This is a genomic window from Ignavibacteriales bacterium (assembly GCA_026390815.1).
In the GTDB taxonomy this organism is placed as follows: Bacteria; Bacteroidota; Ignavibacteria; order Ignavibacteriales; family SURF-24; genus JAPLFH01.
In genome coordinates, this window is record JAPLFH010000033.1 from 57,672 (window position 1) to 173,014 (window position 115,343).

The following is a 115,343-nucleotide window of genomic DNA, read 5'->3' on the forward strand; positions in this document are numbered from 1 at the left end:
CGCCGGTCATCCTTACAATTGGGCTACTATCGGATCGATGGCAGACTTGAGTGCAGCAAGCTTTGAAGATGTTGTTGAATTTTTTAAAACATATTATGTTCCCAACAATGCAAGCCTTTCCATTGCGGGAGATATAAAACCCCAAGAAACAATTAAGCTGGTTGAAAAATGGTTTGGAGAAATTCCCAAAGGAAAACCAGCACCGCTAATAAATCCACCCGCCGCCAAATTAGCAGAAGAAAAATTTTTAGTATTGGAAGATAAAGTTCAGCTTCCACGCCTTTATATGGTTTGGATTACTCCACAACAGTTTTATCCTGGCGATGCAGAGCTGGATATGCTTGCCAACATTCTAAGCGGAGGCAAAAATTCAAGATTATATCAACGGTTAGTTTACGAATTGCAAATTGCGCAGGATGTAAATGCTTCCCAGGGTTCGGGAAAACTCTCTTCTCAATTTATGATAATTGCCACTGCCCGTGCTGGTCATACGCTGGAAGAACTAAAAAAAGTTATTCAGGAAGAAATAGATAAAATTAAAAAAGATCCTCCGGCAGAAAGAGAATTGCAGCGTGCAGTAAATCAATACGAGGCAAGATTTACTGATGGTTTAGAAAATGTTGGTGGATTTGGCGGTAAGGCAGATTTACTGAACAACTATTTTTACGCAACTGGAAATCCTGATTACTTTAATGAAGACTTAGCAAGATATAAAGCGTTGGGCGTTAATGATATTCAGGCAATTGCAAAAACTTTTTTGCCAGATGATGGCAGAGTTGTGTTAAGTATTGTTCCGCAGGGTAAACTTGATTTAGCCGTAAAAGCAAAAGAGGAGGGAAAGTAAAATGAAAAATGCAATTTTATATTTGGCGGTTTCGTTTATTGTTGTCATTCTGTTTAGTCAATCTTTAATTGCTCAACGGGTTGAAAGAAATGCCCCGCCTCAGTTACCACCACCATCCAAACTTGTGGTACCTCCAATAGAAAAATTTGAACTATCGAATGGAATAAAAGTAGTATTAATGGAAAAGCACAACGTTCCGTTAGTTCAGCTAAATGTAATTGTTAAATCCGGAAGCATATGTGATCCTGAAAATAAAACCGGGTTAGCTAATTTAACAATGGATATGCTTGATGAAGGTGCCGCTGGTAAAACTTCTCTTGAATTAGCAGATGCAATAGATTTTTTAGGAGCAAGAATATCTGCAAGCGCTGGTCAGCATTATTCCGGCATCTATTTGCACACACCGCTTTCAAAGTTTGATGATGCGCTTAAACTGCTTTCGGACATCGTATTAAACCCAGATTTTCCACTAAAAGAGTTGGAAAGAAAAACAAAAGATCGATTGACCACAATTATGCAATGGCACGATCAACCCACGGCTATCGCACCGTTTACTTTTAATCTAAAATTATTTGGCAAAGAGCATCCTTACGGAAGACCAACCATTGGTTACGAGAACACTATAAAAAGTTTTTCTGTTGGTGATTTAAAGAATTTCCACAAGGAATATTTTAAAGCAAACAACGCTTTTATTGTTGCTGTGGGCGATGTTAAGATTGATGAATTAAAAACTAAATTAGAATCTGCTTTTGGCAAATGGCAGAAAGGTGATGTTCCAACTGATAAAATTAAAGAAGCCCTTCAGGTAAATAAAAGAACGATATACATTGTTGATAAACCTGGTTCAGCACAATCTGTTATTTTTATTGGAAGAATTGGTGCACCCAGAATAACAACAGATTATAACGCTATTTCTGTGATGAATACAATTCTTGGCGGTTCATTTTCTTCGCGGTTAAACCAAAACTTAAGAGAAGTGCATGGATATACTTATGGTGCTGGTTCTTATTTTTCATTCCGACCTATACCCGGACCATTTATTGCGCAGTCTTCAGTTCAGACAGATGTAACCGACAAAGCATTAACTGAATTCTTTAATGAATTAAATGGAATTTTGAAGCCAGTTCCCGATGAAGAATTAGCACGTGCAAAAAATTATTTAGCACTTAGTTACCCATCTAATTTTCAGAATGTAGCAGAAATTGCCGGGCAGTTAGAAGAAATGGTAGAGTACAATTTGCCGGATAATTATTTCAGCGATTATATTCCTTCAGTTTTAAGTATTAGCGGTGATGATGTGAATAAAGCTGCTAAAAAATACATTGTTCCTGACCAGGTTTTAGTTGTTGTGGTTGGTGATAAGGCAAAAATTGAAGATGGAATAAAGAAATTGAATCTTGGTGAAATTATAAACCTTTCTATTGAAGATGTCTTAGGAAAGATCCCGAAGATAGAAAACTAGAATAGTAAGAAGTTGTTTTATTGTTTAATAGGGACGCAATACAATGCGTCTCTATTATAAATAATCAACTCTCAAATTAATCAATCACGGGCAGCTTCTCTTGTATTTAACTTTCCACAATATTATCTTTTCATAAGAAAATTAGAAATAATAAAGAAGGTTTTTATGAAAATATTAAAAGGGTTATTTGTTTTATTAATAGTCGCATTGCTTTCTATTCAATGCAGTACAGTACCAATAACCGGCAGGCAACAGCTCGATCTTATTCCTTCTTCTCAAATGCAATCTATGAGCTACCAGCAATATGGAGATTTTCTTAAAACTGCCAAGCTTAGTAATGATCAAAATGGCATTGCACTTGTCCGGAGAGTTGGAACAAAAGTGCAGGCAGCGGTTGAACAGTATTTTGCACAAAATAAAATGTCTAAAGAATTAAATGGTTATAGCTGGGAATTTAATCTTGTAGAAGACCCGCAGGTGAACGCCTGGTGTATGCCCGGTGGCAAAGTTGTTGTTTATACCGGTATTCTTCCTATTACAAAAGATGAAGCCGGGTTAGCAACTGTAATGGGACACGAAATTGCACATGCAATTGCAAAACATGGTGATGAAAGAATGAGTCAGGGATTGCTAACTCAGTTGGGTGGTATGGCATTAGAAAAAGCAATTGAAACAAAACCAGCTGCAACACAGCAACTGTTTATGACTGCATTTGGTCTTGGTGCACAGCTTGGGGTACTTCTTCCTTACAGCAGATTGCATGAGAGCGAAGCTGATCACTTAGGATTAATTTTTATGGCAATGGCAGGATACGATCCAAATCAAGCAGTTCCATTCTGGCAAAGGATGGCTCAGTTGGGTAAAGGACAAAAGCCGCCAGAATTTTTGAGCACTCATCCATCTGATGAAACAAGAATAAGCGATATTCAGAAAGCGCTTCCGGAAGCGATGAAATATTATAAGAAATAGTCTTTTCAGCCTCTCCCTTGGGGGAGGTTTTTAAATCATTTTCCTTTTAATATATTCTCGTTGTTCAGTATTCGGTATTTTGACTTTATAATATTGAATAATAAAATATCGAATACTGAAGTTCTATCGAAGCACTTCCTGTGGGGAAAGACGCGACAAGCTCATAATTTTCTTGCAACAACCACAACTGTTTTCATTGTTTCCAGCACACCAGAGTTTTCATTTAGCGCTTCAAGAAAGATAATATAAATTCCAATCCGTAATGGATTGCCGGAATCGTTCAAACCATCAAAGATTACAGAACCTTGCCACCCGCTTGCCTGGTTGTTCAACAATGTTCTTACAAGTCTTCCCTGGCTGCCTACTTCATTTGTAATCGCGATATTGGATCTTTGAGGAAAAAGATACAACAATTCACCATTACTAACTACTGGTTATTGTCACCTGATTCCGCTTGATATATAAACGACAATTTAAATATCAGCTATTTCTATTGCCACGATGTTTACATCGTGGACAATTTTTGTATAATAAATCCGGCTTTAGCCGCATTTAATTTTGAAGAACATTTACTCCGTACTTTTTCATCATTCCATTATATTCATCACCAAAAGATTTTTTAGAATGATGCAATTCCTGATCTCTTATATAATTTCTTACTTTATCTACCATCGATTCGCTTACTGATACGGCAATATATTCATCTTGCCATTGGAATCTTGAACAACTTTCATTTAAAACATTTTTATTTATCCAATGTGATGATTCTCCTTTGATTAGCATTACTTCTTTACTAATCGGCATTTCAGAATTAAGAGAAATCAATAAATGGATATGATCGCTGATGCAGTTAATTGAATCTATCCATAATCCTTTTTCCCTGGCGTTAATTTTTATATGTTCAATAAGTTTATGTTTTAATTCAGGTGAGATTATCTTTTCTCTATTCTTAGTCGACCAAATTAAGTGAATCCATACTCTAACAAATGGCATTTTTAATTTACTCCTTTCTGTGGCTAAAGCCGGATGTTTATTTTCCTAATCCACGTTCTAAAGAACGTGGCAATAAAAAATATTGCATTTCGTTTTTTTCAGAAAAACTGAACTCCTTAACTGAACTTTAAACTTTGCTACAACTTCCGCGCAACAACCACAACGGTTTTCATTGTTTCCAGCACACCGGAGTTTTCATTTAAAGCTTCAAGAAAGATAATATAAATTCCAATCCGTAATGGATTGCCGGAATCGTTCAAACCATCAAAGATTACAGAACCTTGCGAACCGCTTGCCTGGTTGTTTAATAGTGTTCTTACAAGTCTTCCCTGGCTATCAAAAATTTTTATTCTTACCTGCGCTGTAGTTTGTTTTAAGTTATAGTTGATGATTGTGAAATCTTCAAAACCATCATTATCCGGCGAAAAAGGATTTGGAGAAACAGAAATCTTTTCTTCCAGTTTTTGGTTTTGGGTAAAGATACTATTTTGTTTGCCAGGTGTGGCGCCATCAGTACAAACCGCAGTGCTCCAGTTATTCGCTTCGTTTCCATTTATCAATGGATTTATTCTTTCCAGCGATTTGTTTGTTGTAACCAAAATATTTTGGTTATTCCATTTGGCAAAATAGTAAACTGAATCAATTGTATTTCCATTTGCATCCTTTACTAATATAATATCTTCCGTGTTAGTCAAGCCCAGGCTGGATTGGTTGATAACTGAAAAATTAGTTTTAGTCAGCCAGTTGTAATTATTCAGAATGGATGAATCGGAAGCGAGAATAAAATACTCTCCGCTGGCAATGTTCCGGCTTACATCTGAAACAAGAAAATCATTTGCTTTCCAACCACCCACATTAATTGAATCATTGCTAACGTTTAGGAATTCGATAAACTCAGCATTGTTTGTTGATGGCTCGAACATAATTTCATTTATAACCACACTTTTGCTTTGATAACTCTTAAGATCAATAACGGAATTTGCTTTACCCGGTGTACTGCAATCTTTATTCAAAGAAATCATCCAGTTTGTGCTGTCGTTAGTTGCCTCATTTGTGGATATTCTTTCTAACGAAAATCCCTGTTTGTTTCCCCAACTTGATTTGTAATATAAACTATCTATTACCGCTCCACGAAAATCATAAACAATAATTCCATCATCCGTATTACCAAGCGAACCAAAATTTACTGCTGCAAATTTACCATTGAAACTTTTATGATAATTTTTGAAAGAAGTATCTTTAGCAACAACGAGTATTTCGTTTGGAATTAGTAATAAATCAGTAGAGCTAATTTTGGGTAGATTTAGAGAAAGACTCAAGTCGCCAACCGTCCAATTTTTCAGATTCAACGTTAAGGGTGAAACATTAATCATTTCAAACCATTCAGGCTCGCCAATGGCAGGATCATACATCACTTCGTTAATCAGTAGTAAATTTTTTGCGTAGCCGGTTTGTATTGCAACAATGCCGGTATTATTTAATGAATCTTCATCTGCAGGAAAAATTATAACTGCTTTAACAAAAAGCTTTGATTGAATATTTTTGATGGAAATATTTGATGCAAACCACGAAGTATCACCTGGGTTAAGAGATAGATTACTCAGTTCAGTCAAAAAGTTATAATTTGTTGAAGAATCCGAATTGAAGAAAAACTGTATATGGAAATTTTCTGCTTTGCCGCTTCCATTGTTTGCTGCTTTTACTTTTAGAAATATTTCATCGCCTGCTACAGGAAATACCGGTACCGAAGAAATGCCGGCAAATGATAGATCAAATTTCTTCTCAGCAATGCTGTTTATTCTTCCGGGAGTACTCAATTCCAAATCTTTCGAAGAGCCCCAATTTGAATGAGTATTGGAATTTAACGAACTTGATTTTCTCTCAAGCGAAAATCCATTTAATCCTCCCCAGGATTTGTTGTAAAGAACTGAATCTATCGCTGCATTTCTGCTGTCTCTCAGAACCACTCCATCTTCATCGTTATTTAGAACTGGTAAAGCCATAACTATTAATTTTGATGGTATATATCTGTGATAAAAATTGATTGACGAATCTTTACTAATGATAAGATATTTTTTTGGTGGCAGGTAGATATTCTGTGATGTTATTTTCGATTTTACCGGCGTTGTATAAATATCGGAAATGCTCCAGTCTTTCAGATTCACGGAGTCCTGTGAAGCATTATAAAGTTCTACCCATTCCGGTTCACCGCCTTGCGGTGTAAACATAATTTCGTTAACTATTAAAGAAGATGGTAAGTAACCCGGTGATATTCTTTTGAAACCGAAATTGTTTGAAGTATCCTGATCGGAATCGAATATTATTTTTACAGCAAATCCTTTTTCCATAATCAGGTTCTGTTCAATGAAATTAAATTGTATTGTGGATGAATCGTTACCAGATAAGTTAATTTGAGTAGTAGTTTCTAATAGTTTTCCTAGTGTCGAATCAAGCTTGGTATCTTCAAACAGCAGGAGATGAAACTGCGCCAACAGTTTTCCAATATTTTTCACTTTTGCAGAAATTTTAATTGAATCACCTTTAACCGGAAACGGTGGATCAAAGTAAATTTGGGTTAACTCAAGATCATAATCTTTTTTAGTAACTGAGTTGATCAGTCCGGGAGTAGCTTTCAACTTTGTTATTGAGGTTTTCCAGTTAGAGGAATCGATTGATGCAACCAGATAATTAATTCTTTCAAGCGAATGCCCGTTGCCGCCGCCCCACTTTGATGAATACTCAAGTGAATCGATTGTGCGATCCAACGAATCAAGAAGAATAATTTTATCGAAAGTGTTGTTTAATGTTGGGATGTCAGAAATCAATAATCGGAAATTGTTTTTATATATCTGTAAAATAGAACTGTCCTTCGCGATTACCATGAATTCATTTGGCGCTATTAAAAGGTTGTGCCTTGCAATTCTTGTTATATCAGTTGCGTCTGCCAATTGATAATTCTTAAGATCGACATTTTTGGGGCTTTGATTGTAAATCTCTACCCATTCCGGCTCGGGTGAATTTGGCGCATACATAATTTCATTGATAACAATATCATTCCTTACTTCATTAAGTTTTACTCCCTGAAAATCTATGACAGAGATATTGTTAGTAGTATCTTCATCACTTGCAGCATTTAACGCAGCGATGAAAAAGTTTTCCCCCTCCGAAAAATTTGTTAATTCAAAAGTAAAAGTTAAACTGTCACCGGAAAATATTTCTGCACCTTGAATTGAAGTAATCAATTCATTAGTCTGCATCAGCGAATCTAAATTTTCGTCCCGGTATATTTTTATTAGAAAAGAATTAAAACTGTTCAACCCAATATTTTTCACTTTAATGCTTAGCCGAACAGAATTGCCAAGGATTCCAAACTTTGCTGAAGGTTTAAATTCTGTTATTGCCAGATCAAAATTCTTTTTGGTGATTGAATTAGTTGTTCCCGGAGTAGCTTTTTCCGGATTCTTACTTGTTCCCCAATTCTCTGTAATTGTTGAAGACTGCTCAGTTGAAATTCTTTCTAATGATCTTCCCGCACTTCCACCCCAGGAAGAATGATATTCCAATGAATCGATTGTACGGTTAAGCGAATCGAGAAGAATGATTTTTTCAGAAGAATTGTTTAGCGAGGGAAAACTGCTGATTAAGAACTTCGAATTGATTTCATAATAGCCAACAAAAGAACTGTCTTTTGCGATTACAAAATATTCTTTTGGATTCAATGTGATTGAATTCTTAATTACACGCATTGTGTCGGAAGCATCTGCAATTTTGTAATTTTTCAACTGAATCGATTTTAAACTCCGATTGTAGATTTCTAACCATTCGGGTTCGGGAGAGTTTGGTGCGTACATTATTTCGTTAACCACAATATCATTTCGTTCCTCGTTTAACTTTACTCCCGGAAAATTTGTAAACGAAATATTATTTGTAGTATCGTCATCATTTGCAGCAGACAAATTTGAAATGAAGTAATTCTTTCCTTCAAGAAAGCTGTTCACATCAAAATAGAATGTAAGACTGTCGTTTGGAGAAAGTGGATTGTCTTGAATGATTTTTAATAATTCAGATGACTTAATCAGCGAATCGCCATTTTCATTCTTGTAAATTTTAAGCTGAAATGAATTAAAGCTGTTCATACCAATATTCTTAACAACGATTCTGAGCCGAACTGATTTGCCGAGAATGCCAAAAGATTCAAGCGACTTGAATTCATTAATCGCCAGGTCATAGTTCTTTATGGTAATTGAATTCATTTTTCCGGGTGTGGCTTTATCCGGGCTTTTGCTAGTTCCCCAATTCTCTTTAACAGTTGAACTTCTTTCTATGGAAATTCTTTCCAATGATCGCCCATATTGCCCGCCCCACGGTGAAGAATATTCAAGGGAATCGATAGTCCGGTTTAGTGAATCGAGTAAAATAATTTTGTCTGTTGAATTATTGAGCGATGGAAAGCTGTTAATAACATACTTGCCGGGGATATCAAAAAAAGCAAAGAGTGAACTATCTTTTGTAATAACAAAATATTTCCCCGGTTGAAGTGGCGTTGAGGTTTTAACAATTTTTATTGTATCGTTGTCATCCGCAAGCTGATAATTCTTTAATTCAATTGTTTTGTTACTTCGGTTATAAATTTCAATCCATTCTGGTTCTGGTGTTGTTGGCGCATACATAAACTCGTTTATAACCAAATCGTTTCTAACTTCGTTTAAAACAACACCCACAAAGCTGGTAAAAGAAATATTGTTTTCTCCTTCTTCATCATTTGTTGAAATCAATTCAACGATGAAATAATTTTTCCCAATTGAATAATTGGTAATTGTATAAGTTAGAATCAGACTATCACCAGCAGAAACGGTTCCGGCAAGTAATTCAGCAATAAACTCATTTGCTTGGATTGTTGAATCTGAGTTCAAATCATTATAAATCTTTATAGAAAAATTCTCTGATGAATTAAATCCATAGTTTTTAATTTTAATTTGTAAAGCAACCGGTTCATTAATTATCCCATAACCATTCTTTGTTTTGAATCCAGTTATACCCAAATCATAATTCTTTTTTGTAAGCGAATTAATTTTCCCCGGGGTTGCCTTAAATTTGCTATTGGACGTTCCCCAGTTTTCTTGTAATATACTTTCACCTTCGCTTGAAATCCTTTCTAAAGATTTGCCCCCTGCATTTCCACCCCATGTTGGTAAATATTCAAGGCTGTCTATGGTTATGCCAGCGGAATCGCGGATGCAAGTAATATCGCCTGTATTATTAAGAGATGGAAGTTTAGTCAGAATAATTTCCGCGGGAATATTAAAATGGTTTCTTAGCAATGAATCTTTACAAAGAACAGCATATCCGTTTGGTGGAATGAAATTATCCTGAAGTGTTACATTCGTGTGGGATGAATTATCATAAAACTTCCACTTCTTTAGATTTATTGATGAGGCTGTCCGGTTAAAAAGTTCAATCCATTCCGGCTGACCAGTAGATGGAGAGTACATAATTTCATTTATAATCAAATCGTTAAATTTATTTGGTGGTGAATGAAGCACAAATCTTCTAAATCTTATATTGTTTGATGTGTCTTCATCAAGTTGAAAAGATACTTTTGCAATTAGCAGATAATTATTTGCCGGTAAAGCTGGAAGAAGTGTATTGAAAGCAGCGGAATCATTTGCCTGTAGATTGCTATGGAATTCCGAATAAATTATATCATCCTCGGTTACAAGAGAATCGAGATTTTTATCGAGAAAGATTTCCATTGTAAAATTATTTGCAGATAAGATTCCAATATTTGTGACGGTAACATTAACTTTGATTTCATCTTGAAGGACAGGAGAAGGCGGGAAAATTGATAATGAGCTTACAGATAAATCATACGATTTTTGACTTATCGAGTTTTTAAATCCTGGAGTTCCATTTTGCGAAATAGAATTCTTCCAATTGTTTACTGAATTATCACTATTTAAAATAATCTTTTCATCAGAATAACCGGTGCCGTTATTTGCTGAGTAAGAATAAACATCAACAGTATCATTAAGTTTATTGAGAAGAAAAATAGTTCTATCTGTTGTATTTGCCATACCAGACGAACCGAAGGAGCCATTGTCTATTTTCAAAATTAAAACTGATAGAGGAATTAGGGAATTGTAAACTCCATTTGCAAAATCATAATCTCCCTCAAGTATAACCGCATAAGAATTTGGTGGTAAAATTAGATTGGTATCCAAACTAATTATACCATCGGATGAAGATGTGTAATACTTGATTTTATAACCAGTCAGGTCTACACTTTCACTTGAACTTAAATTATAGATTTCAATAAACTCGTTATTTCCGGTTGGTGCATTAAACATCACCTCGGTAAAAGTGAGCGTGGAATCATTCCCGCCAAAGCATATTGCGGGAATGAGAAAAAATACCAGGATAATTCTCTTCACTTATTTACCCCTCATTATTATTACTTAAAGCAGAAGGATGAATTATCAAAAATTCTATGGCTAATATAAAAAACTAAATTTAAAGAGAAAACAAAACTGTATAGTTATTATTTTTTTGTTTTGCTGGTTCCGAACAAAAATTTTCTTGGATGTCCGCTGGAATTTATATAGAAAAAGTAAAGTACGTTTTAGAGGATGATGAAATATCTGAGTAGGATACGAATGAATTTATAATTCCTGCTGTTGGAATTGGTGCAGCAATTACTTTTTATCTGATGAAAGAAAATGAGTTGTATTGAATGATAATCAAATTACAAGAATTGCAACCGGCTATTATTCAGCATCATTTTTCTTTTTGATGCGAAAGATTAAAAAAGACAGAAATATAAAACCAAAGAAAAATGAGCCAACTATCAAAAGACTGTTACAGATGATTCCACTTAACGCCAAATTTTTATCTCCTGCCGAAACACAGTATATTTATTTATACAATGCTGATAATATTCAAAAAAAATCTATTTGGTGGCTTTCCACCCGATTGTTAATTTATTGGGGATGAAATATGTTAAAAAAAATATTAAAAGAAAAATTTTATGAAACATTTTGTTGTAGAAATCATTTATAAAGTTTCAATAGATAAAATTGAAAGCACAACCATGGAACACCGAAGTTTTTTAAGAACTGGTTATGATATGAAAAAGATTTTGCTTTCTGGTCCCCAGGTACCACGCATTGGTGGAATGCTGATAGCCCGTGGTGAATCGATGGAAGAGATTGTGGAATTTTTCAAAGATGACCCTTACCAGAAAAAAGGTTTGGCGGATTATCACTTTATTGAATTTCACCCAGCTAATTATCAGGAATTTTTAAAAGATTGGATTGAAATCTGAAAATTTCAAATGGTTGTTTTTTAATATGAAAAATGGAAGCTGAGCTTTGGGATTCCCAATTTTTAATACTTCATCAACAAATTAACTAAAACGCTTGGCTAATACCGGCATTTTACTCTTCAACCTTATTTTCAGATTCTTTATATTACCATGCAAATTTAAATAAGTTATAAAACGGAATTATTTATGAACGAACCAACAATTAATGTAGGTGTTTTAACAAGAGAAAGAATTGACTTTGATCTATATGGTGATTTTATGCTTGAAGGATCAGAGAAAATATACAGCGGAAAATTTTCAGCTTATGTAGAAGGAAATTTTATCCGGGTTGAAGGCGAGGATGTTAAATTAAGTTTTAAAAAGGAACTTACTTTTCAACCTACAATTTTCAAATCGGAATCATTTCTTCTACGCGATGTTATTATCGGTGTGAAGTTTCATTGGGAGCAGAAAGAAAACCAGCGGTTCCTTGGAAATTTGAAATTACTTCGCGTGGGAAATAAAATAACTGTTATTAATATCATCCCCATTGAAGCTTATTTAACAAGTGTGGTTTCTTCTGAAATGAGTGCGCGAAGTTCGATCAATTTACTTAAGGCACATTCCATAATTTCCAGAAGCTGGCTGCTTGCCCAATTAGAAAGAAGCAAAGCAAAAGAAAAATATAAAACAGTATTTATGGATGAAAACGAACTTGTTAAATGGTATGACAGAGAAGATCATATTCATTTTGATGTTTGTGCAGATGATCATTGCCAGCGTTACCAGGGAATAACAAAAATTTATACTGATGTTGTTAAACAGGCAATTGAAGAAACGCGGGGAATAGTTTTATTTAGTAATGATAAAGTTTGCGATTCCCGTTATTATAAAAGCTGCGGCGGAATTACAGAAGCATTTGAAAACGTTTGGGAACCGGTTAAATATTCTTACCTTGCTTCAATTGTTGATTATAAGTTTGAAGTTGAAAATTATAATATCGATTTTTCTGACGAAACGAATGCACGTAAGTGGATAATTTCCAATCCATCTGCATTCTGCAACACGAAAGATGAGAAAATTCTTGCACAGGTATTGCCAAACTTCGACCAAAAAACCACTGACTTTTACCGCTGGAAAGTTGAATACACACAGCAAGAGTTATCAGATTTGATTAAAGAGAAAAGTGGAATTGATTTTGGTTTTATTGTCGATCTTATTCCTGTTGAAAGAGGTTATTCTGCCAGATTAATTAAATTGAAAATAGTTGGGACGAAAAAAACTTTAACTATTGGCAAGGAGTTGGAAATTAGAAGAACTTTATCAAAGTCGCATCTTTACAGCGCTGCCTTTGTAGTTGATAAAGAAAATCTTGTTGAAGATATTCCGCAGAAATTTATTCTGAATGGAGCTGGCTGGGGACACGGAGTTGGGCTATGCCAGATTGGTGCGGCGGTTATGGGACAAATGGGTTATAAGTTTGATGAAATTCTTTTACACTATTTTCCAGGTGCACATATAAAGAAGCTCTATAACTAATGAAGATTCTTTATTCGTGTTTATCTAAAAGCTGGGGCGGAATGGAAATGTTTACGCTCCAGGCTGTTGCCCAATTGCTTAAAAGAAATATTGAAACAGAACTGCTCTGCTTTCCCAATTCCAGAATACATTCCGAAGCCATTACGCTTGGAGTTATTGTTCATACTGTAAAAGCATCCGGGTATTTTCATCCCCTGGAAATAATTAAACTGAAAAAGATTTTGAAAAAGGGTGCATTTGATTTAATTCATACCCAAGCATCCAAGGATTTGTGGGTGCTTGTTCCAGCATTAAAACTTGCGGCAACTCAAATTCCCCTAGTAATGACAAAGCAGGTTGGATCGTTCATTGTTAAGAAAGATAAACTTCATCAATGGATTTATAACAGAGTAAATTTAGCGTTGGCTATCAGTCAGATCATCAAAAAAAATTTGCTTGATACTTGCCCGCTGTCTGACGAAAAAATCCAGCTTTTACATAACGGAGTTGATACAAAGCGATTTGATCCCGCAATGATTGATAAAGAAAAAGTTAGAAATGAAATCTCAATCGATAAAGAGGAATTGGTAATAGGAATGCTTGCCCGCTTTAGCTGGGGAAAGGGACACGAAGAATTTTTATTTGCCGCCAAAGAACTTATTCCAAAATACCCCAACTTAAAATTTATGATTGTTGGTGAACCAAGCCGTGGTGAAGTTGAATATGAACAAAAGATAAAAGCGCTTGCCAGAGAATTTGGAGTTGAAGACAAAGTTGTATTTACGGGGTTCAGAAAAGATACGCCAGAAATTTTAGCATCGATGGACATTTTTGCTTTTCCTTCACACTCAGAAGCTTTTGGTATTGCTTTGGCGGAAGCAATGGCTATGGGTAAATCCTCTGTCTGTTCAAATTCAGATGGAGTTTTAGATATTGCTGTTGATGGTGTTACTTCATATCTTTTTCAAAAACAAAACGGAAAAGATTTAGCAGACAAATTGGAATTGTTAATAAAATCACCCGGTACAAGAACTGAATTTGGTGAAGCGGCAAGAAGAAGAGCTGTTGAGATGTTTGATATAGAAGCGTTGACTGATAAAGCAGTTAATATTTATAAACGATTGCATAATTACAAAATTTCATGATTACAAAATTAATTTTACCGGATTTGAATCTTGCAATCTTGTTATTATAGAATTTTGTAATTAAAAAATTATTTTAAGATAAATATTAGACAATAAATGACTTTTTTAAATCCAGCAGTATTATTTGGTTTGATTGCGACGGCAATTCCGGTGCTTATTCACTTGTTGAATTTACGGAAGCTGAAGAGAATTGATTTTAGCACTCTTACTTTTCTTAAAGAACTTCAGAAAAATAAGATTAGGAAAATAAAACTGAAACAATGGCTTCTACTTCTTCTGCGGTTTCTGATAATTCTTTTTCTTGTTGGTGCATTTGCGCGTCCGGCAATAAAGGGTGTTGCAATTGGCGGAACAACTTCATCTGCAAAAACTACCGCAGTGTTTATTCTCGATAATACTTTCAGTATGTCTGTTGTGAATGAAAAAGGATCCTACTTTAACCGCGCAAAACAAGTTGTAAAAACGTTGCTCAACCAGCTTCAGGAAGGTGATGAAGTTGCATTGATTTCGGCTGCTGATATTTCAAAGGAAGAAATTCAACCAACAACCAACTTAAACGATTTCCGAAAACTGATCGATGAAACTGAAATATCTTCAGTAAGCGGAACGCTCCATAATTCAATTCTGAAAGCAGCAAAGCTTTTTGAGCAATCAAAAAATTTTAACAAAGAGATTTATATTTTATCAGATTATCAGAAAACAAGATTAACAAATTCCGGCGATGCAATTTCCAATTTGAGCCAGCTTCTTGATGATAAAGTTAAAATGTATCTGTTCGATTTTTCCGGAAAAGAAATATTTAATCTTGGTATAGATAACTTTGAAGCTAATAATCAAATCTTTGAAAAAGATAAACCGATTAGCTTTACGGCAACCGTGACTAATTATTCAAAGCAGCCAGCTAATAATGTTGTTGCTTCATTGTATGTGAACGGTGAAAGAAGTGCACAACAAAGCATTAATCTTGCAGAGGGTGAAAGCGAAAAAATTATATTCGAGACAGTACTTAAATCTACCGGTTATATTGATGTTATGACTGCGATTGAAGATGATGATGTTCTTCAGGACAATAAGCGATATTTGAACTTGTCTATTCCGGAAAAAATTTCAGTAATCATTTTTACAGAAACAGAAACAGATTCCAAATTTCTTGAATTGGCGTTAACTGCAGGTGAAGAAAATAAACATCTTATCCTTACACGAAAGAATTTTAATCAATTACCATCAGCTAATCTGAATAATTATGATGTGGTTTTGTTTGTCGGGACAAATTTTTTACAGAATTCAGACCGCGCAATTAAATATCTTTCAAACGGAGGGAGTGTTTTCTTAATGCCCGGCACCAAAACAAGCTTAAATGATTTTAAAGAAGCATGCTCTAAACTTCAATTACCAGTTCCAGTTTCCGAAGTTGGTAAAGAAGGATTGCTTCAGTCAGTTGCAGCATTTGATAAAGTTGAATTCGAACATCCGGTATTTGCAAACATCTTTGAAAAGAAAGCAAAGAAGCAGGTTGAATCGCCGGAGATTTATCATTACTTCAAAATATTTTCGCAGGGTAAAGGGAAAAGTATAATCCTGCTTTCTGATAACTCTTCATTTTTTAGTGAATATAAATATGGTAAAGGAAAAATTTTTGTAATGAGTTCTGCGCCAGCGTTAAGCTGGACAAACCTGCCGCTAAAAGGAATCTTTGTCCCAATGATTTATAAATCGGTTTTTTATCTTTCTTCCAAAGACAACCAAATTACAAGTTATCTTACCGGCGATAATGTAAACATCAGTTTGCAAAACAATACTTTCCCTCAGATAAAGATTGTAAAGCCGGATAAGAATGAAGAATTTGTAAATCTGAATAATCAATCGAACCAAAATTATTTATCCTATAACAAAACTGAAACGGCAGGAAATTACAAGATTTATTCCGGTGAAAAGCTGACAGATAAATTTGCAGTAAATATAAATCCGCTTGAATCTAATACAACAAAACTGACAAGTGGTGAGATTGACGATTACCTGAAGAAAATAAATTTCAATGGAAAAGTATTAAAATTGGACCCGGATGAAAATTATTCCGTCAGAATACAGCAAGCAAGATTCGGTTCGGAATTGTGGAGATTGTTTTTAATAGTAGCGTTTGTTTTAGCTTTGCTTGAAATGCTGATTGCCCGAAGTGCAAAGAAGGATTTAGTTTAATATTTTAAAATTATTGTATTAAAACAATTAATTAAAATGTGGGAAAATATTTAATATGAAATCTAAAATATTGTTAATATCTATCCATTTAGTATTTGTTATTTATTTGATTGGTTGTTACACCATTGTCGAGAAGAAATATACTGGACCGCCTGAATATAAATTCGACGGGAAAATTATTGGTGTTTGGCGACAAACAGTCCACGGATTTGAAAAGGAGACGGATAGTTTATTTAAAGAATGGTCGCAAAAAATTATGTTGCGTACTTACACTAATGGGACATATACAATTACCTCAGAAAACAATAGTTTTGCACAAATAGGAGGAAAATATAGAATATTAAAAGATACAATTTTTATCTGGAGTAATAAGTGCATTGAAAAGGTTGGGAAATATCTATATTCGGGTAGTAACTGCATTTTAAGTTTAAAAATTATTTGGGATGAATGTGATAGTGAAAGATTATTTAAAGGAATTCCATTATTTGAAGGCGAATGGCATAATGCAAGATGCGCTGAATTATAAAACTTTTTCAAAATGGAATAATTGAATGTTAGAAACACAACAAAATATAATTGAAAAAGCAATTCTGGTTTCGCTTAACACGCACACACATTCTCGCGAAGTTGTTGAGGAACATCTTGCTGAATTAGAACTGCTTTCGCACACTGCCGGTGCAGAAACTTTTATGAAGATCATTCAGGATAAAGACAGAATTGATTCTGCATATTACATTGGCAAAGGAAAGGCGGAGGAAATCGCTCAGCTTGTGGAGATGAATGATATTGCACTCGTAATTTTCGATGACGATTTAAGCCCTATCCAGGTTAGAAATCTTGAAAAACTTATAAACAAAAAAATTGTTGATAGAAGCGACCTCATTCTTGATATCTTTGCTTCACATGCAAAAACGAAAGAAGCTAAAACGCAGGTGGAGTTAGCGCAGCTTCAATATTTGTTAACGCGTTTAACACGTGCATGGACTCACCTTTCCAAACAGTATGGTGGAATAGGAACTAAAGGTCCTGGTGAAACGCAAATAGAAACCGACCGAAGGATGATCCGTGAAAGAATTAGTCATCTAAAACAAAAACTTGAAAAGATAGAAGCACAACGTGTTACAAAAGTAGCTCATCGTAAAGGATTTCTTAAAGCCTCGCTGGTTGGATATACCAATGCCGGCAAATCTACTTTGCTTAATCTTCTTACAGATTCCGATGTTCTTGTTGAAGATAAACTTTTTGCAACTCTGGATTCAACCACACGTGCGCTTCCGCTTGATAATAAGCAAACATTACTTCTTAGCGATACGGTTGGATTTATACGTAAACTACCGCATCATCTTGTAGCTTCATTCAAAAGTACACTTAACGAAGTTCGGGAAGCAGATATTATTCTTCATGTGATTGATGTCTCTCATCCGTTCTTCGAAGATCATATTGCGGTTGTTGATCAAACGCTGAAAGAACTTGGTTCCGATAAAAAAACTCAATTGAAAATATTCAATAAGGTTGATGCGCTTGAAGATAAAAGTAAAATGGATTACGTGCTTAAAAAATATTCCAATGGTATTTTCATTTCTGCAGCAAGAGGAATAAACATTGGTAAGTTGAAAGAGAAATTACAAAAGGTAACTGAAGAAACATTCAAAGAAGAAACGGTTGTACTGGGACTTGATGATTCAAAGATCGTTGCAAAGATTCATTCGATGGCTGATGTTATCTCCACTATTTATGATGAGGAAAAAGTTTTAGTTAAATTTCGGTCGAACACTACAATCTCTAACAAAATAAAAAGAATAATTGATGAAAAGGCAGACGCTCTCGATTGACGGCAATTCACTTACATTAGCAAAGATAGAATTCTTCCTAAATGAAAATCCAACGGTTATTATAACTACCGCCGCAAAGAAACGAATAAACAAATCCCGAGCATTGGTTGAAAAATGGATACAGGAAAATAAAGTTATATACGGAGTAACCACTGGCTTTGGCGAGTTTGCTAATGTTAATATCTCCCCAAAGGATTTAGAAAAACTTCAGGAAAATTTAATTTTAAGTCACGCAGTAGGAACAGGCGATTATCTTCCGGCAAAGATTGTTAAGGTAATGATGCTGCTCCGCGCAAATGCATTAGCAAAAGGTTATTCCGGCATTCGTCTTTCCACAGTTCAACTTTTAATTGATATGATGAATAGCAATATTATTCCGGTTATTCCATCGCAGGGTTCTGTTGGTTCAAGCGGAGATCTGGTTCAGCTTTCTCACCTGGTTTTATCAATGATTGGTAAAGGAAGATGCTGGATAGTTAAGAGTTTAGAACGTAGAGTGAAGAGTGAAGAAAAAATTTATAAGGCTAAAGTTGCTTTAAGAAAATTTGGTTTGGAGCCGGTAAAACTTGGTGCAAAAGAAGGATTAGCTTTAATCAATGGAACGCAGATGATGACAGCGTTTGCTTCTTACATTTGTATCCAGGCAAAAAAACTTAACAAACTGGCAGATGTCAGTTCGGCTTTATCCATCGAAGCGCTGAGAGGAACCGACAAAGCTTTCGATTTGAAATTGCACAAACTTCGTCCGTATAATGGACAAATTACCACAGCACAAAATATTTTAGCTTTGATTAAGAATTCCGAAATTAGAAAATCGCATGTAGAAAATGATCCGCGTGTTCAGGATGCATATTCGCTCCGTTGCATTCCGCAAATTCATGGTGCATCGCGGGATGCGATTGATTATGTTTGCTCGCGTGTTGAAATAGAAATTAATTCAGCTAATGATAATCCATTAATCTTTCCTGGGACAGAAGAACACATTGAAGGTGGAAATTTCCACGGGCAGCCGATGGCACTTGCAATGGATTTTATGTGCATCGCTCTTTCTGAATTAGCTAATGTTTCTGAACGACGGACGGAAAGACTAGTGAACGGTGCACTAAGCGGCTTACCCCGATTCCTTGCAAAGAAAGGAGGACTTAATTCCGGGTTGATGATTGCACAATACACAGCAGCAAGTCTGGTTTCTGAAAACAAAGTCCTTGCTCATCCTGCAAGTGTGGATTCAATTCCAACCTCAGCAAATCAGGAAGATCATAATTCAATGGGATCAATTGCGGCACAGAAATGCTATCGCATAATGAAAAATTTACAATCAGTGTTAGCGATAGAGTTACTAACTGCTGCGCAAGGTGTTGAGTTTCATAAACCATTGAAATGCGGAGAGGGAACAGAAGCGGCTTATAAAGAAATTAGAAAAGTAGTTGCACCGCTGGAAGAAGACAGAGTTTTATATGATGATGTGCAGAAAGTGCTGGAATTGGTTAAGAATGGTTCCTTACTGAAAGCAGTTGAAAAGAATGTTTTTGTAAAGTAAGCTTTATAATTACCAGCTTTTCATTTTTGGGATATTTGTTCCAGGAATTACTTCGGGTAATTGTGAATCTCTCAAAACCCCTTCTCTTACTCTTTTAACAAAAGCTACTTTTAAAAAGCAGAGACTACAGAAACTGTGGCCTTGCGTCCTTGGTCGAAACCAGAGGGGTGTCAAATACACATACAAAACTGCATTATAAGAAAATCAAAATCAATGGCATTCTTGGTTTTTTGTTGACAATAGTTTTTTGATGTTATAAGTTAACGATTGAAAATAATAGTTCAGAAAATAGTGCCGTTTTTAAGAAGCACAAATCTTTTATTATATAATTGTTAGTCTCTTTATATGAGAAATTTATTTTTAGAAACCACTTCAATATTATCCTTCCATCCAAATGCTGATTCATTGAACTATGATTTGAATGAGATTTCATTAAACCACAAAAACCGATTATTATCACTAATACAAGAGTTAGAAACCTCAAAAAAAGTATATCTTTGCACTCGAGGTGATTCTAAGAAAACATTAGAGAATCATAATAACTTTATCATTCATGATTTATCGAAAATATTTATCGTTGGGCAGAAATCGCGTTCTGCTATTGATAGGCCAGCAAACAATCACTCTCCCTATAAAAATGATTCGTCTGATATAATCCAAGAAATTATACAACTTGTTGAACAAGTAAATAAAATATTAAATCTTAAAACTAAAGATTATAATATCAAAGGTGTAATTCCCAATTCTTTTATAGAAGATCTTCCAAATTTGGGTAATGATCTTTTAGCAAAATGGAAAATATTTTTTATTTCGTTTCTACATAATTACGGTTCTTGCGAAACCTTTAAAAATTACTCACCATTCATTTCCTTAACATATGGCCGCAACAAATATAAAGTTGCAAGTAAATTTGCCTTAAGTAAATGTAGCTTTGATAGAGGAATTGTATTTGTATATTCATTGACAAAAAACTGTCACTACTATATAAAGGCAAAAACACTCACAAATAAATTAAAGAAATATGGAGTTCAATGGTACAAGGATTCCCATAGTGAGATAATGCTGCTAGGAGGAATGTATCCACATTTTTTAATCGGGATTTTTGAAGTATTCAAGGAAGGAAATGCTAAATTTATTATTAATCCTTGGTTATATCGCAAAATAATTAATGAGAGAGAGTTTGATTTTTCGAATGGATTAGAGATTAATCAACAAAATTTTCATTCATTTGCTGAAAAATTGGGCTACTCTAATTTCTTTTTTCATTTTGTAAATGATAATACAGAATATTTTTCTGAATTAAATCAGTATAACCAACGATCCCTATATCATTTTTAAAAAATTCTAAAGAGTATTATCAGTGGGTATAAGTAATTCAATCATAAAATAGGATCGGTTATTATGGATATAAGAAGACAATATAAACATCTTAACTATGGGATTAATTTATTACAGATATCAATTGATAAATACGCTAATTCCTTAAAAGAATTTTTAATTGAACAACTAAAAAAAAATGATTTGCCTATCATTCAAGGGACTGTAAAAGAGCTAAAATTGTTAAATGATTTTAAATCTAAGCTACAGCATCATTTAGAAATTATAAATAAGTTTTATTGTGAAAGATTATTATTAAAAGAAAAAGATAATGCAACGGGTAATAATTCTACCAAGAAAATCCAGAGTAATTTTGTAAATGAAATTCTGTCAAACTTAGAGGAATTTGATAATGTAACAACAGTAGAATTAAAGGATTTAGTTCTAAATGAGTCACGTGAAAGATTATCAATAGAAGATTTACAACCTAATTCAAAATTAACAAATTATTTAAATTGGGAAATTCACTTTTATAAATGTTTGTCAAAACTGGCTGATTTAAAATATGTTGATTATAATGCCCAAGGATTTTGTTGGAATATTACAGATACGGGAATTAAGTATGTTGGGAATGGTTATAATAATCTTTCTAATGAAGAAAATAATGTTATCACAGAAGAAGAGATTTTAAGGTTTAAACCTATCACATATTCAGATTCACTGATGTTTGATTTCTTATCTTCATATAGGGATTATATTGTAGAATTTATTGAGTCCTCGGATGAAAATTTTTGTGAGGAAATTAATCATTTTAATGTTTATTTGGCCAATAAGATATTCTCCATAAGTGATGAAAGAGAAATAGAAGATTTTGATGAAATAAAATTATTTCACTATTACAAAATTCAATCAGTTGCTCGAATTGAAGAATCGATAGTAATAGTAAATAAAAAATTTGATGTATATAGGTTTATTGAAACAGTAAATCAAGAAAACGAGTATGAATATTATATAATTGTTTGAATACTATTTTTTCGAAATGTAACTTCAATTTACTAGACAAATAATCTTTCTGGAGTCAAAACATGTCAATCATCCTCACTGGTTCAAATCTTACAGTTGAAAAGCTTGTTCAAATTGCACGCTACAATGAAAAAGTAGAACTGCATCCTGAAGCATTGGAGAGAATTAAAATTTGCCGTGCAATGCTGGAAGAAAAAATCCAGGCGCACGAAATAATGTATGGTACAAACACGGGCATCGGAGAATTTTCTGAAGTGGTTTTGAATGATGAACAGGTAAGCCAGTTTCAGAAATATTTAATTTACAATCACGCCGCAGGAATTGGTGATCCTGCACCAATCGAATATGTTCGTGGAGCAATGGCTGGAAGAATAAATGTTCATGCCCACGGGAATTCCGGATGTCGTCCTGAGATTACTTTAACTCTCATTGAAATGCTTAACAAAGGAGTAACACCTGTTGTTTGCCAGAAAGGTTCTGTAGGAGCATGCGGTGATCTTGCTCCAATGTCTCAAATCGCCTTGCTGTTGATGGGCGAGGGAGAAGCATATTATAATGGAGAAAGACTTCCCGGAAAAGTTGCTATGGAGCTTGCCGGAATTACAATCCCCGGTTTGCAGGCACGCGATGGATTAGCAACAATAAATGGTTCCAATCTTTTAACCGCAATGAGTGCAATACATGTTTATGATATCAATCGTTGGCTTAAGCAGGCGGAGATTGCATGTGCGATGACGCTGGAAGCGCTTCAGGCAAATATGAAACCTTATGATGTACGGCTCCATCAATTGCGAGGTTTTGCCGGTGCAATACGAAGTGCGAACGCAATTTTAAGCTGCGTTAAAGGAAGTGATTTGTTAACCGGAAAGTTGAAACAGAAAGTTCAGGATGCTTACTCAATGCGGTCGACTCCGCAGGTAATTGGTGCGGCACACGATACTTTAGCCTTTGCCAAAAAGCAAGTAGAAATTGAATTGAATGGTGTTGGAGATAATCCGATCTTCATTCCGGAAGATAGAGTAACTTTAACTGGAGCAAACTTTCAGGGTACACCAGTTTCTCTTCCGATGGATATGGTTGGCGCGGCTGTTACGATGGTTTCTGTTTTATCGGAACGAAGGCTGAACAGATTACTCAATCCTGCATTAAGTGTTGGCTTACCCGATTTTCTAACTAAAGGAGCGGGAATGTTTTCAGGATTGATGCTTAGCCAGTACACTGCCGATAGTTTGATAGTTGAACAGAGAATTCTATCAACTCCGGCATGCATTCAATCAATTTCTGCGGCAGCGGATCAGGAAGATTTTGTTTCTATGGGAATGAACACTGCGATTAAGAATGGACAAATTCTGGATAATGCATATGGAGTTTTAGGAATTGAATTCATCGCAGCGGCGCAGGCATTGGATTTCCGAAGCTTCAAAAATGGTGAAGGAGTTATCGCGGCAAAACAAGTTGTTAGAAAATATGTTGCTCATCTTGATGAAGACAGACCACTTTATCCAGACCATACAAGGATGAAAGAAGTGGTTAAATCCTGTGAAGTTTTGGAAGAAGTAGAAAAAGTTGTAGGGAGACTTGAGTAGGTAATAGATAATTATTTCTTGAATGGAAATTTGATCATATTAGTTATGTGAGAATCGGCAAATTCAACAAACTTGGTAGAAAGATTAATTGCACGATTATATTCCTCTTCTGATACAGATTCATATTCACCGGGATAACGAGTTTCAACAGAATATTCGGTCAATTCTTTTATTGCCAATAACTCTTCGGGAAATTTGAAATTTATGTTTTCAATAAGCTCTACTAAATGTTGAATGTTGTGGGTTCTTGGAAACTTTATATCAAACAAAATGCATAAAGCCTTTAATGCTTTTTCAACAGCCTGCTCAGCTTCGAAACATAAGTCTTCATAAAAGATCAAATCCTTATTCGAATTCAATCTTGCTATTGTAACATTACTTTTTGCTCGATTCAACCACTGTAATGCTCTTTCATACTTGTTCATATACAACAATGCCATTCATATTAGCTTCAAAATAAATTAAATAAGGATCATTTTTCAATTGTTCATATCTATCATAATCTACAACCAAAACATCAATTGAAGCGCCAACTTTTATAAAGCTGCTATATATTTTACGTGCGAGCTCGCGCTGTTTTAATACGCCTCTTTTTATTACCAGCAAATCATAATCACTTTCATCAGTAAACCTGCCAGTGGCTCTTGAACCAAATAAGATTATTTTATTTGGTTCGGCTACCTTTATAATAATGTTCAAAGCTTTCTTTAAAGATTCACTCATATCATTCTCATTTACAGATAGAAATTAACAAATTTTTGTATGAACTTCTATTAATAAAAATTGTTCGATATAGTTGAATTTGTAAATATAGAGACCATCATTTTTATTTTTTTGAACCATCAACATATTCCAAAATATCTCCCGGCTGACAATCCAGCACTTTACAAATTGATTCAAGTGTAGAAAAGCGGATTGCTTTTGCTTTACCGGTTTTTAGTATTGATAAATTTGCCATTGAGATTCCAACTTTTTCAGATAATTCTGTTAAAGAAATCTTTCTCTTTGCCATCATCACATCTAAATTAATTATAATTGCCATCCTTGCCTCTATACAGTTAAATCAATTTCTTCTTTTATGGATGAGCCAGACTGAAGAATTGCTGAGATCAACAAAAGTATAATCCCAATAAATATAAGTTCGTAATGAATATCCTTCCACGAGAGGAAAAAAGAGAAAGGAATATCAGGATATCTTGAGCCAGAGGAATAATTAATCCACCAGGAAGTAAAAAGTCGAACAAATTCCGCAAGCAATGTATATATAGCAATAAACTTAATTCTAACAGCATTTCCTTTTGTAAAAACAGAGTTTGTAAAAATTGTTAAAAATATTTTACGGGTGTTAAATATTATTATGAGCGAAAAAAGAACTATAAGAGTTATATAAGCTGATAGGCTAATATAAAAGAAAGGGAAATAACGTATCAAAGCATAATCAACACCTCTGCGTTCATACACTTTTTCTTGTGTATAATGTTCTTTTCTAAATTCCATTATCATCCATAGTGCTGTTGGGGGATTACCAATGATTGAATCCCAGTTTACTGATTTTGGTGCTGTTAGAGTAATATTATATAATGATTCCTTTGCTTTCCTGTAAAGAGGGGTAGAAGATTTTTTCAGGGTTTCTTTGAAAAATTCTTTTCCCATATAATAGCTTTCGATATTATATAACCTTCGTACTTCAACATATTTTGTATTGAACTGATAAGTATGGTCGTTCATCCAGATTGATATAGTCGGAAATTTAATATTCCAATTACTGATAACTGCAATATTAAAAACGAAAACAGTAATTACTAAAAATATTCCTACCGCCAGTCCCACATACCAAATTGTGTTGATTGTGTGTTTAAGAAAATTAGTTTGAAGATTCTTCTTGAAATTCATACATAGTCCTGTTTATTATTTAATGTTTTTCCATTTTACTGGAATGTCAACAGAAAGAATTTTTTAATCAGGATAATTTCTTGAACAAATAAACTGATTTGCTTTATTTGTACTATTGGGAAAATATATTATATTTTGCCGATTGTCAAGAAATATTTATCGATAAACAATAAATATTTATTTAAATTAGAATCACTTGGTCTTGAACACATTATCGAATGATAATTAGTAATTGATGATTCTTTGCTTTTAATAACTGAAGAAGTATTATATTTTTCGTCAGAGTTATTACCAATAGGTTTAGAAATGAAATTTGAAGAAGCAGTAAAATATTATTCTTTCATTCTTACAGAAGGATCTGTAGTTGAGCGAATCCGTAGAAGTTTAAACTTTAAACTGGATGAGCATATTGCTAATTCAGCATTGATCTATAATCCTGGCAGTAAAACTTATCTTGAAATTATTTACCGGCAATATTTAAACATTGGACAGAAACATAATCTTCCAATGATAATTCTTACTCCAACCTGGCGGGCTAATAAAGAAAGATTAATTAAAACGGGATTTGCAGGAAGAAATGTAAATCGCGATAATTTTCTTTTCCTTGATGAGATTAGAAAAAGTTATGGAGAATATGCAGAGAAGGTTTTTATCGGTGGATTGATTGGTTGTAAAGGAGATGCTTATAATCCTGACGAAGCTTTAAGTAGAGAAGATGCTGAAGAGTTTCATAGTTATCAATTAAGAACTCTGGCAAATGCAGGAGTAGATTTTCTAATTGCATCTACTTTACCAGCCGTTTCAGAAGCTGAAGGAATTGCTGAGGCGATGAGTAAGACGGGACTACCATACATTTTAAGTTTTATCATAAGAGTGAATAGTAATTTGCTGGATGGTACCCCATTGATTAAAGTAATAAATAAAATTGATTCCTCTTTCATTCCCGACCCAACTTGTTATATGGTAAATTGTATTCATCCAACAATATTTCAAACAGCAATAGAGAACAATCCGCAATTGATAAAAAGAGTTTGGGGCATACAAGCAAACACATCGTGTAAATCTCCGGAAGAACTTGATGGCGCTGGAGAGCTTGATGCTGAGGAGCCGGAAATCTTTGCAAACGAGTTGTACAATCTTCACAGTAAATTTGGAATTAAAATTCTGGGTGGCTGTTGTGGAACTGATGAAAGACACATCGAACAGCTTGCTATCAAGTCCTTGCAATTAAGTTTAGATGAAGAAAAATATTAATCTAATTCCTTATACCAAGAATTTTTTTAAAAGTTAATATTCAATAGTTTATGAATTTTACCCACAATAATATTAACTTTGTATAAAAAAATACAATCATACCGGAAAGGAAACTATAATGAAGGCATTTCTACTACTAATTTTTTTAATCCCTCTTTTTAATTTAAATGCACAATATCAATTAGATACTCTCTCAAGTTATTATGTTGGTCCGGGAGTAATTTATACTAAAATCCAGGAACCAACTAAACCTTGGTTAATTTATATAATGGAAGTTGATCTAAAGAATCCATATATAAAAATGGAAACTGCAAAAGCAAAGGATCTTAAATTAGGGGTAGAAATTCCGAGTTCAATGGCTAAACGTCAGGATTCCAGTGGACATCGCGTTGTGGGAATTGTAAACGCAGATTTTTTTCTTAGTAATGGTGAACCAGATAATATGCAGGTAGTTAGAGGTGAATTGATTAGAGACTGGCGCGGCGGGCAATACGGTGTTGTTGGATTTGATACTTCTAATAATTATATGTTAGCCCTGCCCTATTTTCATTCAAAAGTTATTAAAGATACAAGTGAAATAACTATAAACGATGTAAATGAAGTCAGGGGTTCAAACCAGCTCATAATGTATAATAGTTATTATGGTTCATCTACCGGTACACAATCATCAGGTACAGAAGCGGTTCTTTCCCCAATTGGTGAGTGGTATGTTAATGATACAATATATTGTATTGTAAAAAGCATTGCTCAAACATCTGGCAATACACCAATAAATAAAAAACAATTGGTACTTTCTGCAAACGGTACCAGTGCAGATCTTTTAAAAAACAGCGTAAAAGCCGGCGATACAATAGGTGTTTATATCGAAGTAAGTTCCGGACCAAAAAAAATAAGGGAATTGGTTGGTGGAAGACCAATATTTTTTAAAGACAGCGAACTAATTCAGAGCATTACAAACATAAGTGTAGTAATGAACAGGGAACCACGCACAATGATTGGTTTTTCTAAAGATAGCTCCAAGTGTTTTATTTTTGTTGTGGATGGAAGACAAACCACCAGTGTTGGTGTGGATATTTTTGAAATGGGAAACCTGATGGATCAATTGAATATTTACAATGCAATGAATTTTGATGGCGGCGGTTCTGCTGACATGGTTATCAGAGGAAATGTTGTAAATTCCCCTTCAGGCGGAGCTGAAAGGCCAGTTTCGAACGGACTTATGGTAATATCAACCGCACCAAATGATGCTTTAAACTCGCTTGTTATATTACCTAAAACGACTAAAATATTCCGTGGTAAAGGATACAAATTCTCTGTCATCGGAAATGATCAGTTTTATAATCAGGTTGCTTTAAATTCATCCAATATTCAATTTTCTTGTGATAGTAAAATTGGCTCAATTACGTCTGATGGTTTATTTACTTCTGCAAAACATGCTGATACAGGATACGTTTATGTTCGCTATAATAATCTTGTAGATTCAGCTTCTGTTATCATAAAAGAAATTGAACATTTCTCAATTAGTCCTAAAACAGCAACCGCAGATGCAACAACAAAACTTCCATTTAAAGTCAGTGCGTTCGATTCTGAAAATATTTTACAAACCGTTTCTCTTACGGAATTCAATTGGATTTCCAGAAATCCTTCTGTTGGAATAGTTGATAGTGCAGGAAATTTTTGGGGAAAATCTGAGGGTTCAACTTATGTAGTATCAACATATAACAATTACAGTGATTCAGCACTTATTAAAGTTGCCATTGGTACTGGAGCTTTTGTTCTTGATTCCATAGAATCGTTAGCAGGATGGAGTTACTTGCAAGAAAATCTTGATTCTCTATCTATAACATTAGCGACCGATGAAAAATCCTTAGGTAATGCATCATTTAAGATTGGTTACAAATTTACTTACAATGCTCAAAATCAAAATATGGTTTATCTTTATAAAAATATTCCGATTTATGGTGTGCCCGATTCGATCTTTCTTGATGTAAAATCCGATGGACAAAAACATAGGTTGTATTATCAGTTCTCAGATAATAATTCAGAACTTTACCAAGGTTCGGGGAAAAAATATCTTGATAACAGTCAGTTGTTCGATAAAATTCCAGCGCCGTTTACGGGGATGAAGGCATTACAAAGTGGTTCATCTTTTAACTTTCCGGTTATTCTAAAAAGAATTGAATTGCAATTATCCGGAAGCAAAGTCGCCGGTCAATCATCTTCAGGCACAATTTATATTGATAATCTCTGGATTAAATATCCCGATGCAATTAGTTCAATTGATGAAGAACTCGCTTTACCAAATGATTTTAGCCTGGATCAAAACTACCCAAATCCATTCAATCCAAATACTAAGATTGGATTTAGTCTTCCCAAAGATGGTATTGCCACATTAAAAATTTATGATATACTTGGAAGAGAGCTTGCAGAGCTTATAAATAAAGAACTTCCCGCAGGTCATCATATTTTTACATTTAACGCACATGGAGTACCAAGCGGCATATATTTTTATAAGTTACAATCATCTGGTTATGCGCAGGTTAAAAAAATGTTGCTTCTTAAATGATAACATTTGTTACAGACTGTATTTAATTTATTTAAAATATTATGCTCTCCTCATAGAATGCTGGATTTTAATTTCTGCAAGAATAAAGAATTGATGATACTAAATTAAAACCAGACTTATGTTTTAAAACTATGTGAATGGGATTCGGCTTTATGGTATGCCATCAGTTGAAGTAAAAAATATATTTTTCATCTACCACGCGCTCAATCCAATTTGTTATTTGACAAACTGCAAACATCTAAAAACCCGCATAAAAAGATGGCGCGTGATTAAAATCAGAGATTCAAGTTGACTTTGATGAAAATATTATGAATATTCACCGTGTAAAATATCTACCGAATTCTCTTCTCCGAAAATAGTAAAAATTATGAGGGTGTTATGAAAACAAGATTAATACTTTTTGCTGTCTTCTTAATGTTGATTTCAAATTCAAATTCTTTCTCGCAAAACTATGCAGTTGCATTAAAGGTGAGTAGTATAGGCGTTACCGCCGAAGGTATTAGATCCTTTGGTGAGAACATAAACGCCCGTGTGGGCGTTTCAATATTCCCATTAAAAATTAATGGCGGTGGTGGAACTACTGAAGATTATAAGTATACTGCCAATGTAAATCTTTTTGTTATTTCTGCATTAGCCGATTGGTTTCCATTCAATAATTTTCTAAGAGTAACTGGTGGAATAATGATTAATCTAAATAAGATTAAAGCAACAGCTACACCTACTAAAACATACGTGGTTGGTGCAGATTATTATACTCCGGAAAAACTAGGAAATTTGGAAGTGAATATTAAGATGAACAAGGTTGCCCCATATCTGGGAATAGGAATTGGAAATCCTACTGCCCTGGCTTCCGGCTTTGGATTTTCGTTTGAGATCGGGGCATTTTACCAGGGATCTCCAACTGTAGACCTTGCAGCCTCTGGTTTGCTGGAACCATCGGCGGCACCCGATCAAGAAAAATTAGTTGAGGATAACTTAAGCTGGTTTAAGTTATATCCCGTTGTTTCACTTGGTATCACTTATAAATTTTAGGGGGTTAAAATGAATACGAAGACAAAAATAATTTATTCGACATTTTTTTTATTTTCATTTTTATGTGCAATTATTTTATTTAGCTGCGATTTGAAAGATCCAACTGAAGGGTTGCAGGTAAGAGTGAAGAATATTGCACGAACTACAACTGTACGTGTTGAATTCATCGATTCTAAAACTGGAAAAGTTATTGGTTCTGATGTTCCTTATACCATCAACATTTTGTTTGAAGGTTCGAATAAGACTGATATAATAACCACTGTAAACGAACCAATAACAACTTTATCTACAAACGATGGTTTTGTTAATTTTGCAATTAGGGATAATATTTCTCCCAGCCAAAACAATCCCATCGAGGTTCTCTTAGTTTGTAAGAGTGATAAATACCTTTCAACCAGCCAACGGTTATTGATAGCGAGCCCCGGTACACACGGATTTACAATTACTATGGTCAACCTAACACAAAACCAACAGGCAGATGGAATAGACACCAAGGAAGAAAAAAAGGGTACTTCCAGCTCAACAACCGGGACAAATCAAGATATTGTTGTTACCTCCTCGGATGTTACTTCTGAATCAAAAGCAACCATTAAAATTCCCGCCGGCACTATATTAAAAGATTCTAAAGGAAATGATCTTAATGGTGATGTTACAACTCGCATAACGTATTTTAATCCTCAATCGGAACAAGCCTTAACATCCTTCCCTGGCGGGTTTGATGTTAATACTGACGGTCAGGGCAGAGGCAGCTTTTCCACCGCCGGATTTGTGGCTATAGACATTTCAGTAAATGGAAATTCGGTTGAATCATTTAGCGGACAGAATGTTAATATTCAAATTGATGTACCTGCCGGTACATATAATCCGACTACAAAAACATCAGTTAAACCAGGAGATGTAATTCCACTTTATAGTTATGACGAAAGTAATGGACAGTGGAAGTATGATGGAGATTATATTGTAAAAGCGCAACCGAACCGCAGCAGTAAGATTGGAATTACAATTGAAAATTTAAAACACCTTTCATATTGGAATTTAGACTGGTTTAGCCAGGGTTATTGCCCAACTGGAAAAACCATCCGAATAGATGGTTGTTTTACTTCTGTTTTTGCTGTCGTTTATTATGTAAGTGCGCAGGGAATGGAAAATTGGGCAAAAAGTGGTTGGATTACTGCAAGCGATCCATATATGACTTTTACATATTCTAATCCGACGATAAAAGGAAGAATTAAAATCTTTGAAACGAGTAATTATCAAAATGTTACTCCTTTAGGTGTTCTAAATTTGGATTCCTTCTGCGGATCAGAAACTGTTTCATTTCCAATAGTAACTTCTTCCGGGGATTCTCAAGTTGATGTTTATGTAAGAGGTATTTGCCCCAACGGTAATGTGTTGGATGAAGGTACACTGGATGTTGAAATATTTAAAAACGGAAGCTGGCAGCTTGCAGGTAGGGTTGTTGACGGTTATATCAAGCTATGCTTAGTAATTAATCAGGAATATACTTTCCGTGTCTACTATGATGGACAATATTATGAGCAGAAGCATACTGCTCACGGTTCAAGCGAACATGTTGATATAACTTTAGGGAATGATATAGATCTTTGTAGATAAAAACTCTTCTCATTATCCTGGCAGGCATTTATACCTGTCAGGATAATCCAAATTTATATTCTGCTTATTAATATCCAGCAGCCTGTTTGAATCCGCCCAAAGATTTGGTTATGTTAAATGAGAAATATCATTTAAGTAAATGCTGCAAATTTTTAAATTATTGACATTATAATTTTTCCAGGAGAAAAGTTTATGAAAAAATTCCGTGAAGGTGCAATTGGTGCTTTGATGGATGAGTATGAAAGAGCCGCAGTGGATTTGAAAGAACTCGTTGGAAAAAAGTCAGGAGAAGATTTTAAAAAAATTCTGGATCCAAATACAACCGATGAAGACTGCAGATCTATTCAAACAATAATTGCGCACGTAGTTCGTTCCGGTTATGGGTATGCTAACAGCATAAGAAAAAGCTTTGGATCAGAAATTATAAAACCCGATTATAAAATAGATTCAGCTGCAGATGCTATTGACGAATTAAATAAAATGCTTTTATTCAGCGCAGAAACGCTTGAGGGAAAATGGAAGATGGCTGATGATGAAATTATCGGTACAATTGTTACAACTAACTGGGGAAGCCGACTGGATATTGAAGCAATGCTGGAACACGCAATTGTTCACATTCTGCGGCATAGGCGGCAGATCGAAAAACTTACATAATAATCTGCGGAAAACAATTGCTTAAACTTCACTGCTTGCTCCACGTTCCTTTTGAAGGACCCGCATATATTAACGATTGGGTGAAAGAGAAGAATCATGGAATTTCTTTTACCAAATTTTATATGAATCAAAACCCGCCTAAAATTGATGACTTTGATTGGTTAATAATTATGGGCGGACCGATGAACATTTACGAGGAAGAAAAATATCCCTGGTTAATTAAAGAAAAAGAATTTATAAAGGAAGCGATTAAAAAAGGTAAGGTGGTAATTGGTATCTGTCTTGGTTCACAATTAATAGCTGATGCTTTAGGTTCCAGAGTTTACAAGAATGAAAATAAAGAAATTGGTTGGTTCCCCGTTCAGTTAACTAAATCAGCCAAACATCATCCTCTCTTCAAGTTCTTACCAAATGAAATTAATGTTTTTCATTGGCATGGCGAAACATTTAATCTACCCAAAGATGCAATCCATCTGGCTGAAAGCAAAGCGTGTAAAAACCAAATGTTCATTTATAAACAAAGAGTAATCGGAATTCAATTCCATCTTGAAATGACAAAAAAATCAATTGAAGAAATAATTGAAAACTGTCAGGATGAGCTTCAGCAAAACATTTACGTTCAAACCGCCGAAGAGATTAAAAATCAAATGGATTATTCCAATCAATGCAATAATTTAATGAAAGAGTTACTGGATAAACTGGAAAATAGTTTAAGCTTTGAAAGCTAATTTAATGTATCAATCAAGAAATTATATCGGTGGTTTATCGTTTTAAAATTGCTGCGACTCGAAATCTTCGTACGCTCATACCGGGACTCATTCATCTTTTCTTTCCACCAATACAAGAAATTCTTCCCGGGTTGCATCATCATTCCATCTTTGCAAGGGTGCGGGTTGAAGTATTCCTTTTAAGTCCGGTTGAAGATGTAGAAAAGTGAAAGTCTTGTCTTCTCGTAATTCCGCACTTGAGGTTTCAATAATTGGAATCCAAGTTCCTGTATTAATAAAACATTTGCCATTCTCCGTAAACTGATCAGGATTATGAGTGTGACCGAAAGTTATAATCCTGTAGTCTGGATTTTCCGAAAATTTTTTCTTTGCAAACTCAGATAACGAACTTGGTTCATCAAGTTGTAAATAAGCAACGATGCGGGCAAATGCGAACGATAACAATAATGGAATTGCACGGGTAAGTAAATTTATTCGCTGCCCGCTCAAATAGCTCCACAGATTTTTAGGTGCTTGGTTTGAAGATAGTAAACCGATAATAGCAGGCTCCAAAACATTCCAGAATCGTATAATTACAAAAATTACCGGAATCAAAACAGCAAGCGCCAGCCACAAAACTCTTCCAAACATATACCTGTAATATCTTTTAGGAATGATTAAAAACAAAAATGGAATATGCTGAAATAGAACACGCAAACCGAGAAAGAACCGCTCTCTGAACAGCAATGGAAGAATATTTACTGTTGGGCGGATGTTATCCAAAAAGGGAAAAGCAAGTTCAATTCTATTAAGCAAATACCGGCGGTTCTTTGTAATCGTATCCACGAAAATTGAAAAGAGGAATCATCAGAGCCCTCCACTAACTAGAGTTGATAAAAATTTCCCTAATCCATTTTCAAAATACGATTTGCCCTCAGATAGGTTGTTAAAACAGTTCTACCTTCTAAGAACATATAGAAATACAGCTAACTTTTCAAGAGGATTTTATATTGATTGAAGTTTATATTTTCTTGTGAATAATAAATGTTGTTTTTATTTTGTGTTCAACTTACGGAGAACTTAAAATGAAATATTCTAAATTGGTTTTAATTGCAATTATTCTTTTCTGTTCGGCTTCGTTTCCGCAAAGCAGTCCAAAAAAATTACTAATAAGATGTGATGACATTGGGATGTGTCATTCCGTTAACATGGCATTAGTTGAAATGATAAAAACAGAAACCCCGTTTTCTGCATCGGTTATGGTTTGTTGCCCATGGTACCAGGAAGCGGTTGAGATTTTAAAAAATCATCCTGAGGTTTCAGTTGGAATTCATCTAACCTTAAATGCTGAATGGAAAAACTATCGTTGGGGACCAGTTCTTGGTAAGGAGGCTGTTCCAAGTTTAGTTGATAGCTGCGGATATTTCTTTCCTTCCAGGGCAAAACTGTATGCTAATAATCCTAATGTTGAAGATGTAGAAAAAGAATTGCGGGCACAAGTTGAACGAGCAATGTACACTGGACTAAAGATAGATTATGTTGATTACCATATGGGAACAGCCGTTGATAAACCAGAATACAGAAAAATTGTGGAAAAGCTTGCGGCTGAATTTCATTTGGGAATATCCAGATATTTTGGTGAAATTGATACACACAATATGTATGATGCACCAATCGAATTTAAGGCAGATACTCTTAGTAAGATTTTAAGCAACTTAAAAGATAATCAAACAGGTCTGCTTGTTTGTCATATTGGAGTAGATACCCCAGAGCTACAAGCAATGATTGACTTGAACCAATTTGGCTTACCGGAAATGAGCAAGCACCGAAACGCAGAACTAAAATCGCTTACTTCAAAAGCAATTACGCAGCAATTAAAAAAAGATAAAATCAATTTGTTAACGTACCGGAGCCTCATTAACCAAATTGGATTTGAAAATATGAAGGCGCCAAAATTGGAAGACGATTAATTTCAATGTTAAGGAATAAATTCAAAAGTACTTTAACGAAAAAGTCTTGCTTTTTTATTTTAATTAATGTATAATTCAATCGGAATTGTTAACGTTAACATTTGGAAAATCAAATTAAAAAGTTCTGCTAATTTTGAGATCGTTTTTGTTCCTTGATTCTTTATACTTTTAAGAAAATTCATTAAGAAATCTAACTTGAAGGATAATTCATTTAACAAAACAAATTAGGAGGAGAATTAAGATGAGTTCAATTTACAAAAGGACCTTTCCGTTCCTGGTGTTTTTTCTATTACTTGGTTCGCAAAAAATTGTTTCGCAAGCCCTCGAAGAAGTTGGTGGACCTTACACCAAAGATGCAAATACACTTTTACTCTTGCACTTTGATGATAATTTGAATAATGAATCTGACTTTTCGGCGAATGGTGTTCTTCATAAAAAGGGAGCCGCCGGTACAAACCAAACTGGCTTTTTTGATAATTCGGACATGTCCTTTTTAGGAAAATGCTTATACCTGGATAATGATTCCAAATCTGATTCTTCTTATGTAACAGTTGCTGATTCTACTACACTTGCTCTTAAAGGCGATTGGACTATTGAAGGATGGATGAACGTCTTTACTTTTGGTGACGTTGCCGGGGATTATCGGTGGGTTCCAAGGTTATGTATTAAAACCGGCGACGTAGCTTTCTGGCAGCCGAACTGGTGGGTAGAATTGTGGGGTGATAACAGATGGTTCCAAACCGGTTTCCACACTGCAGATCAGGCAAATTGGCCTGCGGTTACTTCTGCTCCCAATGTAATGGAACCAGGTAAATGGGTTCATCTTACTTTCATTCGTGATAATACAAGAAAAATTCTTATTCAAATGATTCACAATACTAACAGAGAGTTAATTTGGTTTGGTTCTGCTTCATACTATCCAACTTTTAATGGAGCAACTATTCCTAATGATACTCCTATAACCACTCATCAGGCTGTGCATATTGGCTGGGCTGGTGCAGAAGGAATACCAAATTCCAGTGTGGATTCCTGGTTACATGGTTTTGTTGATGAGATAAGAATAAGTAATGTTATAAGAAATTTTCCCGTTCCACCAATAATGACTTATCTTTCTCCTTTACCAAATGTTGATGCTTCTGTAGTATCTTATTCTGTTAAAGCTACAATGTTCCCATTTATTCAAGCAGGATCTATTACTGAAGCCAAACTTAAATATTCTATTGATAAAGGTGTAACCTGGAACGAAGCTTTAATGACTAAAGCCGTTGGTGATACTTTTGTTGGTGCAATTCCCAAACAAGTTCCGGGTTCAATTATTCAATATTATTGTACTGCTAAAGATAATAATGGATTAGTAGCACAACTTCCATCATCAGGAAATGCTCCTTTTTCATTCGGTATTTATCAGCCCAACTCTAAAATGCTAGACCTGGAATTTGAACAGGGAATATTTCCAATTCTTGATGAAGGTGTTTATAATCAGCAGGTAGTTGTACATGGAAATGTTGGTTTTTCAACAGATGCTAAAGTTGGTACGTATTCGCTTGATTTCCCGCTAGGACAGGATACTTCATATCTTTCTGTGGATTCACCATTCCTATCTACTAAAGATTTTGCAATTGATTACTGGTTCAAAGCTGCGGGTGATACAATTCTGCCATATATCAGAATGATTATCAGATCTGCTTCCGGAAATCACGTTGACCAGAATTATTATATTAGAACAGAAGAACTTCATGGTATTTCCGCTAGATACATGGTTGATCCTACTGTAACTACAAGAACAAAAAACAACGTTGATTTAGTTATGCCAGGAGGTACTTTAACTCCAAATAAATGGTTCCATGTACTTTATGAAAGAGATGATACTGCTGCGGTATTTGAATTAAGAAATGAAAATGATCAAACAATTTCCCGTTTATCAGATCTCAAAACAGCAAAGAATCCACCAAGACCTGGATCTTCACCTTTAAGAATTGGTTGGGCAGGAAATTCCTGGGACACACCACCAACTAACAGAAACTTTATGGGTAAGATGGATGGTATTAAGTTGTATAATTATGCTGCATTAAATTTACCTCACAATCCGTATACTGCAGTTGAAAATGATAATCCTGAAAATTTACCGGTTAAATACCAGTTATTCCAAAACTATCCTAATCCATTTAATCCGGAAACTGTAATTAAATTTGCTATTCCAAAATCAGATTTAGTTAGCCTGGAAGTTTACGATATACTTGGAAAGAAAGTACGTACTTTGGTAAGTGAATTTAAGAGTGCAGGAAAATATGAAATTAGATGGAATGGAAAGAATACTAATGGTGCAAACGTAACCAGCGGTATTTATTTCTATCGGTTAAAAACAGCAGACTATTCTCAAATAATGAAAATGTTATTGCTAAGATAATTCCTCTATATGAAGAACCGGAAGTAATGCTTCCGGTCCTTCCTTTATATCTATATTTGCAGAATTTCATATATCTATAATTCCGATTTTTAAGGTAATGAAATGTATTCTAAGTATAAGCAAAAATTTTTAATCGTTATTTCCTTTCTTGTCGTACTTCAATTTTGTAGCTGTCAAACAGGAGTGGAAAATTCACCTTCACCTGGAATTGTGCGAGTTATGCTTCGGGCAAATCCTAACGATACTTATATCATTAATAGAAGCGATACTTTCCACATCTTTAATCCATATTATAAAGAGACTTACTTTAGACTTAATATTTTTCAGGGCGCAGTTTTTTCCGGGGATAAATTTGCCATTCTTTATAAAAACATAAAAAGTTATAGACAGGAAGATTCAGTATATAATTTTGCAGAAACAAATTATACAAAGGAGCAAATGGACACTTTAGTTCAGCATTTATTAACCGGCAAAAGTAGGTTGGCGGATCTGAGTGCTGATTATAAAGCACATACAATATTTGAATCTTATGTACCACCTGGGCATTATAACAGTCTACGGTTCGGTGTAAATGCATCCAAAGATGTTCGTGAAAGCAGGATGATTTGTTATAACATATATGGGGTTTCGATTCGTATTCCATTAGAAGTTGCCGATAGCGAGGAACTTTTAAAATATCTGGATGTTGATTTTGATGTTACTGCGGATAAGGTTACACAAATTAATGTTGAAATTGATTTATTTAAAACTGTTTACAGGTATCGGGATTCTTACAGGTTGGACAGAAAACTAAGAATACTTAATGTTGAATATTTTTAGAATCGTGTACTATTGATATTCAGGAACTGCTTATGAAAAAACTTTTTACCGCTTTTTCTTTTATAATATTTATTTTCATTATTGGCTTTGTATTGAATTCGTGTGAAAGACCGACTGAACCAGCAAGACCAAATCTTCCACCAAATACTACAATGGCAAATATACCTAAAGAAGGTGATACACTTTTTGCCCTGGTTGATTTATTCTGGGATGGTGAAGATTATGACGGTTTTGTCAATCAATATCAATACAGGTATCTTACAATTGGTGTTACAAGGAACGATACAACCGCCCCCGAATGGCAAACTACAAAAGAAACCAGCTTAACAGTTGCTTTTAAGTCTGATGATATTCTTAATTACCAAATTTTTCAAGTGCGCGCTGTAGATAATTGGGGAGCAGTTGATCCTACTCCAACCGAAAAAAGATTTTATACTGCCAGGGCTGTTCCGCCAACTACTTCAATTCTTTACCCGCGCAATAATCAAAATTATTTTGTAGTTACCCAACCAACTGATTGGTGGGAAGGTATTAGATTAGATTTTGTCGGGCACGATCAGGATGGTAAAATTGTAGAGTACGCCTGGAGTGTTGATGATGGCAGCTTAACCTGGACTCCGGATACAACAGTAATAATAACGCCGGATAAATTTAAAGTACCGTTATCTGGTGAACATACTATCAAAGTAATTACAAAGGATAATACAAATCTTGTTGATGAAGTTGGTGCCGTAGTTAAGATCAATCTTGTTAATCCAAGTTTTGATAAGAAAGTTCTGGTAATAGATGCAACTACAGAAAACAATTTTCCTGCAAGCATAAAAAAACCTACAGATGCACAGGTGGATGATTTTTACAGCCAGGTTTTTCCTGGAAGTGACCAATGGGATTTAATTGAAAAAAAGGAGATGCCTCCGCCGGAATTATTGGGGCAGTATAAAGTTGTGGTCTGGCACTCTGATGATATGCCGTTTACAAAACCGCACGTGATAAAAAATTATACTGAGGAGCTGGAAGATTATTTGAATGTTGGGGGCAAATTAATAATTGGCGGCTGGCGCATTCTTAAATCATTTGCATGGGATGCAAATTTCCCTGTTGTATTTGAGCAGGGTACATTTGTAAATGAATATCTACATATAGTTTCAGTTGATGAAACACCATTAATCCCCGGTGATATGAACAATTGCAAAGGTGTTGGAAATTTATATAGCACCATTAAAGTTGATTCAGTAAAATTAGCTGGCTTTCCTTACAATGGAAAACTTTCTAATGTAAACATTATTGAGCTGCCTGCCGGTTTTACTGATGGAATTTATACATACCAAAATGCAAACAATAGTACACTTTATCGGTACCGCGGTAAAATTGTTGGATTAAGATACTATGGAACTGTATTCGACGCTGTTATATTCGGCTTCCCGTTATATGTTATTCAATTGGAAGATGCAAAACAAATGGCTAAAGAAGTATTAACTCAAATGGGTGTTAACTGAGAGGCATTAGCTTATGTTGAATAAATCTTATTTAAAGTTTTTAATTATCCTGCTTACTGTTTTAAGTACAGCTTCATTGATTGGACAGGTAAGAGGAAAGCTAACTGGTAAAGTAACTGATAAAGATACAAATGAACCACTTGTTGGAGTAAATGTTGTAATAGAAGGAACGTCTTTAGGTGCTGCTACAGACATTAACGGAAATTATTTTATCATCGGCATAGCTCCAGGCGAGTATGATGTTAAAGCTTCCTTTATTGGTTACTATACAATTACAACTAAAGATGTTCTGATCCGACCAGAATTATCAAGCAAAGTAAATATTCAATTGCCGGCAACTTCTATTGAAGCACCAACAGTAGAAGTTAAAGCTCAAAGAACTCTAGTTCAAAAAGATATTACTTCAACCAGACGAACTGTAACAAGAGAAACAATTAAAGATGTCCCCGGTTTAGAAACAACCGCAGATGTTTTTAAACTTCAGGGTGGAACCGTATTGGGTCAAATTCCACAAACGCTTACTTTGGCAAATGGGCAGCAGCTTCAGGTAAGAGATGAAAGTGTAAAAGATGTTCACGTTCGTGGTGGACGCGGTGGTGAAATTTTATTTATGGTTGATGGTGTGCCTGTCAACCATCCGATTTATGGCGGAAGGGAAGTGCTGGATATGAATGTTGTTGCCGTTGAGCAGATTGAATTGTTAACCGGTGCATTCAGTGCAGAATACGGGCAGGCGCAATCAGGAGTAGTTAATATAACTACACGAAGCGGTGGCGATAAATTTAAAGGCGGACTTGAGTATAAGACCGATGAACTTAAAATTTTTGGGACAAATTATAATACACAATATGGAACAGTTTATTTAAGTGGTCCCGAACCATTCACACAGTTGTTACTGCCGCAGCTTGGTTTAAATATTCCAGGCAAATTGCACTTCTTCATTTCTGCCAATGCTAATTTAACTAATACGCCATATAACAATCACCGTACAAGAGGTGATATAAAAATCTTTGGTTTGAAAGTTAAAGAACGGCAGGATAATGCTTCAAACATGAATGCTAAATTAAGTTACGATGTAACAAGAGATTTTAGAATGGCATTCAGCTTTAATGGTTCCTGGAAAGATTGGAGTAATTTTGAATGGGATTGGAAAAATTATCCCGACCACATTACATACAATACAAGAGACAATGTAAACACGAATGTTTTAATCAATCATATTCTATCTCCAAAATCTTATTATACGATGAACTTTGGTTACCTTGGTGTCAAGTACAGAAATTCATTAAACGGAAAATCTCCGGATCAGTTCTGGATCAAAACTCCAGATTCAATTTATACCACAGCAAAACCAGCCTTAGCAGATCCATTAACATACTTTTATGATTCAACCGGTTATTCAACTATCTGGCGGGATGATGATACAAAAACATTTACATTCAAAGGTGATTTTACATCGCAGATTCATGCTGAACATTTAATCAAAGCTGGTTTGGAAGTTCAGTACAATGATATTAGCTATGTTGATATTCAGGATGGTGGTTTGAAATTATCCAACTATGGCGAATATGTTTATAATAATAGACCATATTCTCCACCACCACCAGGTCCATATAAAGAATTCGGTCAGTACCGCTGGGTGTTTAAAGTTTTCCCACTAATTGGCGGGGCATATATTCAGGAAAAATTTGAAAAGGAATTCCTCATCCTAAATTTAGGATTAAGAGCCGACTGGTTTTTGCTTGGGAATACTGTTAACCAACAGGATTGGAAAAAGCAATGGAAAGATGCTACTGGCTTTGAACCGGATTGGAAAAAATATAAGATCAAATTTAGTCCGCGTTTTGGAATTTCCTTTCCTATACTTGAGCAAACGGTAATCTTTTTTTCCTATGGTCACTTTTTTCAGCTTCCCGAATTACAATATTTTTACAGAGATCCATATTCAGGTGGTATTACCGGAAACCCCAAACTTGATTATGAGCAGACCATCTTATATGAGTTTGGTTTTACTCACCAACTTTTTGAAGACTGGGCGATTGACATAAAAAGTTATGCAAAGGATATTTCCAACCAGGTTGGAAGTACAGCATTAAAAGCTTATAAAGGTGTGCCGGTTTCTTTATTCGATAACGTGGGGTTTGCAAGGGCACGCGGATTAGAGTTTGAAATTACAAAAGGATTTTCTTACTTCACTGCCGGTAAATTAACTTATACTGTTCAATGGGCTGATGGTTATTCTTCGTCTGCATTTGATGACTATATCCGCTCGCTTAATGATTTTCCAAGTCCAATTAGAGAACGAAGATTAGGCTGGGATGTAAGACATCAGATCATTCTTCAGGCTTCATTATCATCGCCAGAAAATCAACCAATTAATATATTTGGATTTCAATTACCAGATGATTGGAATATAACAATCCTTGCAAGTTTTTCTTCAGGTCAACCGTACACACCAGGTACCAATGATCCGGTTGAAGCACAGAAAAAAGAAAACACTTCCACTGGACCAGTTACTGCAACAACGGATATTAAGTTTAACAAAGGATTCAATATATTCGGAACAAAATTATCTTTAGTCATGGATATTTTTAATGTATTCGATCAGAATAATACGGTGGTTGGAAGAGGCTTTAACACATGGTCCGGAACCCCATATAAATATGGTGATACAGATTCGCCTACAAGCCAATATTTTGATTGGTATAAGATGGTGTACTTAAGGGATCCGATGCAATTTACAACCGGCATTTATGTTAAGTTAGGATTTAGGTGGGACTTTTAGTTTGTCCAATATTCATTCAAATAAAATTTAGAAGGATAGAATTTTCTGGAAGGTTCAATGATCAAAAATAAAATTCTGATAATTTTTCTGTTAACAGTCGCCGGAAATTTATTTGCTCAAACCGCAAGTTTCGATTGGAAACTGCACGATGTTGGTAACGTAAGACAAGTTGTTACAAACCGCGGTGGATTCAATGCTAAAGGTGACAATACATTTAGCTTCAGGGGTTTAATAAATTGCGAGCATCCACCCAACAGTGGTGTTGAGCATATGACTAACTCCGGTATTACAATAGGTGGAATATATGGCGGTGTTAGATCAGTTTCTGTTTCCGATGGGGAATCCGGAAACACACACGAATTTTATCCTACCGATGAACCCTGGGATACTGTTTGGGTTGTTGGCAGAAGAGATACTGTTGATATTCCTTATTGGAAAAAATATGTCGGCATTTCAGATCAGGATTTTGTTTGCCGGTATAACGATTATGGACCTATCAGTCAGAAAATTACAGATCATAGACCATTGTATATAGATGTAATTCAAACTTCCCATGCTTGGGCAACTAAACCACTCGATGAATCGATAGTAGTTGATTGGTATATTATACCAACCCAGTACAATTTGGAAGATGTTTATGTCGGAGTCTATTTAAATGGTAATGTTGGTTACGTTTTTAATGGTACAGACTATGCCCTGGATGACCAATCATTCTGGAGTTCCAAAGACACAATACAATTTGCAGAAGATGTACCTGGAGGTGTTGATGGAAATAATAGCATGCTGGGAGAAAAATTTTTCTGTCCGCGGAATAAAAGTAATAGTTTAACGCTTACTTATATCTGGTGGAATGGAGGTAAAGCTTCCCCGCCTGCGTTGGATAATGATAAATATATTCAAATGGGTTCCGGCGAACAGATGGAAGACCAGGCAAGCACCGGAGATGGTACTAAATCCCAGCTTTCATTTGGACCATATGAAAGTGTAAAAGTTGGCGATACACTTCATGTAACTATGGCAATAATTTTAGGTTGGACAGAAAATGAGATTAGCGGTAAAGCACAATTCCTGGAAAAGATAAGACCACGGTACAGAGTTCCTTCGCCACCACCAAGTCCAAAAGTAAGAGTAGTGGCAAGCGATCAAAAAATAACTTTGAATTGGGAAGCGCAACCCGGGGATGTTAATCCTGAAGAGTTTCTTGATCCCGATAGATCTGACGGAATTAAGAAATCTTTTGAAGGGTATAAGGTTTACAAAAGTACTGAGAGTAAAAATGGTCCCTGGACTTTGCTTGGTCAGTACGATCTCACAAACAATTATGGACAGAATACTGGTTTGGTTAGAGAATTTACTGACGAAGGATTATTAAATAATATTGAATATTACTATGCTGTTACTGCATATACAATTCCTGATACTAAAAGTGGTTTTCCTGAACTTGAATCTGGCAAAACAGTAAGCAGTTTAACAGTTGTTCCCGGAACACCGCCGCCACCTACAGTTGGAAAAGTTGCAGTTGTTCCTAATCCTTATCGAGGTGATGTTGCATATAATACTTACAGTCCTCCGTGGGAAAAGCCAGGCGGTTCAAGAAAAGAATGGATGGAGCAGGATAGAAGAATTCAATTTATTAATCTCCCGGACAGATGCGAGATAAAAGTTTATACAATCGCCGGCGATCTTGTTACAACCATTCGGCATGAAAGCATAACAAGAGGTTATGAAGATTGGAATATAACTTCATCTGTTGGTCAGGCAATTTCAAGTGGAATTTATTTGTACACAGTTCAAGATTTAAATAACGGAAAAGTTCAGGTAGATAAATTTGTAATTCTTAAATAAAAAATTTTATTGAAAATCTCCAATCTTGTGATAAATATTTCAAGATGGAGATTGGATTTAATCCAAGAAAACCAGGATTGAATTTATGTTTAAAAAATTTCTTACAGTATTTATTCTTTTAACAGCAGTGGTTTTTGCACAGTATGAAAGGCCCGGTAGCACGGATGGACAGTTCCTGAAGATTGGAGTTAGTCCCCGTGGTACCGCTCTGGGCGATGCTTACATTGCTGTTGTTGATGGCGCCGAAGGTACGCATTATAATTCCGCTTCTTTAGCATGGCTGCAAGGAACAGACATCGTTTTTAATCATAATGTCTGGTTTGCAGGAATCAACCACGACTTTGCCGCTATTGCGCATAACTTTGGAGATTACGGTACTTTCGGACTTTCTGTAATTGGTTTATACACAGATGAAATGCTTGTTCGAACCCCACTTCAACCCAATGGAACCGGAGAAACTTTTTATGCCGGTAATTATAAGCTTGGATTAACATATTCGCGTTATTTTACTGATAGAGTAACTGTTGGTGCAACTTTTAATTATGTCAATCTTTCTTTGTACAAAGGATTTTCAGCAAGCGCCATCGCTATTGATATTGCAACGATGTATGTATCTGAGTGGCGCGGATTTAAATTTGCGATGCAGATTTCTAATTTTGGTTCGAATGTAAAATTTGTGAATGAATCTTATCCGCTTCCAACCAATTTTACATTTGGAGCTGCAATAAATGCAATAGAATTAGATCAGCAAACTTTTTTGGTTAGCTTTGCCGCCACAAAACCAAATGATGGTTCACCTCAGGCTCAGTTAGGTGGTGAGTGGAATTTTTTCAATACTTTTTTTGCACGCGGCGGTTTGCATTTGAATCATGAGATTGCAAAGTATTCCTTTGGTGCTGGTTTTAAAATTAACATTAGTGATATTGATGTAAAAGCAGATTATTCATACAGCGATTTTAGTCTTTTAGGAGTGGCGCATAGATTCGGAATTGGATTTTCAATTAAATAGTCAATCTGTTTTCTTTTTCAGATTCAATAAAAAATTTATCTTGCCCCACTCGTAAAAGTGGGGCTTGCTTTAAGAAGGGAAATATTTTTCAAACACTCTAAAGATTTTTAGTGTGAATAATAAAGGTTTAAAATGTGCGGCAAATACAAATCATTTTTTATTATTGCATTCTTCATGATTCTTTTTACAGTCACGCTTTCTGCTCAGGGAAGGGACTCGATATATCATCGAACTTTTATTTATCATTCGGATAAATCAATTTGCGATCATAAACTGCCGGATGTTTCTTTTACTTTATTTTTAGATCGTACAGAAAAAAACATTCTTATAGAAAGCTCTCCAAGGTGGGACCCGAATGGAAGTTCGAATATTCAGTCAGGTTCATTCGGGATTGAATTAGCGAATTTTCGTAACCCGAATATTTATGTTGGTGATAGTGTGTTTTTCCGGTTCAATTGTGCTTCTAAAAAAGAACAAGGTTTTCTCGCAACTAAGCTGCCATCAATTCCCTGGGTATTCTCTCAATCAATTACAATGAATAAAGTTACTCTTCCTCCAAAACCACAAAATATAATTTTGACTAAAGATTCTATTTCTGGATTCAGAACAATCACCTGGAGTGTCATTCAGCAATCAAACTATAAAATTTACAGAAGAGATCTTGATGATCTTTCGCCCTTTGGACAACAGCGTAAAATGTATTTCTTACTTTCCAATACAGCAGCCGGCTACTTCGTGGATTCAACTTCGGGATTGAATAAACGTTATGGATATATTCTATTTCCTGTTTCTGAACTGGGCATTGTTGGAATGCATTCCGATGAAGTAAATGAAGAACCTGTTATAGGTTTGGGTGATGATCTGACAATACGGTACATTCAGCGCCAATCTGTAATCAGTTGGATATGGAATGCCGAAGATCCAAAACGGCAGGGTTGGCCCTCCGCCGGACAAAAAATTTTCTGGCAGGCAAATGTAAAAAATTGGTTTAACAAATCGCTAACTAATATAAATTATAAATGGTTTTTAGATGACATTGTGGCTGACAGTGGAACTGTAAGTATAAATGCCGGCGATACTGCGAATGTTAGTCTTCCCTGGAATTGGACTTTTGAACGGCATGAATTAAAGTTTGTTATTGATACAGACAATAAATTTTTTGAAGAGGAAGAACAGAATAATGATTTAACAGTTTACACAGACGCAATTACTGTTGGTTTATATGTCGAACAAGGCGTTTATAATTACTTCAAACAGTACCAAAAAGAATTAGGTGTTCATTCAAACAGTTGGGAGGATTGGGCACAGCGGCATATTAAACGCTGGAATCAAATGCTGGCAAATGCTAAATATCCGGAAAGTCCGGACGGAGTATTAGATAGAATCCGTTTGGATAAAATTACTGTTGTTCCGGATGGTGCTTTACCTTTAGCCGGAGGATTACCAACAAACAATCCAAATTTAAATGACCGCACAGTGGATTTGCAATGGGGATTTCCAGCAACAGGTATTCCTCCGCAAAGTAATTTTTATTCTAATCATACTAACGCAGGCGATAATAATCCATTTTATTTTGAAGGTTCTCTTTTTCATGAACTTGGACACGCACGATATTTAATTGATCTCTATGGATTTAATGTTCACGATAATGGCAGCGGAAACACTGTTGCAATCAAAGAGAAAGGAAAATTAATTGTTGGTACTCCCTATATGCCCTTAAGCGGGGATGCTGTTCATTACACACAATTTTTAGGATTGATGAATGGACAATATACCTACATAGATCGATATAGCGCTCCGGCGCTAAACTTAATTGCCGGGCATCGTGCTGTTCAGGGTAACTGTAACTCGCCGGGCAATATTGGAATTTTTATGAATGACCTTCCATCAGAAAATATTTTAACACTTAAAGATGACAGCGGAAATTTACTCCGGAATGCTAACTTAAAAATTTACCAGGCAACTGGACAAACCGGAGTGTGGTACGGAAAATATTTTGATAACCTTCCCGATTTGAGTTTTATAACTGATTCACTTGGAAGAGTAGATGTCGGCAGATGTCCGTTTTCTAAAAACGGTAACATTACACACGATTATGGAATTTCAAATTGCGTTTTAATTTTGCGTGTTGAATATGAAGGAAAGATTGGTTATACGTTTTTAGAATCGACTTACTTCAATCTTGAATATTGGAAAGGAAATACTGAAACAGCAAACTATGATGTCAAAGTTAATCTGGTAACAGCGACAGGTGTTGAAGAAAATCAGATAATTGAAAATTTTATTTTCGATCTTGAACAGAATTATCCAAATCCGTTCAATCCACAGACAGTTATTAAATGGCAATTGCCGGTTGGAAGTTATACAACACTTAAAGTTTATGATCTTCTTGGAAGAGAAGTAGCCGAATTAGTAAATGATTTTAAACCAGCAGGAAAATATCAAATTGAATTTGATGCTTCTGCGCTACCGAGCGGAATATATTTATACACATTAACCGCAGGAAGTTTTTCTGAATCGAAAAAAATGATCATTCTAAAATAAATTTTAATCTGGATTATAAATGGATCGCTTCCATAATTAAATATTTTGAGGTTTAGATGAAATTGAAAATAATGTTTTGCTTTATCGTTTTATTTGTTGTACAAACGGCTGCTCAAACCCAGCTTGATAATTTATTTTCAATCTCGCGTCTTTCGTATTTGAAGAACAGCAGGATGATTCAAATATCCAGCTATGATACATCAGGTGGTAACAACGATTTCCTTCCTATCAAAAAAGGAAAATCGGCAACACTTGCAAATATAAAAGGACCCGGAGTAATTGCTCAAATGTGGGTTACAATTTCTTCACGTGATCCTTATTTTCTGCGAAGGATATTGCTTCGGATGTATTGGGATGGCGAAAATAATCCTTCCGTGGAAGCACCAATCGGCGATTTTTTTGGAACAGGTTTTCAATACAAACAATATATTTCTCAGTTTGTTGGAATGACAAGCGGTGGATATTATTGTTACTTCCCAATGCCGTTCAATAAATCGGCGCGGATAGAAATTGTGAATGAAACCGGGCAAGACATCATTTCATTTTATTATCATATTGATTATCAGAAACTTGAAAAAAGCTTGGAGAAAGATGTTGCTTACTTTCATTCCTGGTGGCACCGCGATGCAAAAACAAATCCAAAAGAAAATTATTTAATACTCGATGCTGAAGGGAATGGGCATTTTGTTGGAGTAAATATGAGCATGCAAGGGTATGATGGAAATCTATGGTTTCTTGAAGGTGATGAAATGGTTTATGTAGATGGCGAAAAATTTCCATCTATTTACGGAACTGGAACAGAAGATTATTTTAACGGCGGTTGGTATTTTAACAAAGGAGAATTTTCAGCACCTTACCACGGAGTGATAGTAAAAGATGATTCACTTTCCCGCATTGCTGTTTACCGCTTTCATTTAGGTGATGTAATTCCGTTTAAAAAATCGCTTCGCTTTACAATTGAACATGGACACGCAAATGAGGAAACCGTTGATTACAGCAGTACGGCATATTGGTATCAAAAGGAACCGCATAAACAATTTCCTGCAATGCTTGCTGCTAATTTAAGAATTCCGTTAAGAATGATAATTCCAAACAAAGCGCTGGAAATGGATTCTCTTCAAATATCCGGAACGCAATTAAAAAGTAAGATTGAAGATATGTCAATCTATGGTGCTGACTGGAAAGGAAATCATCAGTTAAAAGTTGAAGGAAAAAATCCCGGAGATGATTTTGCTCTCGATATTCCATCAGTCTTGGAAGACAAGTACAACATTGATATTTATTTTACCAAGGGACCAGATTATGGAAATGCTGAAATTTTTTATGATGATGAAAAGCTGGCTGAAATAAATGGATTCAATAAAGAAGTATTTCCCGGTGGAAAAATTTCACTTAAAGAATTGAAATCTGTTAATGGAAAAATTCCTTTGAAATTTGTAATCGCGGGAAAAGATGATAAATCTATCGGCTACGCAGTTGGACTTGATGCCTACGTAACAGAACCAAACCGTAAATTTATTCCTGAGTGGTATATGATCGGTCCTTTTCCAAATCCAAATGATGAGAAGAACAACCGGCTTGGGCTTGACAATCAGTATCCTCCGGAAAAAGAAATCGAACTGGAAAAAAGTTATAAAGGAGTAAACGACAAAGAAGTTGGCTGGACTTTAGGTGAAACTCCAAAAGAAGGAAGAATGGATCTTTATAAATATGATCCTTATGAACACGTTGTTGTTTATGCCTTAACTTACATTTACTCGGATGTTGAAAAAACAGTTCCTCTTCTTCTTGGTTCAGATGACGGCATAAAGGTACTACTCAACGATAAAGAACTTTATCGCGTGCTGGCAATTCGTTTGTCCGAACCTGATAAAGATAAAGTGCAACTCAATCTTAAAAAAGGCTGGAATAAACTTTTGCTTAAGATTGAGAACAACTTAGGCGGATATTCTTTTTATGCACGGATATTGGATTTGGATAAATCTTTAATCATCAGCCCGAAACAAGAAAATTAATGTTGCAAAAATTAATAATATTTTTGATTTACTTTTGTTCCAACGGGTTTCCGCAGGGCATAGTTATAAACGAACTGATGCCATCAAACATTTCTTATATGAAGGATGAAGATGGAGATTTTTGTGACTGGATTGAGTTATACAATGCAAGCGGCGAATCAAAAAGTTTAGCGGGTTGTTTTTTAAGCGATGATTTTTCTAACCTGAAAAAATGGAGCCTGCCTGCGATTTCATTATTCCCAAAGCAATTTAAAGTTATTTATGCCTCAGGAAAAGATAAACGAACATTCTTCCATTATGAAACTGTTGCTGATTGGGGAGATGAATGGAAATACTTCGTTGGTAAAACCAATCCACCAACTAATTGGGCGTCATTCGATTTCAGTGATTCGGATTGGTTATCAGGTTCAAGTGGATTTGGTTATGGCGATGGTGATGATTCAACAAACATTGGGAGTACAAATATTTTTCAACCATCACCAGTATCATGTTTCATTCGGAAAGAATTTAATGTTGAAGATGTTACCAAAATAACAAAAGCATTTTTACACATTGATTATAATGATGGCTTTGTGGCGTACCTAAATGATAAAGAAATTGCACGAAGCAATTTGGGAGTGACTGGAATCCACCCTTCGTATAATGAATTTGCTGAGCAGCAGCACGATGCTCTGATGTTCAGAGGATTGCAGCCGGAAGAATTTATTATTAATCAAATTCAGCCATATCTTCACGATGGAAAAAATGTCATTGCGATTGAAGTGCACAATGAGTCGTTGTATTCTACTAACTTAAGTCTGATTCCTTTTTTTACTTTAGAGATGACAGAATCTCCGCTTGCATCGTTGGGGCAATCAGGATTTTTAACATTTCCGGATTATACATTTCATACAAACTTTAAACTGAAATCCGGTGGAGAATCACTTTATCTTTCAAATTCGATTGGAGAGATAATTGATTCGGTTCAATTTTCAAATGTACCCGATAATGTTTCCCTCGGTAGAAAACCGTATGGTGGTGAAGGCTGGTTGTTTTTTAATGAACCTACTCCCGGCTCCGAAAACAGTACACCTGGTTTAGAATTAAACAATGGCGAAGTTAATTATTCGATGATGAGCGGAAGCTATTTAAGCAGTTTTAATCTTGTTCTTACATCAACAAATCCTGGGCAAAAAATTTATTACACACTGGATGGTAGTGAACCGAATGATAAATCCAATCTTTATCAGAATCCAATTACAGTTGATAGTGTAACCATTGTGAGAGCAAGTACAATTGATGATGGATTGCTGCCGGGGAAAATTTCCACGCAAACATATTTCGTGAATAAGAATTTTGAATTACCTGTTATCTCGTTTGTAACTGATCCTGAAAATTTATGGAGTGAGCAGAAGGGAATTTATATTCTTGGTCCGAATGCAGATATGAGCGATTATCCTTATTGGGGAGCAAACTTCTGGCAGGATTGGGAGAGACCGGTTAACATTGAATACTTTGATAAAAGCGGTATTTCAAAATTTCATTTTGATGGTACTACAAAAATTTATGGATCGTGGAGCCGGCTTTATCCGGAAAAATCATTTGCCATTTATACGGGTAAAGAAACAATCAATTATCAGATCTTTCCGGATAAAAAAATTACTGATTTCCATAATATTGTTTTAAGAAATGCCGGGCAGGATTGGGGAAGAATGTTTTACCGCGATGCAATGATTCATTCACTTGCAAAAGATATTGGACTTGATATGATGGCATATCAACCGGCTTATACATTTATTAATGGAAAGTTTTGGGGAATCTATAACATCCGGGAAAAAATTAATGAATGGTATATCGCCTCCAATCACAACATCGATCAGAATAATATGGATATGATTGAACGCGATACAACAATTTTGTCCGGTGATGCGGTTGACTATAATTCAATGATAAATTTCCTCTTTACAAATGATATTTCAATTCCAACAAATTATGAGATTCTGAAAACTCAAATGGATGTTCGGAATTATATGGATTATATGATTCTTGAATGTTTCATTGCAAATTCTGATTGGCCATGGAACAATGTAAAAATCTGGAGGCAAAAGAATCCGCACACAAAATGGAAATGGATTTTATTTGATACGGACTATGGATTTAATGGCGGGCATCTTGGTCCCGATGCTGATATGTTTGCAGAACCCCGCGCTCAACAAAATCATACAACATTTTTATTCTTCAAGCTGCTGGAAAATCCGGAATATAAAAAAGAATTTATAAACCGAACCGCAGATTTGCTCAATACTATTCTTTCAACAGATTATACTAAACAACGGATTAATGAATTCAAGTTGAAGATAGAACCTGCGATGCCGAAACATATTGAGCGCTGGAAAAATACTTTTAATGAAGTATGGTGGCTCGGTAAGTCGATTGACACGATGCAGGAATGGTATGATAATATTCAGGTTGCAAATAATTTTGCAAATAACCGGCAGGATTTTTTGCGCCAGCAATATGTAAATGAGTTTATCTTAAAAAGTGGAGTTGGGATAATTAATTTAGAGATTAATAATTCAACTGAAGGAAGAATCAAGATTAACAGTTTGGAAATATCGGAATTCCCCTGGAGTGGGAAATATTTTATTGACAATCCAATTACTTTAACTGCTATTCCAAATACTGGCTACCGATTTGTTAAATGGGAAGGATTGGATGGAAACAATGGCGAATCAGTTTCAATTCATTTTACTCATGATCAGAAGATTAAAGCAATTTTTGAAATGAACATAAATTTCTCAAGCTCAGTTGTAATAAATGAAATCAATTACAACTCCGCCGCCAATTTTGATACTAAAGATTGGGTCGAGATTTATAATAACACAGATTCGACAATCGTTTTAAACGGCTGGAAATTTAAAGACTCAAATGATGAGCACGTTTTTGAATTACCTTCAAACTCATTGTTGCAAAGTAAAAACTTTTTAGTTATGTGTGAGGATACAACAGCATTTAAAAATTATTTTCCCGGAGTCCGAAACAGCTGCGGTAATTTTAATTTTGGTCTGAGCAGTCAGGGCGAACTTCTCCGTGTGCTTAATTGTAATGATGTTTTAATTGATTCACTAACGTATAATCCCAAATTAAGCTGGCTTACTGAAGCTGATGGAAGTGGGAAAACTATTTCATTAAAAAATCCGAACCTACAAAATTCTGATCTACAAAACTGGGCAGTTTCAATTGGGACTGGGACGCCTGGAAAAATTAATGATGTATACGCGTCGACTAAAGAAAGTGATGTGAGAGGTAATCTACCATTGGAGTTTGCGTTATTTCAAAATTATCCCAATCCTTTTAATCCGGAAACTATTATCAATTATCAATTACCTTTTAGCAGTTGGGTAAAACTAAAAATATTTGATGTGCTGGGGAATGAAGTGACAACTTTGGTTGATGAGGATAAACCTGTCGGTGTTTACACTTATCAATTTCTAATCTCAAATTCTGGTAAGCAGAATCAATTATCAAGCGGTGTATATTTCTATTTACTAGAAGCAAGACAAACAAACGGCAGCACTTTCAGAAGTGTAAAAAAGATGGTGGTTTTAAAATGATTATGACCGATCTAAAGAATAACCTGGCTAACTTTCCGCATAGAAGGTTGAATATATTGACGGGTGAGTGGACTCTTGTTTCCCCGCATCGTGTAAAACGCCCATGGCAGGGAAAAGTTGAAACGGCTGCCATTGAAGATAAACCGAAGTATAATCCAGACTGCTATTTATGTCCGGGGAATGAAAGAGCTGGAGGAAAAAGAAATCCTGTTTATGACAATACATTTGTATTTGATAATGATTTCAGTGCACTTCTGCCGGAACAGCCGGAGTTTAAATTAAATCAAAACAATTTGCTATTAGCCGAAAGTGAAAAAGGAATGTGCAAGGTGATCTGCTTTTCCCCCCGCCATGATTTAACTCTTGCCGAAATGGATGTAAAAGAAATTGTAAATGTTATTGAAGTATGGACAAGTGAATATGAGATTCTTGGTTCCGAAGAATTCATTAATTACGTACAGGTATTTGAAAACAAAGGCGAGATTATGGGATGCAGTAACCCGCATCCACACGGACAAATATGGGCGCAGCAAACAATACCGGTAGAGCCAGCTAAAGAAATTATTCAAATGAAAAAATATTTTAATGAAAAGAAAACGTGCCTATTGTGCGATTATTTGAAAATTGAAATTGAAGAAAAAGAAAGAATTGTTTATGGGAATGATGATTTTATTGTCCTTGTTCCGTTCTGGGCAGTTTGGCCTTTTGAAACAATGATTCTTTCCAAACGGCATCTCGGCAGTTTAAGAGATATGAATCCGCAGGAAAAGAATTCGTTTGCTGATGCAATTTCCAAAATAACAATTAAGTATGATAACCTTTTTAATGTTTCATTTCCTTATTCCTCTGGTATTCATCAAAAGCCAACAGATGGAAAGAGATATGAGGAACTTCATTTTCATATGCACTTCTATCCGCCATTATTACGATCGGCTGCAATAAAAAAATTTATGGTTGGATATGAGATGATGGCAAATCCGCAGAGAGATATTACTGCTGAGTTAAGTGCAACAAAGCTAAGAGAACTTTCGGTTGTTAATTATAAAATACGTTGAAATTAAGGAGTAGAAAAATGAATAAAGTAAATTTAATTCCGAACCTGACAAATAAAATTGTGCTGATCTTTATTTTCTTGTCTTCAATAATTTATTCGCAGATTTTAGTTTCTGAAAAGATTGATCTTCAATCTGGAATAAATGAACAGAAGATTCAAGTTGAAATATTGCCATCCACTTTAGCTCCTAATGTTAATAATCTTTTTGATGGTCAAAATTTTTCTTTCGTCGGTGGCTCTGTGGATAGTATTACAGTAACAGTAAGCTTTGATGAAGCAATAAAAATTTCTGAGTGCAAAACATTTTTTGTCCTGTATGCCGGTCAGTATTCACTCGAAGCGGCATCCACCGATGATGATTTTAACAGCAGGACAGGAACATACCAGCAAATTCTTAATAATAAAAATTATGTTGCAAGTAAATTAGATTCTGTTGAAATAAATCTGGACATTGTTAAAGTTCTCCGTTTGACAGCAAAGAATCCTCAAACAAAAACAACTTATATCGGCGAATGGTCTCTCTACTATAACAACAAAATTGTTTCGTTGATTATTCTTCCATATCCGCCAAGACTTTTACCAAATACCAGTATAAAATTAAAAGCTGAAATGCTGGACGAAAAAGGTAAAACTTATCCGTACACTCTAAATGAAAATATCTCCTGGACTTCATCCAATCCAACTATTGCATCATTTAATGATGATAATTCAATCCTAACCGGCAAGCAGCTTGGTAATACTACAATTACTGCGCAAACTGCGTCTGGTATTTTAAAAGGAACAGCAACTGCAACAGTGGAAAATGATTTTGTTTCTGAAAAAGCTGCGACCAGAATTGTAAAAGTAGCAGTAGTATACCAGGATCCAATGGTAGGAATTGGTGAAAAATTCCATAACCGTTATGGATGGCAGGATCCCAAATTTTATGTCCAGGAGTTAGTTAAAGCTTTTAAAACTGCAAGCGATGGTGTGATTCAATTTGAACTTACCGAAGTGCATGATGACCAAGTGCTATTTTCAAAACTTGATACAACTTATTTGACTGTTGGGCAAGTGGTTACTTACCTTGATGAACCAGGCTGGGCAACGATCCGTAACCTGGCTGAAAAAGAAAACAGAATAAAATTTGATTATAAAGGTATGCTCAAGTATTACGATTTTTACAATAAGCGCCAGCAGGGACTTATTGATGAAGTTTGGGTTTATGCCTGGCCTTTTGGCGGAATGTATGAATCGCAGTTGGTTGGTGTTAATGCTTTCTGGTGGAACTCGCCGCCAATTTCTGATGTGCCTGCAGAGTTTACTAAATTAATTTCTGTTATGGGATTAAATTACGAACGCGGTGTTGCAGAAGCGATGGAAAGCTTTGGACACAGAATGGAAAGCGCTTTGTGGCATACCTTCGGAAGATGGGATGGGAATAATCCTAATCCAAACAACTGGGAAATCTTTACTACAATTGATAAGAATAAACCAGGTATGGCTCAGGTTGGTAACATTCACTTTCCGCATAATGGAATGAGCGATTACGATTTTAGTAACTCTAGAATGGCTGCTTCGTATGCGGACAACTGGAAAAGATTTCCCTGGCTGTTAGATGAGAAGCGGACTTTTAATTGCAGCGATTGGGGATGCTCTCATCTTGGATATATGAAATGGTGGTATAACCATCTTCCAAGATACCAGGGAATAACAGATGGAATCCTTAATAACTGGTGGCTTTACTGGGCAGACTACGAAGGAGCAGTTGATCTGGCAAAGGAAACTCCGGTTGTAAAAGTTGAGGATGATTTCAAAGGACAACCACAAGGATTTAAATTAGAACAGAATTTTCCAAATCCTTTTAACCCCAATACTACAATACATTTTCAAATTCCAACTTCAGGATTTATCAACCTTAAAATTTATGACACGCTTGGGAGAGAAGTAAAGACATTGTTAAATAAGGAAGCGTCCGCCGGATCTTACTCAGTAAATTTTAATGCTGCCAAACTTGCAAGTGGAGTTTATTTCTATAAGCTGCAAGCTGGTGCATTCAGCCAAACCAAAAAATTAATATTGATGAAATAATCTGGCGGAAAATATTTATGATAAAACATCTTATCAACATTTCAATTGTTTTAGTAATTATATCCTTGTGGGGAAGTAACGATATTCTTTCAGGAGAAAATGGAAAAGGATTAACCATCAGAGTTCTTGTTCTGAATTTTGATCCGTTGATTCCACAAAAAGAAAATCAACCGCTTCACTTAATCTGTAAGTGGAATGATCCACATAAACTTTCAGATGGCTATATCGAAGACGTAAAGCAATCGAGCGGCGGTTACATCAATTATAAAATCGTTGAGTGGCAGGATGTTGATGCTTTCCCAGTTAAAGCGGATGGATTCAAATATAATCCGGAAATGTATATGGCATGCTTCGAGAAAAAAGATAAATGGCATGATCCAGATGGAGTTGATTATGAAAAACTGGTTGTTGATTACGGAGTTGTAGATAAAATAGATGGTGATCAAATTGATGAGTTGTGGATTTTTGGTGCTCCTTACTTTGGTTACTGGGAATCTGCAATGGCTGGTCCGGGTGCTTTCTATATTAACGGCGGAGTGTACGACAGTGTAAAATCTAAAAAGCCATTTGTAATTATGGGATTTAATTACGAACGCGGAGTAGCAGAAATGCTTCACGATCTATCTCATCGGACTGAATCAACAATGACGCGAATTTACGGCGGATGGGAAATTGACAAACTTACCACAACCTGGGCTCGCTTTGCCGCAAATGCTTTTCAGTCAAATGGAGTTGCAGCAGTTGGAACATGCCACTATCCGCCAAATGGAGAAAAGGATTACGATTATAAAAATCCGAGAATTGTAGAAAGCAGTGCTGATGACTGGTTGAACTTTCCCAAGTTGACAGGTGAAAAAAAGAAAGTATCCTGCGAAACCTGGAGAGGACCAGATTACCACCGTAACTATATGAAATGGTGGTTTGCCCGTTTACCAAAAGCTGAAGGATTAAACGAAGATGGTAAGTTGAATAACTGGTGGGAATATGTTTTCAATTTTAATTCATATACAGAAACGGGAAAATTAATAAAGTAACTAAGCATCAGAAGATGGTTGATGGGGGAGGTTTGATGGATGATGGAATAAATGTAGAAAATTATTAATTGGATAACCAAAACTAATGGAGAAGTTTTAATGAAGAAATTTTACTTTGTAGTTTTTCTTTTAATCGTTTTATCAAACATAAATTTTGCACAATCAATCCAGACAGTAAATTTATCTACAGGAAACGGATTAGAGGTTGCCTCTTATTTAATTGATGGAAAAACAATTTCTCTTAAACAGCCGCTTCCTCTTTTTTCATTCGAGCTAAACGACACACTTATAAATTCATCTTCTGCAAATGTAAATATTGTGGGAAAGGAAGTTCATTTCACTTTTCCACAGGGTGTAAAAGGAATTTTGATTCCCGAAGAAAAATTTTCACCTGGATGGAAAGCGCATCTTGTTCTTACTAATGGTAGAAAAGAAATAGTAAAAATCTCCAATCTCGTTCCTCTTGGTCAATCTCGGGAAAGAATTTATATCGCATCTTCAGAGCCTTGGAATTTAGCAAGCAGCAAACTCTTTCGTCCTGGTTTAGGTCCGGTTGGAATTGTTCTGCCGGATAATGCATGGCATCTTGGTTTCTGTGCCGCTGAAGTAGATTCTCAAAAATCAATTTGCGCAATTGCCAGAAGAACTAACAGTAAAGATGCTGAAGTAAGGCGTTATTCCACAAAACTAAATCATGGTGGAATCGTTGAGTATGATATTTATGCAGATCAATATTTTGGCGACTGGCATAATGGTTTAAAGATGATGTTCCAGGAAAGATATCTTTACGATTTAGAAAAATTTGACAACAAACTTTTTGAGCGTGATGATTTGAAGTGGATCCGTAGTTCGTACGTTATTGCGCTTCAAGCAGGTTGGGATCACGAGTATTATGAAAAAGATGATAGCAAATATAAATTTCAAGATTACCTTGCCGAAGGGCAAAAATTATTTGGTGGCTGGGATGTTTTTGCAATCTGGCCTACGTGGCCAACTTTAGGGCTCGATCAACGCAACCAATGGGATCTTTATGCTGATTTACCCGGAGGACTTAACAAGATGAAAGAGCTTTCGGGTTTAGCGAAGAAAATTGGGACGAAGTTTTTTATCTCTTTTAACCCATGGGATAAATCAACACGCCAGGAAAATTTTTATACCGGAATGGCGCGACTGATAAGAGCAACAGATGCGGAAGGAGTTGTACTTGATACATACGGAAGTTCAAGCGATACTCTTCAGATGGCTGCAGATGGAGTGAAACCCGGTGTAATAATGTACAGCGAAGGAATGGCTGTTCCTAAAGACATGCCCGGTATTGTTGCTGGTCGTGTGCACGATGCTATCTTTTTACCTCCGCCAGTAAATATGAATAAATTCATTAAACCGGATTTTGCAATCTTCCGTGTCTGCCAGTTAAGAGAAGGAAGGATTCATCGTGAAATTGCAATCTCGTTCTTTAACGGTTATGGTGTAGAAATGAATACATTTGGACCGGGGAGACCAGATTGGAAAGAAGAAGAATATTTGTACCTGGGAAGGACAACAAAAATTTTACGAGAAAACACTTCTGCATTCAACAGCAAAAACTGGCTACCGCTTATTACAACATTAAAAGATAGTATTTGGGTTAACAGCTGGCCCAGTGATAATAAAACTATTTACACAATATTTAGTCTGAAGCCGGAAGGGTATGATGGACCGCTGTTCGAAACGAGTTTATCCTCTAACAATCATTTTGTTGATTTATACCATCATGTTGAATTAAAAATTGATACGATCAAAGGAAAATATTATTTGCCGGTTAATGTGCAGGCATTCGATAAATCTGCACTTGGAACCCGAATGGAGGGCAATGTTGATTGCATAGCTCAATTCCCAAAGTTGCTTCAGGTAAAATTAAAACGTGATTCACTTTTCATCTGGGCGAACACTGGTAAAAAAATATTGGTTTGGGCTGGAATACCTTCGTATCAGAACACACCGAAAGAATTTTCTATTGGTTCTTATCAATTAAAGCTTAGAGATTTGTTTGGAAGATATGAAGGTAAGTTTGTTATTCAGTTGTTTGATGAAAAAGAAATTCTTGATGAAGGAGTTGTAGAAATTATTCCTGGTACACCAAGATTGGTTAGTAAAGTTGATCGGACAATCCCCACAAATAAAATTCCTTCCGGAATGATTGAAATATCGGCAGGGGAATTCAATTTTAAAGTTGATGCGAATGATTCGTTCGTTCCTTATCCTGATTTTACTAAGCCGGAAAAAGTATTCATCAAAAAGTTTTTTATGGATAAATATCCGGTTACCAACAAATTGTTTTATGAATTTGTAAGCGATTCTAAATATAAACCGGCAGATACTAATAATTATTTAAAGCACTGGAAAAATGGTTTGTACTTGAAAGAAGAGGAAAATTATCCCGTCGTTAATATAAGCTTAAGTGATGCTAAAGCATACACAAAGTGGGCAGGAAAAAGATTACCAACAGAAATAGAATGGCAGTATGCAGCACAAGGAAGCGATGAAAGAAAATGGCCATGGGGGAAAGATTTTGATTCAACTAAATGCAATAATGCATTGGGCAATCCTACAAATGTTGATTCATTCCCGAATGGAAAAAGTCCGTTTGGAGTAATGGATTTGGTGGGTAATGTATGGCAGTTGACAAATGATGTTTATGATAACGATTCAGAATACTTTGCAATCATTCGTGGTGGAAGTTATTACAAACCAACATCAAGCTGGTGGTATGTAAATGGCGGACCTCAGCAAGTTAATCATAGCCAGATGCTGTTGATGGTTTCTGATGGCTTTGAACGCAATGCCACTGTTGGTTTCCGGTGTGTAAAAGATATTGAATAAGAATTTAGAACTTTAGCAATGAAAATTTTACTGCTAGGCATAAGCGAAAAAAAATATTTTTAATTTATTTTAGGTATAGTATGAGACTAACCATTCATATAGAAATCATTTTTCTACTAATCTTTCTTGTTTTAACCGCAGCAGCGCAAACTAAAATTGTTCGAACAGCATTCCTTTCCGTTCAGGAAGAGAAATTATTGACCCCGGAATTAAAAGCTGCCTATGACTTCTTAAAAAGCAATAAGGAATTCCAAACAAAGCTTATTACTTTCACTCAGCTAAAAAATAATCCATCTCTGCTTAAAAATTTGGATGTTGTGTGGTATCATAAGTCAGATACTCTGGGATTTTCCAAAGATGAAACAGATGCTAAAGTAATCGAATCATTGAAAAACTATATTACCAATGGTGGAAATCTTTTTCTAACGATGGAAGCATTCAATTATGTTGTTAATATGAACCTGGAAACTGAAATTCCAAAAGTAAAATATGTTGAATCAAAAGATGAAGGATATGGAAGGAAGCTCGGGCTGCATTCTTTCCGCAACCATCCAATCTTTGATAAAATGTTTGGTGGTGCCTATATCTGGAATGCCTACGAGGATAACAGATGCAGGCAGATAGGATATTTTGATGATGTCATTCCAAACGGAAAAGTGGTCGCAGTTGATTGGGCATATATAACTTTATTTGAAAATTCAAAATTAATTTTAGAATATGAACAAGGGAAAGGAAAAATTATAGCTGTTGGTGCATATACTTATTTTGCCCCAAGGAATTTTAACAGACCGCTTCTTGAATTGTTCACAAAAAATTCTATTAACTATCTTGCAGGAAAACTGGATGGTGATAGAAAGTTTTATTGGAGCTATAAACCACAAGAGTTAGTTCTGTTTACTAATCCGCAATCTGCAATCACCATTCCACAATCCAAAGTGTGGGACAGAAATTTAGAATCGATGAAGCTTACTTCTCTTTATGGTTCGGAAAATTTTTACGATGTAGCCGGACAGCGAATGGTGATAATGGGAAAAGAGAAAGGCGGGATTGATGAGATTTGGGCGCATCCTTTTATGGCATTACGCGATTACGAAGTCGGTATTCAATTTTCTTATCGCGATACAGTTTACTGGCTTGGCGATCAACGCCCTTTCATCGAAGTAAAGCCGGAATCATTCACCCGCACCTATAATTATCGCCGAGCATTTCTTAAGGAAGTTGTAATTGCAGATCCGGAAAAGCCGGTTGGTGTTGTTCACTATGAATATCGTGGATTGTTTCCGGCAAAGCTCATAATCAAATTTAAAAGCAATATGCGTTATATGTGGCCTTACTCAGAAAGAGCACTTGGATCTATTTATTATAATTTCGATTCAGCTTTAAATGCTTATACGCTTAAAGATGGAAGCGGGGATTTTAATGTAATAGTTGGTTCTAATAAAATTCCTCTTACAAAATTGGAAGGAAAGTTCGACAGCTTTGCAAAGAAAGATTCAGTGTTTACCGGTAAAGAAACAAAGAAATTTCAATTTGCTGCTATTCAACAGTTTAGTTTGAAAGAAAATGATAATATGGATATAGTTATAGTGGCAACTGATCAGGGAAAAGAAGAAGCATTAACTACATACAAAGATGCAATCCAAAACCCGGAAACGGTTTATCAGCAAATCACCAAATACACGCGTGGAATTCTAAAAGACAAACTAACTATAACTTCTCCTGATAAAGATTTTAATGAAGGTTACCGCTGGGCTATGATTGGAACCGATAGATTTTTTGTTCATACGCCGGGAGTCGGGAAATCGATGGTAGCAGGTTATTCTACAACCGCAACTGGTTGGGACGGAAATCAAACTGTTAGCGGTCGTCCTGGGTATGCGTGGTATTTTGGCAGGGATGGGCAATGGAGCGGTTACGCACTTTTGGATTACGGTGATTTTGCAAAAGTAAAAGATCTTTTAGAATTCTTTCAAAAGTATCAGGACCTAACTGGTAAAATCTTTCATGAGTTAACAACAAGCGGTGTAGTTCACTACGATGCAGCCGATGCAACTCCGCTTTATATTATTCTTGCTGGAAAATATTTGCGCCACTCCGGTGATGTTGAATTCATTAGAAAATCCTGGGACAATATTAAGAAAGCAGTTGATTACTGCTTTTCAACTGATACCGATGGTGATCATTTAATTGAGAATACAAATATTGGTCATGGGTGGGTGGAAGGTGGAAAACTATACGGAACGCACACAACTTTATATCTTGCTGGAAGCTGGGCGGCAGCGTTAAGAGAAGCCAGTAATATGGCGAACAAATTAGGTCTCGATAAAGAAAGCAAATTCTATTCTGATGAATCTTCTTTAGTTACAAATATTATCAACAAAGATTTCTGGAATGAGAAGCGCAGCTTTTACTACGATGGAAAATTTAAGGACGGAACTTATCTTGATGAACCAACCGTTCAGGTTTCTGTTCCAATTTATTTTAATACAATTGAAAAGAACCGGATACCTTCTATGTTAGATGAATTTGCGAGCAACAATTTTTCTCCTGATTGGGGTGTAAGAATAGTTAGTGAGAAAAGTCCACTCTTCAAACCGTATGGTTATCATTATGGGAGTGTTTGGCCCTTGTTTACAGGCTGGGCTTCTCTGGCTGAATACAAAAATGGAAAATACGATCAAGGGTTTTTCCATGTTATGGCAAATTTAAATGTATATAAAAACTGGGCGCTTGGATTTGTTGAAGAAGTTATAAATGGTGCAGAGTATAAACCATCGGGGGTATGTAGGCATCAATGCTGGTCCGAGACGATGGTGCTTCAACCATTGCTGGAAGGAATGCTCGGACTGGAACCATCTGCACTGGAAAACAAAATAAAACTTGCCCCGCACTTTCCTGCGGATTGGGATTTTGCTGAAGTTGAAAATGCAAGATCAGGTTCGCAAAATCTTTCTTTCAAAATGAAAAGAGAAATGGACAAAACCATTTATACGTTCGAGCATTCAGGCAACAAACCGCTTGAAGTTGAGTTTAATCCTTCATTTCCACTCAAGACAAATTTTGAGAAATTATTCATCGATGGGAAACAGGTTGAATTAAAAATAGCAAATGAACAGCAGGCAGTTATAATCAATTCTTCTTTTACTATTGATAAAAAAGCAGTTGTTGAAGTTTATCATAAGGGAGGTATTGCTGTTATTCCTGTAGTTACAAATCCAATTCCAGGAGATAGCTCACGAGGATTCAGAATTATCTCTTCCAAAATAGATGGAAACGATTTTGTTGTTAGCGTAGAAGGAAAGAATGGTAATCAGGAAGTGATGCAGGTTTATTGCCCGGCGAAAAATATACAAAGTGTGGAGAATGGTGAGATTGCAGGAGAAGAAAATGGAATTTATAAGATAAGGATTAACTTTGTTCATCCATCAGGAAAGTATGTAAATAAAGAAATAAAAATAATAACTAATCCGCATTGATCAGTTTGATCAGCGCCATCCGCGTTCTATATAAAAAACAATAGAACACGGATAACGCAGATGATACGGATTTGCGCCGATAAGACACCGGAAATATTTTAAGGTATTAAAATGAAAAACCTTCTTGCTTTTTTAATTCTTTTAACTGTATCAACTTTTTCACAATATTTATCTGATCTGAACGCGACAAAAGTTGATCCGCTTTATACAACTTATGCGGCACCGCTAAGTCGGGCTGAGTTTATCGTCGATCAGGGTTTTCAATTCATCTGGTACGATCAGGAACGAGGAATTGAATATCAAACAGATCAAGCTGGCAATATGGGAATAGCTTTTAAGTGTAACGGAGTACTTCATCAAAAATTGCAGCAATATTACAAGCAGCCAACCATAACCGCAAATTATAGCGATTTGGTAAAATATTATTATTATCCCTTTCAGAACATCCGTGTTGATGTTCTCTTTCAGGTTTATAATTCAAGGATTGCAATTCAGGATTTGAAGATAACAAACGAAGGAATAAGCGATGCCGCGTTTTCAGTCTACCCATATATCAATCATACTAATGGAAAATATTCTGATGTAAACCTTACAAATGAAAATGATGGTTTTACTTTCCATCACCGCGAAACCCCAGATGGTTGGATGAAAGAACACAACATACCCTTTCAGGAAGATCTGCTGAATGTATTTATAATTAATAGTTCGATTGATGCATCCGGAGTGTACAATCAATTTGATGCAAGGAAGAAAGACAATGATAGCTTGTTTGTAAATGATCTGAAGTTGGAATCTTTAAGTAATCTTGCATCAGACGGGATCATTAAAGTTCTTGCCTTACAAAAAAATTATCTTATGAAACCGAATGAATCGATAAATGTAAAAATCATAAAAGGAGTGGTTGAAGGAAATAAAGAAGCAAATGAACTTTTAACTCAATCCAGAAATCTGATGAAGGAAGATTTAAATAAATACTTGTTGGAAGATGAAAAAACTTATAGCGCAATTCCTAAAATCAAATTTGATAAAAAAGATTTTGAGATGATGTATTGGAATGCTTTCTCACTAATCAGGCAATGCATGCTTCCACCCGAAGGAAAAAGTTCATACAATTATTATGTTTTCTCCCGCGAACCACAATGGGGCTGGGGGCATGGCGGGCAAGTCTTTCATGAAAGCCTTGTGATGTTGGCGTATGCTTTTATGGATCCAGTTGGTGCGATGAACTCCCAGCGTGTATATATGGAACGTCAGTCGGACGATGGTTACATCAATTACAGAACCGGACCATATTTGGATGAGCAGATAACAACGAACGGACAAAATACTTCATCGGCTCCATGGTTCAACTGGCAAAACTGGGAAATATATAAAGTTACTAAAGATAAAAAGTTTTTAAAGGATGCCTACAAGTCGGGTAAGAAATTTTATAATTATTATGTGAGCAACCGCGATTCCGATAAAGATGGTTTATGCGAATGGGGTGCTCATGCAGTTCTTGAATCTGTTCGCGATGCGTTTGTTGCAGTTTGGGATGAAGTTGCCGATCCTTCTAACTTTGAAGGCGTTGATGTTAACTCGATGTTGGTAAACGAAGCAAAAGCTCTTTCTGAAATGGCAAAAGAATTAGGAGAAGATAATGAGTCCAAAGTATGGCTGGACGATGCAAACAAGAGAGCTGACCTGATTAACAAATTTATGTGGGACAAGGAAACAGGATTTTATTACAACATTGATAAAAAGAATCATAGCTTCACATTTAAAAATCAAAATGATCTTAAGAGAAAAGAAATTATTGGATTCTTACCAATGTGGGCGGGCATTGCTACAAAAGAACAAGCAGTCGAACTAATGAAACATATGAAAAATCCTGCCGAGTTCTGGCGGAATTACGGCGTTCCAACTTTAGCGGCAAACGATAGCTACTACAATCCGATTGGCTATTGGAATGGACCTATTTGGGTTCCGTGGCAGTATTTAATATTCCGTGGATTGATGAATTTTAATTACACTACCGATGCAAAAGAATTGGTAAATAAAGTACTTGATAATGTTGGCTGGCAGTTAAAAACCAATCATTGGTTCTGGGAATTTTACAGTGCCGATGATTATCAGGCAGGATGGAATAAGACTTATATCTGGACAGGAATAATTTCAAGAATGCTAATTGATCTTGACAAAATGAATAATAAATGAGCAATGCAAAATTATGGAGAAAAAAATGAAAGTATTAAAAATCTTTTTATTCCTGCTAATTATTTCAATCGGGCAAGTTTCCGCACAGCAGGAATCACCTCCATTTAAAAATCCAAATCTTTCTATTGAAGAAAGAGTAAATGATCTTGTTGCCAGGATGACACTTGAGGAAAAAATTTCTCAAATGATTTACACTGCACCGGCTATCGATCGGCTTGGTATACCAGCATACAATTGGTGGAATGAAGCTCTTCACGGGGTTGCGCGTAACGGGCTGGCAACGGTTTTCCCGCAAGCTATCGGATTAGCTGCAATGTGGGATACTGATTTAATGAGCAAAGTTGCAAACGTAATTTCAGATGAAGGACGTGCTAAGTATAATGATGCAGTAAGTAAAAACAAAAGAGGTATTTACCAGGGAATAACATTCTGGTCTCCTAATATTAATATTTTCAGAGATCCGCGCTGGGGAAGAGGAATGGAAACTTATGGAGAAGATCCTTTCCTCACCGGCCAACTGGGACTTCAATTTGTAAAAGGTATGCAAGGTTCAGATCCAAAATATTTAAAAGTAGAATCTACTCCAAAACACTTTGCAGTTCACAGTGGACCGGAACCGGACAGACATACTTTTGATGCACGTGTAAGCGATTACGATTTGCGGGAAACTTATCTTCCGCATTTTAAAAAACTAATTCAGGATGGAAAAGCAAATTCTGTTATGTGTGCTTATAATCGTTTCCGTGGGGAAGCTTGCTGCGGAAGCAACCAGCTTCTTAAAAGTATTCTCCGCGATGAGTGGGGATTCAAAGGTTATGTTGTTTCTGATTGCTGGGCTGTGTCTGATATTTATAATTCACATAAGTTGGTCAAAACTCCGGAGGAGGCATCATCGCTTGCTGTTAGAGCTGGGACTGATCTTGAATGCGGTGACGCTTACCCAAGTTTAGTAAATGCGTATCAGCAAGGATTAATTAAAGAGGATGAAATTACTACTGCAGTAAAAAGATTATTTTCTATTCGATTTAAACTCGGGATGTTTGATCCGCCGGAAATGGTTCCTTATTCAAAGCTGGATTTAAGAAATGTCGATACTAAAGAAAATCAGAAAATCGCACTTGATGCTGCACGAAAGTCAATCGTTCTTTTAAAGAATTACAAAAATATTTTACCACTTGATAAAAAAATTAAAACCGTTGCTGTTATTGGACCAAATGCAGATGATGCTGAAGTGCTCCTTGGTAATTACAATGGCTTTCCTTCAAATCCAGTTACTCCGCTTACTGGAATTCTGCAAAAATTATTTAACACAAAAGTAATTTACGAACGCGGTTGCGATGTTGCAGAAAATCTCCCGTCATTTGAAGTAATTCCTAATTCAGCATTGTTTACTACAAAAGCAGAGGAAAGAGAAAATGGACTGAAAGCAGAATACTTTGATAACCGCGAGTTTAAAGGAAAACCATCTTTTAAACAAATAGATTATTGTATCGATTTTAAATGGTGGACTGGAGCTCCTGACCCAAAGTTTGATCCTGATAATTTTGGAATTAGATGGAACGGGATAATTGTTCCTCCACGAACAGGGAAGTATGCTATTGGTGGTTATGGTCTAAATGGATTTAGAATTTATTTTGAAGATTCATTGTTGATTAGTTTTGAGGGAACTCACCATCCGGTTAAATCTTATAAGTGGATCGATCTTGTTGCTGGAAAAGCATATAAGATAAAAGTGGAATTTTACAAAACTATGCGTTACTCATTTATGCAACTGCTCTGGTCCGCACCTGATGAGAACCTGGAACAGAAAGCAATTGAAGCCGCAAAGAAATCGGATGCAGTTATTATGGTGATGGGGTTATCCCCACGACTTGAAGGCGAAGAGATGGATGTTACTGTAAAAGGATTTAAAGGAGGAGATAGATTAACCCTGGATTTGCCTGAGACGCAGGAAAATCTGATTAAAAAAATTGCCACTATTGGTAAACCAATTATACTCGTGCTATTGAATGGCAGTGCAGTTGCGGTTAATTGGGAGAATAAAAATATCCCTGCAATCATTGAAGCCTGGTACCCCGGACAAGCTGCAGGAACTGCAATTGCTGATGTAATATTTGGTGATTACAATCCTGCTGGAAGGCTGCCGGTTACATTTTATAAATCAGTAGATCAACTCCCTGAATTTACAGATTACAATATGAGTAACAGAACGTACCGCTACTTTAAAGGTGAACCACTATATCCATTTGGATACGGATTAAGCTACACAACTTTCCAATATAAAAATTTGAAACTGAAAAAAAGTAAAATCAAATCCGGTGAAACAACGAAAGTTTATGTTGATGTTGAAAATACCGGAAAAATTTTTGGTGATGAAGTTGTTCAACTTTATGTTAAAGCTGGCAAAGACAATAAGGCGATAAAGACTTTAAAAGGATTCAATAGAATTTCATTAGATCCAAAAGAAACTAAAACTGTTGAGTTTGAAATTACATCTGAGAAATTATCGCGTTGGATAGATGGGAAAGGATTTTCAGTCGAACCGGATAATTACACTTTGATGATTGGATCGTCATCAAATGATAAGGATTTAAATAAGATAATTCTTAAAGTAGAATAATTACTAAAAGCTTGTGGTTTTTAATCGACAGAATAAATATGTAATCAACTTTTAAGGAAGGTAAAATGAAAAGGATTTTTCTTCTTCTTTGTGCGGTAATATTTTTTAATGATATGTTTTCCCAAAGCTTACTTGTAAATGATAATTATCTTTTATTCAAAGCAGCAGCTAAATCTCCTCTCTACACTACTTACACAGCCACGATGGAAAGATCACGATTGTATGGAGATAAAGGATATAAAATGGATTACTATTCCGATTGCTTTCCAATCAATTATTCAGGAGATAATGCCGGTAAATTTTATGTGGTGTGGAAAGTTAACCAGGTTGTTATAAACAGAATTGAAGAGTATTTCCAGAAGCCTGTAGTTACAAGTTCTTTTCCAGATATGGTTGTAATGGAGTACCAACCATTTCAGGGAGTTCAGGTTCAGGAAACATTTTTTGTTTATAGTTCTACTATTTCTCTGGTTAGCATGCAAATCAAAAACATTTCCAAAGTTGATTACAATATCGAGCTTTATCCAGTACTTGAATTGGGGAATGATTCGTTGCTCATTAAAGGTTACGACGAAAAGTACAAAGGATATGTTACCAATCATTATGAAACAAGGAAAAGATTAATAAGCAACTTGAATTCCAAATGGTCTTATCCAACAGACTGCAGGGATTTCTTTACAGCAAGCTTCTCTCCATATTCTTATGGCGGTTACTTTGGTGGTCTTGATAATTTTTACAACATCATTAAAACAGATTTCTATGCTGAGAAAAGAATTGATTCGCTTAATCTTTTAAAAGTAGGTTTTGTAAATTTTGTTTCGCTGCATGGTAAGTTAAAGCTAAAACCGAGTGAAGAAACAAATGTCCGCTACATACGCGGCTGGCAGGATCAGAAAGAGGATTTAGTAAAACTTCAAGAGGAATGTGAAAAACTGAAAACTGAATCGCTGCAGAAATATGTTGATGCTAACGCAAAATTATTTTCTAAAATCCCACGCATCAAATTTAAAACTGAAGAAGAAAAACTGGTTTATCTTGGAGCATTCAATCTGGCACGCGGATGCATGTATCCTCCCGCTGATTCAACAAAAAATAATTTCTATGTCTTCTCCCGCCAGCCATTGTGGGGATGGGGACATGGACACCAGGTTCTGCATGAATCGTTAAGTATGCTTGCATACGCATATCTCGATCCGCAGTCAGCAGAAGGTTCGCAGCGTGTTTACATTGAACAGCAAGGCAAAGATGGTTTGATCGCTTATCGCCACGGTCCGCGTGGTTTGCAGGACTATCCGCATAAAAGCAATGTTACCGGTAAAGATATGTCAACTACTTCTGCCCCATTTTTTAGCTGGATAAATTGGGAGGTTTATAGTGTTAGCAAAGACAAACAATTTCTGCAGGATGCTTACACATCCGGCGTAAAGTACGTTAATTGGCTGATTGAAAACCGAGACCTAGATAAAGACGGAACATTTGAATGGGGACCATATGGAATAATTGAAAACGTGCGCGATTGGTATAATGCTGTCTTCCAGGTTTCAGCAGAAAGATATCTTGATGTTGATAAGGAAGATATTTCTGATGAGCTTGAATGCGTCGATCTTACTTTTATGGTTATTAAAGAAATGCGCTCACTTTCTTCAATTGCTAAAGAGCTCGACAAAACGAATGAAGCTTTGGGTTGGATGAAAAAAGCTGACGAAATTTCCAAATTGGTGAATGAAAGAATGTGGGACGACTCAACCCAGTTTTATTATTCAATAAATAAAACTGATCACTCATTCAAATTTAAGACAAGAGATTTACGCCGTGAAGAGATCATCGGTTTTCTTGCTTTGTGGGCAGAAGCTGCTCCCAAGGATAGAGCGGAAAAATTGATAAAGCATTTGCTTGATCCTGAAAAATTCTGGCGGAAGTATGGCGTACCAACTCTTTCTGCTAAAGATGAATGGTACAGCGCTTATGTAGATTATTGCTGCAAATGGAATGGTCCGGTTTGGCTCCTTTGGGATTACATGGTTTATGATGGTTTGAAAAAATATGGATATAATAAAATTGCGAGTGAGTTAGCTGGTAAAATGATGCTTGCAGTTACAACCCAGCTTTCTAAGAATCATAATTTCTGGGAATCTTTTAGTCCTGATAATGAGGTGCTGAATTCACCCACAAATTATATCTGGGATTCTATAATGGCAAAATTGCTGATTGAAGAAAACAAAAAACAATAGAACGCGGATGATGCGGATAGTGCGGATGAACGCGGAGGAAGAATGTTACATGAAAATATCACCGGAAAGATTTTAAATTCTTTCTATAAAGTATTTAATACGCTTGGTTATGGCTTTCTGGAAAAAGTATATGAGAATTCAATGGTTATTGAATTGAAGAAAGAGGGATGTAGAGTTGAACAACAGAAAAGTATCAATGTATTTTACGATGAAAATCAGGTCGGTAACTATTATGCTGACCTGATAGTTGATGATCTAGTTATAGTTGAATTGAAAGCAGCCGAAGCATTATGTGAAGAACACGAGGCGCAATTAATAAATTATTTAAAAGCCACAAAAATAGAAGTTGGACTATTATTAAATTTTGGTAAGAAACCTGAATTCAGAAGAAAAATTTTTACAAATGAACGAAAAGATCAGCGTGCATCCGCGGTTTCTGCGTAATCCGCGTTCTATTGTCTTAGAGTTACTTTCTCCAGCCAAGGATTTGGAATGTGGAATTGCTGCCATCAACTGCGGTGCGGATGCGGTTTATATTGGCGCACCTAAGTATGGCGCACGGGCAGCAGTTGGTAACTTAGTTGCAGACATTGAAAAGCTGATCAACTATGCACATAAATTTTGGGCAAAGGTTTATGTTACTGTAAACACAATTATTTATGATGAAGAATTAGAAGATGTTCAGAATCTGATTCATCAACTTTATAAAATTGGAACCGATGCAATAATTATTCAGGATATGGGCATTCTGGAAATGGATATTCCTCCAATACCTCTGTTTGCTTCAACTCAAGCACACAATTATTCTTTGGAGAAAATTAAATTTCTTGAAGAAGTTGGTTTTCAGAGGATAATTTTAGCAAGAGAACTTTCACTCGAACAGATAAAAGAAATAAAGGAGAGTGCAAAAGTTGATTTGGAATTTTTTGTTCACGGGTCTTTATGCGTTTGCTTCAGCGGGCAATGTTATTTCAGTTATGCAACTACGGGACGAAGTGCCAACCGGGGCGAGTGCTCTCAACCTTGCAGATTATTTTATTCACTTGAAGATGCCAATGGAAAAACAATTATTGAGGATAAATATCTCTTATCATTAAAAGATCTTAATCTATCTTCGCATTTAAAAGAAATGGTAGAAGCTGGAATTACATCTTTTAAAATTGAAGGACGCCTGAAAGACATTAATTATATTAAGAACATCACAGGTTTCTATCGCCAGAAACTTGATGAAATAATGAATGGAGATAAATCTTTGCAAAAATCCTCCAGCGGGAAAGTGTTCTTCACTTTCAATCCTGATCCGGATAAAACATTTAATCGAGGATACACAGAATATTTTCTAAAAGGCAACACGAAAAATATTGCATCGATAAATACTCAGAAATCACTCGGAAAATATATTGGCAAAGTAAAAATAATTGGGAAAGATTATTTTGAAGTAAATACCACCGAAAAGTTTGTTAACGATGATGGCATTTGTTTCTTTGATAGCCGGGATGTAATGCAAGGAATGATTTTAAGCAAGGTGATTGATAATCGAATTTATACTAATGAGCTTGATGGACTTTCTATCGGTACTAAGATTTACCGCAACCGCGATCATCAATTCACCAAGGAATTATCAAGAGATAATACAAAAAGAAAGATCGAAGCATTTATTGAGATAGAGGAAGAAGTTGACCGGTTATTGATTTACGCTACTGACGAAGATAATAATAAAATCTCTTACGAGTATATGTTTGAGATAATTCCTGCGAAAGATCCAGCAAAATTTTTAGAGACAATAGAAAAGCAATTCAAAAAATCTGGCGATTCGATTTTTGAAGTCAAAGATGTAAAAATTATTTTTGCCGAACCATTCTTTATTCCAATAGCAAAAATAAATGAAATGCGAAGGGCAGTGTTGGATTTACTGGAAACCGATAGAATTAAAAATTTTCCAAGGCAGATTGTTGAAATTCAAAAAACAAATATTCCGTATCCAGAAAGAAAGCTGACTTATCTTGGCAATGTGGTTAATCGAAAAGCAAAACAGTTTTATGAAAGACACGGAGTTGAGAACATAGAAAATGGTTTTGAGTTGTTAAAGGAAACCAAGGACAAAATAATTTTAACCAGCAAATATTGTATTAAAGAACAGCTTAATCTTTGTCCTTTTGAAACTGATGGCTTTAATGTTAAGGATATTAAGGAACCATTATTCCTAAAATTTAACAGAAAGAAATACCAGTTGGAATTTAACTGTAAGAAATGTGAAATGTCTATAATTCTATAAATCAATATTTATTAAAACAGGATTTCATAAATGAAAAAATTTCTTATTTCGATTTTGTTGCTTATTCAGACAAGTAATTTCCAGGCTCAATCCGAGAAGAATACAACTGGTTCAATTCCGAAATTCAATTTAAAAGAAAATGATTTACTGATCTCAAGAATCGCCCAGCCGCATCAATATTTTGATAAGATTGGACAAAAGGCTGCGTTGATGGGATTTGAAAATGGAATGTTTGAAATGTGGGTATGGCCCTGGAAACCACTAAGAAATTTTGAGCTTCGGTTCTTTACAAATAATTCAACGCAGGCAATCCTTGCTAAAGATATTGTAAGAACAATTGATGCAACACCGGAAGCAACTACAATAACTTATACTTACGAATCATTTACGGTAAAAGAAATTTTTATTGTTCCGGTTAAAGATCCGGGATTGATCATTCTTTTAGATATTCATACTGTTGAACCAATTACAATCGTTCCGGGTTTTCTTCCTGTAATGCAGCCGCAGTGGCCTGCGGGAATTGGTGGTCAATACAGTTATTGGGATGATGATGTTAAAGCATTTGTAATTTCGGAGTCGCAGAGAAGAGCAATTTTCTTGTGTGGTTCACCGGCTGGCAAAGAAATGTCCGCACCACCGGCACATATGTTTGCGGATAATCCGCTTCAGTTTAAAATTGATGTGAAGCCGAATGAGACGAGAGAAAAATACATCCCGATTATAATTGCCGGCGGTATAAATACAAAAATGGATTCAGTGAAAACATTGTTCACAAATCTTTCCCAAAATGCTGAGCAGTATTATTTTGCAAATTATAATTACTATCAGGATTTGCGGAATTCAACAACACAAATAATAACACCGGATAAAAGTTTTAACAGTGCGTACGAATGGGGGAAGGTTGCACTACGGAATTTATTAGTTGATAATCCAACACTTGGTAAAGGATTAGTCGCTGGGTATGGTTTATCCGGAAGCGGTGGTCGCCCTGGATTTGCATGGTTCTTTGGCGGAGATGCTTTTGCAAACTCACTTGCATTTAATAGTTTTGGCGATTTTAATACTGTCCGCGAAGCTCTTGAGTTTACGCAGAAATGGCAGCGGCAGGAAAACTTTCCGATAAGAAAAAAATCTGGTGATGAAATAAACAGAGATGTTGGTAAGATGTCTCACGAACTTTCGCAAAGCGATGGACTTGTGGATTGGTGGAATGATTATCATTTCGGGTATAATCATGCCGATACTTCTCCGTGGTATATTGTTGCAATGGGTGATTACTTCCATAAGAGTGGAGATATTGATTTTATAAAAGAAAGCTGGAACTCAATAAAACAAGCTTACACTTGGTGTCTTGGTAAAGATAGCAACAACGATGGATTAATGGATTTGAAAAACTCCGGGCTTGGTGTTCTTGAGTTCGGTTCGCTTGTAAAAATTTACAACGACATGTACACCCAGGCTCTTTGGACGCAGTCTATTAAAGAAGTTATTAATATGGCAGGATATGTTGGTGATAAAGAAATGGAGAAAAGTGCAAGCAGCTTATTAGTTAAAGCTAAAGAATCATTAGAAAAATTATTCTGGATGGATGATTTAGGATTTTATTCCTTTGGTGCCAATGAAACCGGAGTTCAGGTGAAAGAAAAAAATCCATATCCTTCTATAGCATTTGATTTTGAATTAATGGATAAATCCAGAACAGAAAAAAGTCTGGAAGCATTTGCGCATTCGGATTTGCTAACAGATTGGGGTATCCGAAGTCTTTCAAGCAGCTCTAAATTTTATGATCCAAGGAATTATAATTATGGCGCAGTTTGGCCTTTCAATTCAATAATGCTTGGAACAGCGCTTTATAAATACAATTACAACCTGGCTGGATTTGCAAATCTTCAATCAACTTTGCAGCACCAATCAAATTATGGAATTGGTGTTATCCCCGAAGTATTTTCCGGTGATATGAACCAGAAACTTGGGGAGGCATATCACGATCAAGGATTTTCTACATCTGGTTTTATGGTGCCATTTCTCCGAGGATTAACTGGACTTGAAGTAGATGCACTGAATATGAAAGTAATATTTAAACCACAATTGCCAGCCAACTGGGACAGCTTGATAATAAATAATATTAAAGTAAGGGATGAAAATCTAAACTTAAAATTTTTTAAATCATCAACAGAAATTCGATTATTGATTAACAAAAAAGGAGATTCAAAAATTAATTTTGAATTTACCCCGGTTCTTCAAACTGGTGCACAAATAATAAATGTTCAACTTAATGATAAACAAATTGTTTACAGCGTAATTAATGATAAAAAAGTTTTTCAACCTAAAATTGAATTTACGTGTACAAATAATGACGTAGTAACAATAAAACTAATTCCTGTTCCAGAAATATTTTTATTACCACTTAAATCTAAAATCGGAGATGAAAATCATTCACTTAAATTTATCTCACAAAATAAAGAAGGGAACAAAATTCATTTTAAAGTTGAAGGTATTACCGGAGAGAAGTATGAAGTTGGATTAACAAATCAACAGTTGGTGGGAAAGATTGCCGGAGCAAAATTAAAAGACGGAAAAATGATTGTTGAAATTGAGCCGTCGGATAAAAAAGATTTTGCAGAACACGAAATAATAATTGAAACAAAGCAAAATGAACAATTCGTAATTCCAGTTGTGGTTGTTAAATATTTTCCAGTTGATGGGAAGAATATTGATAAAAAAGCAACGGGTGATTGGGGCGTTTCACTTGAATTTACAAGAACAAAAACTGATAGTATAACAAAAGAAGTTATAACTGCGCTTGAAGAAGGATCAAGATATCATGGTTACAAAGATTCATCTTCAAAGCCATCCTTACAGTATAAAGTGCTAAAGACTTACGAATTTCTTGAACCATTACCGACCGTTAGCAAACCTTACAGCAAAGAACCAATGACCGACTATTACGAAATAATGAAAAGAATAGATGCGAAGAAATGGGTGGAAGAAAACGGCATTAAAGAATTCTGGCTTTGGGGATATCATGGTGGTGTTGTAGGCTTGTGGGAATCAAATATGGCAGGACCGTATGGAGACGTGAGCAACAGTAATCGTGATGAAAATGATTTGCCTGTTCTTAATAAAACTTATACTGTCTATCATTACAATTATCAGCGGGGAACATCTGAAGCAGTTGAAGATCATATGCACCAAACTGAAGCCGTGCTAAATTATATTGATGGAAGAGACACAACGGATGAAGATAGTTGGGGCGATCTTCTTTTCTGGGGTAAGTTTGTAGGAAGCGATATATCACATAAAATTATTAATCCGCACTGCGGATGGGCGCACTATCCTCCTAATGCCATTAAGGATTATGATTGGAAAAATACAAATTTTGTTCAAACAGATATTGAGGATTGGAACCCGGAAGGAACCGGAAAAAAGATCACCATCAATTGTAACAGATGGGAGTGCAATAGTTTAAAGTGGTTTGTTTACTGGATGCAAAACATTCCAGGTGCTAACAACGGAATTAAATACAATGATAAAAAACTAAATAATTGGTGGCAGTTTATTGGCGATTTTGATAATTCACAAAAAAATAAAATCAAACTTGTTGAGTAAAAGCATCTTAAAATTAATTTAAAAATCAACCATTAATAAGTGGACTGAAAAATTATGAATAGGCGCATAACAGTAAAGCATATTGCTGAGGAATTAGGAATATCAATGATGACCGTTTCGCGCGCTTTAAATAATAGACCAAATGTTGAAGAAGGTACGAAAGAGAAAGTTTTAGAGACTTCCAAGCGGTTGGGATATATACCAAATTATATAGCAAAAAGTTTGGTTATGCGTAAAACACAAACCATCGGAGTTGTGGTTCCGGAAATTACGCACTCATTTTTTCCGGAGGCAATCCGGGGTATTGAGGAGGCAGCTTATAAAAGAGGTTACCAGATAATGCTAACACATTCCGCAGAAGACGCAAAAAGAGAAAAAGCTGCAATACACACTCTTGCTTCCAAACGCGTAGATGGACTCCTGATTTCCGTTGCGGAATCAGTCCATGATTTTGATGTGTATAAACACATTATTAAACAACACGGTTTGCCGATTGTCTTTTTCGATAGATGTGTATATGGAATTGGTGCAAGTTGTGTTAGTGTAAATGATGAAGAAAGTTCAAAATTGATCACCGAACATTTAATTAATCTTGGATATACTAAAATTGCACATCTCTCTGGTCCTTCTACACTTTCACTTAGCCGGGCAAGATTTAATGGATTTAAAATTGCACTTGCTGAGCACAAAATAAAATTTATGCAGGAAGATGTAGTTGAATCTGGTTTTCATGAGGCGGGCGGTTATAAAGCGATGATGAAATTATTGGAGCGATCTAAGAACAAACGCCCAAGAGCTATTGTGGCAGTAAATGATCCGGCTGCATTTGGAGCAATGAAAGCTATAAAAGAAAAAAATTTAAGAATACCAGAGGACATTGCAATTGTTGGTTTTTCGGATGATATCCGGGCTGAGTGGATGTACACTCCTTTAACAACTGTAAGGCAACCAGCGTACGAAGTAGGTAAAAGGGCTGCCGAAAAGTTAATTGCCCACATTGAAAACAAAACCGAAATAATTGAAGAAATTAGTGTTCATACTGAACAAATAATCCGCAAGTCGTGCGGTTGGAAACTTAAAGGAAAACATCATTGAAAATAATAACCGATAGAATTTTATATGTGTATAATGGTTGACTTTTTTTAATTTTTAATCTATTATGCACCATAAATTGTTAACGCTAACAGTTTGGATTTTTATTGATAATCACAATTTTGTAATTGAAGTGTACCCGGTAAAAAATATAAAAATTAATATTTTTTCTATTCAATAAGAGGAAAACAAAAATGAAAAAATTAATTATCTCTCTGTTTGTTATTCCGGTTTTTATTTTAGTCTCCTGCAATAAGCAGGAACAAACGAAAGATGGCGGAAATTCTGTGTGGAAGGGAAATGCGCAAACAATTCTAACTAAAGAAGAAATTAATTCAGAAATATCTGAGAAGATGATTAGACTGCAGAAATTTATGGATGAAAATAAAATAAATGGGATGCTCTTTACGCAGGTTAGAAATGTAAATTGGATTACTGCCGGTTTGGCAAATGTTCAAATTGTGTTGAACAAAGATGTTGGTGCTGCATCTCTGCTGATAATGAAAGATGGGAAAAAATATCTTATCTGCAGTGGATCAGAAGCTGGCAGAATGATGGATGAATCATTAAAGGACCTGGGTTATGAATTAAAAATGTTTAACTGGTACGAAAGCAATCCGGTTAAAGATGTACGCGGAAATATCATCAAGGAATTAGCAACTGGTGGAAAGATTGGAAGTGATAATTCTTTTCCGGGGACTGTGTTAATGGCAGATCAGTTTAAACCGTTAAGATTTTCTTTAACAGATTCAGAAATTAAACGATACCGATGGCTTGGAGAACAATGTACAGAAGCTGTTCAAGATGTTTGTGAAAAATTAAAACCCGGGATGGATGAATTTGAGATGGAAGCCTTAACATCTGCAGAGCTACGTTCACGTGGTATTTTACCTACCGTTTTATTAATGGGTGTTGATGATAGAATTTACAAATATCGCCACGCTTTACCTGGTGGTGCAAAACTAAAAGAATATGCAATGGTAAATATTGTTGCCGAAAAATGGGGAATGCCAATTGCCGTTACCCGTTTCGTTTATTTCGGAAATAAACTGCCGACGGAATTGGAAAATAAATTAAAGCAAACAGCAATCGTTATGGCAAAGTATGAAGAAGCAACAAAACCTGGAAAACCAGTTGCGGAAATTTTTGAAGAATGTAAGCAATGGTATAAAGATGCTGGTTTTGAAGGTGAATGGATGAAGCATCATCAGGGTGGAGCAATTGGATACGATGACCGTGAGTATGTTATTTATCCGGGAGTTCAGGGAATTGTTCAGGAAAAACAAGCATTTGCCTGGAACCCAACCATTACTGGCGCAAAGGTAGAAGATACAATCATTTCATTTAAAGACAGCGTTGAAGTTATAACTAAATCCAAAGATTGGCCAATGCTGATTGTTAATCTAAACGGAAAAAAATATTTACAACCTGGAATTCTTTTGGTTGATAAATCCTCTGGAAAAATAATACAACAAAAAAATATTGAAATTAATTAGAAAGAGGATGTTGTGATTGATGTTTTTGTTAAGGATGGATTAACTAATATTGTTCTTCAAAACGAATTTATAAAAATTGTTGTGCTTCCGGAAATCGGGGGGAAAATGATTGAGTTGAAAAACAAGATTACTTCTACTCAATTTCTTCTTGAACCGCAAAATGGAAAAAATAAATATGAACGGATTGAATATGGAGACGACTTCTCAAAGTTTGATATTAGTGGTTTTGATGAGTGTTTCCCAAACATTTCTAAATCCACAATTAAACTGGAAGACAATGTTGAAGTAGAATTACCGGATCATGGTGAGCTATGGTCGCGCCCATGGAATTTTAGAATTGAAGACGATAGTATAATCTTGTCGATCTCTGGAATTAAGTTATGCTACCAGATGGAAAAAAGAATTTCCATAAACAAAAACAAAATTGTTATTGATTATTTACTTGAAAACACTTCTAAACAAAATATTCCGTACTTGTGGTCATCTCATCCATTGCTTAAAGTTGAACCGGGCGCTAAAATTATTTTACCATCAAGTGTAAAAGATGTTTTCTTAAATTGGGCATCCGATAAGGAGATTGGAAACTTTGGTGATATAATTCCATATCCATATTTAACTAATAAAAGAATTGATTATTCAGAAGTTCAGAATCAAGGTTTTGGAAAAGCAGTAAAATTGTTTAGCAGTAATTTGGATAATGGTTATTGTGCATTATTTTTGCCAGCCAAAAACGAAAGCCTTGTTTTTCAATTTGATGAGAAAGTAATTCCTTATTTAGGAATATGGCTTTGCTATGGTGGTTGGCCTGAAAACGCAAAGAAGAAACACTTAACTGTTGCATTAGAACCAACAAGCGGTTTTCCGGATGCACTGGATGAAGCTATTAATAGAAATACTTGCCAGTGGTTAAAACCTTTTGCACAAAATAACTGGCAGCTAAATATGATCCTGGTAAATGGGAAATCAATTTTTGAAGACGAGGAATTTTCTTCAACAAATAGTTTTTCTCATTAGTATATTAAGCACAAAATTTTTCAGTTCATTTAAAAAAGGAATAAACTATGGTGTCAATCGGACTTACATTTTTCGACTGGCTTATCATCGCAATCTATTTCGCATTTGTTTTGGGGATTGGATGGTATCTAAAAAAATTCACTAAGAATGAAGAGGATTTTTTTCTTGCGGGCAGAAGGAATAGTTCCATGGTCGCAGGACTTGCATTCCTTTCTGCAAATCTTGGTGCGCTGGAATTGCTTGGAATGACCGGAAATACATTTCAGTATGGAATGTTTGTAACGCACTTTTACTGGATTGGAGCAATACCGGCAATGCTTTTCCTCGGCGTTTATATGATGCCGTTCTATTACAGCGCTAAAATTAAATCAGTGCCTGGCTATCTTAAACTTCGCTTTGATGAAAAAACAAGAGTGCTTAATGGAATTGCATTTGCAATAATGACGCTGCTTGTATCGGGTATAAATCTTTACGCTATGGCTCTGGTACTTCATACATTTCTTGGCTGGGATTGGAACATCAGCATGTGGATTTCTGCATTAACTGTGGCGGGTTATGTTACTTTGTCTGGATTAATGTCCGCTATCTTTACAGAAATCATTCAATTTTTTCTTATCTGGTTTGGATTGTTCCTTGTTGCCATTCTTGGAATTGTAGAAGTTGGAAGTATTGGTGAAATTTTTAGAAGAGTTGATGAACTTTATAGCACCGTTTCTTTTACAACTCTTTGGTCTTCAAGCGGTAGTCCAGCAAATAATGGGATGGCTATAACCTGGGGCGGAATAGTTTTAGGATTAGGATTTGTTTTATCATTTGGATATTGGACCACCGACTTTCTTGTAGTACAAAGAGCATTCTCGGCAAAGGATCTTCGCTCTGCAAGAATGACACCGATACTTGCTTCATTCTTTAAAATGGCGGTTCCATTCATTGTAATATTAACCGGCTTGATTGCAATAGTTCTTGCTAACGATCCTAAAAGCGGATTTGCATTGCTGAAGGATGGCAACCAGCTTCGCTACGATTCGGCTTTGCCTTTGTTGATTGTTCGTTACTATCCTGCTGGTTTAGTTGGTTTGGGAATTACTGCACTGCTTGCAGGATTTATGGCGGGGCAAGCCGGCAACATCAGCGCATTTAATACAGTATGGACTTACGATATTTATAAATCTGTTATTAATAAAAATGCATCGGATACTCATTTGCTTTGGATGGGCAGAGCTGCAACAATTGTTGGAATCATCATAAGTGTTGGAACTGCTTATTGGGCAAAAAGCTTTCCAAGCATTATGGATTATATGCAGGCAATCTTTTCCTGGGTTAACGCTCCTCTATTTGCAACAATGCTTCTTGGAATGTTTGTGGTTTGGATTACTCCCAACGGTGCATTCTGGGGATTGATAAGCGGTATGACTTCATCTTTTACTTTGTTCATCCTGGATAAAATGAAATGGGGTGATTTAACATTTTTAACTTTATCTTCCAAAGCTAGTGATCAGGCAACTAACTTCTGGCGTGCCTGGTGGGCTTGGTTGATTTGCTTCCTTGTAACTATAATCGTCAGTTCGTTCACTAAGAAAAAACCTAAAGAGCAATTAGTTGGGTTGGTAAAAGGATTAACTCCGGAAGTTATTGATAAAGATATTGCCATCTACCGTAAGCCCGAATTCGTTGCTATTATTTCATTAATTGTATTGATCATTTTAAACATTATTTTCTGGTAATAGAGGAGATTAAAGATGAAACCAATTTGGTATTTTGTTGGACTATTGTTGCTTGCGTTGGGTGTAATTATTTTTTTTACCGGAATATATTTTTGGATTAATCCACCACTGCATCAAACTGTTCTTGGAGAAACTCACCCGAGCATTTGGTGGGGCGCAATTATGGTTATTGCCGGAGGAATTTTCTTAATTAAAAATTGGAATGTTAAAGTGGAATAATTCCTAATAAACCGTGCAGGTAAAAGGAAATGTTTTTGTCCGGAGCATAATTTAAAATTAGAGTAAAATAATTGATGCTTAATTAAAATTGATTTAAAGGAATTCAAAATTGAATATAGCGGAAGGTGTTGAATACCGGTTTGTAAAATATTTTGGGAAGAAACCATTAATTGTTCGTTCACCCGGAAGAGTAAACCTGATTGGTGAACACACTGACTATAACAATGGATTTGTTCTTCCTGCTGCTATTGATAAATCAATTATTTTTGCGGTTGCACCACGTACAGATAATAAGTGTAAACTTCACGCGGAAGATTTGAATGCTGATTATGAATTTGATTTAACCAATTTTCAAAAATCAAAAAAAACCTGGCCAAATTACTTACTTGGAGTAGTTGATCAACTTAAAAAAAATGGTTATGCTGTTGGTGGATTTGATTGTGTGTTTGGCGGAGATATTCCGATTGGTGCCGGGCTTTCTTCCTCAGCAGCCATAGAAGCAGGTTTAGCATTTGCGCTTAATGAAATTTTTCAGCTAAATATTCCAAAGCTGGATATGGTGAAGATGGCGCAAAAAGCTGAACACGAGTTTGCCGGAGTTCTTTGTGGAATAATGGATCAGTTCATAAACATTTTTGGGCAGGCAAATAAAGTTTTAAAATTGGATTGCCGTTCGCTGGAATATGAATATTATCCATTCGAGTTGAAAGATGTAAAAATTGTTCTGCTGGATACACACGTTAAACATTCACTCGGTTCCAGTGAGTACAACATCCGCCGTGCACAATGCGAAGCTGGAGTAAAGATTTTGCAAAAGTATAATCTGGATATTAAAAGTCTGCGCGATGTTTCGCTCGATCTTTTAATTGAACACGAAGGCGAATTTGACGAACTGATTTATAAACGCTGCTCTTATGTATTAAACGAAAACATCCGACTTCTTTCCGGCTGTGAGGATTTGAAGAAAAATGATTTGTCATCATTTGGAAAAAGAATGTATCAATCACACGAAGGTTTACGAGATTATTACCAGGTAAGCTGCAGTGAGCTTGATGTTTTGGTGGAGATTGCACTTAAGGAATCAGCTGTTTTTGGTGCAAGAATGATGGGTGGTGGTTTTGGCGGCTGTACAATAAATCTTGTTAAAGAAAAGGGAATGAATGATTTTATTGCAAAAGCAAAAGATGAATATTTAAGAAAGGTTGGGCAGGAACTGAAAGTTTACGTTACTTCAATTAAAGGCGGAACTGAAGTAATTAAATAATATTTTAGCACGCAGATTAATAAGATGCCAATAAACATAAATTGTTTTTGCAAATCAGCGTTAATCAAAATTATCCGCGTCATCCGCGTGCTATTCTTTAACGATAAAATTTTGTGGACCAACTAAAAAGGTTGAATATGAAAATCAAAATATTTATAGCTCTGTTAATCACCGCATCCATCATTTCATTTTTTTTCTGTAACAAAAAAGAAGAAAAGAAAACCAACAAAGTTATAGGTGTAACTTTACTTAAACGCGGAGATGTTTTCTATCTTGATCTGGAAGAAGCTCTAAAGAAGGAAGCCGCTAAAAACAATTATGAATTAATTGTCACTTCGGCTGATTTCGATCTTGGAAAACAAATTGCCCAAATAGAAGATTTCATTTCCCGCAAGGTTGATGCAATCATCGTTTGCCCGGTTGATTCCAAAGGTATTGGACAGGGAATTATCGAAGCTAATAAAGCCAACATTCCAATCTTTACTGCCGATATTGCAGCGCAGGATGGAAAAGTTGTTGCCCACATCGCTTCTGATAATATTGCAGGTGGAAGACTTGCCGGTGAGTATCTTGCAAAAATGCTAAATGGAAAAGGAAAAGTTGCTGTAATAAATCAACCGGCAATTACTTCCGTTCTCGATAGAGTTCAGGGATTCAAAGAAGCGATTTCAAAATATCCTGATATAAAACTTGTTGCTGATATAAACGGGCAAGGTGTTCGCGATAGATCTCTCCAGGTTACTGCAGATGTTCTGCAATCAAATCCAGATTTAACTGGAATATTTGGAATCAATGACGAATCCGCTCTTGGCGCACTTGATGCAGTTCAGCAATTTAAGAAAATGAATCTAACTATTGTTGGCTATGATGCAACTCCACCTGCAGTTGACGCAATTTTGAAAGGGACAGCTCTTAAAGCTGATGTTATTCAAAAACCAGGATTGATTGGCGAAACAACTATACAAAAAATAAAAGATTACTTTGAAGGGAAACCGGTTCCTGCAGTTGTACCGGTAGCAGTTGGAATTGTAGATAAAGAATCATTAGATAAAAAATAATAATGTCTATCCTTCTCCTGATGCAAAATATTTGCAAGAGCTATCCTGGCGTTAAAGCTTTGGATGATGTTACATTTCAACTTAATGCCGGCGAGGTTCATTGCCTTGTTGGCGAGAATGGTGCCGGTAAATCAACATTGATGAAAATTCTTTCTGGTGCTATTAAAAAAGATTCTGGAAAAATATTTATCGATGAAAAAGAAACGGAGATAAATTCGCCATTTCATTCTCAACGGATTGGCATCAGCATGATCTATCAGGATTTCAAGCTCGTGCCGGAATTAACAGTTGCCGAAAATATTTTTCTTGGTAACGAGCCGGTAGCTGGTAAAATATCTTTCATCGATAAAAAGCAGCAAAAACAAAAAGCAGCAGAACTGCTTGCACGACTTGGTGAAAAAATAAATGTAGATCTTCCTGTAAAAAATTTAAGTGTTGCTCAGCGCCAGATGATTGAAATAGCAAAAGCCATTTCCCGAAAAGTTAACATTATTGCTATGGATGAGCCAACCGCTTCGCTTACACAGTCAGAAACCGAGAATCTTTTTAGTGTAATTCAAAAGCTTAAACTGGATGGAGTTGGAATAATTTATATTTCCCACCGGCTTGAAGAAATATTTAAAATTGCCGATAGAATAACTGTTCTACGTGATGGCAAATTAATTACAACTTGTTTAGCATCTGAAGCAAACCGAAATAAATTAATCAAATGGATGGTTGGGCGGGAACTGGAAGATGAATATCCACACATAGCAATAAAACGCGGAAGAGAAATTTTACGGATCGATAATTTATGTTCCAATCGATTGAAAGACATAAATATTTCGCTTTATGAAGGAGAAATTCTTGGATTAGCTGGATTAGTTGGAGCCGGCAGAAGTGAATTAGCCAATATCATTTTCGGTGCGGCGAAAAAAAACTCGGGGAAAATATTTCTTCATGGTAAAGAAGTAAATTTCAAATCACCGCGCGAAGCCATTGATGCTGGAATTGCATTACTAACTGAAGACCGCAATCTTTACGGATTATTAATGCAAATGTCGGTTAAAGAAAACATCACAATTTCAAATTTAATTTCTCTTCTTAAAGGTCCATTCATTCAAGCACAGCAGGAAAATAAAGCTGCTGAAGAATATTTGGCAAAGCTTAAAATAAAAGCTCCATCAATTGAAACGAAAGTAGAAAACTTAAGCGGCGGTAACAGGCAAAAAGTTGTTCTTGCACGATGGCTTTACTCGGATGCAAAAGTGATTATATTTGATGAACCTACGGTTGGAATTGATGTTGGTGTTAAGTATGAAATTTATAATCTCATCAATCAACTTGTTAAGGATGGAATTGGAGTAATTGTAATTTCTTCTGATTTGCCGGAACTGATCGGGATTTCCCATCGCATTGCAGTTTTTAGTGATGGACAAATAACCGGAATATTGGAAGGTTCAGGAATCGCTCAAGAAAATATTATGGAGATGGCTGTTAGTAATTTATGAAAAAGTATTTATTAAAAGTTTTATCTGATTACGGAATCGGTTTAGCGCTGGTTGTTGAAATAATTTTATTCTCACAGTTATCCCAATACTTCTTTACTGCTGATAACCTGCTGAATGTTTCTCTGCAAACTTCAATCACAGCGATCATTGCTGTAGGAATGACATTCGTAATTTTAACCGGTGGAATTGATCTTTCAGTCGGTTCTTTAGTAGCACTTGCGGGAATTGTAGCTACAACCATCATCAAATTAAATATCTCCGCTTCCCCGCTTCTTCTTTTAGCCGGTGCACTTATCGTTGCGCTGCTATTCGGTTTTCTTAGCGGTGCATCCGCGGGATTGTTCATTACAAAATTCAAAGTTACTCCGTTTATAATTACTCTTGCGCTAATGACGATCTGGCGTGGAGCTGCATTTGTTTATACCGATGGAAGACCGGTATGGGGATTACCGGAATTATTTAGTGTGCTTGGCGGAGGAAGATTTATTGGAATCCCAATTCCCTCAATTATAATGATCATCATTTTTGTTATTGCTCATATCGTTTTAACTAAAACTCGGTTTGGAAGATACGTTTATGCAGTTGGTGGCAATGCTGAAGCGGCAAGATTAGTCGGGATAAAAACTAATAATATTCTTATTGCAGTTTACTCAATCTGCGGAGTTCTTTCTGCATTAAGCGGAATCTTGCTTGCGTCTCGAATGAACTCCGGACAACCAAATGCTGGGATGATGTACGAACTCGATGTGATTGCAGCAGTGGTTGTTGGCGGTACAAGCCTAAATGGCGGAAGAGGTACTATACTCGGAACGTTCTTTGGAGCGATGCTTATTGCAATTTTGCGGAACGGACTTAATCTTTTAAATGTAAATTCGTATGTTCAGCAGGTTATTGTTGGTGTTGTAATTCTCCTGGCAGTGTTGATGGATAGGCAGAGGATAAAATAAATATTGAAATAAATAATTAGGTGAGATATGGAAACTAATTTTACTTTTCCATTTGGAGAAAAGGTAAATACTGTTGAGCAGAAAGATCGAACAGAAAAGATAGCATTTGTTTTGGGAGTGTACGCAAGCGCAGTTCACGCGAGATGGATTGATAACCAAGGAAGAAAAAAAGTTAGTGCCCTTGCCGTTGCAAGTGAGCCATACATTTTTTGGAAAGGTGAGGATGCTGATTCTATAATAAAAAGGATTCATATTCCCGAAGAATTAGGAAAACTTGTACCGGCTTCAGATAATTTTAATGGACCATCGGGAAATAAACTTGATGAAAATATTTTATCTCCTCTTGGATTAAATAGAGAACATACTTGGCTTTGTGATTTAGTCCCACATAGCTGTAAGAATTCTAGACAGGAAGCAGCAATTAAACGAGAATATGAACCATTGGTAGAAAAGTATAACCTTCCTATTGACACATTACCAAAAGTCCCAAGTCAATTAACAAATGAAAATAGAATAAGAGAAATTTTAACTGAATTAGAAATCGCAAACTCTGAATATCTAATTTTATTAGGGGATGAACCAATAAAGTGGTTCCTTAATTCTTTTGATAGTAAATGGAAATCCCTTTCTGATTTTAGTAAAGACTTAAATCCTTATGGTAAAGCTAAGGCAATAAAAATTAACGGAAAATTAATTCAAGTTATTCCGCTCGCTCATCCACGACAATCCGGAAAACTTGGCATTTATAGCCCAAAATGGTATGAGTTACATTCTCAATGGATGAAAAGTAATGGCAAGAATCTAATCTAAGGAGTAATTTTATGAAATTATTAAAAGCATTCTCACTGATTCTATTTATTTCAGAAATTTTGTTTTCTCAAACTCCCGTTGATAAAATCTCTCAGAAGCTTGAATTCCTAAGCACACTCTCCTTTAATGATTGGAAGATAAGCGAAGATCTTACCAAGACAAAAGTGATTGGCGATCCGACACAAAAAGATTTTGATGACTCGCAATGGAAAACAGTTAAGCTTGATGAGCAGGTTCGTTTCGATTCCTGTTGGTTAAGAAAAGAAATTACAATTCCCACAATGTTCCTGGGCAAACCTCTAACCGGAAAAATAAAACTTCTTGTTTCAGTTGATGATTTTGGTTATATGTTCATCAATGGGGTAAGCAAAGGTTACTTTCCGTGGGATGGTGAGTTTGTACTTTCTGAAAATGTAAAACCCGGTGATAAATTTTTAATAGCAATAAAAGCAATCAATACTGGTGGACCGCTCCGGCTAATCCGTGCACAACCAGACCTTGAAAAGTTAAAACCAATTCAGCAGAAAATTCAGGATTTTGCCTTGAGCTTACAAACCGGACAAAAACTTCTTAGCTTCGATACTTACCAGCAAAACTCAAACGCCAAAGTTGATCCGGGAATTGATAAATCAACAATTAGCCGTGATGAAAAAGAAAAGCTAAATAAACTTTTGCAAGAGCAAGTTCAGAAATTAGAAATAGAAAAATTGGAATCCGGGGATTTGGAAGGATTTGAAAAATCTTTAGATGAAGTCCGCGTTGCCTTAAAACCGGTAAGTGAGTTTGCAAGACGATTTATTCTTTACTTCGATTCCAATGCACACATCGATGCTGCATGGTTGTGGCGGTCAAAAGAAACAATTGAAGTCTGCCACAAAACATTCAACTCAGTCTTTAACATAATGGATGCTAAACCTGATTTTACTTACACGCAAAGCGCCGCTGCTTATTACGACTGGATGGAAAAACTTTATCCCGATGTTTACCAGAAAATTAAAGACAGAATAAAAGATGCACGATGGGAAGTTATTGGTGGAATGTGGATTGAACCGGACTGCAATTTAATTGGTGGTGAAAGCTGGATGAGACAAATCCTGTTAGCAAAGAAATATTTCAAAGAAAAACTTGGGCAGGATGTTCGGATCGGTTGGAACCCGGATTCATTCGGTTACAACTGGAATATGCCGATGTTCTACAAAAATGCTGGCATAGATGCATTCATTACTCAAAAGATAAGTTGGAATGAAACAAATGTTTTTCCTTATCGTGTTTTCTGGTGGGAATCTCCCGATGGCTCGCGTATTCTTACTTACTTTCCATTCGATTATACCAACTCCATTACACAGGCATTTCAATTCATCGATTGGATGAGACAATATGAAGCAAATACCGGGTACAGAAAGTTGATGGTTTTGTTTGGAGTTGGAGATCATGGCGGCGGACCAACCATAGATATGATTGATAGAATTGAACGGTTACAAAAACTTGATATCTATCCAACAATTGAATACGGAACAGCCACTAAATATTTGGATTGGTTAAAAGAACATGATCTTACAAAACTTCCTGTATGGAAGAACGAACTATATCTCGAATATCACCAGGGAACGTTTACAACGCAAGCTAAGAATAAAGAGTACAACCGCAAAAGTGAAGTGCTGCTAACCAATACAGAAAAGTTTTCTTCCTTTGCCAAACTGTTTGGAGCAAAATACAACGCTGCGGATTTGCAGGACGCATGGAAGACAACTTTGTTCAATCAATTCCACGATATACTTCCTGGCTCCGGCATACGGGAGGTGTATATAGATGCAATTGAAGAATACAAGGAAGTTGAGAAAGTTGGGATTTTTATTCTTCAAAATTCCCTTAAAGAAATTAATGGCAAAATCAACACAACAAAAATTACAAAAGGAATTCCGTTAACTGTTTTCAATTCTCTTAATTGGAATAGAACGGATGTTGTGAAGCTGCAGCTTTCTGATGGAGAGGTGAAGGATTATTCTGTATTTGACTTGGATGGAAAAGAGATTCCATCTCAAACTGTCCGGAATGATAAACTAAGCAAAGAAATAATCTTCATTGCCAAAGATGTTCCTTCGCTTGGATACAAAACCTATGAACTTAGAGTGAAGAATGAAGAACGAAGAGATCAAATTCAACTTGATTCAAAAAATAGTTTGGAAAATGAGTTCTTCAAAATAAATATTGATCTTAAATCAGGTTGGATTAATAGCATTGTTGATAAAAGAAATGGAAAAGAAATTTTAAAAGGTGATGGTAACGAACTTCAACTGCTTGAAGATAAACCACGCGCCTGGGATGCTTGGAATGTCGGTCTGACTGGAGTAAAATATCCGTCAACTTTCCAGAAAACAGAATTAATTGAAGACGGGAGCGTTCGCACTGTAATCAGATTGTTTAGAAATTATCTTAAACCCGGTGTTCAGAAAGATTTTCCTACTGAAAATTTCCCGTCATCATTTTTTACGCAAGATATTATTCTATACAAGGATTTGGCAAGAATTGATTTTAAAACTGATGTTGACTGGTGGGAGGATAAGACAATGCTTAAGGTTGCCTTCCCGCTATCGTTTAGTGATTCTGTTGCAACGTATGAAATTCCTTACGGAACAATAACCCGCTCTACAGGAAATACTACAAGCTGGGAAAAAGCTCAATACGAAGTTCCTGCTATTCGTTGGGCAGATGTTTCTTCCGGTAACTATGGAGTAAGCTTGATAAACAACTCAAAATATGGTTACGATATTAAAGGCAATGTTATGCGGCTTTCTCTCTTGCGTTCGCCAAAATGGCCTGATCCAACTGCAGACAGAGGGAAGCATTCGATTGAATATTCTCTTTATCCGCACCAGGGAAATTGGAAAGAAGCAAACACTGTTAGAACAGGATATGAATTTAATTATCCGTTGATTGCAGTAGTTAATGATTTGCATAAAGGAGAGTTGCCGGATTCAAAATCATTTGTTCAACTTGATGCTGATAATTTAATTCTAACACAAATTAAGAAGGCAGAAGATTCTGATGCATGGGTTCTTCAGTGGTACGAATCCAAAGGAAAAGATACTGATGCAAAATTAATTTTACCTGTTACTCCAAAGAAAATAGTGCTGTCAAATTTTCTTGAAGACGATAAAGAGCAAGTTCTATTTGAAAAGAATTTAGTGGTTGTTCCAACTAAAAAGAATGAAGTGAAAACAATTAAAATTTATTTCTAAAATTAAATTCCTTCTTTCTTTTAGAGAAGATTAAGAGTGGGTTTATTATGAGTTTATTGCTGGGCATCGATGTAGGTACAACCGGAATCAAGGCAATTTTGATTAATGAAAAAGGTGAATTGATTTCCAGTGTAATAACAGAATATCAATTCTTTACTCCTTTCCCACTGTGGGCTGAACAAGCTCCACAAGACTGGTGGAACGCAGCAAAACAAAGCATCAATAAAGTTTTGGAAAAAGCCGGCGCTAAAGGAAAAGATATAAAAGGAATTGGACTTACCGGACAAATGCACGGTTTAGTACTTCTTGACAAATTCAACAAAGTAACCCGCCCTTGCATTATGTGGAATGATCAGCGCTCAGCGCCACAGTGCGCTTCCTTAACAGAAAAAATTGGCGCTGAAAAAGTTTTAGAATTAACAGGAAATAAAATCCTTCCGGGATTTACACTTCCAAAATTAATTTGGGTGAAAGAAAACGAACCGCAGGTTTATGAGCGCATCTCCAAAATTCTTTTACCAAAAGATTATTTAAGATTTTGCCTAAGCGGCAAATTCTTTTCTGATGTTTCCGATTCTTCCGGTACTTCAATGTTCAATGTTGGCAAGAGAGAATGGTCAACAGAAATTTTGAATGAACTTAACATTCCTATTGAATGGCTACCAACTGTTACTGAATCTACAATCATCAGTTCTTATGTTAACAAGTTTGCATCAGAGGAAACAGATTTGCTTGAAGGAACTCCAATAGTAAGCGGAGCTGGAGATCAGGCAGCACAGGCATTCGGTTCAGGAATATTTTCGGAAGGAACAATTTCTGTAACTATTGGTACATCGGGAGTTGTGTTTGCTGCCGCCGATAAATTTTATTATGAACCAGAAGGAAGATTGCATGCATTCTGTCATTCGGTACCGGACAAGTGGCATTATATGGGCGTAATGCTTTCCGCAGGTGGAAGTTTGAAATGGTACCGTGATACATTCTGTAATGAAGAAAAGCTTCTTGCAAAAGAAAAAGGAATTGATGCTTACGATTTGATGATGAACGATGCTGAAAAAATTCCTGCCGGTTCAGATGGATTAATCTTTCTTCCTTACCTAAGCGGAGAACGCACACCATATCCAAATCCAAATGCACGCGGAGTTTTTTTTGGTGCTACTATTCGTCATACAAAAGCACATTTTACACGCGCAGTTGTAGAAGGAGTTACATTCGGTTTGCTTGATTCTCTTGAATTGTTAAAAGAACAAAATATTTCTATAAAACAAGCAAGAGCCTCCGGCGGCGGGGCGCAGAGCAAATTGTGGCGGCAGATTCTGGCAGATGTTTTTAATACTGAGATAGTAACTGTTAATGTAACTGAAGGAGCAGCTTATGGAGCAGCGCTTCTGGCGGGAATCGGAACCAAGGTGATTCCTGATATAGATTATATTTCAAATAATATTATCAAGGTAACCTCATCAACACAGCCGAGTGCTAATTCAGAAATCTATAAAAAGTATTATCCCCGTTATCGCAATTTATATAAATCATTAGAAAAGGAATTTGATTTAATAACTGAGCTTAATGCTAAGTAAATATTTGATCCAGATAAAATGGATTATACTTATTCAATTTAAAAATATGGCGCTTCTCTAAATAGATAAAACCGCGAGGCAGGAAATGAATCTTCATCAGGTTGATATTATTATTATTGCAGCTTATATGCTGGCAATGATTCTTCTTGGATTTATAATTCAAAAGAAAGCTACTAAACATCCTGAAGCATATTATCTTGGAGACAGGAATATTCCCTGGTGGATGCTTGGACTTTCCGGCTGCTCAAGCTACATTGATATTGGTGGAACGATGGCGTTGGTTGGTGCAATGTTTTATCTTGGATTAAAGTCAATTTGGATGACTCACATATTTTGGGGTTGGCTAATAATATGTTTTTATATGGCGTTCCAGGCAAAATATATTCGGCGTTCCGGTGTTATGACTTTTGCTGAATGGAATGAAACCCGCTTTGGTACAACTAAAGATGCAGAGTTTGCAAGAATTGCAGCAGCATCTTTTCTGCTTGTATTAATGGTTTGCAATCTAATGTTCATGGCAGTAGGAACAGGAAAATTTGCCGAAGAGTTTTTACCGTTTGGGAAAATCGAGTCCACCGCAATTGTATTTGCTGTAGTAGGAATATATGTAACGATGGGCGGATTTTTTGGCGTTATTCTTACAGATATTTTTCAAACAATGCTGATTGCAATTGGGGCAATTGTACTTACGGTTCTTGCATTCCAGAGTGGCGGGAATGATTTTATCTTAGCAAAAAATCCAGAATGGTATTCACTTATGCCAAGCTGGCAGCTTTGGGGTGGTTATTTAAAAGAAGCGGCACCGGCTTATCATCATTTTAATATGTTTGGACCGGTAATGCTTGCTGGATTTTCCTGGCTTATATTCCGTGTGCTTGCTGGTCCAAATGTCTGGGATTTTCAATTCTTTCTTACAACAAAAAGTCCCAGAGATGCATCTCTTGCTGCTGGGATGTGGACTGTCGGTTACACACTTCGCTGGATTATTGCCTGCGCTTTTCTTGCACTCGGTATCCATTACTTTGGAGAACAGGCGGCAACAAATCCGCAATCCTTCGATGCGGAGAAAATCATGCCCTTTGTTTTGAAGAAACTTCCTGTTGGAATGCAGGGATTATTTATGGCGGTTCTGCTTGCTGCTTTAATGTCTACACTTAGCGCAATGATAAATGTTACCAGTTCAGTGGTTACAAATGATTTTCTAAAAAGATATTTTGCAACCAAGCTTAAACCAAAACAGGTTGTTAGATATGGGCAAGTTGCCTCGGTATTTGCGATTGTTCTCGGATTTATTTTCAGTCTTTTATTTAAAGATATTATTACAGCCTGGGAAACGATGATCTTTGTTGTAGTAACAATGATTCTTGTTCCAGCTACTTTCCGTTGGCATTGGTGGCGGTTCAGCGCTAAAGCATTTGTGTGGGGAATGATATCCTCGGCAATTATTATTATGCTTCAAAAGTTATTTTTTGCTGAATGGTCTTCGGCGCTTACACTTGCTGTAGATACCATTGGATCATTTATAGCAACTACTATAATCTGTTTTCTTTTCAAACCAACTGATATGGAAGTGCTTGTTAAATTTTATTCAAGAGTCCGCCCGTTTGGATTTTGGAAACCAGTTCGGTTGGAAGCTGAGAAACGCGGTTTGGTTCCGCTTAATGATAAAATGCCTGCAATGGATGGACTGAATGGAATAATAACCATTTTTTTCCAAATGTCACTTGCACTAATTCCGTTTTACTTGATTCTCCAATTTTGGGGAAATATGCTTATTGTAATTGGAATATTTTTAATCTTAAGCGTTGTCCTTTATTTCACATGGTACAAAAATCTGCCATCGAAAGATGAAGTGTAAAATGAAATCCCCAAAAACAATTTTGTTGAAGAAATCAGATCCAAAAAATTGGAAATTGGAAATTGGAAAATGGAAATTAGAAATTAGAAATTGGAAAATGGAAATTGGAAATTGAAGATTGAGCTTCTATACAATGGAATAATTCACTAAAAATTAAATAATGAGTTTATTATGAGTGAATCAGGTGCTGTAAAATATTTTACTGATTTAGAGTGTTGGAAATTAGGAAGAAAGGTCAGACAAGAAATTTATAAAGTTGTTCGTATTCTTCCAGACGAGGAAAAATTTGATCTTGCTCCACAGTTGAGAAGAGCTGGAGTATCAATAACCGCCAACATTGCCGAAGGATTTGGAAGATATCATTATCAGGAGAACATTCAATTCTGTAGACATAGCCGAGGCTCACTTTATGAAACACACGATCATCTAACCACTTGTCTTGATGAAAACTATATTGATAAAAATAAATTTGATGAATTAACTATATTAATTGAACAAACAGCAAAAACCTTAAACGGTTATATCCGTTGGTTAAACAAGCAAAAGGGGAAATTGGTAAAATAGAAATTTGAATTTGGAATTATAGACTAAGAATTCGAACTTAAGCTGATTAGAATTGTTTTTTAAAAATATAATTTGGTATTCAATTTTATCGATATCTGGTTTCCAATTTCCAATTTCTAATTTCCAATTTCCAGATTCAAATTGTTTTCAGGATAATCATGAAGAAATACAAGGTTCACCTAATCTGCAATGCGCATCTCGATCCGGTCTGGCAATGGCGGTGGGAAGAAGGATGCGCGGAAGCATTGGCAACATTCAGCAATGCGGTTCAAATTCTTAAAGAGCATAATGAATTAATTTTCAACCATAATGAAGCGGTGCTTTATCAGTGGGTGAAGAAATATAATCCAAAGTTATTTATTGAAATTCAGAAGCTGGTTGAAGCTGGACGATGGTGCATAAGCGGTGGATGGTATTTACAGCCCGATGTAAATATGCCTGGAATTGAATCTATCATTCGGAATATAATTGAAGGAAGAAGATTCTTTAATGATCATTTTAATGTCGTTCCAAAAGTTGCTTACAATTTTGATTCTTTCGGTCATTCTGGTGGTTTACCTCAAGTGCTTAAACTTGCTGGATACAAAATGTACATCCATATGCGTCCACAGCATCCGGATTTAATTCTTCCTTCTAACATCTATCAGTGGCAGGGAGTTGATGGTTCTGAAATTCTTGGTTACAGGATTGAAGTTGGACTTTATCATACAGAGTATGAAAACATTGAACAAAGATTGAAAGAAGGAGTAGATCTCTCACTTAAATTAAATCGTGATGTACCATTATTTTGGGGAATTGGAAATCACGGTGGTGGTGCAACCAGAGAAGATTTAAGAAAGATTGATGAGTTTATAAAGAGAGAAAACAGAGTTGAGATTATTCACAGTACCACAGAAAAATTTTATGAGGCTATAAAAGAATTTGTTGCGGAAGCACCAGTTGTTAAAGGAGATTTGCAAAAAATATTTACCGGCTGCTACACTTCACTTTCAAGATTAAAGCGAGGTGAACAAAAAAGTTTAGCTCAACTTCTTCAAGCAGAAAAATTATCATCAGCATCGTGGTGGCTAAATAATGCAAAATATCCTGCAGATGTTTTACAGGAGATGTGGAATGATCATCTCTTCAATGATTTCCATGATATTCTCCCCGGCAGTTGTATTGAGCCTGCGGAAAAAGATGCTCTCGATTTATATGGAAAGGTTTCGGAACAATCCAGACGATTGATGCTCGCTGCAGCAAACTCATTTAATCAGGGCGAATATCAAAGTTTATATTTACCTGTAACTGTTCTCAATTCTAATTTTTCATTAACAAAACTTCCTGTTGAAGTTGAATGTATGATTTCCTATCGACCAAAGTGGGAAGGTGTGTGGCATTTAAAATTGTTTGATCTTGCCGGAAAAGAAATTGACTGTCAGGAAGAACAACCCGAAGCTTTGCTTCCGTTTAATGGCTGGCGAAGGAAAATATCTTTTATGGCAGAGCTGCCTAATGTTGGCGTTTCAAATTATAAGATTGAAGTATTGCCGGGTGAAAAGAAAAAGGCGGAAGCGAAACCTAAAATAAATTATCAGTTTGATGAAACAACTGGATTGATTAATCAATTGTTTATTGACGAAGTAAATTGTCTTTCGGGAAATCTTTTTGAACCGATGGTTATTGAAGATAATGCTGATTCCTGGGGAACAAACCAATGGAGTTACAGAAATGTAATCGGCAAATTCAAGCTAATAAATGGAAGTCATCGTGAAATAGAAAATGGTTCCATCAGAAAAATTACCCAATCCATTCTTGAGTACAACCACAGTAAGATTGTATTTCATACAATAGCTTATTCTGATTGGAATGTGTTGGAATTTAGATTAAGAATTTATTGGAATGAAGAAAGAAAAAGATTAAAACTTTCCATACCAACCATCTTTAAAAATGAAAAGTTGCTTTGCGAAGTTCCCGGTGGAGCTATAGAGCGACCGGCAGATGGAGAAGAACATGTTAATGGAAGATGGATAATGGTTAACCCACCTGACGGCAAGACGGGTGGAAATCGAGAAACTGAGAATGATATTGAAGATTTTGGCTTTGCGATAGTTCATAATGGTCAGCACGGATTTGATAATAAAGATGGTGAAATACGGTTATCTGTTCTTCGAAGTTCAGCTTACTGCCACGAGCAGGGATTTAAGATTGAACAATTTCCCAGCAGAAAATTCAGCGATATTGGTGTACACGAAGTAAGGTTGCTATTAACTGTTGGTGAAAAGAACAAGGTTTTGAAATCCTTATCCTCTCTTGTCGATTGGCTGAATGCTCCACCGATTGCTTATGCTCATTTACCAATTGGAAAGTCATTATCAAATAACAAGCTGCTTTCAATTTCTCAATCACACATTCAACTGCATGCTATAAAAAAATCTTTTGAGGGTGAAGCATTGATTTTAAGATTGCAGAATTCTGTTGGCAACCAATCCGATGCAGATATTGAATTCTTTAAACCAAAGTTAAAATTTCATTTGAACTTTGAACCGTTCGAAATAAAAACCATCAGGTTAGAAAAAGATGGAAGATGGAAAGAAGTAAACTTAATTACAGAAGAATAATTTTATGAAATATTTATTTGCGAGAAATATAACCAGGAAATTTAATTTCCTTTATCAGCAATTTTCATTTACAATTCTGGTTAATAGAAAATTCTTAGTCAATCTGCAATCTTCATATTTCCAATTTCTAATTCCTAATCTTGTGATTTTATTTTTTAGTTGCACTACAGTCTTTGCCCAGGAAGTAATCAAAATTCCCGATGATGGTTGGCGGTTGTGGTGCGATACTTCTGCACAATGGCAGAACGATAAACTTTATCTTCCGGATGAATTTGAATTAAAAGATCTTCTGGCAAATCCACCAAGCGGAGGCTGGGATGTATTGAATGATAATTCCGGGATCCCGGTTAAACTACCTTCCACGATAGAAGAACATTACTGGGGCAAATTTGGATATAAACCTTACACGGATGGCGAGTATTGGTTTGGTAGAGAAGACAATCAGGTTAAGAATGGAAATTACCTTGGGGTTTCCTGGTGGTGGACTAACATTGATATTCCTAAAAGTTTTGAAAGTAAAAAAGTAATTCTTTTTATTCGCGGAGCACGACTAAGAGCGGAGGTATATCTTAATCAAAAATTGGTCGGTTACAATATTATAAACGAAGTTTCGTTTAAGTGTGATTTAACTGAAGCGATTAATCCTGGCAAAAAAAATCTTCTGGCGATCCGGATTACAAATCCCGGCGGCAGGCTTGATTGGGCGGACACTCAATTACTTAAATGGGGAGAATACAGTTTTCAAAAAAGCCATGGCTTTGGTGGATTAGACAGAGGAATTAAAATAACTGCACACAATCCAATTTATTTTGATGACCTATATGTTTTGAACAATCAAACTGTAAATAGGATATCGGTAATTTCAAAAATTCAGAATTCTACAGCAGAAGATTTTAAATGTAAACTTCAGATAGAAGTGATTGATCCTGCAAAATCAAATCAAGTTGTTGCTACTACAGAAAAAGAATTATTTGTAAAAGCAAAAGAGCAAGAAGTTATTTCCACTGATATTGTTTATGATAAAGCTGAATTGTGGAGCGACAAAAATCCAAAGCTTTATAAACTAAAAACAAAAATTGTTACTGATAAAAAAGAAGGTGAAGTAGAAGAGATCAATTTTGGTTTCCGCTGGTTTGAAGCTGATGGAATTGGAACCAACGCTATGCTGCGGCTAAATAAAAATCGTATCAGGTTGTATTCTGCAATATCGTGGGGATTCTGGGGTTACAATGGTTTATGGCCCACGCCAGAACTTGCAGAAAAAGAAGTAAAAGCCGCTAAAGAATTAGGAATGAATTGTATTCAATTTCATCGCAATGTTGGCAAAGCCGAAGTTTTAGATGCTCAGGATCGTTTGGGGCTGCTACGTTATATGGAGCCGGGTGGTGGACAATCAGCGCTTGGAGAAAAATATTCTATGTATGCAAAATCACCCACAGAAAAAATTGATGATTCCGGAAAAAATGGTGATTCAAATTCATTTGCTGAAAAATATATGGAAGAGAAAATAGTTCGTATGATACAGGATCACCGCAATCATCCATCATTGATTTTGTATTGTGTGCAGAATGAAATAAATCCCGACTTAAAAAATCCGCGCATCTTTCATCTTATAAAGAGAATGCACCAGGAAGATCCAAGTAGAATTGTAATTTTAAAATCAGGAATCCCACCTAACAACCAGGTTTGGATGAAACCATATGATGATAGAGTTTATTATGACAGCGGAAATGGATTCAGCGGTTGGTGGGATCAGCACACAGTTGGTGGTCCTGGTGTTTGGCGCGATGATATGTATAAAAATCCAGAAGACTTTACTCATCGTTCAACAAACCAAAAAGAAATTGTTACCTGGGGAGAAATGCTTGGTTGCGCTGTTCCGGATAATCATCCAATATTGATTGAGCAAATAAAAAATCATGGCAGCAGTTACGATTTGGAAGATCATGAAGTTGTACTGGAAGCATACGAAAAGTTTATTGATAAGTGGAATTTCCGTTCAGCTTTCAAAACAACAGAAAATCTTTTTAAGGATATTGGAAACAAGAGTTATGATTTTTGGGGAAGAGTCGTTGAATCGGCAAGGTTATCTGATGAAAATGATTTTCTTGTAATGAGCGGATGGGAATCGACAGCAATCGAAAATCATTCTGGCTTGGTGGATAATTTGCGCAACTTCAAAGGTGATCCGAACCTAATCAAATCAAGATTAGCTTTAGCTAAACCAACAATTAAGTTTAGATCTTTGGTAATCCCAATAGGTGGTAAAGCTGTTTTTGATATTTACTGGATGAATGAATTGAACCATCCACTTGGAACGCGGCTGCATTTCTTTATGACTGATCCTTCTGGTAAACGGGAAGATCTAAAAAAATATGAAGTGCTAAATTTTATTAAAGATCAGTTCGTTTATAAAATTGCTGTTGGTGAAGAAACGCCGGTTCTTAACCAAGTGGGCAAATACAAATTCGTGCTTGAACGAGGTGCAGATACATCAATGAGAGCGGAGGAGGAAATTCTTGTTGTTGATCCTACAGGTGAAGGAAAGCTGCCCAACTCTGTTGCAGTAATAAGTGATGATGAAAAATTTATTCAAGCAGTAGGTTCACTTCCTGGAGTTCTGGCTGAGAAATATAATCCTCAAAAAAAATATGAAGCCGCAATAATAACAACGCGATTGAAATATGGTTGGCGCTCAGAGGTCGACTCAACAACAGAAATTCAAAACACTGATGACGATGTGCTGTTCCATACTGAAAGCTGGGGGTATTGGGAAAACCTGGAATATGTATTTAGCGATCTGCCGAAGGGAAAAGCAAAAGTTACTCTTCGCTTTGCGGAAGTAACTTTGAACAAACCTAAAGCAAGAATATTTGATGTTGCTATTAACGGAGATACTGTTTTGAAAAATTTCGACATCTTTTCTGAATCAGGCGGAAGAAATATTGCGATAGATAAAATTTTTACAATCGATGTGCCGGATGGTGTAATTAAAATTACAGTTCCAAAGCTTACTACTAATTATGGAAAATTCAGCGCACTAAAAATTGAAGCGGGTGAAGCTGTAATTGCAATTAATTGTGGAGGGAAACCTTACAAAGATAAAAATGGTTTGATCTGGAAAAAGTATGAGGCAAAATTAAATCTGGATGAAAAGATTTTAGAAAAAGTAAAAGAAGGAATGTCTCTGCTTGTATTACCAGAAGGCGAAGATGCCTCGCTTGCTTACGGAAGGAAGTTGGGTGATGCCGGGGCTTTTAATTTTATTGGTCACGTTGGTGAAACACGTGCCCCCTGGATGGGTTCCTGGTATTTTGTCCGAAGCCATCCGGTTTATAGCGGCTTACCGGTTAATTGTGCAATGGGAAGTTATTATCAAGTTCCGGTAGATGGAGCAGATGGAATTTTACTTGATGGTGAAAACGTAGAAGTGTTTGCAGGATATGGAAGAGATCACGATAGAAACATAGGTGCAGCTAGTTTTTCATCTAAACTTGGGAAGGGCAAAATCTTATTCCATACAATTCCGGGAATAATTTCTGGAATGAAAGGAACTCCGGAAGGAATACATCCGGTGATGTTAAAAAGGTTAATGATGAATTCTTTGAGATATTTGAGTGAAAAGTGAAAGGGAAAGTGAAGGGGACGAGTGAAAAGGGAAAGGGAAAAGGGAAAAGTGAAAGGGACGAGGGAAAGGGAAAAGTGAAAGGGGAAAGGGAAAAGTGAAGGGGCGAGTGAAAGAAAAATTTGAAAGAGGAAAAAGATGTGGAAAGTTAAAAGAGGGGAGCAAAGGAGAAATTAATGAATAATATTCTTAAACCCGTTCCTTTAAAATCCGGAATCCTAAATCCCCAATCTCAAATAAATGATGTTGGTTTAATATGAAATTGAACATGAATGACTGGAAGAAAAGTATTATTGAAAGCAAAGAACGGAAAGCTATGCCAGTTATGACACATCCAGGCATTGAAATAATTGGCGCAAAAATAAAAGATGCAGTTCAAAACGGAACAGTTCACTATAATGCAGTAAAAGCTGTTGCAGAAAAATATCCTTCCGCTGCCACCACAATGATAATGGATCTTTCAGTTGAAGCAGAAGCATTTGGTGCAGAAATAAAATTTAGTGATAATGAAGTTCCTGCTGTTATATCTAGAGTTGTGTACGATGAAAGATCAATCACCAATTTAAAAGTACCAGATTTAGATTGCGGAAGATTTGGACAGTATATTACTGCCGCAAAATTAGCTTCTGAGAATATTAAAGACAGACCGGTATTTGCTGGATGTATTGGACCGTTTTCATTAGCAAGCAGGTTATATGATATTACTGAGATAATGACCGCGTTGCTGCTTGAACCGGAATCAATTTGTTTCCTTTTAGAAAAATGTTCGCAGCTTCTTATAAATTATTGCAGCGCTTTTAAAAAAGTTGGAGCAAATGGGATTTTTATGGCAGAGCCTGCCGCTGGTATGCTTTCTCCGGATTCTTGCACAGAATTTTCCTCTGACTTCATTAAAAAAATTGTTGCAGAAGTGCAGGATGAAAATTTCCTGGTTATACTTCACAATTGTGGCAATACAAATTCTCTTTTGGATACAATGCAATCTACCAATGCGGCTGCCCTTCATTTTGGTAACCAGAATGATATTGTAAAATCTTTGAAGCATATTGAAAAGGACAAATTGGTTTTAGGAAACATTGATCCCGCCAGGGTTTTTACGATGTCTGATGCCGAGCAGGTTTATAATATTACTTATAACTTATTGGAAAAAACTTCTTCATTTAAAAATTTTATTTTATCTTCTGGCTGCGATATTCCACCAAACGTTCCAATGGATAACATTGATTCGTTTTATAAAGCTCTGGAAGATTATAATTGCAAAAGAAACGCCGGAAATTAAAAGTGAGATCAAAATAAAAATTAGGAATAAAAAATGCGCCCAGACATTCAAACATTTATTACAACATTAAAACGCGGTAAAGGAAAACATATTCCGCTTTGTGAATTGGGAATTCATCCAATCATTAAAGCAATGCTGATTGGTAGAACTGTAAACGAACTGAAAGATGATGTTGAGTTCTGGTATAAAGCGGGTTATGATTATATCAAACTTCAACCGAAAGCGGATTTTAATCCAGCACAAATTGGATTATCGAAAAACGTTACCTTCAACGAAGACGGTACGATTTTTAGAAAGTGGGCTTCGGAAAGTAAGGGAGTAATAACAAGCTTTGAAGAATTTGAACGCTACGTTTTTCCGAACAAGGAAGATTTTAATTATGAAAATTTTGGAAAAGTAAAATCTCTTCTTCCAGATGGTATGGGAGTTATCGGTCAGTACGGTGATATTTTTACAATGACCTGGGAGATGATGGGCTTTGAAACTTTTTCAATCAGTTTGTTTGAAAATCCTGAGTTGATTGAAGCACTGAACAACAAAGTTGGTGAGCTTGTTCTTAGTATGTTTGAAAATATGGTTCAGCAAGAAAACGTTGATGTACTATGGTACAGTGATGACATAGCTTATACAAACGGGCTGCTTGTTTCGCCAATAATTCTTGATCAGCTATTTTTTCCCTGGTTAAAGAAGATTGGTGATTTGGCAAAACAATACAACAAACCGCTGATTTATCATACAGATGGAATTTTGTATGATGTATTTGATAAAATTATTGAGTGCGGTGTTGACGCCATTCATCCGATAGAACCCAAGTCAATGGATATACTTGAAGTTAAAAAACGTTATGGAGATAAACTTTGTGTTATCGGTAATGTTGAAGTTGATTTGCTTGCACGTGGTACGGTTGAGGAAATTGAAAATAGTGTAAAAGAAAAAATTAAGTCTGTTGGGCAGAGTGGCGGGTACTGCTTAGGTTCAAGCAATAGCATTCCGGAATATGTGAAGTATGAAAACTACCTGGCAATGCTCAGGGCAACGAAAGAATATGGAGATTTGTAAATGAATCGAAGTATCCATCCATTTAAGACGTGTTGATATTAGAAGATTAATCTTATACTGAAATATCGATTCACAAAATCAACAAATGAAAATTTGACAAAGAAAAATTACCCGGTTTATTTTTCTTTAATTACCAAATATTTTCCAATTCCCCAGGCAATTGCAAACAGCAGACTGGTTTGAGCAAACATATGCCAGGTAGAATTTGAAAAGTAAATGTTGTAAGACGTTAGTTTTCCAATTAAACCGAGTGCAAGACTTACAACTGCAAGAATTAAAGAAATGAGAATAATTCTGTCTTTCATAAAACTCTCTTTTGGTTATGCAACTGCAAATTGTAATAAAATTTTATCACTGTCAATAAGTTTTTTTCATTTAAGATAAAAGAATATGAACAGCAGAGATAGAGTTAAAAACATTATTATGCGTAAACCAGCGGAGCGCAATGGCTTCTGGCTTGGTAATCCTCATCCTGATACCTGGAATATTCTTCATAAATATTTTTGGACTACAAATGAAGAAGAACTCAGACAAAAACTGAATGATGATTTTCGGTGGATTACTCCGCAATATTTGGACTCTACTTATCAGCATCCAATGGGTAAGGGAATTTTTGACATTTGGAAAAGAAAACTTGCACATGGTGAATTAGGACCACTTGCCAATTGTATAAGTGTAAATGAAGTTGAAGATTTTGAGTGGCCCAATTTAGATTACTTGAATTTTGATGAATGTCTATCGATTTTGAAAAACATTGGTGATTATTATCGTGCTAGCGGTTTCTGGGCACCTTTCTTTCACGATATAATCGACCTGTTCGGGATGGAAAATTATTTCCTTAAGATGTATACCAACCCCGAAGTTGTTCACGCTGTTACGGAAAAAGTTTGTACATTCTACCTTGAAGCAAACAAGAAGTTTTATTCTCAAGCTGGCGATTTGATTGATGCATATTTTTTTGGTAACGATTTCGGGACACAATTCGATTTGTTATTAAGTCCGGAACAGCTTGAGGAATTTATTATGCCCTGGTTCAGGAAGTTTACCAATCAGGCGCATCAATATGGTTACCAGGTTATTCTTCATTCGTGCGGATCGATATTTAAAGTGATTGAGAAATTAATTGATGCAGGAGTTGATTGCCTTCACCCTTTACAGGCTAAGGCAAAAGATATGAATGCCGAAAATCTTGCCGAGCATTTTAAAGACAGAATTGCTTTTATGGGTGGAATAGATACACAGGATCTTTTAGTGAATGCATCACCGGCTGAAGTTAAGAAAGAAGTAAAAAGAATTAAGGAACTACTTGGACCAAATTTAATTATCAGTCCAAGTCACGAGGCTTTACTTCCGAACGTTCCACCGTGCAATGTTGCGGCGATGGCAGAAGCAGCGGTTGAAATCTGAAGTCAAGTTTCTATCTGGTTATTATTATTTTTCCATTACTAAGTTTTGGAAGATAAAACTGACAGATATTTTCTGCTGTAACTTCTGCCAGAATTTCTTCCGATTCTTTTCCACTCATTAATTTTGCTTTAGTAAATGAAACTGTGTGCCTGAATCTTAAAAAATAATTCCTTTCGTTACCACTCTTAATCTCTACTACCATATTCGCATCACTTCTTTTACAAATAAATTCAGTTTCTCCTTCATCTTCATACAAAATATATTTGCTTTCATTGTCAGGATAAATTTCAATTATCAACGGATCGATGAATGATTCCGGAATTCGGTTTGCCGGCTGCATCATCGGGATGGTTGAACCTCTCTTTACAAATATCGGCATATCTTCCATCGGCATTTCAACTCTAACATTCGCAGTTCCTTTGTAAACTACACCACTGTGATAATCTATCCATTCTCCTTTTGGGAAATATACTATTCTGGAATTGCTGCCATCATATATTGGAGCAATTAACAAAGATGGTCCGAACATATATTCCAAATCCTTATTAAAAGTATTTGGATCATCCGGAAAGATAAGCGGCAGTGCGCGCATCACCGGCATACCGGTTCTACTTGCTTCTATCGCTGTACTGTAGATGTATGGAAAAAGCTGGTAACGCAGATTGATATATTTACGAACATATGCAAGTGCAATTTCTCCAAAATACCATGGTTCTCGCGGGCTATCACCGTGCATCCGACTGTGTGAGCAGAACAATCCAAACTGTGCCCAACGTATATACAATTCCGGTGATGGCATTCCCCTGTAACCGCCAATATCATTGCTCCAGAAAGGAACTCCGCTTAAACCAATTGATAAACCTCCGCGGATTGTGCAGGCTAAGCTTTCAAAATCAGCAGCCGGATCGCCGGACCAACAAGTCGGGTACCTTTGATTTCCTGCTGTACCAGAGCGGCTCCAAACGATGCCATATTTTTTTTCTTCCTTAGTAACTTCAAAAACGGCTTTGTTATAAAGAAGCGGGTAAAGATTGTGCATCGTCTTTCCGGTTTCTCCGTTAAAGAAAATGGCATCTTCCGGAATGTCTTCGCCAAAATCTGTTTTGAAAACATCTGCGCCATCTTTAAAGATTGGACGATGTAAATTCTTGAACCAATCGTAAGCATCAGGATTTGTTAAATCAATTATTACAACTCTTGCGTTCCAGGAATTTTCACTTGATGCTGTTCTAACAATACCATCAGGAAGAGGAACTAATGACAGACCATAATCAATTACGTAAACTTTTCCATTGGAGTGTTTGATAAAATAATTATTTGTAATTCCTTCCCTGTAAAGATCGCTTTCAATAGATATATACGGATGCTCCCACAAACAAACTTTCAATCCTTTTCTGTGAAGACCTTCAATAAAATTCTCTATTTGCGGAAAGGCTTCACGGTTCCATTTGAAGTTACAATATTCTCTCCATTTCATCCACCAGGGATCGATATGAACAACGTCTGCTGGTATATTATAATCTTCAAGTCCTGAAACAAGTTTTTCCATTGCTTCCTGATCGCGGTAAGTTCCACCGGAAGAAATCCACAAACCGAAGGACCATTTTGGTGGTACTGGAGCGTAACCTGTAATATCAGAATATCTTTTTAAAATTTCTTTGGGATTCGGACCATAAATTACAAACACGTCGAGAGTGTTCGCTTCCTGTTTGATTGTATAAGACTGGCATGATTCTGTTCCAATCTCCCAGGTAATTCTTGCGCCGCTGTTAATCAGTAATCCATATCCTATCGTGCTCCAAAGAAAAGGAATATTTTTATACGATCTTTCACTTGTTGATCCGAGCGCATCAACTGTCCAGGATGTTATCTTTTGTCCAACTTTATTAAGCGGAGTAAATTTTTCTCCCAATCCAAAAATGGCTTCATCCTGATTAAGGTTGAAGGATTGTGTAATAACGACAACTTCGTCATTCTCTTTTGCATAACCTAACGGTAGAACAAACTTTCTTCCTAAACCGTCTACGTCTTTATTATTCTCACCAAATACTTCTTTTCCTGTTACATCAAAGAAGTGAATTGAAAAAGGATCTCTGCAAACGGATAATCTTAAGGATGTGCCTGTTACTTCAATTCCATCACCATTGTCAATCACAGTAAGACTAATCGGTTTAATATAATCTTCATTTACAAATTGAGATGGAATAACAATTTTAGCATTTGGCGGGATAAAAGTATAATTCCAAACATCTTTGGAAGCTGCGCGGAAGAGAATCGAGGCTTCCCAACCGTTGGCGGTTATGCAGGAAAGTATCAGAGCATTTCCATTAAGTTTCCAGTCTTTTAGTTTTACGATCCAATCGAAATTATTAGGAGCGTTATAAGGGATTAACATTGTGTAACTCAAATATTAAAGTTCAAAAATCAGAATCAAATCTTTGATTTTATTTATTATCTATTATGATCCGGTAAATTTCATCCAGATCTGTTTCTTGCCAATCGATACCAAGCAATCCGTTGGCGATATCCACATTAATAAACATTCCACAATTCGTTTTACTTGCTTTCAAAATTCGCATTACAAAATCTTTCATACTATTAAATTTAATATCGCGATTGAAACCAATCCGGCAAGCTAATGGTATTCTTCCGCTAAAATGATCAAGAACTTTTTCATAACCCGCTTCACTTGCGCCAAACTCAAGTCCACGCAAGTTTTTTATTTTGTCTAAGCTGCTGAATTGGTGAAGCCAGTTACCACAGGAGTGAATATAGATTCCACCAAACTCTTCAGAAAGTTGATTCAGGTACGGTACATTAAACTCATCGTGCATTTCAGAAGAAATCATTACAGATTCATCGTTGGAGATTGAAATTCCAAATCCATCCGGAAGCCAAGGTTGGAACATACTTGGAACGAATTCTACACCAGATTTTTTTACAATTTCTCTCTGCGTTTTTATAAAGTCAATCATTATTTCCGTTACTATTTTTAGCAGGTAATGTACTTCTTCAGGATTTGTATGCATCGCCATTAGTAAGTTGCTGTGTCCAAAAATCAATGCGGCATTATCAAGTGGTCCCTGAACATCAGTTAACCTAATCGGAATTTTTCCATTAGTCTTTTCAATAAAATATTTAGTGTAATCAAGAATTCTTCCCAATTCACCATCGGTAACGGATGGTTTGTTTATTTCATAAACTTTCATTGGATCATCATTTATTATTGCTTTAACGGAAGGGAAATCTTTTTCCCACCACATTACCTGACAGCCGAAAGCAGACGGGAAGGCAATTACTCCAAGTGAAGGACAAAGTGAAGGAATATAATCGCCTTTTAATTTAAGTTGTCCGGATATTTCTTCTAACTGAGCATTCAAATATTTTTCCGGATCGAGTAATCGATCTTTAACTGTATCGGTTCCATCTGTAGAAAACAGTGCACTCTTAACTGATTTCCCACCTTTAATTTTTGGACCTACATAACCAATCATATATGCAGGGCGCTCAATGTTTTCTAAATTCCAAAAAAGATTTAAATAATCTTTGCTGGAATTTATTTGCTGATTGAAAATTGTAAGATCAAATTTTTCTATTTATTCCTCCTGTATTGTTCAGCAGCTTCCATCATAGCGTTTATATTCTCAATCGGAGTACCGGGTGGAATGTTATTTCCATCCTGAAGAATGAATCCATTATATGAAGACAACTTTTCTATTACTCGTTTGCATTCATTTTTAATTTGTTCTGGTGTACCTGAATGAATTAACATCGGATTAACATTACCAACCAGAACAACCTTTCCTCCCATAACTTCAGCGATATAATCGAGATCAACCTGGTAACCAAAACCCTGGAGTTCGTTTATTCTAAGTTCATCTCTAAAGATTTTTAAAAGGTGATCGCTCTTTCCGCACATATGCAGGGAAAGATAACCATCAAAATTATTGCGTAGTTTTTTTTCATAAGGAAGAACAATATTTCTAAACTGTTCTTCTGAAAGTGATACTGCCAGATCATCCGTCCAGGCAAAATCTTTTGGTTGCGGTAATTTTTCTTCTTCCCAACAAAAGTTTAAGTATTCAATCATTTTATCAGTTACAATTCGCAGTAACTCTTTAACAAACTCTGGTCTTTCGTGAACAGCTTCGAATATTTCCGTGTTACCCATCAGGTCGCCAGCAACACCAAAGGGACCATCGGATGTGTGAGTGAGCGAAGGATTCTCGCCCGGATATAATATATCTCCACCAAGAAAACGAACCGGATATTTATCAGCTACATCTATCATCTCTTTCCTGTATTCAAGCTGCTTAAAGTTTATTCCGTTGTGAATATATTCTATTGCCTCTAATTTCTGTAAATCTATTTCATCTTTAATCCAACCTTTGCCAACCCAGGGGATATCATCATCAGGAAAAATAATTTCGCATCCAAGGCTTCCAGATTCAAATGTATTTTGAAAATCTGTCCACGCTCCAACCCAAGGTCCTGTAATTGAATATGCGTCAGTTTTAATATTTTCTAATAACCACTTTTGGGCAAGGATTTGTGATCGCAGCATTGTTTCCGGGTTGCCGTAATAATCTTTGAAGTTAACACCAACTTGTGGAATTAGGAATCTGTGAGCTATTGCAGGTATAACCGGAACACGATCTGTCGATTGAAAACTCTTTGCTTTGGTAATCCTTTCTTTCCGGTTCGCAAGTTCTTCAACAGAAATGTTTATTTCAATCATAAATTAATTTCGATGTTTCATTTAGAAAAATCATAAATGCACTTTTGTGCTTCATCGGCAAACGCTTTAAGTAATTCCAAATCAGCGTCAAAAAAATGATCGGATGGTGAAAGAATAAAACCGCCGCCTTCGCCGGCATCTCTAAAACATTTGCGCACTGCTTTCCTGGTTTCCTCCGGTGAGCAATCCTTGAAGAAATGAAATTGATCGAAACCACCGATCATGCAAACTTTATTACCAATGCGTTTCTTTGCTTCGCTCAAGACTGTATCTCCACCCATTTCTGTTGGAGTAAAAGTTTCCATCGCGTCTGGATTCATATCTGCAATCAATTCAAGGAAAGGCATCATTCCACCACAAGTGTGGTAAACAATACGTTGCCCTGCTTGGTGAGCAAGATCGATTAATGGTGCATCGTATGGTGCAACAAATTCTTCAAATATATTTGGTGAAATAACTGTGCTTGAAGCATCTCCACCGCCATGTTCAATTAAATCGTATTTAGCACCTTTAAGAGATTGAACATAAACTTTCTTTTTTTCAAACAGGATTTTAAGAAATGTGTGAACCCATTCCGGATCTTCAAATGTTGCCATTATTAAATTTTCAATTCCGTATAGTACCGAAGCATCCTGCCAGCAACCAGATTGACCATAGACATCAAAGAAATTTATTAAACCGCGTATCAATCCTCTTTCACCGAATGCATCGGCTTGTTTATTTATTTGTTCAACATCGCACTTCGGTGCAACCGCATACTCAGCAATAATTTCTATATCCGATTTTTCTTTTATCAGTCGTTCAGAAACCCAAGAAGTATATTGATTGCTCTGAAGAACCATGGAAAGCTTTTTTTTTGGAGTAACAAAATTATAGCGGATTGTTTTATAAACATCATCCTCAATTTCTTTAGTGAATATTCTCCAGTTATCAGTCGAGATTCTTCTTGCCTCCAGGTAGCCTGGAGTATGGTTAGGATCGTAATATTCACCAACAGCTTCATCGGGTTTGTATGCCTGCACCCAGCAAATTGGATCCAAACCAAAATGATCAAAGAAATCCTGGTTAGAAATTCCGTTCATATATGTATTTAGAAAATACTCCATTATATGGTGGGTGGTTACAGGAAGTCTGTCCGGTACTTTTCTGGCAAGAGCTGTTAAGAATCTTTGCTTCGATGTCATTTTAAGTTGCCATTTTTAAAAGAATGGATTTTTTCATTAGACTGTGTTTAAAAAATTACTCCGGCTGTTAAAACTAAATTTGCAAAAGGAGTCGCTTCGCCTGTTTTAACAAAAGTAATGTTTTTTTCTAATGCATTAACTTCCAGAAATTCTTTATGCGAAATTTTTTGAATCTTTATTCCTTCAGGAATAAGATCCGTAATTCCCTTCAGAATATGCGGACTTCTAATTTCCATTTCGTTGGTAACCAGCGCACCTTCAATCTTCAATTCTTCAAGGATTACTTTTAATGTATCTAAAACCCTTGGAATATTTACTGTTAAAGAAACATCAACTATTCTTGCACCGAAGGGAATTGGATAACCGCTATCGCATATTGCTAATTTGTGTCCATGACCTGTACCAGCAATAACAGATGCAAGTTGTGAATTAAGGATTCCACCCTTTTTCATTTTATTACTCCGAAAAAAAATTATTTAAACTTACAGAGTTAATTCAAATAACTAAGTTTAGTAAATATTTGAACAGGAACTCACTCAAACAAACTAATTTATTTTTCTTTTCTTCTAAAGCAGGATTCCATTTCGCAAATAGAGCATTGATAATCAAGTTTCTTAACCTGATTTCCCAGACCAATTACACCGCTGACGGATTTTATTGGAATCATCAAAGCGCTGCTTGTAAGTGTAATTCCACAAAAGTTTTTGGGTAAAAGAGAAAATAATTTATGCTGTTCCTGAACCTTCCAGCCGCAGTAACCGGGGCTATACCTGTTAGTTGATTTTAATCCCTTGTCATCAATTACATTTTGTAATTTTATCTCCAAAAGATCAACCGCACCTTCAACAACCTCTGAACCAATGGCATCAATTATATATCCCTTAAGAATGTCTTCTCCTTTTAATAATTCTTTGGACCATTGTTCTAAAAGATGTCCAGCGGTTGCTGTAAATATTGCCACGCTTGTACTTTTCTTAAGCTGCTTTGCAATGATGGATCCTGAGTTGAATGAAATATTATCAATTGTGAACGAATCTTTTTTTTCTGAAATTTCAAAAGAATTAATGATTCGAAATCCCGCACGGATTTTTAAATAACCAGGTAAAACTGTAAGTATTTCTTCTATTGAACGAATAACGGGTTGGGGAACAGAATTATTTTTATAACCTAAAGCTCTAACAATTATTGATGGAGAAATAACAATGTCCGAGATGGAAAATGAAAATTCGAATATATCTTTTAACATGCAATAAAAACTTCTCTTTGAATTAATTTCTATGCTACCATCGAATTTAAATATTCCAATGCACCTTGCGGATCCGGTGAATAAACGTCCGCGCCAATTTTATTCGCGAACTCGTTTGTTAATGGTGCGCCTCCAACCAATACTTTAACTTCAGGGTGAGCTTCCTTTATTTTATGAGCGATTGTTTCCATATTTTGCATCGTGGTTGTAAGAAGTGCGCTTAATCCAACAGCATTAACTTTAAATTCATTTATTGCATTAATAAATTTATCTGCACCGGCATCCACTCCAAGATCAATAACTTTCCATCCACCGCCCTCGATAACCATCGATACAATATTTTTCCCGATGTCGTGCAAGTCGCCTGTAACCGTACCAAGCACTATCGAACCTTTATGTTTAACTTCACCACTTTGGAAATATGGCTTAAGCAATTCCATTGCAGCCTTCATTGCTTTGGCAGAGATCAATACATCGGGGACAAAGATTTTATTTTCCCTAAATTTTTCACCAATATGCTTCATACCAATCATCAATCCATCGTTTAGAATTGATTGTGGTGGCAATCCTATTTCTAATGCTTTTTTTGTTAATTCAAAAGCGCCATCTTGCCCTTTCAGGTCCGGCGGGTAAGGTGATTGAGCATTAATTTTTCCCCGCTCTACACACACAGAGATTTTTTCAAGAAGTTCATTCATTTAGCAGCTCTATTTTGTGAATTGTTATCGTTAACATAAAATTCATTTGCAATTCTAACACTAAGAAGTAAAAGAATCAACACTATAATTAAAAAAAATAGTAACTGGTAAAATTGGATTTTGGAGGAAAACCCACGACCTGTATCGTGGGTTTATTTGTAATTTAAATCAGAAGATATTTAAATTTAGCTCTTTACATTTTGTTCTTTAATTACCGTCATGGCAGAAGCAATCATACCTGCAATATCGGAAAAGTTAGCAGGAATAATAACAGAATTATTTGTCTTAGCTAAATTTGCAAATGCACCAATATATTGTTCTGCAACTCTTAGGTTAACAGCATTCATTCCGCCATGTTCATTAATTGCGGTGGCTATTTCTCTAATTCCCTTTGCGGTTGCAAAGGCAACACGCTCAATTTCCTGTCCGCGTCCTTCAGCTTCATTAATTCTTTTTTGTTTTTCACCTTCAGATTTAGCAATCATTTCCTGTTTATCACCTTCAGCACGATTTATCTTTGCCTGTTTATCACCTTCCGATTCAGCAATCAATGCCCGCTTCTCCCGTTCTGCGCGCATCTGTTTTTCCATTGCATCTTTAATGCTTTGTGGAGGAACGATGTTTTTTACTTCGTAGCGGGTTACTTTTACTCCCCATGGCTCGGAGGCTTTATCAACCGCTTCCACAATAGTTACGTTTATTGTATCCCGTTCTTCAAAAGTTTTATCCAATTCCAGCTTTCCAATTACACTTCTCATTGTAGTTTGAGCTAACTGTGTAGCGGCAAACTGGTAGTTATTAATTCCGTAGGATGCCTTCATCGGATCAATAACCTGAAGATATAAAATTCCATCTACTTCAACTGAAATATTATCCCTGGTAATGCACATTTGAGATGGAACATCGAGCGCCTGTTCTTTAAGTGTAAGTTTGTATGCAATTTTATCTACAAAAGGAATTAGAATATGAAAACCTGCTTCAAGAGTTGCGTTGTATTTGCCAAGTCGTTCAACAATGAAAGCTGAGCGCTGGGGAACAGTTCGAATAGTTTTTAGAAAAACTATGAACGCAAAGAATATTATACCAATTAGAATAAAAGTGATTGGATCCATTTTAACTCCTAAAATTTATTGTAAATTTTTTGAATTGACGCAAGAATGATCCGAAAGTATTCCATTTAAACTGTCTTTACTTTTAAAGTTAAACTTTCCTTGCTGATTATTTCCACGGTTGACCCCGCTTTAATTTCATTATCAGCATCTGCATTCCAATAAGTACCATGCAGTTCAACTTTTCCTTTTTTGGGTGGAGAGATTGTTTCAACAACAATTACAGTTTCTCCAATATAATCCTCTTGATTTTCACCTTTGTTGATTTCAGTTTGTTTTTTTCCGCTGAAAAGTTTGTTAACATATTTTCTAAGCGTAACTAAAAATAAAACTGAAGAAAGTATAAATACCATTAGTTGAACATCGATTGAAAAACCAAACACCAGAAATAGCAATGCGGTTAACCATGCCCCCATTCCAAAAAACATTAAAACTAATCCTGGAACGGCTAATTCTAAAAGAAATAAAACTAAACCAATGATAAACCAGATTATAGCAGGATTATTCCAATCCATAATAACTCCCAGTTAGTTTGTTTTGATAACGCATAAATAATACCAAGAGAAAATTACAAAGAATAAATGATGGACACAATTAGTATAGCTATATCTGAAATTTTGTGCTTCTTGTTTTATCTTTCACAAGTTATCAAAATCCAATTCTTCTTCTTTTTGGTTCAGGCAAAGAAGGT

79 protein-coding genes (2 of these 79 cut by a window edge) are annotated in these 115,343 nt (G+C 35.8%); 60 read left to right on the forward strand and 19 right to left on the reverse strand.

Translation table 11 applies throughout. The features are described 5' to 3' along the window. The 3 genes from NTX22_10150 to NTX22_10160 form a co-directional block, all read left to right on the forward strand. Positions 1 to 844, forward strand: partial view of a pitrilysin family protein gene (locus NTX22_10150; GenBank protein MCX6150875.1) — the 3' portion only. 524 nt of this gene lie to the left of the window's left edge; only the last 844 of its 1,368 coding nucleotides appear in the window; its start codon lies beyond the left edge, outside the window; its stop codon occupies positions 842 to 844. Between the two features lies 1 nt (position 845). Next, on the forward strand, positions 846 to 2,306 hold the full coding sequence (locus tag NTX22_10155) for a pitrilysin family protein (protein ID MCX6150876.1): 1,461 nt from the start codon (positions 846 to 848) through the stop codon (positions 2,304 to 2,306). 165 nt (positions 2,307 to 2,471) lie between these two features. Further along, entirely contained in the window at positions 2,472 to 3,275 is an 804-nt protein-coding gene (locus tag NTX22_10160) for a M48 family metallopeptidase (GenBank protein MCX6150877.1), read from the forward strand. A gap of 161 nt (positions 3,276 to 3,436) precedes the next feature. On the opposite strand, the gene NTX22_10165 is transcribed toward NTX22_10160, so the two are convergent. The 3 genes from NTX22_10165 to NTX22_10175 all read right to left on the reverse strand — a co-directional run bounded on the left by NTX22_10165 (position 3,437) and on the right by NTX22_10175 (position 10,699). Beyond that, a complete protein-coding gene (locus tag NTX22_10165) occupies positions 3,437 to 3,685 on the reverse strand; it encodes a hypothetical protein (GenBank protein MCX6150878.1) in 249 nt (82 codons plus the stop codon). 142 nt (positions 3,686 to 3,827) lie between these two features. After that, positions 3,828 to 4,268, reverse strand: a complete 441-nt coding sequence (gene tnpA / locus NTX22_10170) for an IS200/IS605 family transposase (GenBank protein MCX6150879.1) — start codon at positions 4,266 to 4,268, stop codon at positions 3,828 to 3,830. Positions 4,269 to 4,405: 137 nt separating this feature from the next. Then, positions 4,406 to 10,699, reverse strand: a complete 6,294-nt coding sequence (locus NTX22_10175) for a lamin tail domain-containing protein (protein ID MCX6150880.1) — start codon at positions 10,697 to 10,699, stop codon at positions 4,406 to 4,408. Positions 10,700 to 10,994: 295 nt separating this feature from the next. On the opposite strand from NTX22_10175, the gene NTX22_10180 reads away from it, so the two are divergent. The 11 genes from NTX22_10180 (at position 10,995) to NTX22_10230 (ending at position 23,725) form a co-directional block, all read left to right on the forward strand. Further along, entirely contained in the window at positions 10,995 to 11,258 is a 264-nt protein-coding gene (locus NTX22_10180) for a hypothetical protein (GenBank protein MCX6150881.1), read from the forward strand. 34 nt (positions 11,259 to 11,292) lie between these two features. Continuing rightward, positions 11,293 to 11,589, forward strand: coding sequence for a YciI family protein (locus NTX22_10185; protein MCX6150882.1), 297 nt, complete (start codon positions 11,293 to 11,295; stop codon positions 11,587 to 11,589). A gap of 186 nt (positions 11,590 to 11,775) precedes the next feature. Further along, entirely contained in the window at positions 11,776 to 13,107 is a 1,332-nt protein-coding gene (locus NTX22_10190) for a SpoIID/LytB domain-containing protein (GenBank protein ID MCX6150883.1), read from the forward strand. Further along, the gene (locus tag NTX22_10195) at positions 13,107 to 14,231 is read left to right on the forward strand and encodes a glycosyltransferase family 4 protein (GenBank protein ID MCX6150884.1); all 1,125 of its coding nucleotides are present in this window, start codon (positions 13,107 to 13,109) and stop codon (positions 14,229 to 14,231) included. The genes NTX22_10190 and NTX22_10195 overlap by 1 nt, the downstream gene beginning before the upstream one ends. Before the next feature lie 96 nt (positions 14,232 to 14,327). Further along, positions 14,328 to 16,427, forward strand: coding sequence for a BatA domain-containing protein (locus tag NTX22_10200; GenBank protein MCX6150885.1), 2,100 nt, complete (start codon positions 14,328 to 14,330; stop codon positions 16,425 to 16,427). A 55-nt stretch (positions 16,428 to 16,482) separates the two neighbouring features. After that, positions 16,483 to 16,953 carry a hypothetical protein gene (locus NTX22_10205; protein MCX6150886.1) on the forward strand — a complete coding sequence of 157 codons (471 nt, stop codon included), beginning with the start codon at positions 16,483 to 16,485 and terminating at the stop codon, positions 16,951 to 16,953. A 25-nt stretch (positions 16,954 to 16,978) separates the two neighbouring features. Continuing rightward, the gene (gene hflX, locus NTX22_10210; GenBank protein ID MCX6150887.1) at positions 16,979 to 18,259 is read left to right on the forward strand and encodes a GTPase HflX; all 1,281 of its coding nucleotides are present in this window, start codon (positions 16,979 to 16,981) and stop codon (positions 18,257 to 18,259) included. Continuing rightward, entirely contained in the window at positions 18,234 to 19,799 is a 1,566-nt protein-coding gene (gene hutH / locus NTX22_10215) for a histidine ammonia-lyase (protein MCX6150888.1), read from the forward strand. Before hflX ends, hutH begins: the two co-directional genes overlap by 26 nt. Before the next feature lie 345 nt (positions 19,800 to 20,144). Continuing rightward, positions 20,145 to 21,137, forward strand: a complete 993-nt coding sequence (locus tag NTX22_10220) for a hypothetical protein (protein MCX6150889.1) — start codon at positions 20,145 to 20,147, stop codon at positions 21,135 to 21,137. Between the two features lie 63 nt (positions 21,138 to 21,200). Continuing rightward, positions 21,201 to 22,139 (forward strand): hypothetical protein, encoded by a 939-nt coding sequence (locus NTX22_10225; GenBank protein ID MCX6150890.1) that lies wholly within the window; start codon positions 21,201 to 21,203, stop codon positions 22,137 to 22,139. Between the two features lie 62 nt (positions 22,140 to 22,201). Beyond that, entirely contained in the window at positions 22,202 to 23,725 is a 1,524-nt protein-coding gene (locus NTX22_10230) for an aromatic amino acid ammonia-lyase (protein ID MCX6150891.1), read from the forward strand. Between the two features lie 11 nt (positions 23,726 to 23,736). Here NTX22_10230 and NTX22_10235 read toward each other — a convergent pair whose 3' ends face one another. The 4 genes from NTX22_10235 to NTX22_10250 form a co-directional block, all read right to left on the reverse strand. Beyond that, the gene (locus NTX22_10235) at positions 23,737 to 24,150 is read right to left on the reverse strand and encodes a HEPN domain-containing protein (protein ID MCX6150892.1); all 414 of its coding nucleotides are present in this window, start codon (positions 24,148 to 24,150) and stop codon (positions 23,737 to 23,739) included. Continuing rightward, positions 24,137 to 24,448: a nucleotidyltransferase domain-containing protein gene (locus NTX22_10240; protein ID MCX6150893.1), complete on the reverse strand. Its 312-nt coding sequence runs from the start codon at positions 24,446 to 24,448 to the stop codon at positions 24,137 to 24,139. Before NTX22_10240 ends, NTX22_10235 begins: the two co-directional genes overlap by 14 nt. Before the next feature lie 103 nt (positions 24,449 to 24,551). Beyond that, positions 24,552 to 24,767 (reverse strand): helix-turn-helix transcriptional regulator, encoded by a 216-nt coding sequence (locus NTX22_10245; GenBank protein ID MCX6150894.1) that lies wholly within the window; start codon positions 24,765 to 24,767, stop codon positions 24,552 to 24,554. Positions 24,768 to 24,775: 8 nt separating this feature from the next. Further along, positions 24,776 to 25,618, reverse strand: coding sequence for a DUF2975 domain-containing protein (locus NTX22_10250; GenBank protein MCX6150895.1), 843 nt, complete (start codon positions 25,616 to 25,618; stop codon positions 24,776 to 24,778). A 306-nt stretch (positions 25,619 to 25,924) separates the two neighbouring features. Here NTX22_10250 and NTX22_10255 point away from each other — a divergent pair, with 306 nt between their 5' ends. The 6 genes from NTX22_10255 to NTX22_10280 all read left to right on the forward strand — a co-directional run bounded on the left by NTX22_10255 (position 25,925) and on the right by NTX22_10280 (position 33,466). Next, positions 25,925 to 26,872 (forward strand): homocysteine S-methyltransferase family protein, encoded by a 948-nt coding sequence (locus tag NTX22_10255; GenBank protein MCX6150896.1) that lies wholly within the window; start codon positions 25,925 to 25,927, stop codon positions 26,870 to 26,872. Positions 26,873 to 26,990: 118 nt separating this feature from the next. Further along, positions 26,991 to 29,438 carry a phosphodiester glycosidase family protein gene (locus NTX22_10260; GenBank protein ID MCX6150897.1) on the forward strand — a complete coding sequence of 816 codons (2,448 nt, stop codon included), beginning with the start codon at positions 26,991 to 26,993 and terminating at the stop codon, positions 29,436 to 29,438. 378 nt (positions 29,439 to 29,816) lie between these two features. Then, entirely contained in the window at positions 29,817 to 30,470 is a 654-nt protein-coding gene (locus NTX22_10265; protein ID MCX6150898.1) for a hypothetical protein, read from the forward strand. A 9-nt stretch (positions 30,471 to 30,479) separates the two neighbouring features. Then, positions 30,480 to 32,084 (forward strand): hypothetical protein, encoded by a 1,605-nt coding sequence (locus NTX22_10270; protein MCX6150899.1) that lies wholly within the window; start codon positions 30,480 to 30,482, stop codon positions 32,082 to 32,084. A 192-nt stretch (positions 32,085 to 32,276) separates the two neighbouring features. Then, positions 32,277 to 32,738, forward strand: coding sequence for a hypothetical protein (locus NTX22_10275; protein MCX6150900.1), 462 nt, complete (start codon positions 32,277 to 32,279; stop codon positions 32,736 to 32,738). Between the two features lie 17 nt (positions 32,739 to 32,755). Further along, positions 32,756 to 33,466, forward strand: a complete 711-nt coding sequence (locus tag NTX22_10280) for a type 1 glutamine amidotransferase (GenBank protein MCX6150901.1) — start codon at positions 32,756 to 32,758, stop codon at positions 33,464 to 33,466. A gap of 87 nt (positions 33,467 to 33,553) precedes the next feature. Here NTX22_10280 and NTX22_10285 read toward each other — a convergent pair whose 3' ends face one another. Further along, a complete protein-coding gene (locus NTX22_10285; protein MCX6150902.1) occupies positions 33,554 to 34,261 on the reverse strand; it encodes a hypothetical protein in 708 nt (235 codons plus the stop codon). Between the two features lie 269 nt (positions 34,262 to 34,530). Between NTX22_10285 and NTX22_10290 the strand changes: the two genes are divergently transcribed. The 39 genes from NTX22_10290 (at position 34,531) to NTX22_10480 (ending at position 104,270) form a co-directional block, all read left to right on the forward strand. Further along, entirely contained in the window at positions 34,531 to 35,415 is an 885-nt protein-coding gene (locus NTX22_10290; GenBank protein ID MCX6150903.1) for a ChbG/HpnK family deacetylase, read from the forward strand. A 241-nt stretch (positions 35,416 to 35,656) separates the two neighbouring features. Continuing rightward, positions 35,657 to 37,822, forward strand: coding sequence for a T9SS type A sorting domain-containing protein (locus tag NTX22_10295; protein MCX6150904.1), 2,166 nt, complete (start codon positions 35,657 to 35,659; stop codon positions 37,820 to 37,822). A gap of 102 nt (positions 37,823 to 37,924) precedes the next feature. Continuing rightward, positions 37,925 to 38,641: a DUF4382 domain-containing protein gene (locus NTX22_10300; GenBank protein MCX6150905.1), complete on the forward strand. Its 717-nt coding sequence runs from the start codon at positions 37,925 to 37,927 to the stop codon at positions 38,639 to 38,641. A gap of 32 nt (positions 38,642 to 38,673) precedes the next feature. Continuing rightward, a complete protein-coding gene (locus tag NTX22_10305) occupies positions 38,674 to 40,137 on the forward strand; it encodes a hypothetical protein (protein MCX6150906.1) in 1,464 nt (487 codons plus the stop codon). Between the two features lie 13 nt (positions 40,138 to 40,150). Then, positions 40,151 to 42,922, forward strand: coding sequence for a TonB-dependent receptor (locus NTX22_10310; GenBank protein ID MCX6150907.1), 2,772 nt, complete (start codon positions 40,151 to 40,153; stop codon positions 42,920 to 42,922). A gap of 57 nt (positions 42,923 to 42,979) precedes the next feature. Further along, positions 42,980 to 44,767, forward strand: coding sequence for a hypothetical protein (locus NTX22_10315; protein MCX6150908.1), 1,788 nt, complete (start codon positions 42,980 to 42,982; stop codon positions 44,765 to 44,767). Between the two features lie 85 nt (positions 44,768 to 44,852). Continuing rightward, positions 44,853 to 45,776, forward strand: coding sequence for a PorV/PorQ family protein (locus NTX22_10320; protein ID MCX6150909.1), 924 nt, complete (start codon positions 44,853 to 44,855; stop codon positions 45,774 to 45,776). A gap of 132 nt (positions 45,777 to 45,908) precedes the next feature. Continuing rightward, the gene (locus tag NTX22_10325) at positions 45,909 to 48,320 is read left to right on the forward strand and encodes a T9SS type A sorting domain-containing protein (protein ID MCX6150910.1); all 2,412 of its coding nucleotides are present in this window, start codon (positions 45,909 to 45,911) and stop codon (positions 48,318 to 48,320) included. 56 nt (positions 48,321 to 48,376) lie between these two features. Next, positions 48,377 to 50,335 carry a DUF2961 domain-containing protein gene (locus tag NTX22_10330; protein ID MCX6150911.1) on the forward strand — a complete coding sequence of 653 codons (1,959 nt, stop codon included), beginning with the start codon at positions 48,377 to 48,379 and terminating at the stop codon, positions 50,333 to 50,335. Beyond that, on the forward strand, positions 50,335 to 53,928 hold the full coding sequence (locus NTX22_10335) for a CotH kinase family protein (GenBank protein MCX6150912.1): 3,594 nt from the start codon (positions 50,335 to 50,337) through the stop codon (positions 53,926 to 53,928). The genes NTX22_10330 and NTX22_10335 overlap by 1 nt, the downstream gene beginning before the upstream one ends. Continuing rightward, positions 53,925 to 54,983 (forward strand): UDP-glucose--hexose-1-phosphate uridylyltransferase, encoded by a 1,059-nt coding sequence (locus NTX22_10340; GenBank protein MCX6150913.1) that lies wholly within the window; start codon positions 53,925 to 53,927, stop codon positions 54,981 to 54,983. The genes NTX22_10335 and NTX22_10340 overlap by 4 nt, the downstream gene beginning before the upstream one ends. A gap of 17 nt (positions 54,984 to 55,000) precedes the next feature. Next, complete coding sequence (locus NTX22_10345; protein ID MCX6150914.1) at positions 55,001 to 57,052, forward strand: T9SS type A sorting domain-containing protein; 2,052 nt, start codon at positions 55,001 to 55,003, stop codon at positions 57,050 to 57,052. Positions 57,053 to 57,069: 17 nt separating this feature from the next. Continuing rightward, positions 57,070 to 58,086, forward strand: a complete 1,017-nt coding sequence (locus NTX22_10350; GenBank protein MCX6150915.1) for a hypothetical protein — start codon at positions 57,070 to 57,072, stop codon at positions 58,084 to 58,086. A 99-nt stretch (positions 58,087 to 58,185) separates the two neighbouring features. After that, on the forward strand, positions 58,186 to 60,948 hold the full coding sequence (locus NTX22_10355) for a formylglycine-generating enzyme family protein (protein MCX6150916.1): 2,763 nt from the start codon (positions 58,186 to 58,188) through the stop codon (positions 60,946 to 60,948). A gap of 80 nt (positions 60,949 to 61,028) precedes the next feature. Then, on the forward strand, positions 61,029 to 64,424 hold the full coding sequence (locus tag NTX22_10360; GenBank protein MCX6150917.1) for a GH116 family glycosyl hydrolase: 3,396 nt from the start codon (positions 61,029 to 61,031) through the stop codon (positions 64,422 to 64,424). Positions 64,425 to 64,535: 111 nt separating this feature from the next. After that, on the forward strand, positions 64,536 to 66,620 hold the full coding sequence (locus NTX22_10365) for a trehalase family glycosidase (GenBank protein ID MCX6150918.1): 2,085 nt from the start codon (positions 64,536 to 64,538) through the stop codon (positions 66,618 to 66,620). Positions 66,621 to 66,645: 25 nt separating this feature from the next. Then, a complete protein-coding gene (locus NTX22_10370) occupies positions 66,646 to 69,240 on the forward strand; it encodes a glycoside hydrolase family 3 C-terminal domain-containing protein (GenBank protein ID MCX6150919.1) in 2,595 nt (864 codons plus the stop codon). A 65-nt stretch (positions 69,241 to 69,305) separates the two neighbouring features. After that, the gene (locus tag NTX22_10375) at positions 69,306 to 71,471 is read left to right on the forward strand and encodes a trehalase family glycosidase (GenBank protein ID MCX6150920.1); all 2,166 of its coding nucleotides are present in this window, start codon (positions 69,306 to 69,308) and stop codon (positions 71,469 to 71,471) included. 42 nt (positions 71,472 to 71,513) lie between these two features. Beyond that, the gene (locus NTX22_10380; protein ID MCX6150921.1) at positions 71,514 to 71,915 is read left to right on the forward strand and encodes a GxxExxY protein; all 402 of its coding nucleotides are present in this window, start codon (positions 71,514 to 71,516) and stop codon (positions 71,913 to 71,915) included. Continuing rightward, on the forward strand, positions 71,875 to 73,746 hold the full coding sequence (locus NTX22_10385) for a U32 family peptidase (GenBank protein ID MCX6150922.1): 1,872 nt from the start codon (positions 71,875 to 71,877) through the stop codon (positions 73,744 to 73,746). The genes NTX22_10380 and NTX22_10385 overlap by 41 nt, the downstream gene beginning before the upstream one ends. A 30-nt stretch (positions 73,747 to 73,776) precedes the next feature. Further along, positions 73,777 to 77,355 carry a GH116 family glycosyl hydrolase gene (locus NTX22_10390; protein MCX6150923.1) on the forward strand — a complete coding sequence of 1,193 codons (3,579 nt, stop codon included), beginning with the start codon at positions 73,777 to 73,779 and terminating at the stop codon, positions 77,353 to 77,355. A 54-nt stretch (positions 77,356 to 77,409) separates the two neighbouring features. Beyond that, positions 77,410 to 78,450: a LacI family DNA-binding transcriptional regulator gene (locus tag NTX22_10395; GenBank protein ID MCX6150924.1), complete on the forward strand. Its 1,041-nt coding sequence runs from the start codon at positions 77,410 to 77,412 to the stop codon at positions 78,448 to 78,450. A 191-nt stretch (positions 78,451 to 78,641) separates the two neighbouring features. Then, positions 78,642 to 79,943 carry a M24 family metallopeptidase gene (locus NTX22_10400; protein ID MCX6150925.1) on the forward strand — a complete coding sequence of 434 codons (1,302 nt, stop codon included), beginning with the start codon at positions 78,642 to 78,644 and terminating at the stop codon, positions 79,941 to 79,943. A gap of 12 nt (positions 79,944 to 79,955) precedes the next feature. Beyond that, positions 79,956 to 80,957 carry a DUF5107 domain-containing protein gene (locus NTX22_10405; GenBank protein ID MCX6150926.1) on the forward strand — a complete coding sequence of 334 codons (1,002 nt, stop codon included), beginning with the start codon at positions 79,956 to 79,958 and terminating at the stop codon, positions 80,955 to 80,957. A 47-nt stretch (positions 80,958 to 81,004) separates the two neighbouring features. Next, complete coding sequence (locus NTX22_10410; protein MCX6150927.1) at positions 81,005 to 82,681, forward strand: sodium:solute symporter family protein; 1,677 nt, start codon at positions 81,005 to 81,007, stop codon at positions 82,679 to 82,681. A 15-nt stretch (positions 82,682 to 82,696) separates the two neighbouring features. Further along, positions 82,697 to 82,900 carry a hypothetical protein gene (locus NTX22_10415; GenBank protein ID MCX6150928.1) on the forward strand — a complete coding sequence of 68 codons (204 nt, stop codon included), beginning with the start codon at positions 82,697 to 82,699 and terminating at the stop codon, positions 82,898 to 82,900. Between the two features lie 109 nt (positions 82,901 to 83,009). Then, the gene (gene galK / locus NTX22_10420) at positions 83,010 to 84,164 is read left to right on the forward strand and encodes a galactokinase (protein MCX6150929.1); all 1,155 of its coding nucleotides are present in this window, start codon (positions 83,010 to 83,012) and stop codon (positions 84,162 to 84,164) included. Between the two features lie 137 nt (positions 84,165 to 84,301). Further along, positions 84,302 to 85,222 (forward strand): substrate-binding domain-containing protein, encoded by a 921-nt coding sequence (locus tag NTX22_10425; GenBank protein ID MCX6150930.1) that lies wholly within the window; start codon positions 84,302 to 84,304, stop codon positions 85,220 to 85,222. A gap of 2 nt (positions 85,223 to 85,224) precedes the next feature. Next, positions 85,225 to 86,712, forward strand: coding sequence for a sugar ABC transporter ATP-binding protein (locus NTX22_10430; protein MCX6150931.1), 1,488 nt, complete (start codon positions 85,225 to 85,227; stop codon positions 86,710 to 86,712). Then, positions 86,709 to 87,659, forward strand: a complete 951-nt coding sequence (gene rbsC, locus NTX22_10435) for a ribose ABC transporter permease (protein MCX6150932.1) — start codon at positions 86,709 to 86,711, stop codon at positions 87,657 to 87,659. The genes NTX22_10430 and rbsC overlap by 4 nt, the downstream gene beginning before the upstream one ends. A gap of 27 nt (positions 87,660 to 87,686) precedes the next feature. After that, the gene (locus tag NTX22_10440; protein MCX6150933.1) at positions 87,687 to 88,469 is read left to right on the forward strand and encodes a hypothetical protein; all 783 of its coding nucleotides are present in this window, start codon (positions 87,687 to 87,689) and stop codon (positions 88,467 to 88,469) included. An 11-nt stretch (positions 88,470 to 88,480) separates the two neighbouring features. Then, positions 88,481 to 91,708: a glycosyl hydrolase-related protein gene (locus NTX22_10445; protein MCX6150934.1), complete on the forward strand. Its 3,228-nt coding sequence runs from the start codon at positions 88,481 to 88,483 to the stop codon at positions 91,706 to 91,708. A 47-nt stretch (positions 91,709 to 91,755) separates the two neighbouring features. Further along, positions 91,756 to 93,285, forward strand: a complete 1,530-nt coding sequence (gene xylB / locus NTX22_10450; GenBank protein ID MCX6150935.1) for a xylulokinase — start codon at positions 91,756 to 91,758, stop codon at positions 93,283 to 93,285. 85 nt (positions 93,286 to 93,370) lie between these two features. After that, positions 93,371 to 95,143: a hypothetical protein gene (locus NTX22_10455; protein ID MCX6150936.1), complete on the forward strand. Its 1,773-nt coding sequence runs from the start codon at positions 93,371 to 93,373 to the stop codon at positions 95,141 to 95,143. Positions 95,144 to 95,314: 171 nt separating this feature from the next. Next, the gene (locus tag NTX22_10460; GenBank protein MCX6150937.1) at positions 95,315 to 95,707 is read left to right on the forward strand and encodes a four helix bundle protein; all 393 of its coding nucleotides are present in this window, start codon (positions 95,315 to 95,317) and stop codon (positions 95,705 to 95,707) included. Positions 95,708 to 95,865: 158 nt separating this feature from the next. Then, on the forward strand, positions 95,866 to 98,307 hold the full coding sequence (locus tag NTX22_10465) for a hypothetical protein (GenBank protein MCX6150938.1): 2,442 nt from the start codon (positions 95,866 to 95,868) through the stop codon (positions 98,305 to 98,307). A 4-nt stretch (positions 98,308 to 98,311) separates the two neighbouring features. Then, on the forward strand, positions 98,312 to 101,935 hold the full coding sequence (locus tag NTX22_10470; GenBank protein ID MCX6150939.1) for a malectin domain-containing carbohydrate-binding protein: 3,624 nt from the start codon (positions 98,312 to 98,314) through the stop codon (positions 101,933 to 101,935). 253 nt (positions 101,936 to 102,188) lie between these two features. Further along, positions 102,189 to 103,211 (forward strand): uroporphyrinogen decarboxylase family protein, encoded by a 1,023-nt coding sequence (locus tag NTX22_10475; GenBank protein ID MCX6150940.1) that lies wholly within the window; start codon positions 102,189 to 102,191, stop codon positions 103,209 to 103,211. 33 nt (positions 103,212 to 103,244) lie between these two features. Then, positions 103,245 to 104,270 (forward strand): nucleoside 2-deoxyribosyltransferase, encoded by a 1,026-nt coding sequence (locus NTX22_10480; protein MCX6150941.1) that lies wholly within the window; start codon positions 103,245 to 103,247, stop codon positions 104,268 to 104,270. Positions 104,271 to 104,386: 116 nt separating this feature from the next. Here the strand turns inward: NTX22_10480 and NTX22_10485 are convergent, their stop codons facing one another. Next, positions 104,387 to 104,575 carry a hypothetical protein gene (locus NTX22_10485; protein MCX6150942.1) on the reverse strand — a complete coding sequence of 63 codons (189 nt, stop codon included), beginning with the start codon at positions 104,573 to 104,575 and terminating at the stop codon, positions 104,387 to 104,389. A gap of 85 nt (positions 104,576 to 104,660) precedes the next feature. Here NTX22_10485 and NTX22_10490 point away from each other — a divergent pair, with 85 nt between their 5' ends. Continuing rightward, positions 104,661 to 105,677: a hypothetical protein gene (locus NTX22_10490; protein ID MCX6150943.1), complete on the forward strand. Its 1,017-nt coding sequence runs from the start codon at positions 104,661 to 104,663 to the stop codon at positions 105,675 to 105,677. A gap of 10 nt (positions 105,678 to 105,687) precedes the next feature. Here the strand turns inward: NTX22_10490 and NTX22_10495 are convergent, their stop codons facing one another. The 10 genes from NTX22_10495 to NTX22_10540 all read right to left on the reverse strand — a co-directional run. Next, entirely contained in the window at positions 105,688 to 108,072 is a 2,385-nt protein-coding gene (locus tag NTX22_10495; protein MCX6150944.1) for a hypothetical protein, read from the reverse strand. A 49-nt stretch (positions 108,073 to 108,121) separates the two neighbouring features. After that, positions 108,122 to 109,171, reverse strand: coding sequence for a hypothetical protein (locus tag NTX22_10500; GenBank protein ID MCX6150945.1), 1,050 nt, complete (start codon positions 109,169 to 109,171; stop codon positions 108,122 to 108,124). 98 nt (positions 109,172 to 109,269) lie between these two features. Continuing rightward, complete coding sequence (locus NTX22_10505) at positions 109,270 to 110,415, reverse strand: hypothetical protein (protein ID MCX6150946.1); 1,146 nt, start codon at positions 110,413 to 110,415, stop codon at positions 109,270 to 109,272. Positions 110,416 to 110,432: 17 nt separating this feature from the next. Continuing rightward, positions 110,433 to 111,599 (reverse strand): hypothetical protein, encoded by a 1,167-nt coding sequence (locus tag NTX22_10510; protein ID MCX6150947.1) that lies wholly within the window; start codon positions 111,597 to 111,599, stop codon positions 110,433 to 110,435. Positions 111,600 to 111,646: 47 nt separating this feature from the next. After that, complete coding sequence (gene rbsD, locus NTX22_10515; GenBank protein ID MCX6150948.1) at positions 111,647 to 112,051, reverse strand: D-ribose pyranase; 405 nt, start codon at positions 112,049 to 112,051, stop codon at positions 111,647 to 111,649. A 98-nt stretch (positions 112,052 to 112,149) separates the two neighbouring features. Then, positions 112,150 to 112,845, reverse strand: a complete 696-nt coding sequence (locus NTX22_10520; protein ID MCX6150949.1) for a hypothetical protein — start codon at positions 112,843 to 112,845, stop codon at positions 112,150 to 112,152. A 29-nt stretch (positions 112,846 to 112,874) separates the two neighbouring features. After that, on the reverse strand, positions 112,875 to 113,543 hold the full coding sequence (locus tag NTX22_10525; protein ID MCX6150950.1) for a corrinoid protein: 669 nt from the start codon (positions 113,541 to 113,543) through the stop codon (positions 112,875 to 112,877). Between the two features lie 185 nt (positions 113,544 to 113,728). Further along, positions 113,729 to 114,655: a paraslipin gene (locus tag NTX22_10530; GenBank protein ID MCX6150951.1), complete on the reverse strand. Its 927-nt coding sequence runs from the start codon at positions 114,653 to 114,655 to the stop codon at positions 113,729 to 113,731. Between the two features lie 65 nt (positions 114,656 to 114,720). Continuing rightward, entirely contained in the window at positions 114,721 to 115,167 is a 447-nt protein-coding gene (locus NTX22_10535) for an NfeD family protein (protein MCX6150952.1), read from the reverse strand. Positions 115,168 to 115,300: 133 nt separating this feature from the next. Next, positions 115,301 to 115,343: the end of an ORF6N domain-containing protein gene (locus NTX22_10540; GenBank protein ID MCX6150953.1), read on the reverse strand. Its footprint extends 500 nt past the window's final position; the window shows 43 of its 543 coding nt (coding positions 501-543); the start codon falls outside the window, past its right edge; its stop codon occupies positions 115,301 to 115,303.

What these genes read in the sequence shown, in the direction of transcription:
- NTX22_10155 (MCX6150876.1), top strand. Translation starts at nt 846, where the DNA reads ATGAAAAATGCAATTTTATATTTGGCGGTTTCGTTTATTGTTGTCATT.
- NTX22_10160 (MCX6150877.1), top strand. Translation starts at nt 2,472, where the DNA reads ATGAAAATATTAAAAGGGTTATTTGTTTTATTAATAGTCGCATTGCTT.
- tnpA (MCX6150879.1), bottom strand. Translation starts at nt 4,268, where the DNA reads ATGCCATTTGTTAGAGTATGGATTCACTTAATTTGGTCGACTAAGAAT.
- NTX22_10185 (MCX6150882.1), top strand. Translation starts at nt 11,293, where the DNA reads ATGAAACATTTTGTTGTAGAAATCATTTATAAAGTTTCAATAGATAAA.
- NTX22_10190 (MCX6150883.1), top strand. Translation starts at nt 11,776, where the DNA reads ATGAACGAACCAACAATTAATGTAGGTGTTTTAACAAGAGAAAGAATT.
- NTX22_10195 (MCX6150884.1), top strand. Translation starts at nt 13,107, where the DNA reads ATGAAGATTCTTTATTCGTGTTTATCTAAAAGCTGGGGCGGAATGGAA.
- NTX22_10200 (MCX6150885.1), top strand. Translation starts at nt 14,328, where the DNA reads ATGACTTTTTTAAATCCAGCAGTATTATTTGGTTTGATTGCGACGGCA.
- NTX22_10205 (MCX6150886.1), top strand. Translation starts at nt 16,483, where the DNA reads ATGAAATCTAAAATATTGTTAATATCTATCCATTTAGTATTTGTTATT.
- hflX (MCX6150887.1), top strand. Translation starts at nt 16,979, where the DNA reads ATGTTAGAAACACAACAAAATATAATTGAAAAAGCAATTCTGGTTTCG.
- hutH (MCX6150888.1), top strand. Translation starts at nt 18,234, where the DNA reads ATGAAAAGGCAGACGCTCTCGATTGACGGCAATTCACTTACATTAGCA.
- NTX22_10220 (MCX6150889.1), top strand. Translation starts at nt 20,145, where the DNA reads ATGAGAAATTTATTTTTAGAAACCACTTCAATATTATCCTTCCATCCA.
- NTX22_10225 (MCX6150890.1), top strand. Translation starts at nt 21,201, where the DNA reads ATGGATATAAGAAGACAATATAAACATCTTAACTATGGGATTAATTTA.
- NTX22_10230 (MCX6150891.1), top strand. Translation starts at nt 22,202, where the DNA reads ATGTCAATCATCCTCACTGGTTCAAATCTTACAGTTGAAAAGCTTGTT.
- NTX22_10235 (MCX6150892.1), bottom strand. Translation starts at nt 24,150, where the DNA reads ATGAACAAGTATGAAAGAGCATTACAGTGGTTGAATCGAGCAAAAAGT.
- NTX22_10240 (MCX6150893.1), bottom strand. Translation starts at nt 24,448, where the DNA reads ATGAGTGAATCTTTAAAGAAAGCTTTGAACATTATTATAAAGGTAGCC.
- NTX22_10245 (MCX6150894.1), bottom strand. Translation starts at nt 24,767, where the DNA reads ATGGCAATTATAATTAATTTAGATGTGATGATGGCAAAGAGAAAGATT.
- NTX22_10250 (MCX6150895.1), bottom strand. Translation starts at nt 25,618, where the DNA reads ATGAATTTCAAGAAGAATCTTCAAACTAATTTTCTTAAACACACAATC.
- NTX22_10255 (MCX6150896.1), top strand. Translation starts at nt 25,925, where the DNA reads ATGAAATTTGAAGAAGCAGTAAAATATTATTCTTTCATTCTTACAGAA.
- NTX22_10260 (MCX6150897.1), top strand. Translation starts at nt 26,991, where the DNA reads ATGAAGGCATTTCTACTACTAATTTTTTTAATCCCTCTTTTTAATTTA.
- NTX22_10265 (MCX6150898.1), top strand. Translation starts at nt 29,817, where the DNA reads ATGAAAACAAGATTAATACTTTTTGCTGTCTTCTTAATGTTGATTTCA.
- NTX22_10270 (MCX6150899.1), top strand. Translation starts at nt 30,480, where the DNA reads ATGAATACGAAGACAAAAATAATTTATTCGACATTTTTTTTATTTTCA.
- NTX22_10275 (MCX6150900.1), top strand. Translation starts at nt 32,277, where the DNA reads ATGAAAAAATTCCGTGAAGGTGCAATTGGTGCTTTGATGGATGAGTAT.
- NTX22_10290 (MCX6150903.1), top strand. Translation starts at nt 34,531, where the DNA reads ATGAAATATTCTAAATTGGTTTTAATTGCAATTATTCTTTTCTGTTCG.
- NTX22_10295 (MCX6150904.1), top strand. Translation starts at nt 35,657, where the DNA reads ATGAGTTCAATTTACAAAAGGACCTTTCCGTTCCTGGTGTTTTTTCTA.
- NTX22_10300 (MCX6150905.1), top strand. Translation starts at nt 37,925, where the DNA reads ATGTATTCTAAGTATAAGCAAAAATTTTTAATCGTTATTTCCTTTCTT.
- NTX22_10305 (MCX6150906.1), top strand. Translation starts at nt 38,674, where the DNA reads ATGAAAAAACTTTTTACCGCTTTTTCTTTTATAATATTTATTTTCATT.
- NTX22_10310 (MCX6150907.1), top strand. Translation starts at nt 40,151, where the DNA reads ATGTTGAATAAATCTTATTTAAAGTTTTTAATTATCCTGCTTACTGTT.
- NTX22_10315 (MCX6150908.1), top strand. Translation starts at nt 42,980, where the DNA reads ATGATCAAAAATAAAATTCTGATAATTTTTCTGTTAACAGTCGCCGGA.
- NTX22_10320 (MCX6150909.1), top strand. Translation starts at nt 44,853, where the DNA reads ATGTTTAAAAAATTTCTTACAGTATTTATTCTTTTAACAGCAGTGGTT.
- NTX22_10325 (MCX6150910.1), top strand. Translation starts at nt 45,909, where the DNA reads ATGTGCGGCAAATACAAATCATTTTTTATTATTGCATTCTTCATGATT.
- NTX22_10330 (MCX6150911.1), top strand. Translation starts at nt 48,377, where the DNA reads ATGAAATTGAAAATAATGTTTTGCTTTATCGTTTTATTTGTTGTACAA.
- NTX22_10335 (MCX6150912.1), top strand. Translation starts at nt 50,335, where the DNA reads ATGTTGCAAAAATTAATAATATTTTTGATTTACTTTTGTTCCAACGGG.
- NTX22_10340 (MCX6150913.1), top strand. Translation starts at nt 53,925, where the DNA reads ATGATTATGACCGATCTAAAGAATAACCTGGCTAACTTTCCGCATAGA.
- NTX22_10345 (MCX6150914.1), top strand. Translation starts at nt 55,001, where the DNA reads ATGAATAAAGTAAATTTAATTCCGAACCTGACAAATAAAATTGTGCTG.
- NTX22_10350 (MCX6150915.1), top strand. Translation starts at nt 57,070, where the DNA reads ATGATAAAACATCTTATCAACATTTCAATTGTTTTAGTAATTATATCC.
- NTX22_10355 (MCX6150916.1), top strand. Translation starts at nt 58,186, where the DNA reads ATGAAGAAATTTTACTTTGTAGTTTTTCTTTTAATCGTTTTATCAAAC.
- NTX22_10360 (MCX6150917.1), top strand. Translation starts at nt 61,029, where the DNA reads ATGAGACTAACCATTCATATAGAAATCATTTTTCTACTAATCTTTCTT.
- NTX22_10365 (MCX6150918.1), top strand. Translation starts at nt 64,536, where the DNA reads ATGAAAAACCTTCTTGCTTTTTTAATTCTTTTAACTGTATCAACTTTT.
- NTX22_10370 (MCX6150919.1), top strand. Translation starts at nt 66,646, where the DNA reads ATGAAAGTATTAAAAATCTTTTTATTCCTGCTAATTATTTCAATCGGG.
- NTX22_10375 (MCX6150920.1), top strand. Translation starts at nt 69,306, where the DNA reads ATGAAAAGGATTTTTCTTCTTCTTTGTGCGGTAATATTTTTTAATGAT.
- NTX22_10380 (MCX6150921.1), top strand. Translation starts at nt 71,514, where the DNA reads ATGTTACATGAAAATATCACCGGAAAGATTTTAAATTCTTTCTATAAA.
- NTX22_10385 (MCX6150922.1), top strand. Translation starts at nt 71,875, where the DNA reads ATGAACGAAAAGATCAGCGTGCATCCGCGGTTTCTGCGTAATCCGCGT.
- NTX22_10390 (MCX6150923.1), top strand. Translation starts at nt 73,777, where the DNA reads ATGAAAAAATTTCTTATTTCGATTTTGTTGCTTATTCAGACAAGTAAT.
- NTX22_10395 (MCX6150924.1), top strand. Translation starts at nt 77,410, where the DNA reads ATGAATAGGCGCATAACAGTAAAGCATATTGCTGAGGAATTAGGAATA.
- NTX22_10400 (MCX6150925.1), top strand. Translation starts at nt 78,642, where the DNA reads ATGAAAAAATTAATTATCTCTCTGTTTGTTATTCCGGTTTTTATTTTA.
- NTX22_10410 (MCX6150927.1), top strand. Translation starts at nt 81,005, where the DNA reads ATGGTGTCAATCGGACTTACATTTTTCGACTGGCTTATCATCGCAATC.
- NTX22_10415 (MCX6150928.1), top strand. Translation starts at nt 82,697, where the DNA reads ATGAAACCAATTTGGTATTTTGTTGGACTATTGTTGCTTGCGTTGGGT.
- NTX22_10425 (MCX6150930.1), top strand. Translation starts at nt 84,302, where the DNA reads ATGAAAATCAAAATATTTATAGCTCTGTTAATCACCGCATCCATCATT.
- NTX22_10430 (MCX6150931.1), top strand. Translation starts at nt 85,225, where the DNA reads ATGTCTATCCTTCTCCTGATGCAAAATATTTGCAAGAGCTATCCTGGC.
- rbsC (MCX6150932.1), top strand. Translation starts at nt 86,709, where the DNA reads ATGAAAAAGTATTTATTAAAAGTTTTATCTGATTACGGAATCGGTTTA.
- NTX22_10440 (MCX6150933.1), top strand. Translation starts at nt 87,687, where the DNA reads ATGGAAACTAATTTTACTTTTCCATTTGGAGAAAAGGTAAATACTGTT.
- NTX22_10445 (MCX6150934.1), top strand. Translation starts at nt 88,481, where the DNA reads ATGAAATTATTAAAAGCATTCTCACTGATTCTATTTATTTCAGAAATT.
- xylB (MCX6150935.1), top strand. Translation starts at nt 91,756, where the DNA reads ATGAGTTTATTGCTGGGCATCGATGTAGGTACAACCGGAATCAAGGCA.
- NTX22_10455 (MCX6150936.1), top strand. Translation starts at nt 93,371, where the DNA reads ATGAATCTTCATCAGGTTGATATTATTATTATTGCAGCTTATATGCTG.
- NTX22_10460 (MCX6150937.1), top strand. Translation starts at nt 95,315, where the DNA reads ATGAGTGAATCAGGTGCTGTAAAATATTTTACTGATTTAGAGTGTTGG.
- NTX22_10465 (MCX6150938.1), top strand. Translation starts at nt 95,866, where the DNA reads ATGAAGAAATACAAGGTTCACCTAATCTGCAATGCGCATCTCGATCCG.
- NTX22_10470 (MCX6150939.1), top strand. Translation starts at nt 98,312, where the DNA reads ATGAAATATTTATTTGCGAGAAATATAACCAGGAAATTTAATTTCCTT.
- NTX22_10475 (MCX6150940.1), top strand. Translation starts at nt 102,189, where the DNA reads ATGAAATTGAACATGAATGACTGGAAGAAAAGTATTATTGAAAGCAAA.
- NTX22_10480 (MCX6150941.1), top strand. Translation starts at nt 103,245, where the DNA reads ATGCGCCCAGACATTCAAACATTTATTACAACATTAAAACGCGGTAAA.
- NTX22_10485 (MCX6150942.1), bottom strand. Translation starts at nt 104,575, where the DNA reads ATGAAAGACAGAATTATTCTCATTTCTTTAATTCTTGCAGTTGTAAGT.
- NTX22_10490 (MCX6150943.1), top strand. Translation starts at nt 104,661, where the DNA reads ATGAACAGCAGAGATAGAGTTAAAAACATTATTATGCGTAAACCAGCG.
- NTX22_10495 (MCX6150944.1), bottom strand. Translation starts at nt 108,072, where the DNA reads ATGTTAATCCCTTATAACGCTCCTAATAATTTCGATTGGATCGTAAAA.
- NTX22_10500 (MCX6150945.1), bottom strand. Translation starts at nt 109,171, where the DNA reads ATGATTGGTTATGTAGGTCCAAAAATTAAAGGTGGGAAATCAGTTAAG.
- NTX22_10505 (MCX6150946.1), bottom strand. Translation starts at nt 110,415, where the DNA reads ATGATTGAAATAAACATTTCTGTTGAAGAACTTGCGAACCGGAAAGAA.
- NTX22_10510 (MCX6150947.1), bottom strand. Translation starts at nt 111,599, where the DNA reads ATGACATCGAAGCAAAGATTCTTAACAGCTCTTGCCAGAAAAGTACCG.
- rbsD (MCX6150948.1), bottom strand. Translation starts at nt 112,051, where the DNA reads ATGAAAAAGGGTGGAATCCTTAATTCACAACTTGCATCTGTTATTGCT.
- NTX22_10520 (MCX6150949.1), bottom strand. Translation starts at nt 112,845, where the DNA reads ATGTTAAAAGATATATTCGAATTTTCATTTTCCATCTCGGACATTGTT.
- NTX22_10525 (MCX6150950.1), bottom strand. Translation starts at nt 113,543, where the DNA reads ATGAATGAACTTCTTGAAAAAATCTCTGTGTGTGTAGAGCGGGGAAAA.
- NTX22_10530 (MCX6150951.1), bottom strand. Translation starts at nt 114,655, where the DNA reads ATGGATCCAATCACTTTTATTCTAATTGGTATAATATTCTTTGCGTTC.
- NTX22_10535 (MCX6150952.1), bottom strand. Translation starts at nt 115,167, where the DNA reads ATGGATTGGAATAATCCTGCTATAATCTGGTTTATCATTGGTTTAGTT.